98 protein-coding genes and 4 pseudogenes (1 of these 102 only partly in view) are annotated in these 115,047 nt (G+C 63.1%); 60 read left to right on the top strand and 42 right to left on the bottom strand.

Annotation, left to right across the window (positions count from 1 at the left end; genetic code table 11):
- Positions 1-1,069: the 5' portion of a glycosyltransferase family 4 protein gene (locus tag CAF92_RS19795; protein WP_046615835.1), read on the bottom strand. The gene continues 179 nt to the left of window position 1, outside the view; the window shows 1,069 of its 1,248 coding nt (coding positions 1-1,069); the start codon lies at positions 1,067-1,069; its stop codon lies off the left edge, out of view.
- Positions 1,070-1,324: 255 nt separating this feature from the next.
- Between CAF92_RS19795 and yegS the strand changes: the two genes are divergently transcribed.
- Complete coding sequence (gene yegS / locus CAF92_RS19790; RefSeq protein ID WP_046615836.1) at positions 1,325-2,212, top strand: lipid kinase YegS; 888 nt, start codon at positions 1,325-1,327, stop codon at positions 2,210-2,212.
- Here the strand turns inward: yegS and CAF92_RS19785 are convergent.
- The 3 genes from CAF92_RS19785 to CAF92_RS19775 form a co-directional block, all read right to left on the bottom strand.
- Positions 2,196-2,855 (bottom strand): response regulator transcription factor, encoded by a 660-nt coding sequence (locus CAF92_RS19785; protein ID WP_046615837.1) that lies wholly within the window; start codon positions 2,853-2,855, stop codon positions 2,196-2,198. The genes yegS and CAF92_RS19785 overlap by 17 nt on opposite strands.
- Complete coding sequence (locus tag CAF92_RS19780; protein ID WP_085601685.1) at positions 2,845-3,741, bottom strand: sensor histidine kinase; 897 nt, start codon at positions 3,739-3,741, stop codon at positions 2,845-2,847. The genes CAF92_RS19785 and CAF92_RS19780 overlap by 11 nt, the downstream gene beginning before the upstream one ends.
- 375 nt (positions 3,742-4,116) lie before the next feature.
- The gene (locus tag CAF92_RS19775) at positions 4,117-4,626 is read right to left on the bottom strand and encodes a histidine kinase (protein WP_085601692.1); all 510 of its coding nucleotides are present in this window, start codon (positions 4,624-4,626) and stop codon (positions 4,117-4,119) included.
- Positions 4,627-4,976: 350 nt separating this feature from the next.
- On the opposite strand from CAF92_RS19775, the gene CAF92_RS19770 reads away from it, so the two are divergent.
- Positions 4,977-5,912 carry a chemotaxis protein CheV gene (locus tag CAF92_RS19770; RefSeq protein WP_046615839.1) on the top strand — a complete coding sequence of 312 codons (936 nt, stop codon included), beginning with the start codon at positions 4,977-4,979 and terminating at the stop codon, positions 5,910-5,912.
- Between the two features lie 56 nt (positions 5,913-5,968).
- Positions 5,969-6,772, top strand: coding sequence for an MOSC domain-containing protein (locus CAF92_RS19765; RefSeq protein ID WP_085601684.1), 804 nt, complete (start codon positions 5,969-5,971; stop codon positions 6,770-6,772).
- Between the two features lie 111 nt (positions 6,773-6,883).
- Here the strand turns inward: CAF92_RS19765 and CAF92_RS19760 are convergent, their stop codons facing one another.
- Positions 6,884-8,809, bottom strand: a complete 1,926-nt coding sequence (locus tag CAF92_RS19760; RefSeq protein ID WP_085601683.1) for a transglycosylase SLT domain-containing protein — start codon at positions 8,807-8,809, stop codon at positions 6,884-6,886.
- A gap of 221 nt (positions 8,810-9,030) precedes the next feature.
- On the opposite strand from CAF92_RS19760, the gene CAF92_RS19755 reads away from it, so the two are divergent.
- On the top strand, positions 9,031-10,959 hold the full coding sequence (locus CAF92_RS19755) for an ATP-binding cassette domain-containing protein (RefSeq protein ID WP_046615842.1): 1,929 nt from the start codon (positions 9,031-9,033) through the stop codon (positions 10,957-10,959).
- A gap of 125 nt (positions 10,960-11,084) precedes the next feature.
- Here CAF92_RS19755 and CAF92_RS19750 read toward each other — a convergent pair whose 3' ends face one another.
- On the bottom strand, positions 11,085-11,525 hold the full coding sequence (locus CAF92_RS19750; RefSeq protein ID WP_013971709.1) for a universal stress protein: 441 nt from the start codon (positions 11,523-11,525) through the stop codon (positions 11,085-11,087).
- Positions 11,526-11,635: 110 nt separating this feature from the next.
- Here CAF92_RS19750 and CAF92_RS19745 point away from each other — a divergent pair, with 110 nt between their 5' ends.
- From CAF92_RS19745 to CAF92_RS19715, 7 genes are all read left to right on the top strand, one after another.
- Positions 11,636-12,073 carry a hypothetical protein gene (locus tag CAF92_RS19745; RefSeq protein ID WP_046615843.1) on the top strand — a complete coding sequence of 146 codons (438 nt, stop codon included), beginning with the start codon at positions 11,636-11,638 and terminating at the stop codon, positions 12,071-12,073.
- Positions 12,074-12,706: 633 nt separating this feature from the next.
- On the top strand, positions 12,707-14,854 hold the full coding sequence (gene fadB, locus CAF92_RS19740; RefSeq protein ID WP_046615844.1) for a fatty acid oxidation complex subunit alpha FadB: 2,148 nt from the start codon (positions 12,707-12,709) through the stop codon (positions 14,852-14,854).
- Between the two features lie 31 nt (positions 14,855-14,885).
- A complete protein-coding gene (fadA, locus tag CAF92_RS19735; protein ID WP_013971712.1) occupies positions 14,886-16,061 on the top strand; it encodes an acetyl-CoA C-acyltransferase FadA in 1,176 nt (391 codons plus the stop codon).
- A gap of 76 nt (positions 16,062-16,137) precedes the next feature.
- On the top strand, positions 16,138-16,389 hold the full coding sequence (locus CAF92_RS19730; protein ID WP_023661154.1) for a DUF1653 domain-containing protein: 252 nt from the start codon (positions 16,138-16,140) through the stop codon (positions 16,387-16,389).
- 100 nt (positions 16,390-16,489) lie between these two features.
- A complete protein-coding gene (topA, locus tag CAF92_RS19725) occupies positions 16,490-19,099 on the top strand; it encodes a type I DNA topoisomerase (protein WP_046615846.1) in 2,610 nt (869 codons plus the stop codon).
- A gap of 186 nt (positions 19,100-19,285) precedes the next feature.
- Positions 19,286-19,801, top strand: coding sequence for a DUF6586 family protein (locus CAF92_RS19720; protein ID WP_046615847.1), 516 nt, complete (start codon positions 19,286-19,288; stop codon positions 19,799-19,801).
- Between the two features lie 50 nt (positions 19,802-19,851).
- Positions 19,852-20,085 carry a hypothetical protein gene (locus tag CAF92_RS19715; RefSeq protein ID WP_004376430.1) on the top strand — a complete coding sequence of 78 codons (234 nt, stop codon included), beginning with the start codon at positions 19,852-19,854 and terminating at the stop codon, positions 20,083-20,085.
- 49 nt (positions 20,086-20,134) lie between these two features.
- Here CAF92_RS19715 and sulA read toward each other — a convergent pair whose 3' ends face one another.
- Together sulA and lexA are read right to left on the bottom strand one after the other, a co-directional pair.
- The gene (gene sulA, locus CAF92_RS19710; RefSeq protein ID WP_046615848.1) at positions 20,135-20,611 is read right to left on the bottom strand and encodes an SOS-induced cell division inhibitor SulA; all 477 of its coding nucleotides are present in this window, start codon (positions 20,609-20,611) and stop codon (positions 20,135-20,137) included.
- Between the two features lie 13 nt (positions 20,612-20,624).
- Positions 20,625-21,233: a transcriptional repressor LexA gene (gene lexA, locus CAF92_RS19705; RefSeq protein WP_004376420.1), complete on the bottom strand. Its 609-nt coding sequence runs from the start codon at positions 21,231-21,233 to the stop codon at positions 20,625-20,627.
- Positions 21,234-21,448: 215 nt separating this feature from the next.
- Here lexA and CAF92_RS19700 point away from each other — a divergent pair, with 215 nt between their 5' ends.
- The 3 genes from CAF92_RS19700 to nagZ are packed head-to-tail and all read left to right on the top strand — an operon-like array spanning position 21,449 to position 23,748.
- Positions 21,449-22,162, top strand: coding sequence for a TetR/AcrR family transcriptional regulator (locus CAF92_RS19700; protein ID WP_046615849.1), 714 nt, complete (start codon positions 21,449-21,451; stop codon positions 22,160-22,162).
- Positions 22,163-22,202: 40 nt separating this feature from the next.
- Positions 22,203-22,727 carry a L,D-transpeptidase gene (locus tag CAF92_RS19695; protein WP_085601682.1) on the top strand — a complete coding sequence of 175 codons (525 nt, stop codon included), beginning with the start codon at positions 22,203-22,205 and terminating at the stop codon, positions 22,725-22,727.
- Between the two features lie 22 nt (positions 22,728-22,749).
- Positions 22,750-23,748, top strand: a complete 999-nt coding sequence (gene nagZ / locus CAF92_RS19690; RefSeq protein WP_178081812.1) for a beta-N-acetylhexosaminidase — start codon at positions 22,750-22,752, stop codon at positions 23,746-23,748.
- 195 nt (positions 23,749-23,943) lie between these two features.
- On the opposite strand, the gene CAF92_RS19685 is transcribed toward nagZ, so the two are convergent.
- Genes CAF92_RS19685 through mfd form a run of 3 tightly spaced genes read right to left on the bottom strand, consistent with a single transcriptional unit; the run spans position 23,944 to position 31,288 of the window.
- Entirely contained in the window at positions 23,944-27,252 is a 3,309-nt protein-coding gene (locus CAF92_RS19685; protein ID WP_085601680.1) for a DEAD/DEAH box helicase, read from the bottom strand.
- A gap of 4 nt (positions 27,253-27,256) precedes the next feature.
- A complete protein-coding gene (locus CAF92_RS19680; RefSeq protein WP_004376408.1) occupies positions 27,257-27,829 on the bottom strand; it encodes a CsiV family protein in 573 nt (190 codons plus the stop codon).
- Positions 27,830-27,838: 9 nt separating this feature from the next.
- A complete protein-coding gene (gene mfd, locus CAF92_RS19675; RefSeq protein WP_046615853.1) occupies positions 27,839-31,288 on the bottom strand; it encodes a transcription-repair coupling factor in 3,450 nt (1,149 codons plus the stop codon).
- Positions 31,289-31,455: 167 nt separating this feature from the next.
- On the opposite strand from mfd, the gene CAF92_RS19670 reads away from it, so the two are divergent.
- The 3 genes from CAF92_RS19670 to sthA all read left to right on the top strand — a co-directional run bounded on the left by CAF92_RS19670 (position 31,456) and on the right by sthA (position 35,724).
- Positions 31,456-32,919 (top strand): glyceraldehyde-3-phosphate dehydrogenase, encoded by a 1,464-nt coding sequence (locus tag CAF92_RS19670; RefSeq protein ID WP_046615854.1) that lies wholly within the window; start codon positions 31,456-31,458, stop codon positions 32,917-32,919.
- 209 nt (positions 32,920-33,128) lie between these two features.
- Positions 33,129-34,127, top strand: coding sequence for an FAD:protein FMN transferase (locus CAF92_RS19665; protein ID WP_085601691.1), 999 nt, complete (start codon positions 33,129-33,131; stop codon positions 34,125-34,127).
- 202 nt (positions 34,128-34,329) lie between these two features.
- Positions 34,330-35,724: a Si-specific NAD(P)(+) transhydrogenase gene (sthA, locus tag CAF92_RS19660; protein WP_046615856.1), complete on the top strand. Its 1,395-nt coding sequence runs from the start codon at positions 34,330-34,332 to the stop codon at positions 35,722-35,724.
- 42 nt (positions 35,725-35,766) lie between these two features.
- Here sthA and CAF92_RS19655 read toward each other — a convergent pair whose 3' ends face one another.
- Positions 35,767-36,489 carry a glycerophosphodiester phosphodiesterase gene (locus tag CAF92_RS19655; RefSeq protein ID WP_046615857.1) on the bottom strand — a complete coding sequence of 241 codons (723 nt, stop codon included), beginning with the start codon at positions 36,487-36,489 and terminating at the stop codon, positions 35,767-35,769.
- Between the two features lie 31 nt (positions 36,490-36,520).
- Complete coding sequence (locus CAF92_RS19650) at positions 36,521-37,105, bottom strand: PilZ domain-containing protein (RefSeq protein WP_085601679.1); 585 nt, start codon at positions 37,103-37,105, stop codon at positions 36,521-36,523.
- 93 nt (positions 37,106-37,198) lie between these two features.
- Between CAF92_RS19650 and CAF92_RS19645 the strand changes: the two genes are divergently transcribed.
- The 3 genes from CAF92_RS19645 to CAF92_RS19635 all read left to right on the top strand — a co-directional run bounded on the left by CAF92_RS19645 (position 37,199) and on the right by CAF92_RS19635 (position 40,443).
- Positions 37,199-38,449 (top strand): lipoprotein-releasing ABC transporter permease subunit, encoded by a 1,251-nt coding sequence (locus CAF92_RS19645; RefSeq protein ID WP_046615859.1) that lies wholly within the window; start codon positions 37,199-37,201, stop codon positions 38,447-38,449.
- A gap of 7 nt (positions 38,450-38,456) precedes the next feature.
- Positions 38,457-39,140, top strand: coding sequence for a lipoprotein-releasing ABC transporter ATP-binding protein LolD (gene lolD / locus CAF92_RS19640; RefSeq protein ID WP_178081810.1), 684 nt, complete (start codon positions 38,457-38,459; stop codon positions 39,138-39,140).
- A gap of 61 nt (positions 39,141-39,201) precedes the next feature.
- Positions 39,202-40,443, top strand: coding sequence for a lipoprotein-releasing ABC transporter permease subunit (locus tag CAF92_RS19635; RefSeq protein ID WP_085601690.1), 1,242 nt, complete (start codon positions 39,202-39,204; stop codon positions 40,441-40,443).
- Positions 40,444-40,564: 121 nt separating this feature from the next.
- Here the strand turns inward: CAF92_RS19635 and CAF92_RS19630 are convergent, their stop codons facing one another.
- Both CAF92_RS19630 and cinR read right to left on the bottom strand, forming a co-directional pair.
- Positions 40,565-41,917, bottom strand: a complete 1,353-nt coding sequence (locus tag CAF92_RS19630; protein ID WP_085601678.1) for a heavy metal sensor histidine kinase — start codon at positions 41,915-41,917, stop codon at positions 40,565-40,567.
- The gene (cinR, locus tag CAF92_RS19625) at positions 41,914-42,594 is read right to left on the bottom strand and encodes a two-component system response regulator CinR (RefSeq protein WP_085601677.1); all 681 of its coding nucleotides are present in this window, start codon (positions 42,592-42,594) and stop codon (positions 41,914-41,916) included. The genes CAF92_RS19630 and cinR overlap by 4 nt, the downstream gene beginning before the upstream one ends.
- Before the next feature lie 264 nt (positions 42,595-42,858).
- Here cinR and queF point away from each other — a divergent pair, with 264 nt between their 5' ends.
- Positions 42,859-43,689: an NADPH-dependent 7-cyano-7-deazaguanine reductase QueF gene (gene queF, locus CAF92_RS19620; protein WP_085601676.1), complete on the top strand. Its 831-nt coding sequence runs from the start codon at positions 42,859-42,861 to the stop codon at positions 43,687-43,689.
- A gap of 148 nt (positions 43,690-43,837) precedes the next feature.
- On the opposite strand, the gene CAF92_RS19615 is transcribed toward queF, so the two are convergent.
- Entirely contained in the window at positions 43,838-44,101 is a 264-nt protein-coding gene (locus CAF92_RS19615; RefSeq protein WP_039614141.1) for a DUF4404 family protein, read from the bottom strand.
- A gap of 122 nt (positions 44,102-44,223) precedes the next feature.
- Complete coding sequence (locus CAF92_RS19610) at positions 44,224-44,787, bottom strand: phosphonoacetaldehyde phosphonohydrolase-related protein (protein ID WP_085601675.1); 564 nt, start codon at positions 44,785-44,787, stop codon at positions 44,224-44,226.
- A gap of 200 nt (positions 44,788-44,987) precedes the next feature.
- On the opposite strand from CAF92_RS19610, the gene CAF92_RS19605 reads away from it, so the two are divergent.
- A complete protein-coding gene (locus CAF92_RS19605) occupies positions 44,988-45,695 on the top strand; it encodes a VacJ family lipoprotein (protein WP_085601674.1) in 708 nt (235 codons plus the stop codon).
- Positions 45,696-45,729: 34 nt separating this feature from the next.
- Here the strand turns inward: CAF92_RS19605 and CAF92_RS19600 are convergent, their stop codons facing one another.
- Positions 45,730-46,029, bottom strand: a complete 300-nt coding sequence (locus CAF92_RS19600) for a PilZ domain-containing protein (protein WP_085601673.1) — start codon at positions 46,027-46,029, stop codon at positions 45,730-45,732.
- Positions 46,030-46,299: 270 nt separating this feature from the next.
- Between CAF92_RS19600 and rssB the strand changes: the two genes are divergently transcribed.
- Both rssB and rssC read left to right on the top strand, forming a co-directional pair.
- Positions 46,300-47,484: a two-component system response regulator RssB gene (gene rssB, locus CAF92_RS19595; protein WP_046615868.1), complete on the top strand. Its 1,185-nt coding sequence runs from the start codon at positions 46,300-46,302 to the stop codon at positions 47,482-47,484.
- Positions 47,481-47,963 (top strand): anti-sigma factor antagonist RssC, encoded by a 483-nt coding sequence (rssC, locus tag CAF92_RS19590; protein ID WP_013971741.1) that lies wholly within the window; start codon positions 47,481-47,483, stop codon positions 47,961-47,963. Before rssB ends, rssC begins: the two co-directional genes overlap by 4 nt.
- A gap of 140 nt (positions 47,964-48,103) precedes the next feature.
- Here the strand turns inward: rssC and CAF92_RS19585 are convergent, their stop codons facing one another.
- The 3 genes from CAF92_RS19585 to dusA all read right to left on the bottom strand — a co-directional run bounded on the left by CAF92_RS19585 (position 48,104) and on the right by dusA (position 52,459).
- Positions 48,104-49,954, bottom strand: coding sequence for an alkaline phosphatase D family protein (locus tag CAF92_RS19585; protein WP_085601672.1), 1,851 nt, complete (start codon positions 49,952-49,954; stop codon positions 48,104-48,106).
- Positions 49,955-50,174: 220 nt separating this feature from the next.
- The gene (gene tal / locus CAF92_RS19580; RefSeq protein WP_085601671.1) at positions 50,175-51,101 is read right to left on the bottom strand and encodes a transaldolase; all 927 of its coding nucleotides are present in this window, start codon (positions 51,099-51,101) and stop codon (positions 50,175-50,177) included.
- A gap of 347 nt (positions 51,102-51,448) precedes the next feature.
- Positions 51,449-52,459 (bottom strand): tRNA dihydrouridine(20/20a) synthase DusA, encoded by a 1,011-nt coding sequence (gene dusA, locus CAF92_RS19575; protein ID WP_085601670.1) that lies wholly within the window; start codon positions 52,457-52,459, stop codon positions 51,449-51,451.
- A gap of 94 nt (positions 52,460-52,553) precedes the next feature.
- On the opposite strand from dusA, the pseudogene CAF92_RS19570 reads away from it, so the two are divergent.
- The 6 genes and pseudogenes from CAF92_RS19570 to CAF92_RS19545 all read left to right on the top strand — a co-directional run.
- Positions 52,554-52,935: pseudogene (locus tag CAF92_RS19570) on the top strand (site-specific integrase); the annotation flags it as partial.
- Positions 52,936-52,940: 5 nt separating this feature from the next.
- Positions 52,941-53,509, top strand: a pseudogene (locus CAF92_RS19565) (DNA adenine methylase); the annotation flags it as partial.
- A 183-nt stretch (positions 53,510-53,692) separates the two neighbouring features.
- The gene (locus CAF92_RS27005; protein WP_143516166.1) at positions 53,693-54,451 is read left to right on the top strand and encodes a hypothetical protein; all 759 of its coding nucleotides are present in this window, start codon (positions 53,693-53,695) and stop codon (positions 54,449-54,451) included.
- Positions 54,444-55,049 carry a hypothetical protein gene (locus CAF92_RS27000; protein WP_143516164.1) on the top strand — a complete coding sequence of 202 codons (606 nt, stop codon included), beginning with the start codon at positions 54,444-54,446 and terminating at the stop codon, positions 55,047-55,049. The genes CAF92_RS27005 and CAF92_RS27000 overlap by 8 nt, the downstream gene beginning before the upstream one ends.
- Before the next feature lie 18 nt (positions 55,050-55,067).
- Positions 55,068-55,550, top strand: a complete 483-nt coding sequence (locus CAF92_RS19550; RefSeq protein ID WP_085601667.1) for a hypothetical protein — start codon at positions 55,068-55,070, stop codon at positions 55,548-55,550.
- A 233-nt stretch (positions 55,551-55,783) separates the two neighbouring features.
- A pseudogene (locus CAF92_RS19545) lies at positions 55,784-56,119 on the top strand (DUF4113 domain-containing protein); the annotation flags it as partial.
- A gap of 138 nt (positions 56,120-56,257) precedes the next feature.
- Here the strand turns inward: CAF92_RS19545 and CAF92_RS26995 are convergent.
- The 3 genes from CAF92_RS26995 to CAF92_RS19535 form a co-directional block, all read right to left on the bottom strand.
- Positions 56,258-56,914, bottom strand: coding sequence for a hypothetical protein (locus tag CAF92_RS26995; RefSeq protein WP_143516162.1), 657 nt, complete (start codon positions 56,912-56,914; stop codon positions 56,258-56,260).
- 832 nt (positions 56,915-57,746) lie between these two features.
- Entirely contained in the window at positions 57,747-58,616 is an 870-nt protein-coding gene (locus CAF92_RS19540; RefSeq protein ID WP_085601665.1) for a GyrI-like domain-containing protein, read from the bottom strand.
- Positions 58,617-58,695: 79 nt separating this feature from the next.
- Entirely contained in the window at positions 58,696-59,127 is a 432-nt protein-coding gene (locus CAF92_RS19535; RefSeq protein WP_085601664.1) for a GFA family protein, read from the bottom strand.
- A gap of 210 nt (positions 59,128-59,337) precedes the next feature.
- Between CAF92_RS19535 and CAF92_RS19530 the strand changes: the two genes are divergently transcribed.
- The gene (locus tag CAF92_RS19530) at positions 59,338-60,375 is read left to right on the top strand and encodes a sterol desaturase family protein (RefSeq protein WP_085601663.1); all 1,038 of its coding nucleotides are present in this window, start codon (positions 59,338-59,340) and stop codon (positions 60,373-60,375) included.
- 33 nt (positions 60,376-60,408) lie between these two features.
- Here CAF92_RS19530 and CAF92_RS19525 read toward each other — a convergent pair.
- The 4 genes and pseudogenes from CAF92_RS19525 to CAF92_RS19510 all read right to left on the bottom strand — a co-directional run.
- Positions 60,409-60,588: pseudogene (locus CAF92_RS19525) on the bottom strand (chitin deacetylase); the annotation flags it as partial.
- A 30-nt stretch (positions 60,589-60,618) separates the two neighbouring features.
- On the bottom strand, positions 60,619-61,536 hold the full coding sequence (locus tag CAF92_RS19520; RefSeq protein WP_085601662.1) for an amidohydrolase family protein: 918 nt from the start codon (positions 61,534-61,536) through the stop codon (positions 60,619-60,621).
- Positions 61,537-61,623: 87 nt separating this feature from the next.
- A complete protein-coding gene (locus CAF92_RS19515; RefSeq protein WP_085601661.1) occupies positions 61,624-62,952 on the bottom strand; it encodes an MFS transporter in 1,329 nt (442 codons plus the stop codon).
- A gap of 77 nt (positions 62,953-63,029) precedes the next feature.
- Positions 63,030-64,007: a hydroxyacid dehydrogenase gene (locus tag CAF92_RS19510; RefSeq protein ID WP_046615876.1), complete on the bottom strand. Its 978-nt coding sequence runs from the start codon at positions 64,005-64,007 to the stop codon at positions 63,030-63,032.
- Positions 64,008-64,243: 236 nt separating this feature from the next.
- Between CAF92_RS19510 and CAF92_RS19505 the strand changes: the two genes are divergently transcribed.
- Positions 64,244-64,921 carry an RraA family protein gene (locus CAF92_RS19505; RefSeq protein ID WP_013971794.1) on the top strand — a complete coding sequence of 226 codons (678 nt, stop codon included), beginning with the start codon at positions 64,244-64,246 and terminating at the stop codon, positions 64,919-64,921.
- A gap of 87 nt (positions 64,922-65,008) precedes the next feature.
- The gene (locus CAF92_RS19500) at positions 65,009-66,235 is read left to right on the top strand and encodes an MFS transporter (RefSeq protein ID WP_230385100.1); all 1,227 of its coding nucleotides are present in this window, start codon (positions 65,009-65,011) and stop codon (positions 66,233-66,235) included.
- Positions 66,236-66,239: 4 nt separating this feature from the next.
- Here the strand turns inward: CAF92_RS19500 and CAF92_RS19495 are convergent, their stop codons facing one another.
- Genes CAF92_RS19495 through CAF92_RS27485 form a run of 3 tightly spaced genes read right to left on the bottom strand, consistent with a single transcriptional unit; the run spans position 66,240 to position 68,891 of the window.
- Positions 66,240-67,574, bottom strand: coding sequence for an MFS transporter (locus tag CAF92_RS19495; protein WP_046615878.1), 1,335 nt, complete (start codon positions 67,572-67,574; stop codon positions 66,240-66,242).
- A gap of 47 nt (positions 67,575-67,621) precedes the next feature.
- Complete coding sequence (locus CAF92_RS19490) at positions 67,622-68,542, bottom strand: SMP-30/gluconolactonase/LRE family protein (RefSeq protein ID WP_013971797.1); 921 nt, start codon at positions 68,540-68,542, stop codon at positions 67,622-67,624.
- 55 nt (positions 68,543-68,597) lie between these two features.
- Complete coding sequence (locus CAF92_RS27485; RefSeq protein WP_178081809.1) at positions 68,598-68,891, bottom strand: hypothetical protein; 294 nt, start codon at positions 68,889-68,891, stop codon at positions 68,598-68,600.
- Between CAF92_RS27485 and CAF92_RS19485 the strand changes: the two genes are divergently transcribed.
- From CAF92_RS19485 to CAF92_RS19460, 6 genes are all read left to right on the top strand, one after another.
- Positions 68,776-70,092, top strand: a complete 1,317-nt coding sequence (locus CAF92_RS19485) for an OprD family porin (RefSeq protein WP_085601660.1) — start codon at positions 68,776-68,778, stop codon at positions 70,090-70,092. The two genes, CAF92_RS27485 and CAF92_RS19485, sit on opposite strands and share 116 nt — an antisense overlap.
- Positions 70,093-70,340: 248 nt before the next feature.
- Complete coding sequence (locus tag CAF92_RS19480; RefSeq protein WP_080958495.1) at positions 70,341-71,057, top strand: IclR family transcriptional regulator; 717 nt, start codon at positions 70,341-70,343, stop codon at positions 71,055-71,057.
- Between the two features lie 468 nt (positions 71,058-71,525).
- Positions 71,526-72,008: a formate dehydrogenase subunit gamma gene (locus tag CAF92_RS19475; RefSeq protein ID WP_085601689.1), complete on the top strand. Its 483-nt coding sequence runs from the start codon at positions 71,526-71,528 to the stop codon at positions 72,006-72,008.
- Positions 72,002-73,570, top strand: coding sequence for an NADH-quinone oxidoreductase subunit NuoF (locus CAF92_RS19470; RefSeq protein ID WP_085601659.1), 1,569 nt, complete (start codon positions 72,002-72,004; stop codon positions 73,568-73,570). Before CAF92_RS19475 ends, CAF92_RS19470 begins: the two co-directional genes overlap by 7 nt.
- A complete protein-coding gene (gene fdhF, locus CAF92_RS19465) occupies positions 73,567-76,449 on the top strand; it encodes a formate dehydrogenase subunit alpha (protein ID WP_085601658.1) in 2,883 nt (960 codons plus the stop codon). Before CAF92_RS19470 ends, fdhF begins: the two co-directional genes overlap by 4 nt.
- Positions 76,446-76,649 carry a formate dehydrogenase subunit delta gene (locus CAF92_RS19460; RefSeq protein ID WP_046615883.1) on the top strand — a complete coding sequence of 68 codons (204 nt, stop codon included), beginning with the start codon at positions 76,446-76,448 and terminating at the stop codon, positions 76,647-76,649. The genes fdhF and CAF92_RS19460 overlap by 4 nt, the downstream gene beginning before the upstream one ends.
- A gap of 165 nt (positions 76,650-76,814) precedes the next feature.
- On the opposite strand, the gene CAF92_RS19455 is transcribed toward CAF92_RS19460, so the two are convergent.
- On the bottom strand, positions 76,815-77,678 hold the full coding sequence (locus CAF92_RS19455; RefSeq protein WP_085601657.1) for a universal stress protein: 864 nt from the start codon (positions 77,676-77,678) through the stop codon (positions 76,815-76,817).
- A gap of 154 nt (positions 77,679-77,832) precedes the next feature.
- On the opposite strand from CAF92_RS19455, the gene CAF92_RS19450 reads away from it, so the two are divergent.
- Positions 77,833-78,450, top strand: coding sequence for a tRNA-(ms[2]io[6]A)-hydroxylase (locus CAF92_RS19450; RefSeq protein WP_046615885.1), 618 nt, complete (start codon positions 77,833-77,835; stop codon positions 78,448-78,450).
- Positions 78,451-78,472: 22 nt separating this feature from the next.
- Here CAF92_RS19450 and CAF92_RS19445 read toward each other — a convergent pair whose 3' ends face one another.
- Positions 78,473-78,793, bottom strand: a complete 321-nt coding sequence (locus CAF92_RS19445) for a YqjD family protein (RefSeq protein ID WP_046615886.1) — start codon at positions 78,791-78,793, stop codon at positions 78,473-78,475.
- A 129-nt stretch (positions 78,794-78,922) separates the two neighbouring features.
- Between CAF92_RS19445 and CAF92_RS19440 the strand changes: the two genes are divergently transcribed.
- Positions 78,923-79,186 (top strand): hypothetical protein, encoded by a 264-nt coding sequence (locus CAF92_RS19440; protein WP_046615887.1) that lies wholly within the window; start codon positions 78,923-78,925, stop codon positions 79,184-79,186.
- An 18-nt stretch (positions 79,187-79,204) separates the two neighbouring features.
- Here the strand turns inward: CAF92_RS19440 and CAF92_RS19435 are convergent, their stop codons facing one another.
- Complete coding sequence (locus CAF92_RS19435; protein ID WP_085601656.1) at positions 79,205-79,687, bottom strand: LEA type 2 family protein; 483 nt, start codon at positions 79,685-79,687, stop codon at positions 79,205-79,207.
- 135 nt (positions 79,688-79,822) lie between these two features.
- Here CAF92_RS19435 and CAF92_RS19430 point away from each other — a divergent pair, with 135 nt between their 5' ends.
- Both CAF92_RS19430 and CAF92_RS19425 read left to right on the top strand, forming a co-directional pair.
- Entirely contained in the window at positions 79,823-80,944 is a 1,122-nt protein-coding gene (locus tag CAF92_RS19430; protein ID WP_046615889.1) for a sigma-70 family RNA polymerase sigma factor, read from the top strand.
- 213 nt (positions 80,945-81,157) lie between these two features.
- Positions 81,158-83,584 (top strand): TonB-dependent receptor, encoded by a 2,427-nt coding sequence (locus CAF92_RS19425; RefSeq protein ID WP_085601655.1) that lies wholly within the window; start codon positions 81,158-81,160, stop codon positions 83,582-83,584.
- Between the two features lie 114 nt (positions 83,585-83,698).
- Here CAF92_RS19425 and CAF92_RS19420 read toward each other — a convergent pair whose 3' ends face one another.
- Positions 83,699-84,589: a LysR family transcriptional regulator gene (locus CAF92_RS19420; protein WP_085601654.1), complete on the bottom strand. Its 891-nt coding sequence runs from the start codon at positions 84,587-84,589 to the stop codon at positions 83,699-83,701.
- 102 nt (positions 84,590-84,691) lie between these two features.
- On the opposite strand from CAF92_RS19420, the gene CAF92_RS19415 reads away from it, so the two are divergent.
- The 6 genes from CAF92_RS19415 (at position 84,692) to CAF92_RS19390 (ending at position 90,298) form a co-directional block, all read left to right on the top strand.
- Complete coding sequence (locus CAF92_RS19415; RefSeq protein WP_085601653.1) at positions 84,692-85,771, top strand: polyamine ABC transporter substrate-binding protein; 1,080 nt, start codon at positions 84,692-84,694, stop codon at positions 85,769-85,771.
- Between the two features lie 25 nt (positions 85,772-85,796).
- Positions 85,797-86,762, top strand: coding sequence for an agmatinase (gene speB, locus CAF92_RS19410; RefSeq protein WP_085601652.1), 966 nt, complete (start codon positions 85,797-85,799; stop codon positions 86,760-86,762).
- 189 nt (positions 86,763-86,951) lie between these two features.
- Positions 86,952-87,269 (top strand): hypothetical protein, encoded by a 318-nt coding sequence (locus CAF92_RS19405; RefSeq protein WP_046615894.1) that lies wholly within the window; start codon positions 86,952-86,954, stop codon positions 87,267-87,269.
- A 23-nt stretch (positions 87,270-87,292) separates the two neighbouring features.
- Positions 87,293-88,444, top strand: a complete 1,152-nt coding sequence (locus CAF92_RS19400; RefSeq protein WP_046615895.1) for a PQQ-dependent sugar dehydrogenase — start codon at positions 87,293-87,295, stop codon at positions 88,442-88,444.
- Positions 88,445-88,595: 151 nt separating this feature from the next.
- On the top strand, positions 88,596-89,702 hold the full coding sequence (gene zapE / locus CAF92_RS19395; protein WP_085601651.1) for a cell division protein ZapE: 1,107 nt from the start codon (positions 88,596-88,598) through the stop codon (positions 89,700-89,702).
- Between the two features lie 14 nt (positions 89,703-89,716).
- Positions 89,717-90,298, top strand: coding sequence for a DinB family protein (locus tag CAF92_RS19390; protein WP_046615897.1), 582 nt, complete (start codon positions 89,717-89,719; stop codon positions 90,296-90,298).
- A gap of 128 nt (positions 90,299-90,426) precedes the next feature.
- Here CAF92_RS19390 and CAF92_RS19385 read toward each other — a convergent pair whose 3' ends face one another.
- The 4 genes from CAF92_RS19385 to CAF92_RS27360 all read right to left on the bottom strand — a co-directional run bounded on the left by CAF92_RS19385 (position 90,427) and on the right by CAF92_RS27360 (position 92,545).
- On the bottom strand, positions 90,427-91,425 hold the full coding sequence (locus tag CAF92_RS19385) for an alpha/beta fold hydrolase (RefSeq protein ID WP_085601650.1): 999 nt from the start codon (positions 91,423-91,425) through the stop codon (positions 90,427-90,429).
- A gap of 75 nt (positions 91,426-91,500) precedes the next feature.
- A complete protein-coding gene (locus CAF92_RS19380; protein ID WP_013971818.1) occupies positions 91,501-91,938 on the bottom strand; it encodes a YqaA family protein in 438 nt (145 codons plus the stop codon).
- Complete coding sequence (locus CAF92_RS19375; RefSeq protein ID WP_085601649.1) at positions 91,938-92,369, bottom strand: DUF411 domain-containing protein; 432 nt, start codon at positions 92,367-92,369, stop codon at positions 91,938-91,940. Before CAF92_RS19375 ends, CAF92_RS19380 begins: the two co-directional genes overlap by 1 nt.
- Before the next feature lie 11 nt (positions 92,370-92,380).
- Positions 92,381-92,545 carry a hypothetical protein gene (locus tag CAF92_RS27360; protein ID WP_158090606.1) on the bottom strand — a complete coding sequence of 55 codons (165 nt, stop codon included), beginning with the start codon at positions 92,543-92,545 and terminating at the stop codon, positions 92,381-92,383.
- A gap of 90 nt (positions 92,546-92,635) precedes the next feature.
- On the opposite strand from CAF92_RS27360, the gene CAF92_RS19370 reads away from it, so the two are divergent.
- A complete protein-coding gene (locus CAF92_RS19370; RefSeq protein ID WP_085601648.1) occupies positions 92,636-93,286 on the top strand; it encodes a hypothetical protein in 651 nt (216 codons plus the stop codon).
- A gap of 9 nt (positions 93,287-93,295) precedes the next feature.
- Here CAF92_RS19370 and yegQ read toward each other — a convergent pair whose 3' ends face one another.
- Positions 93,296-94,615, bottom strand: a complete 1,320-nt coding sequence (yegQ, locus tag CAF92_RS19365) for a tRNA 5-hydroxyuridine modification protein YegQ (protein WP_085601647.1) — start codon at positions 94,613-94,615, stop codon at positions 93,296-93,298.
- A 133-nt stretch (positions 94,616-94,748) separates the two neighbouring features.
- Between yegQ and CAF92_RS19360 the strand changes: the two genes are divergently transcribed.
- Positions 94,749-95,813, top strand: coding sequence for an AI-2E family transporter (locus CAF92_RS19360; RefSeq protein WP_085601646.1), 1,065 nt, complete (start codon positions 94,749-94,751; stop codon positions 95,811-95,813).
- 43 nt (positions 95,814-95,856) lie between these two features.
- Here the strand turns inward: CAF92_RS19360 and phnX are convergent, their stop codons facing one another.
- Together phnX and CAF92_RS19350 are read right to left on the bottom strand one after the other, a co-directional pair.
- Entirely contained in the window at positions 95,857-96,684 is an 828-nt protein-coding gene (gene phnX / locus CAF92_RS19355) for a phosphonoacetaldehyde hydrolase (protein ID WP_046615903.1), read from the bottom strand.
- A gap of 33 nt (positions 96,685-96,717) precedes the next feature.
- A complete protein-coding gene (locus CAF92_RS19350) occupies positions 96,718-97,824 on the bottom strand; it encodes a 2-aminoethylphosphonate--pyruvate transaminase (protein WP_046615904.1) in 1,107 nt (368 codons plus the stop codon).
- A 112-nt stretch (positions 97,825-97,936) separates the two neighbouring features.
- Here CAF92_RS19350 and CAF92_RS19345 point away from each other — a divergent pair, with 112 nt between their 5' ends.
- The 9 genes from CAF92_RS19345 to CAF92_RS19305 all read left to right on the top strand — a co-directional run bounded on the left by CAF92_RS19345 (position 97,937) and on the right by CAF92_RS19305 (position 114,686).
- On the top strand, positions 97,937-98,800 hold the full coding sequence (locus CAF92_RS19345; RefSeq protein ID WP_046615905.1) for a LysR substrate-binding domain-containing protein: 864 nt from the start codon (positions 97,937-97,939) through the stop codon (positions 98,798-98,800).
- Positions 98,801-98,857: 57 nt separating this feature from the next.
- Entirely contained in the window at positions 98,858-99,880 is a 1,023-nt protein-coding gene (locus CAF92_RS19340; RefSeq protein WP_085601645.1) for an AraC family transcriptional regulator, read from the top strand.
- Between the two features lie 78 nt (positions 99,881-99,958).
- The gene (locus CAF92_RS19335; protein ID WP_085601644.1) at positions 99,959-104,461 is read left to right on the top strand and encodes an NEL-type E3 ubiquitin ligase domain-containing protein; all 4,503 of its coding nucleotides are present in this window, start codon (positions 99,959-99,961) and stop codon (positions 104,459-104,461) included.
- A gap of 119 nt (positions 104,462-104,580) precedes the next feature.
- On the top strand, positions 104,581-109,008 hold the full coding sequence (locus CAF92_RS19330; RefSeq protein WP_085601643.1) for a dermonecrotic toxin domain-containing protein: 4,428 nt from the start codon (positions 104,581-104,583) through the stop codon (positions 109,006-109,008).
- A gap of 122 nt (positions 109,009-109,130) precedes the next feature.
- Positions 109,131-110,777, top strand: a complete 1,647-nt coding sequence (locus CAF92_RS19325; protein WP_085601642.1) for an acyl-CoA synthetase — start codon at positions 109,131-109,133, stop codon at positions 110,775-110,777.
- A gap of 13 nt (positions 110,778-110,790) precedes the next feature.
- Positions 110,791-111,558 carry an SDR family NAD(P)-dependent oxidoreductase gene (locus CAF92_RS19320; RefSeq protein WP_013971831.1) on the top strand — a complete coding sequence of 256 codons (768 nt, stop codon included), beginning with the start codon at positions 110,791-110,793 and terminating at the stop codon, positions 111,556-111,558.
- An 11-nt stretch (positions 111,559-111,569) separates the two neighbouring features.
- Positions 111,570-112,763: an acetyl-CoA C-acyltransferase gene (locus CAF92_RS19315; RefSeq protein WP_085601641.1), complete on the top strand. Its 1,194-nt coding sequence runs from the start codon at positions 111,570-111,572 to the stop codon at positions 112,761-112,763.
- Between the two features lie 8 nt (positions 112,764-112,771).
- The gene (locus CAF92_RS19310; protein WP_046615912.1) at positions 112,772-113,899 is read left to right on the top strand and encodes an acyl-CoA dehydrogenase; all 1,128 of its coding nucleotides are present in this window, start codon (positions 112,772-112,774) and stop codon (positions 113,897-113,899) included.
- A gap of 13 nt (positions 113,900-113,912) precedes the next feature.
- Positions 113,913-114,686 carry an enoyl-CoA hydratase gene (locus CAF92_RS19305; protein WP_046615913.1) on the top strand — a complete coding sequence of 258 codons (774 nt, stop codon included), beginning with the start codon at positions 113,913-113,915 and terminating at the stop codon, positions 114,684-114,686.
- Positions 114,687-115,047: the final 361 nt, after the last annotated feature.

Here is a 115,047-nt window from a genome sequence, read left to right as displayed (position 1 = left end):
GCAACTGGGTGATCAGCAGGGCAAGCTGGTCGCCATCCTCACTGCCCAGGTAGTGCTCACCGTTGTTCGCGGTCAGGCCTGAAACGCCTTTGCCGGTGGTGATCACCGGTAAGCCCGCGGCCATCGCTTCGAGGATCTTCACCTTGGAGCCACCGGCATAGCGCAGCGGTGCGAAGAACAGCGCCGAACGCCGCTGCAGCTCACGCAAGTCGGGGCGGTAGCCGAACCATTCGATGCGCGGGTCGTTCCAGTGCAGTTTCCAGCTGGCGGGCATGGCATGCCCGGCAATCGCCAGGCGCACCGCCGGGTTGCTCATCCAGACCTGCGGCATGATGTCTTCCAGCGCCCATTCGATGGCCTCCAGGTTCGCGCCATACTCGAAGTTGCCAACGAACAGCAAGCGCTGGCTGTGCAGCGCAGGTTGCACGTGCTGGTAGAAATCACAATCCACGCCATTGACCACCACGTTCACCGGGCGTCCACTGATCTGCGCGATCAGCTCGGCATCGTGGGTGCTGACAACCACCAGTTCGGTTGGTTGGCGCAATACTCGCTGTTCCCAGCGTCGATAGCGCCAGCGGTCGAAGGCGTTGAGCGGGCGCAGCCATAGCGGCAGGCGATCGTGGCTGGCGCCACCCATAACCGATTCCAGGGTGTGTTCGCTGAGCATGTACGGCAGTCCGCGTGCCTGCAAGGCCTTTTCGAAGGGTTGAAAACTGTAGCTGTGCTCGATCTGGATCACATCCCAGGGTTCGTCAAGCAATTGCTCGAAGCGGTGCCGCAGGCAAGGAGCCAGGCCATTGATGATTGCCCGCATGGGGTAGGCGATGATTGGCGAGGCCAGCAGGTTGAGCGGGCTGTGCAGGGGGCGACGGGGCAGCACGATCAGGCGCTCGAGCAGCGGTTCCAGGGCCTCGCGGGCGGCATCGCCCAGCGGGATCTTCGATTGCACCAGCAGGGTAATCCGGTGACCCCGCTGTGCCAGGGCGCGTATCAGGTGGTATTGCCGTGTCTTGCTGCCGCTGGTGGTCGGCCAGGGTAGGTACGGCAGTGTCCAGAGAATGCGCATGACCCGAAATCCTCGCTAAAGGCTGCGGATAGCAAGACGCGCCCTTGGGCAGCAGTGGTAGAACCACTGCCGGGGGCGCGTCCGTGGCAATAAAGTGTATCTGCTGAGCATAGCCGGGCATTGCCAGGCGTGGGGAAAAGACTGGCCGCTCCCACAAAATCGACCGCGTTGGCCTGCTATTTTTTGGGATGCATGCAACGATCCGCGGTTGCGAAGGGTCGAGATCTGGGTTGATCACTTCACGGAGGCGCACACATGCAAGGGCGCAAGGCAATGCTGATCCTGCATGGCAAGCAGGCCATGAACGAAGACGTGCGCAGCGCCGTGCATGGCTTGCGCGATAGTGGCTGGGTACTGGATGTGCGGGTCACCTGGGAGGCCGGTGACGCCCAGCGCCTGGTCACCGAGGCGCTGGCTGCCGGCTACGGCCATATCGTCGCCGGAGGTGGGGATGGCACGCTGCGTGATGTCGCCGAGGCCATGGGGCTTGCAGGTACTCAGGCCAGCCTGGCGTTGTTGCCGCTGGGTACGGCCAACGATTTTGCCAAGGCCGCCGGCATACCCCTGGAGCCTGCCACTGCACTGGCCTTGCTGAACATACCCGCGCGGCCAATAGACCTGGGCCAGGCCGGTGACCAGTTGTTCCTCAACATGGCCACGGGCGGTTTTGGCAGCCAGGTCACGGCGAATACCTCCGAAGACCTGAAGAAAGTGCTGGGCGCTGCCGCCTACCTGTTCACTGGCTTGTCGCGTTTCAGCGAACTGCAGGCAGCCTCTGTAGAGCTGCGAGGGCCGGGTTTCGACTGGCAGGGTGACCTGCTGGCGCTGGGGATCGGCAACGGTCGTCAGGCCGGGGGTGGGCAAGTGCTGTGCCCTGAGGCCCTGGTGGATGATGGCTTGCTCGATATCGCCATCCTGCCGGCACCTCAGGAGATGGTCGGGGCGCTGCGTGAACTGTTGGCTGGCAACGGGTTGTTGGTCAGGGCCAGGTTGCCCTGGGTCGAGATCAAGTGCTCGCAAGGGTTGGACATCAACCTGGATGGCGAGCCGGTGCAGGCCGACAAGTTGCGCTTCAAGGCCAGGCCCGCTGCGCTGCGCCTGCACTTGCCAGAGGGGTCGCCGTTGCTCAGTCGTCCAGGCTGATGATTTTCTCGCGCACTGCGAACAGCACCAGGCCGGCCACATCATGGATCTGCAGGCGTTTCATGATTTGCGAGCGGTGGGTTTCCACGGTCTTGATCGACAGGCCCAGCCCGGTTGCGATTTCTCGCGTGGACTTGCCACGCACGATCAGGCGCAGGATCTCCAGCTGTCGCGCCGTGAGGTTATGCCGCTCGCCTGCGGGTTGCTTGCCCTGCCTGGTGTGCAGAAGCGCCTGGTTGATGACCGTATGGGCGATGGCCGGGCTGAGGTAGCGCTCGCCATTGCGCACCGCGGTAAGGGCCTGTTCCAGTTCGGTGGCGCTGGTGTCCTTGAGCAAGTAGCCGTGTGCGCCGCTTTCCAGGGCCCGCATGATCAGGTCCGGGTCGGTGTGCATCGACAGGATCAGCACCTTGCAGGTGCTGCCGCTGGCGCGCAGTTGGGTGAGGGCGTCCAGCCCGCTGGTGGAGCGCATGGAGATGTCCAGCAGGACAATGTCCGGTGCCAGCGTACGCACCTGTTCGAGCAACTGGCTGCCATCGTCGGCTTCACCGATCACATCATAGCCAGGGATGTCGCAGACCAGTGCGCGCACCCCCGCGCGGATCAGCGAGTGGTCGTCTACCAGCAGCAGCCTACAGGTCATGGGTTGCAGTACTCCTGGCGCGTTCCTGGGTGCGCGGTGGCCATGGGAACATCGCCTCGATGTGCGTGCCCAGGCCAAGCTGGCTGGTGATGTCCAGGCTGCCCTGCAGCGCGGTTACCCGCTCCTGCATGCCGGCCAAGCCCCGCTGGCCTGCTTCGGCCGGTTGCCTGGCTGGCACGAAACCGCGTCCATCGTCGTGGATCGACAACGCCAACCCCTCAGGCGTGCGCTGCAGGCGGACGACAAGGTTGCGAGCCTGGGCGTGGCGCAGCATGTTGGTCACGGCTTCCTGGGTGATGCGGAAAACCGCCATGGCCACGGCCTCGTCGATGCCGCCCAGGCGCTGGTTGCACGCCAGGCTCCAGTGCACGCCGCTGTTGCCCAGGGTACGCACCAGGTGTGCGCGCAGGCTGGCTTCCAGGCCCAGGCTGGCCAACTGCCGAGGGTTGAGCAGGGCGGAGACATCGCGCACGTTGCCCAGGGTGTCGTCCAGCGTGCTGCGCAGCGCGTCGCAGTGGCCTTGCAGGTCATCGGGCATGCGCTTTTGCAGCCACTGCAACTGCAATTTGGCGGCGGTGAGCAACTGGCCGATGTCATCGTGCAATTCCCGGCTCAGATGCTGGCGCTCGTCTTCCTGGACCTTGAGCATGCGCTCGGCCAACTCCGCCGGGCGCAGGTTGATCGACTTGGCGCCCATGGCCAGGTGCACCACAGCGCCCAGCGTGGCGGCCAACTGCAGCAGCAGCAGGCTGGTCGGGATCGCCTGGTCGGCCAGGTACAGCGACAGGTTGGCGACCAGCGAGGCCATGCACAGCCCGACCGTCGTCCAGCGCAGCAGGGTTGTGCGGGAGCAGCACTGCAAAGAAGTCTTCAAGCGTGGGGACATAGGTAGGGAAGCCACTGAAGTATTGCTGATGGAGGCCTTGCACAATCCATGTCAGAGGCTTTGGAGCAGTACTTTCTATTTTCTTTCGAACACGTGATCCTGCGACCTTGCTGCAGGTTGCAAACGTTTGTGGGGGCGCATGTTACCACTTCGCAGTGCATTGGTCGCGGTCGGGTAAAGGTATGAAACGCCGGCGGGGCGGGCGCGGGAGAGTAGCAAAGTGCCACTTGGCTTTATTGTGCACCAGGCACTTGCCATGGAGCTTGCGCGCTGTTGATTCAACTTGGCCACCGGCAACCTGGAAACTTTCGAGAACTTTCCAAGTTCGACCTGGGTGGGCCTGAATAAACGTGCCCAGCTGCATTTCAAACCAGTTCAATAGGTGGCAGATGAGCGGCCGGAGTGCGTGCTGCCTGCCGTCTCGCTATGCGGGTGGATGCACACGCTGCCTTGCTCGTTACAAGGCGTGCAGGGTAGTGCAAACGGTTGCTGCACGGCCTTGGCCAGTTCACCCAGCAGCACCAGCTGTTCACCGATGTCCAGGTTGAGCCGCCCGGTGCAAGGGTCGACCAGTTCCAGCTGCCAGGCCAGCAGGGTCAGGCAGGCCCCTACCGCGGGCAAAGCTTCGCGCTGCAGGCAACCGCCCTGGCAGGCCGGGGCCAGCAACTGCTGCAGAGCGGTGGTGTAATGGGCGACTTCGCGCAGGCCAAGGTGTGCGGCCTGTCGAGCGAGGTTGTCGAGGGCGTTGTCCAGGCAGCGGCAGGCATCCGGGTCGTTGTCGATCAATTCCAGATGCTGCAGGCATTCCTGGGCCTGGGTCAGCAGTACCTGGGCATCCAGCAGGAACCCCTGCAGGGCGTTATCGAACGGCAAGGCGCTGTCCATCATGAAGCCCCCGCGCGTGGGGTAGGCGCAAGGGACGGGCACGCCAATACGATAGCTAGCAAAAGCCTGACTCCATTCATGCAATGAGAATGGCGTCACATTAATGGCTAAAGGATATCGCGAACATCAGGTTGCGCCCGATTGTGGCTAAGGGTTTCCCTGATAAGGGCCTCAGGTGGGGAACTTTTGCCGTCCCGCTGAATCATTCGCGCTTCCCGCAGTAAAGCATGATGGTAATGTGATATCAATTGCCTTCACGGCATTTTCCCGCAAGGGTCAAGGTGTGCGTGAAGCCGCCGATACAGGGTGGATGATTTCACTTTTTCCGACTCAAGCCTGGGGGCTTTCCAATGGCTGGCATTCTCGACACGGTAGACCAACGCACGCAACTGGTGGGTGAGAACCGCCTGGAAATCCTGATGTTTCGCCTGGCCGGCCGCCAGCTGTTCGCAATCAACGTGTTCAAGGTGCAGGAAGTGCTGCAACTGCCCAAGCTGACCCTGATGCCCCAGCGCCATGCTTTCGTCTGCGGTGTGGTCAACCTGCGCGGCCAGACCCTGCCGGTGATCGACCTGTCCCAGGCGATCGGCATGCGCCCGCTGCAGCCGGGGCCGGACAGCACCATCATCGTCACCGAATACAACCGCTCGGTGCAGGCCTTCCTGGTGGGCGGTGTCGACCGCATCGTCAACATGAACTGGGAAGCGATCATGCCGCCGCCATCCAGCGCCGGACGCCAGCATTATCTGACCGCCATCACCAAGGTCGATGACAAGCTGGTGGAAGTGATCGACGTGGAGAAGGTGCTGGCCGAGATTGTGCCGTACAACGCCCGGGTTTCCGGCGACAAGCTCGCCGACCCGGTGCTGGCCCGGGCTCGCGGCCGCGAAGTGCTGCTGGTGGACGACTCCAGCGTGGCCCTGGCGCAATTGCGCGACACCCTGTCCCAGTTGGGCGTGAAGTTGCACGTGGCCAGTGATGGCCTGAAGGCGCTGCGCATGCTCAAGGGCTGGGCTGACGCAGGTGAGAACGTGTGCGAGAAATTGCTGATGGTGTTCACCGACGCCGAGATGCCGGAAATGGACGGCTACCGTTTGACCACCGAGATCCGTGGCGATGCCCGTTTGCGCCAGCTGTACGTGGTGTTGCACACCTCGCTGTCGGGTAGTTTCAACGAGTCCATGGTGAAGAAGGTGGGCTGCGACAACTTCCTGTCCAAGTTCCAGCCCGATCGCCTTGTCGACGTGGTCAAGCAACGTCTGTTGCTGGACGCCGCTACCGCGTGATTCCAGCCCCTGCCGGGTATAAGCTTGGCGTTTTGGCATGACGCGAGGCGGCAGGGATGTTTCTCAGTGAGCTGTATCGGTACCCGGTGAAGTCGGGGCAGGCCCAACGCTTGCAGGCTTCGCCGGTGGGGGTGCTGGGGGTGCACGGCGACCGGCGCTGGATGGTGGTGGAGGAAGAAAACGGACGCTTCCTTACCCAGCGCGCCTGGCCTCAGCTTGGCCGGATCAAGGCAAGCGATGATGACCGTGGCCAGTTGCTGCTGGAAGCACCTGGGCAGGCACCGTTGTGGGTGCCTGTGCCACCTGCCGATGATGCCCTGCGCGGCGTGACCATCTGGCGCGATACCCTGCGTGTGCCGGATGCGGGCGATGCGGCGGCGGCCTGGCTGAGCCAGTTGCTGGGCAAGGCCGTGCGCCTGGTGCATTGCCCGGAGCAGCGCGCGCGTTACCTGCCCAATGGCTACGGCTTCAACAGTGACCGGGCGGCGTTCCCGGACGGTTTCCCGTTGTTGCTGATCGGCCAGGGTTCGCTGGACGAACTCGACCGGCGTATCGGCCGGCCCATGGAGATGCTGCGCTTTCGGCCCAACCTGGTGGTGCAGGGGGCTGAGCCGTTTGCCGAAGATGGCTGGAAGCGGATTCGTATCGGCGGCCTGGAGTTTCGCGTGCTCAAGCCCAGTGTGCGCTGCATCTTTACCACCATCGACCCGGCAACCGGCGAGCGCAGCGAGGACCGCGAGCCGATGGCCACGCTCAGGACCTTCCGCGAGAAAGAAGGGGATGTGCTGTTCGGGCAAAACCTGGCGGTGGATGGCAGCGGGTGGCTGGAGGTAGGGATGCAGGTCGAAATCCTGGAGTAGCTGTGTTGCCTGTGCCGGCCTCTTCGCGGGTATTGCACCGGGTTTGAATGCGGTGCAGTACCTGTGAGAGCGGGTTTACCCGCGAAGGGGCCGGAACAGGCTCACCAGCGATCACATGTCATCGAAATACCGCTCATGCCAATCCACCAGCGGCTGCGGCGAGTTCAGCTTCTGCCCGTAGATCACCGAATACGACAGCACGTTCTGCACATACTGGCGCGTTTCGTCGAACGGGATCGATTCCACCCACACATCGAAGCTCAGGTGCTTGGCGCCTTTGAGCCACTGCCGCACACGCCCGGGGCCGGCGTTGTAGGCTGCCGAAGCGAGCACCCGGTTGCCGTTGAACTGACTGTGTACCTGGCTCAGGTAGGCCGCACCCAGCTGGATGTTCTTGTCCGGGTTGAACACCTGCGCCGGTGATGCCAGCGGGATGCTGAACTTTCGCGCGGTTTCCTTGGCCGTGGCCGGCATCAACTGCATCAGGCCGCTGGCACCCACCGGGGAGCGTGCATCCTCCATGAACGCGCTTTCCTGGCGGGTAATGGCGAATACCCAGCTCGAATGCAGGCCGCGGACCTTGGCCTCGCGCACCAGTGTGTCGCGGTGGGCCATCGGGAAGCGGATGTCCAGGTCGTCCCAGTACTGTGCCTGGCTGATGGTGCGAATGGCCGGGAAGTACCAGCGCAGGTCGTACCCCAGGCGTGCCTGGGCGACCATTTCGTCGCGGCTGAAGTGGCGGCTGACGTGGTACCACTCGCGGCGGCCTTCGACGATCTGGCCGCGAGCGTGGAACTCCAGGGCACGGCGGATGCCCGGGGTATTGCGTACCTTGTTGACCAACTGTGGGCTGAGCACCAGCGGCTTGTTGTTCAGCTGGTAAGGGGTCTGTGCCCGGTCGGCGGCGAGGAAACCGTAGAAGTCACGCTCGCGCGCCACGGTCTTGTACAGCAGCGGGATCTGTGGGTTGTTCGGTTGCGCCAGCTCCAGGCTGCGCGCCTGCCAGTACTTCCAGCGGCTGCTGCTGGCCAGGTCCTGGGGCAGGCGGCGGGTCAGCTCGTAGGCGTCCTCCCAGCGGCCCAGGCGCAGCAGCAGGCGCAGGCGCCATTCGCTGACGGTGTTATCACGCAGTTCGGGGTCGTAGCGGGTCATCAGGCCGAGCGCGCGCGGGTCGTAGCGGCGCGCAAGGGTCAGGCCGATTTCGCGGGCGATGGCCACCTTCTCGTCTCGGGAAAAGTGCATGCGCTGGGCGTAGTCGTCGAGCAGTGTCATGGCCCGCTCCGGGTCCTGTCGGGCCAGGCGGCGCAGGCCGAGGCTGACCACGTCGGACATGGCTTCGTTGACCGGGGTGAAGCGCGACGGCTGGTTGAGCAGCTCGGGTTTTTGCGCCACATCGACCAGCAGGCGCCCCTGTGGGGCGAGAGTGGTCAGGGTCTTGACCAGGTTGTTGGCCAGGCCGTAGTTGCGCGCCTGGGCCGCCAGCTTGGTGCGTTGCCAGCGCTTGGCCTCGGTCAGCTGGCCCTCGGCCGCCCACATGCCGAACAGCGTGTCGCAGGTGGCCGGCTGCGACTTGCCGACGTTCCACAGTTTTTCGGCCGTGGCAAAGCCCTCGGCACGCAGGCCGTGGCTGAGCTGGTACTGGCCGTTGAGGCAATCCAGTTCGGTGAAATTGAGCTTGGGGTCGTAGTACTTGACGAAGGTGTTCCATTCGCCGCGTTCGGCCAGCCAGCGCAACCAGCGCAGTTTCATCCAGTTGGCCTGGGGCAGGTCGCCATGCTTGGCGAGGAAGCCTTCGATTTCCTGATTGCTGGCGGTTTTCAGGCGGGCGGTGAGTTCGTCGTAGGCCAGGTAGGGCGTCAGCGGGTAGTCGCTGAGGGCCTGGGCATAGCGCAGGTACGGGCCTTTGTCGCCTTTGGCCAGCGCGCGCTTGGCCTCGTCATAGTACTGGCGTTGCAGGGTAAGGTCGGCGGCCTGCGCCGCGCAGGTGGCGGCGGTGAGCAGCAGGCAGGATGCAATATGTAACAGGCGGCTGCGCATGATACGTCCGGGCAGTTGAACCATGGGGAAGTGACGGCGGAGCCAGCACTGTTGGAAGCTATTGCCTTAGCTTAGCTGTTTGCCGGCCGCGGGTGAAAGCACTGTGCTTGTATCGGGATATTAAGTTCGACCAGATGTCGCAAAGCCCTCGCCGGTTGGCCAGGCGGATGCCGTCGGGGGCCAAGTCAGGTAGAATGCGCGCCCGATTTATGGAGACCAACATGACCCTGCTCAAATTCAGCGATGTGTCCCTCGCATTCGGCGCCATGCCGCTGCTGGACAAAGTGTCCTGGCAGATCGCTCGTGGCGAGCGGGTGTGCATCATCGGCCGCAACGGCACTGGCAAGTCGAGCATGCTGCGCCTGGTCAAGGGCGAGCAGAAGGGCGACGACGGCGAAATCTGGCGTGCCCCAGGCCTGAAGATCGGCGAGCTGCCGCAGGAGCTTCCGGTGGCCGACGAACGCACGGTGTTCGACGTGGTGGCCGCAGGGCTGGATGGCGTTGGCGATCTGCTGGCGCAGTTCCACCACCTGAGCCTGAACATCCAGGGCGATGAAGACCTGGAAAAACTCATGCACGTCCAGCACGAGCTGGAAGCCCGTGACGGCTGGCGCTTGCAGCAGGTGGTGGAAAGCACCCTGAGCCGCCTGCAACTGCCGGCCGACAAGACCCTGGCCGAACTGTCCGGTGGCTGGCGCCGCCGCGTGCTGCTGGCCCAGGCGCTGGTGTCGGAACCCGACCTGCTGCTGCTCGACGAGCCGACCAACCACCTGGACATCGGTGCCATCGCCTGGCTCGAAGAGGCACTTCGCGGCTTCAACGGCGCGGTGCTGTTCATCACCCACGACCGTTCCTTCCTGCAGAACCTGGCCACCCGCATCCTCGAACTGGATCGCGGCGGCCTGATTGACTGGAACGGCGACTATGCCAGCTTCCTGGTGCACAAGGAGGCCGCGCTGGCCGCCGAAGAAACCGCCAACGCATTGTTCGACAAGCGCCTGGCCCAGGAAGAAGTGTGGATCCGCCAAGGCATCAAGGCTCGCCGTACCCGCAACGAAGGCCGAGTGCGCGCGCTGAAGGCCCTGCGTGTGGAGCGTAGCGAACGCCGAGAACGCCAGGGCAAGGCCAACATCCAGATCGAGGCGGCGGAAAAGTCCGGCAAGCAGGTGATGGTGCTGGAAAACGTCAGCTTCCATCACCCCGACGGGCCTGTGCTGGTCAAGGACTTCTCCATGGTTCTGCAGCGTGAGGACCGCATCGGCCTGCTGGGCGCCAACGGTACCGGCAAGACCACCCTGCTCAAGCTGATGCTCGGCGACCTGGAGCCGACCGCCGGCAAGGTCGAGCGCGGCACCAAGCTGGAAGTGGCCTATTTCGACCAGATGCGTCACCAACTCGACCTGGAAAAGACCGTTATCGACAACCTGGCCGAAGGCCGCGACTTCATCGAGATCGACGGCCAGAACCGCCATGTGCTGAGCTACCTGGGCGATTTCCTGTTCAGCCCTCAGCGTGCCCGTACGCCGGTCAAGGCGCTGTCGGGTGGCGAGCGTGCACGGCTGTTGCTGGCCAAGCTGTTCAGCAAGCCGGCCAACCTGCTGGTGCTTGACGAACCGACCAACGACCTGGACGTGGAAACCCTCGAGCTGCTCGAGGAGGTGCTGTCCAACTACAAGGGCACCGTGCTGATGGTCAGCCACGACCGGGCCTTCCTCGACAACGTCGTCACCAGCACCCTGGTGTTCGAAGGCGAGGGCAAGGTGCGTGAATACGTTGGTGGTTACGAGGACTGGATTCGCCAGGGTGGCTCGCCGAAGCTGCTGGGCGTGACCGAGAGCAAGGGCGGCAAGTCCGAGCTCAACAGCGCGGTGGTGGAGAAGGTCGAGGCCAAGCCGGCGCCTGCCCCTGTTGCAGTGGTGGCCGATGGTTCGAAAAAGAAGCTCAGCTACAAGCTGCAGCGTGAGCTGGAAATGCTGCCGGGGCAGATCGACGAACTGGAGCAGCGCATGGCCGAGGCCCAGGAAGAAGTGAATGCGGCGGGCTTCTATCAGCGGCCTATTGCGGAAACCTCGGCGGTGCTGGCCAAGATCGAGAAGCTGCAGGGTGAGCTGGATGTATTGGTAGAGCGCTGGGCCGAGCTGGAAGGCTGACCAGCGTCAGCCTGATTCGGCCTCTTCGCGGGTGAACCCGCTCCCACAAGGACTGCACCGCAGTTGGACGCGGTACAGTACCTGTGGGAGCGGGTTCACCCGCGAAATGGCCGGCACAGGTTGAATCATTCCTTCTTCTGCAACCGCACCGCCAGTACATCGCACGGCGCGCCATGCAGCACGTCATTGGCCGTAGAGCCCAGTAGCAATGCCAGGCCGTGACGGCCATGGCTGCCGACCACGATCAGGTCGCACTTCTGGTCCTTGGCCAGCTGGTGGATCTCCTGGCGCGGCTGGCCATAGGTCAGGTGCGAGTCGCCGCGGTGGATGTCCGGGTATTTGTTGAACAGGCGGTCCATGCGTTCCTTGGCCTGGTCGAACTGCTGCTGTTGCAGCTGCGACAGGTCCATCGGTACGTCACCGCCGAACGCCATGGCCATCGGCTCGACGATGTGTACCAGCGAAACCTTGGCATTCGACGGTGCGGCCAGCGCCATGGCACGTTTGATCACCGGGTCGCATTCTTCGGTCAGGTCGACGGCGACCAGAAGATGTTCGTAGGACATGAGCGGAACTCCTGACAATCGCGATAGAAGAAGTATGGTCGCTTTCGGGCGGGTCTTCCGTGAAAAATGGCTAACCAGCTCATTTGCAACGTTTTATGGGAACTACAGATATGACGGTATTGCTGGTGGTGTCAATCCTGGCGCTGATTCTCAGCCCGCTTTCGTGGCTGCGCACCTCGCGCAAGCAGAGCGAGCAGATGAAGCTGCGCCTGGAGGCTCGGCGCATGGGTTTGGCCATGCAGCTGGCGCCGCAGCAGTGGCCGCACTGGCTGGAAAAGGAGCCGCCGAGCCCGTGCCCGCAATACCACCGGGCACGTCGCCGCGGGCATGAGGACAGCTTCAGCTTCTGGCAGATAACCCCGGGGGTGTGGTGGAACCAGTGGCGTGAACCCTGTGAGGACCCACGCTTCATGGAGGCCTTGGCGCGCTTGCCGGCGAGTGTCTACAAGGTAGAGGCCGATGCGCGCATGATTGCGCTGTACTGGACCGAGCGGGGCGATACGGCTGTGTTGCAGGATGTTGCCTACGTCCTCGAAACCCTGGCCTGAGACCTGCCTTTGCGCAGCCTGTGTGGGAGCGGGTTTACCCGCGAAGAAGGCGACGCGGTGGATGGCACCGGCTTTGCCGGTGTTCGCGGGTAAACCCGCTCCCACAGGGCCCCGCTAAGCCCTACCATTGGTCTTCTCATCCGAAGGCAAGCACAAAACGACAAAGCGGCGGCTTGGCAGAACCCTGAAGGGGTGGGGTGCCAAGTCGCCGCTTTGCGTTCTGCTGCGCAGAAAAGGCCAGGCAGGCCGGGTATGCGTTCAAGCAAGTGCCAGTGTAGCCGTTCGAGGTCGCCGTGCAAGGCAGAGCTGCAACATTCGCCTGCGGTTCATGGTCAATCGCCGACATGAATGGTCAACAATCACTGTCATCATGTTTGTACCAGGACGCTACAAAATGACCGGAAAGTCGTGTTTTCACCATGCTCGCGAGCATTTGACAACGCCGATCTTTTCGGAGAATGTGTGCACACCCAAATCAAACGGGCGTATGAATTGAGCGTTTGTATGTCATGACGCCAAGCCATACTTCCGACTAGCGCGCTGACGGGTGTGCCTGGGGCAGGGCAGCTAGGCCTGCTTTTGCTGCAGCGATCGGCGTGTACTGTTCAGCTTCCATATCGTGGAGATCAGTTGATGATTTACGAAGGTAAAGCCATCACGGTTAAGGCTCTTGAAAGTGGCATCGTCGAGCTCAAGTTCGACCTCAAGGGTGAGTCCGTCAACAAGTTCAACCGCCTGACCCTGAACGAACTGCGCCAGGCCGTCGATGCCATCCAGGCCGACGCCTCGGTCAAGGGCGTGATCGTCAGCAGTGGCAAGGACGTGTTCATCGTCGGCGCCGACATCACCGAGTTCGTCGACAACTTCAAGCTGCCCGAGGCCGAACTGGTCGCCGGCAACCTGGAAGCCAACCGCATCTTCAACGCCTTCGAAGACCTCGAAGTGCCGACCGTCGCCGCCATCAACGGCATCGCCCTGGGCGGCGGCCTGGAAATGTGCCTGGCCGCCGACTACCGGGTCATGTCCACCAGCGCCAAGATCGGCCTGCCGGAAGTCAAGCTGGGTATCTACCCGGGCTTCGGCGGTACCGTGCGCCTGCCGCGCCTGATCGGTTCGGACAACGCCATCGAATGGATCGCCGCCGGCAAGGAAAACCGTGCCGAAGACGCCCTGAAAGTGGGTGCCGTCGACGCCGTGGTCGCGCCTGAGCTGTTGATGGCCGGTGCTCTTGACCTGGTCAAGCGCGCCATTAGTGGCGAGCTGGACTACAAGGCCAAGCGTCAGCCAAAACTGGAAAAGCTCAAGCTCAACGCCATCGAGCAGATGATGGCCTTCGAGACTGCCAAGGGCTTCGTCGCTGGCCAGGCCGGCCCGAACTACCCGGCCCCGGTCGAAGCCATCAAGACCATCCAGAAGGCCGCCAACTTCGGCCGTGACAAGGCCCTGGAAGTCGAAGCCGCAGGCTTCGCGAAGCTGGCCAAGACCTCGGTTGCCGAGAGCCTGATCGGCCTGTTCCTCAACGACCAGGAACTCAAGCGCAAGGCCAAGGCGCATGACGAAATCGCCCGCGACGTGAAGCAGGCCGCCGTGCTCGGCGCCGGCATCATGGGGGGCGGCATCGCCTACCAGTCGGCGGTCAAGGGCACCCCGATCCTGATGAAGGACATCCGCGAGGAAGCCATCCAGCTGGGCCTGAACGAGGCCTCCAAGCTGCTCGGTAACCGTGTCGAGAAGGGCCGCCTGACCCCGGCCAAGATGGCCGAGGCACTCAACGCCATTCGCCCGACCCTGTCCTACGGCGACTTCGCCAATGTCGACATCGTCGTCGAGGCCGTGGTCGAGAACCCGAAAGTCAAGCAGGCCGTGCTGGCTGAAGTGGAAGCCCAGGTGAAGGAAGATGCGATCCTCGCTTCCAACACCTCGACCATTTCCATCAACCTGCTGGCCAAGGCGCTCAAGCGCCCGGAAAACTTCGTCGGCATGCACTTCTTCAACCCGGTGCACATGATGCCGTTGGTGGAAGTCATCCGTGGCGAGAAGTCCAGTGAAGTGGCGGTCGCCACCACCGTGGCCTACGCCAAGAAGATGGGCAAGAACCCGATCGTGGTCAACGACTGCCCGGGCTTTCTGGTCAACCGCGTGCTGTTCCCGTACTTCGGCGGCTTCGCCAAGCTGGTAAGCGCCGGTGTCGACTTCGTGCGTATCGACAAGGTCATGGAAAAGTTCGGCTGGCCGATGGGCCCGGCGTACCTGATGGACGTGGTCGGCATCGACACCGGCCACCACGGCCGTGACGTGATGGCCGAAGGCTTCCCGGACCGCATGAAGGACGAGCGTCGCTCGGCCGTTGACGCACTGTACGAGGCCAACCGCCTGGGCCAGAAGAACGGCAAGGGCTTCTACGCCTACGAAACCGATAAGCGCGGCAAGCCGAAGAAGGTCGCCGATGCCACCGTGCTCGACGTGCTCAAGCCGATCGTCTTCGAGCAGCGTGAAGTCACCGACGAAGACATCATCAACTGGATGATGATCCCGCTGTGCCTGGAGACTGTGCGCTGCCTGGAAGACGGCATCGTCGAAACCGCCGCCGAAGCTGACATGGGTCTGGTCTACGGCATTGGCTTCCCTCCCTTCCGCGGTGGTGCGCTGCGCTACATCGACTCGATCGGTGTGGCCGAATTCGTTGCCCTGGCCGATCAGTACGCCGACCTGGGGCCGCTGTACCACCCGACCGCCAAGCTGCGTGAAATGGCCAAGAACGGCCAGCGCTTCTTCAACTGAGCGGTCAACGAGCTAGAGCGAGAAATTTGATATGAGCCTGAATCCAAGAGACGTGGTGATTGTCGACTTCGGTCGCACGCCGATGGGCCGCTCCAAGGGTGGCATGCACCGCAATACCCGCGCCGAAGACATGTCGGCGCACTTGATCAGCAAGCTGCTGGAACGCAACGACAAGGTCGACCCGAAAGAAGTCGAGGACGTGATCTGGGGCTGCGTCAACCAGACCCTCGAGCAGGGCTGGAACATCGCCCGCATGGCTTCGCTGATGACCCAGATCCCGCACACTTCCGCGGCGCAGACCGTCAGCCGTCTGTGCGGCTCGTCGATGAGTGCGCTGCACACCGCCGCCCAGGCGATCATGACCGGCAATGGTGATGTATTCGTGGTCGGTGGCGTGGAGCACATGGGCCACGTCAGCATGATGCATGGTGTCGACCCCAACCCGCACCTGTCCTTGCATGCCGCCAAGGCTTCCGGGATGATGGGCCTGACCGCGGAAATGCTCGGCAAGATGCACGGCATTACCCGTGAGCAGCAGGACCTGTTCGGCCTGCGTTCGCACCAGCTGGCCCACAAGGCCACGGTCGAAGGCAAGTTCAAGGACGAAATCATCCCGATGCAGGGCTATGACGAGAACGGCTTCCTGAAGGTGTTCGATTTCGACGAAACCATTCGCCCGGAAACCACCCTCGAAGGCCTGGCATCGTTGAAGCCGGCGTTCAACCCGAAAGGCGGTACCGTCACTGCCGGTACCTCGTCGCAGATCACCGACGGTGCGTCGTGCATGATCGTCATGTCCGGCCAGCGCGCCATGGACCTGGGTATCCAGCCATTGGCGGTCATCCGTTCCATGGCGGTGGCTGGTGTCGACCCGGCGATCATGGGCTACGGCCCGGTGCCGTCGACTCAGAAAGCCCTCAAGCGTGCTGGCCTGACCATGGCCGACATCGACTTCATCGAGCTCAATGAAGCCTTCGCTGCACAGGCCCTGCCAGTGCTGAAAGACTTGAAAGTACTCGACAAGATGGATGAGAAGGTTAACCTGCACGGCGGCGCCATTGCCTTGGGCCACCCGTTCGGTTGCTCCGGGGCGCGGATTTCCGGCACCCTGCTCAATGTCATGAAGCAGAATGGCGGTACCCTGGGGGTGGCGACCATGTGCGTCGGCCTCGGCCAAGGTATCACCACGGTCTTCGAACGCGTCTGATCGCGCAGCGGGACAGCGACCGGGGCCTTGTGCCCCGGTTTTGTTTTTACAGGTTTTGTTCAAGAGGGTGGGCAACATGCAGATACAACCAGGCGTATACCGGCATTACAAAGGGCCTGAGTACCGTGTCTTCAGTGTTGCGCGGCACTCCGAGAGCGAAGAGTGGATGGTGTTCTACCAATGCCTGTATGGTGATTACAGCTTCTGGGTACGGCCACTTTCGATGTTTCAGGAGTCCGTCGAGGTTGACGGCGAGCAGGTGCCACGCTTTGCTTTGGTCAAGGCCGAAGAGGGGCTGCCCGGGTTGCTGGGCAAGTCGCACGAGTGATAGTCCGAACTTGACCTCACACTTTTGCCACTATATATAGCGGTGCCGCGTCTGGCACCTGACGCGTTTTTCATCTTCAGATTCAGGAATACTCCGATCCATGGGCAAATCGCTGGTCATTGTGGAATCCCCGGCCAAGGCCAAGACCATCAACAAGTACCTGGGCAACCAGTACGTGGTGAAGTCGAGTATCGGCCATATCCGAGACCTCCCCACCAGCGGTTCGGCCAGCGCCAGCAAAGAGCCGGCCGCCAAGCGTGGCAAGGCCGCGGGTGAGGCTCCGGCCCTGTCGCCGAAGGAAAAGGCTCGTCGCCAGCTGGTGGCGCGCATGGGCGTCGACCCCGACCACGGCTGGAAGGCCAAGTACGAGATCCTGCCCGGCAAGGAAAAGGTGATCGAGGAGCTGCGCCGTCTGGCGAAGGACGCCGACACTATCTATCTCGCAACCGACTTGGACCGCGAAGGGGAAGCCATTGCCTGGCACCTGCGCGAGGCCATCGGCGGCGACGACACCCGCTATAAGCGCGTGGTGTTCAACGAAATTACCAAGAAGGCTATTCAGGAAGCCTTCTCGCAGCCTGGCGAGCTGGATATCGACCGGGTCAACGCGCAGCAGGCGCGGCGTTTCCTTGACCGCGTGGTCGGCTATATGGTTTCGCCGCTGCTGTGGGCCAAGATCGCCCGTGGCCTGTCCGCCGGTCGTGTACAGTCGGTGGCGGTCAAGCTGGTGGTGGAGCGCGAACGCGAGATCCGCGCGTTCATCCCGGAAGAGTACTGGGAAATTCACGCCGACCTCGGCACCGCCAAGAACGCCAAGGTGCGTTTCGAAGTGGCCCGCGAGAAGGGTGAGGCTTTCAAACCGCTGAATGAAGCCCAGGCCATGGCCGCGCTGGAAAAGCTCAAGGCTTCCAGCTACAGCGTGGTCAAGCGTGAAGACCGCCCGACCAGCAGCAAGCCGTCGGCACCGTTCATTACGTCCACCTTGCAGCAGGCTGCCAGCAACCGCCTGGGCTTCGGTGTGAAGAAAACCATGATGATGGCCCAGCGCTTGTACGAAGCCGGCTACATCACTTACATGCGTACCGACTCGACCAACTTGTCGGCCGATGCCCTGGACATGGCCCGCAGCTACATCGAGCGTGAGTTCGGCAAGCAGTACCTGCCCGAGGCACCGCTGGTGTACGGCAGCAAGGAAGGCGCCCAGGAGGCGCACGAAGCGATTCGTCCTTCCGACGTGAACACCCACCCGAGCAAGCTCAGTGGCATGGAGCGTGACGCCGAGCGCCTGTACGAGCTGATCTGGCGCCAGTTCCTGGCCTGCCAGATGCCGCCGGCGCAGTACCTGTCCACCAGCGTCACCGTGGCCGCAGGCGACTTCGAGCTGCGTGCCAAGGGCCGTATCCTCAAGTTCGATGGTTACACGCGTGTGCTGCCGCAGCAGAGCAAGCCTGGCGAAGACGACGTGTTGCCGGAAATGGTCCAGGGCGAAGCGCTGAAGCTGATCCAGATCGACCCGAGCCAGCACTTCACCAAGCCACCGGCGCGCTTCACCGAAGCCAGCCTGGTCAAGGAAATGGAAAAGCGCGGCATCGGCCGCCCGTCGACCTATGCGGCGATCATTTCGACCATTCAGGACCGTGGCTATGTAACCTTGCACAACCGCCGCTTCTATTCCGAGAAGATGGGCGACATCGTTACCGAGCGCCTGTCCGAGAGCTTCTCCAACTTGATGGACTACGGCTTTACCGCCGACATGGAAGAGAACCTCGACGACGTCGCCCAGGGCGAGCGTGACTGGAAGAACGTACTCGACGAGTTCTACGGCGACTTCAGCAAAAAGCTGCAGACCGCCGAGTCCAGCGAAGACGGCATGCGTGCCAACCAGCCGACCATGACCAACATTCCGTGCAAGGAATGTGGCCGGCCGATGATGATCCGCACTGCCTCCACTGGCGTGTTCCTCGGTTGCTCGGGCTACAGCCTGCCGCCGAAAGAACGCTGCAAGGCCACCGTCAACCTGGTGCCGGGCGACGAGATTGCTGCCGACGACGAGGGCGAATCGGAGTCCCGCGTGTTGTTGGGCAAGCACCGCTGCCCGATCTGCGCCACGGCGATGGATGCCTACCTGCTGGACGAGAAGCACAAGCTGCACATCTGTGGTAACAACCCGGATTGCGCCGGCTACGAGATCGAGGAAGGCAACTACCGCATCAAGGGTTACGAAGGGCCGAGCCTGGAGTGCGACAAGTGCGGCAGCGAGATGCAGTTGAAGACGGGCCGCTTCGGCAAATTCTTCGGTTGCACCAACCCGGCGTGCAAGAACACCCGCAAGCTGCTCAAGAGCGGTGAGGCAGCGCCACCGAAGATGGACAAGGTGGACATGCCAGAGCTCAAGTGCGAGAAGGTCGACGATACCTACGTGCTGCGTGATGGCGCTTCGGGGCTGTTCCTGGCCGCCAGCCAGTTCCCCAAGAACCGCGAAACCCGTGCGCCGCTGGTACTGGAGATCGTGCCGCACAAGCATGAGATCGATCCGAAGTACCACTTCCTGTGCGATGCGCCACAGAAAGACCCGGAAGGCCGCCCGGCGGTTATCCGCTACAGCCGCAAGACCAAGGAGCAGTATGTGCAGTCCGAGGTTGATGGCAAGCCGACCGGCTGGAAGGCGTTCTACGACGGCAATACGTGGAAGGTTGAAGACAAGCGCTGATTCTTCAGTGCTGTAATTGGGGCTGCTTTGCAGCCCATTGCCGGCAGCCAGCTTCCACAGGTACAGCATAGGTCTCGGGCCTGATGCAATCACTGTGGGAGCTGGCTTGCCGGCGATGGGCCGCAAAGCGGCCCCAATCATTTATGATTCAGTTATCCGCCTTGCAGCCTTAGGGAGGGCACAAAAATGGCCCAGGAACTCTACACCCGCACCAACCAGAAACTGTTCTTCGCCGGCCTTGCCCTCGAGTCCATGGCCAAGGCTGAGCAAAGCCAGGCCATGAATGCCCAGGGCCTGGTCCAGGCCGAACGTGAGGCGGCGCTGTTCCATCTCTACGGCGCGCTGCTGGGCCTGTGCCATGAGATCGGTGGCTTCTACCGCCTGCCTGTGGTTGCAACGGTCGAGCAAGCGCTGGCTGACGACGCCCTGAACGGCATCGCTATCCCGGAAGTGGCTGAATTGCTGGAACTGGCCCGCCAGCGCGAAACCTGGCTGGCGCAAATGCTCAGTGCTTATGCCGATTTGTTCCGACCACCGGTCGCGAAAAAAGCGCCGAAAACCGACGTCACACAACCATTGATCCAGGCGGTCAATCTCGATGAGCCCGAGCCTTCGGCGTTGTCGCGCACTGAGCTGGAAAGCTGGCGCAGCAACCTCAAGGGCCTGGTGAGGCGTTTCCGTGACGCGTTGAGTGAGTGCTGATAGCTGCTACGGCTGGTACAATACTGGCCTTTCGCGGAGAACTGCCATTTATGTCTACGTCGTTTCTGGAAATTGTCGAGTTGCCTGATGGCCGCATCGAACTGCGTCGCGCCGAGGATGAGGGCTCTCTGGTAACCCTGGATTTCTCGGAAGACGCCAAGGCGTTCCTGCAGGGTCAGCATGTGGAAGTGGCCAAGGCCATGCTCAGCGTGGGCGTGCAAATGGCCGGCCGCCTCATGGATGGCGAGCTAGAGCGTGATGAAGGGCCGCGTGTGCTGCACTGAGGTGCAGCAGGGCATCAGGTTTCATGCAGTAACAGGCAAAGCCTGAACATCAGCCGAGGCGGATGTTCAGGCTTTGTGCGTTTCCGGCACTGGCAGCGCGCAGCAATTGCTGGCGTGCAGTGGCGTTGACGTTGCCCAGCCAGCTGACCACGGTGTGGCTGCGGCCCAGGCGCAAGGCTTCGCAGGCCAGTTGCAGCGGGCTTTGATTGCCGCGAGGTTGCAGCAGCAGGATGCGTTCACGGTTGAGCCCGGCATCGCGCAGCCAGGCCTGGGTCAGGCTCGACGGCGGGGCGATCAGGGTCAGCCAGCGGGTCTCGTCCTCTTCGCTCAGTTCGCGCAGCACGGGTGCCAGCAGGCTTTGGCAGTGCCCGGGGGCTCCGCGCAACGACAGTTCGCTGAACAGCTCGGGCTGGCTGCTCTTGCGCGCCACTTCGCTGGCTTTGAGGCCAGGCAGTACGGGCTGGGCGAGGAATGCTTCGAACAATGGCAACTGGGCTTGCTCGGGTGCGTGAATGAACTGCTGCATGACGCCTCCTGGATCAGCGGCGAATGACGCCGACGCTCAAGCCCTCGATCACCAGCTCCTGCTCTTTCAGGTCGACTTCGATGGGGGCGAATTCGGGGTTTTCGGCAAGCAGCCAGACTTTGCTGCCTTCGCGCTTGAAGCGCTTGACAGTGACTTCGTCGCCGATGCGGGCCACAACGATCTGGCCGTTGCGGGCTTCGCGGCAGGTGTGTACCGCCAGCAGGTCGCCATCGAAGATGCCGACATCCTTCATGCTCATGCCGTGTACGCGCAGCAGATAGTCGGCCTGGGGGTGGAAGAAGTCGGGGTTGATGTTGCAGGATTGCTCGATGTGCTGTTCGGCAAGGATCGGCGCACCGGCAGCAACCCGGCCGATGATCGGCAGGCCGCTTTCTTCGGCCTTGGCTTCCAGGCCGGGGATGCGAATACCGCGGGAGGCGCCCGGGGTCATCTCGATCGCGCCCTTGCGGGCGAGGGCCTTGAGGTGCTCCTCGGCGGCGTTGGGCGACTTGAAGCCCAGCTCCTGAGCGATCTCGGCGCGCGTCGGCGGGAAGCCGTTATCTTCCAGGCAACGCTTGATGAACGCGAGAATTTCGGCTTGGCGTGGCGTCAGTTTCAACATTGTGAGCGCTCTGTCTTTTTGTACAGTGACTGGGATTATATACAGTACTGGATGCGCTGCAAGCCAAAACCTGCAATAAACAGCAGCAATGGCGCTTGCAGCCGACCTCCTGGCGCTTTTAAATGGCGACCGGCCGGTCACCGAGCCTTGACAGAAGCAGGGCTGAAACGTATGTTTCAAACACCTGTTTGTCTGGCGGAGTAGTCGGAGTAGTCATGGCCCAATCGGAAACCGTTGAACGCATTCTCGATGCTGCCGAGCAGCTGTTCGCGGAAAGGGGGTTCGCAGAAACCTCGTTGCGGCTGATTACCAGCAAGGCCGGGGTCAACCTGGCGGCGGTCAACTATCACTTCGGCTCCAAGAAGGCCCTGATCCAGGCAGTATTCTCGCGTTTCCTCGGGCCGTTCTGCGCCAGCCTCGAACGTGAGCTGGAGCGGCGCCAGGCAAAGCCGGAGCACAAGCCGAGCCTCGAAGAGCTGCTGGAAATGCTGGTCGAGCAGGCTTTGGCCGTGCAGCCGCGCAGCAACAACGATCTGTCCATCTTCATGCGCCTGCTGGGCCTGGCGTTCAGCCAGAGCCAGGGCCACCTGCGGCGGTATCTGGAAGACATGTACGGCAAGGTGTTCCGCCGCTACATGCTGCTGGTCAACGAGGCCGCACCGCGCATTCCGCCGCTGGAGCTGTTCTGGCGCGTGCACTTCATGCTTGGCGCTGCGGCCTTCAGCATGTCCGGCATCAAGGCCCTGCGGGCGATTGCCGAGACCGATTTTGGCATCAACACCTCGATCGAGCAGGTAATGCGCCTGATGGTGCCGTTCCTGGCAGCGGGCATGCGTGCCGATAGCGGTGTTACCGACGACGCCATGGCCACCGCGCAGTTGCGCCCGCGCACCAAGACCAGCGCAAGCGCCACCACCGCCAAGGTCTGAAGGCTGGGCGGGGCAGGGCGCTTCGGCTAAGCTAGCGCCCATGCCCGAGCTCGACTTCTTGCACATTTCCCTTGCTGACCAGTGCCTTTATGGCTTTGCCGATGGCCAGCTGCGCCTGCGCGTGCCGGTTTCCACGGCGCGCAATGGCGCCGGCGAGCGCAACGGCTCGGGTTGCACGCCGTGTGGCCTGCACCAGGTACGGGCGAAGATCGGTGCGGGCTTGCCGCTGAATGCGGTATTTGTCGGGCGGCGCTGGACCGGCGAGGTGTGGTCGCCGGCCTTGCATGCGCAATACCCCGGCCGGGACTGGATCCTTAGCCGCATTCTCTGGCTCAGTGGCTGCGAACCGGGGGTCAACCGCCTGGGTGCGGTCGACACCTTCCGCCGTTATATCTACTTGCACGGCACTCCGGATACGGAACCCTTGGGCGTAGCGCTGTCCCATGGTTGCATACGCCTGCGCAACACCGATTTGCTAAGACTGTTCGAGCAGGTGCCGGCCCATTGCCCGGTGCGCATCGAGCAGGCCGCTTGCCCCCAGTGGGCTTCTCTCAGTCTTCAATGAAGGATTACCCATGACTGTAAGCCTGCAAGGCTCCCTGATGGTGGATATCGCCGGTAAATGGCTGACCGCCGAGGACCGTCACTTGCTGCGCCAGCCTGAAGTGGCCGGCCTGATCATTTTCGCCCGCAATATCGACAGCCCGCGCCAGGTGCGTGAACTGTGCGCGTCGATCCGCGCCATCCGTCCCGATCTTATCCTGGCGGTGGACCAGGAGGGCGGCAGGGTGCAGCGCCTGCGCCAGGGCTTTGTACGCCTGCCGGCCATGCGGGCGATAGCCGACAATGACAACGCCGAGTACCTGGCCGAACAGTGCGGTTGGTTGATGGCGACCGAGGTGCTGGCGGTTGGCCTGGACCTCAGCTTTGCCCCGGTACTCGACCTGGACCACCAGCGCAGCGCCGTGGTGGGCAGCCGCGCCTTCGAGGGTGACCCGCTGCGCGCCACGCAACTGGCCGGGGCGTTCATCCGTGGCATGAATGCGGCAGGCATGGCGGCCTGTGGCAAGCACTTCCCGGGGCATGGCTGGGCTGAAGCGGACTCGCATGTGGCCATTCCCACCGATGAGCGCAACCTCGAGCAGCTGCGCCAGGCCGATCTGTTGCCGTTCACCCGCCTGAGCCGGCAATTGGCGGCAGTGATGCCGGCGCATGTCATCTACCCGCAGGTCGACAACCAGCCGGCTGGCTTCTCGCGGCGCTGGTTGCAGGACATTCTGCGTGGCGAGCTGGGCTTTGACGGGGTGATCTTCAGTGATGACCTTTCGATGGCGGGTGCGCATGTGGTCGGGGACGCGGCCAGTCGGATCGAGGCGGCGTTGAGCGCTGGCTGCGACATGGGCCTGGTGTGCAATGACCGGGCGGCGGCGGAGCTGGCGTTGAGTGCGGCGCAGCGGATGAAGGTCAAGCCCTCGCCACGGATTGCGCGGATGCGTGGGCAAGGGTTTGCGCGCACGGATTATCGCCAGCAGCCGCGGTGGCTGGAGGCGTTGGGGGCGTTGCGGGAGGCGCAGCTGGTCGATTGACCGCGTCGGCCCCTTCGCGGGCATGCCCGCTCCCACAGGTGCTGTGCTGGTTTCGAAATTAGTGTTGTACCTGTGCCGGCCTCTTCGCGGGTGAACCCGCTCCCACTGGTACGGCACCGCCCTTGAGGGCACTGATATCCCTGTGGGAGCGGGTTTACCCGCGAAGAGGCCGGTACAGGCAGTGGGGGCACTGGGCTACCGCCCGCGCTTCCCGGGCAGCGGCGCGAACAGCGCTTCGATCTCTTCATCCCCCAGCCGCCATTGCCCGGCCTGCCCACCATCCAGCAGGCTCGCCGCCAGCGCCGCCTTCTCCTGCTGCAACTGCTGGATCTTTTCTTCCACTGTCCCCCGAGTGATCAGCTTGAACACGAACACTGGCTTGTCCTGGCCAATGCGGTAGGCGCGGTCGGTAGCCTGGTTTTCGCTGGCCGGGTTCCACCAGGGGTCGAAGTGGATCACCGTGTCTGCGGCCGTCAGGTTCAAGCCCACGCCACCCGCCTTGAGGCTGATCAGGAACACTTCGCTTTCACCCTGCTGGAACTGCTGCACCGGCGTGCGCCGGTCGCGGGTGTCGCCAGTCAGCAGGCTGTAGCGGATCCTGCGCTTCTCCAGTTCCTGCTCGATCAACACCAGCATCGAGGTGAACTGCGAGAACAACAGCACCCGGCGCCCTTCACTCAGCAGCTCTTCGAGCATTTCCAGCAACGCGCCCAGTTTGCCCTTGTCGGCCTGGTTGCCTTTGCTTTCCACCCCTTTGACCAGGCGCAGATCGCAGCACACCTGGCGCAGCTTGAGCAGGGCGTCGAGGATGACGATCTGGCTGCGCGCGGCGCCATTGCGGGCGATTTCATCGCGGACTTTCTTGTCCATGGCCACCCGCACGGCCTCGTAGGTGTCGCGCTGGGCATCGCTAAGCTCGACCCAGTGCACCATTTCGGTCTTGGCCGGCAGCTCGGTGGCCACCTGCTCCTTGGTGCGGCGCAGCAGGAACGGGCGGATGCGGCTGGCCAGGTGGGCCATGCGCTCGCTGTCGCCGTGGCGCTCGATCGGTATGCGGTAGTCCTGGTTGAAGCGCTTCAGGTCACCCAGCCAGCCAGGCATGAGGAAGTGGAAAATCGACCACAGCTCGCCCAGGTTGTTTTCCATTGGCGTGCCGGTAAGGCAGACGCGCTGATTGGCCCGCAGCTCGCAAACCGCGAGGGCGGCCTTGCTGGTGCTGCTCTTTATGTTCTGTGCCTCGTCCAGCACCAGTACATGCCAGGCCTGGGCGCGCAGGTGCTCGAGGTCGCGCGGCACCAGGGCATAGGTGGTCAGGACCAGGTCGTATTCGTGCAGTTTGGCGAAATGCTTGCTGCGCCCCGGGCCCTGCAGGGCCAGCACGCGCAGCCCGGGGGCGAAGCGCTGGGCTTCGTCCAGCCAGTTGGGCACCAGGCTGGTCGGCATCACCGCCAGGGCCGGCGCGCTCAGGCGCCCGGTCTGCTTCTCCAGCAGCAGGTGTGCCAGGGCCTGCAGGGTCTTGCCCAGGCCCATGTCGTCGCCGAGAATGCCGCCGGTGCCCATCTCGCGCAGCGCCTGCAGCCAGTTCAGGCCCTGTTGCTGGTAAGGGCGCAGGCTTGCCTGCAACCCGGCCGGCGGTTCGACCTTCAAGTCACGGGCATCGCGCAGGCGTCGGCCCAGGTCGCGTACATGCTCGCCACCTTCCCAGTGCAAAGGAAGGCTGTCGATTTCATTCAGGCGTGCGGCATCGGCACGGTCCAGGCGCAGGGACGGACCTGCGACGTCTTCGTGCAGGTACAGTTCGCCCAAGGTGCCCATCACTGCCTTGATGCGGCCATAGGGCAAGGCAACGCGCAGGGCCGGGGCATCGAGACGGCCACGGTTGAGGTCGATCAGCAGGTGCTCGTCGTCACTGCGCCGGGCCAGTTCGCTGGGGCGCAGCAGTTCCGGGTTGTTGCGCAGCAGTTGCAGCACGATCGGCAGCAGGCTGTGGCGTTGGCCATCGACCACGATGCCCAGCTCCAGGTCGAACCATTCATGGCCGGGCGCTTCGTCGATGGTGGCGTACCAGTCGTCCACCTCCTGCAGGTTGAAGGCGAAGTCGCGGTGGATGTCGATGTTCCAACCGGCTTCGCGCAGGCGCGGCAGGCCTTCGCGGGCAAAGCGCAGCCAGGCTTCGTCATCGGGCAGCTGGAGCATCTCGCCGGCACTGTCAGGCAGGGCCTTGCTCTGCCGGGTGGCGGCCTTGAAACCGAGGTCGCGCAGCACCTTGCGCAGCGCCTGTTCGGCCTGGGGCTGGCGGCGGATGCGCTGGCAGGTGTCGCCGACCAGGCGGGTCAGCGGCTTGTCGTCGCTGCCGCTGGCGCGCAGGCCGTCGTAGTCGAATGCCAGCGCGGCACGGTGTTGCATCTGCCGTTGCATGCGGCCGGTCTTGGGCATGTAGGCGCTGAATTCGAGACTGCCCAAGGTCAGGTGCGGCCTGGGCTGCAGGTCGTCAATGAGTTGTTCGTCCAGCGTGGTTGGCGTAGGGAGTTGGTGGTTCAAGGCGTTGAGCTTGTGGCTGAGGGGCACGACAAGGTGTTCCGGAACGTCAGGGGCGATGGTCAGTTGCAGGGCAATATGCGGATCGAGGCTGTGCTCGAGCTTGCCCACCACGCTGCCGGTGAAATCGAAATAGTAAAGTGGCAGCAGCGCAATCACGCAGTTCAGCGGCGTTTCACCGTGGTACCAGATGCCCCTATAGTGACCATTGTCCAGCCGCACCCAGCGGAACTCGGCCGCCAGCGTAGGGCCTTCGCGCAGCAGGGGCTTGTTTTCGTTACAGAGCATGCGGCCGGTATCCAGTGCGCGCTGGAACAGCTCACCGCCTTCCCGACCTTTGAGCTGGTAGCCGCGGTCCTGGCTGCCGGCCTGATTGAGCGCCGAAAGCAGGCGCAAGATGCGGATATCGTCTTCCTTGACGAAGCGCGGAGGTTCGTAAAGGAAATCGTAGAGTGACTGCACACGGCTATAGCGCAGCCCCTGGTCTTCGCGTGTGCCTTTGCGTACCCGCAGCGCGCAGCCGGGCTCGTCGGTCAGCACGAGTTGGTAGCAAACCATGCGCCCGCGTTTGTCTTGGGTTTCGGCAGGCTCCTGCGCAGGCTGTTCGAGACCTTTCAGCCAGCGCTGCAGGTTGGCCGGCAGTGCGTCACCGTCACTTTTCGCCGTTGCCTGCTGTTCGCTCAGGACGAACAGCGCGGCGGCGCAATGCTTGCAGTTGTGCCCCACGGGGCAACTGCACTGGCCGCGTACATGGCAGCGGCCAGCCAGGGCAGTGAGGGTTATCTTCTGCCGATAAGGGCTGCCCTCACTGCCACGACAGCTGGCTTCGACGAGCGTGCCGGTGCAGCTTTCGATCTCTACCCGGTCTTCCCGGGCGTAACGCTCACCGCGCTGCAGAACCGGGTCGGTGAACGACTGCGTCCAGTTCGGGTACTCGCGCAGCAGCTGGAGAGCGTCACGACTCATTGCATCACTGCTCCATCATCTCCGGGTCCATCACCGGCATTTTTGGCGTACCCGGTGGTGTCACCTTCAGCAGCACCGCCAGGTGCCCACCGTCGAGGAAGGTCAGCTGGCCGCCCTTGACGTTGCTGTTGCTCTGCTTGAACTGCTCGCTTTGCAGCACGCTGCCGTTGCCGTCCAGCTGGTTGACCCAGAAGTTGGCCTCCACCGCGATGAAGCGGCCCTCGGCGATGCTCAGGTTGCCTTCGATGGGGAAGTGGCCGAACTGCTCGGTGCCTTCGCCCAGGGCGATGCGGCTGGGCTCGCTGCCCACTTGCTGCTGCCAGGCCTTGTGCAGCAGCACGGTGTAGTCGGCGGTGGCTTCCAGGCGGGTGGCTTCGTCTTCCAGCGCCAGGCGACGCTCTGCGTCCTTCTCCAGGCGTGGTGCGCCGGCGCTCCAGTCTTCGGGGGCGAACGGGCTGGTGAAGGCGGGCACGCTGTTCTGCCGCACCAGGATCATTTCTACCTGATACAGGCCTTCGGCGAAGGCGGCCGGGGCGAACAGCGCCAGCAGCAGGGTCAGGCAACGGATGGCACGCATGGATCTTCCTTAGGCAGGCTGTGGGGTCAGGCGCTCGAACAGCGCCTCCAGGGTATTGAAGCGTTCGTCGGGGCGTTCCATGGGTACCAGGAAGCGGAACTGGGTGGCGCCTTCGAACTTGTAGCGTTTGGGCTGGCCCTGGATCAGCTTGATCAGGGTCAGCGGGTCGACCGGGGTCTCGGCCTCGAACTCGATCTTGCCACCGTTGGGGCCGGCGTCGACTTTCTTGATGCCGAGCTTTTCCGCGTGCAGCTTGAGCGAGGTCAGGCGCATCAGGTTCTTGGTCGGCTCGGGCAACAGGCCGAAGCGGTCGATCATTTCCACCTGCAGGTCCTTGAGGCCTTCTTCGTCGGCAGCCGAGGCAATGCGCTTGTACAGGATCAGCCGCGCATGCACGTCGGGCAGGTAGTCCTCGGGGATCAGTGCAGGCAGGCGCAGGTTGATTTCCGGGCCGCCGCCCAGCGGCTGTTCAAGGTTGGGCTGGGTGCCCTTGCGAATCGCCTTGACCGCTCGCTCGAGCATTTCCATGTACAGGGTAAAGCCCACCGCCTGGATCTGCCCGCTCTGGCCTTCGCCCAGCAGCTCGCCGGCGCCACGAATCTCCAGGTCGTTGGTGGCCAACACGAAGCCGGCACCGAGGTCCTGGGTGTTGGCGATCGCCTCCAGGCGTTTTTCGGCGTCGGCGCTGACCTTCTGCCGGGTTGGCGTCAGCAGGTAGGCGTAGGCCTGGTGGTGGCTACGGCCAACCCGGCCGCGCAGCTGGTGCAGCTGGGCCAGGCCGAACTTGTCGGCGCGTTCGATGACGATGGTGTTGGCGCTGGGCACGTCGATGCCGGTTTCGATGATGGTCGAGGCGACCAGCACGTTGAAGCGCTTGTGGTAGAAGTCGCTCATCACCTGTTCCAGCTCGCGCTCGCGCATCTGCCCGTGGCCGATGCCGATGCGCGCCTCGGGCACCAGTTCGGCAAGGTCGGCGGCGCATTTTTCGATGGTTTTCACATCGTTGTGCAGGTAGTACACCTGGCCACCACGCAGCAGCTCACGCAGCAGTGCCTCCTTGACCGTGCTCTTGTTCTGCTCCATGACGAAGGTGCGTACCGACAGGCGGCGCGCTGGCGGCGTGGCGATGATCGACAGGTCGCGCATGCCCGCCACCGCCATGTTCAGCGTACGCGGGATCGGCGTGGCGGTGAGGGTGAGGATGTCCACCTCGCTGCGCAGGGCCTTGAGCTGTTCCTTCTGACGCACGCCAAAGCGGTGTTCTTCGTCGATGATGGCCAGGCCCAGGTCCTTGAAGCGCACATCGTCCTGCAGCAGCTTGTGGGTGCCGATGAGGATGTCGATCTTGCCTTCGGCCAGCTCGGCGGCGGCGTTGGCCACTTCCTTGGCCGACTTGAAGCGGCTCATCACCTCCACGGTCACCGGCCAGTCTGCAAAGCGGTCGCGGAAGCTGTTGTAGTGCTGCTGGGCGAGCAGGGTGGTGGGCACCAGTACGGCCACCTGGCGGCCGCTGTGCACGGCGATGAACGCCGCGCGCATGGCCACTTCGGTCTTGCCGAAGCCGACATCGCCGCACACCAGGCGGTCCATCGGCTTGGGCGCCAGCATGTCGGCGCGCACGGCTTCGATGGCAGCCTGCTGGTCCGGGGTTTCCTCGAACGGGAAGCCGGCGCTGAAGGTGGCGTAGTCGGCGGACGGGTCGGCAAATGCATAGCCCTTGCGCGCGGCGCGGCGGGCATAGATGTCGAGCAGTTCGGCGGCCACGTCGCGCACCTGTTCGGCGGCCTTGCGCTTGGCCTTCTGCCAGGCCTCCGAGCCAAGCCGGTGCAGCGGTGCCAGTGCATCGTCGCTGCCGGTGTAGCGGGCGATCAGGTGCAGGTTGGCCACCGGCACGTACAGTTTGGCGCCCTCGGCGTATTCCAGGGTGAGGAATTCGGCGGCCTGGCCGTCGATTTCCAGGGTGGCCAGGCCCAGGTAGCGGCCCACGCCATGGTCGATGTGCACCACCGGCGCGCCTTCGCGCAGCTCGGTCAGGTTCTTGATCACCGCGTCGTTGGCGGTTTCGCCGCGCTTGTCGCGGCGCCGGCGCTGCATGACCCGCTGGCCGAACAGAGGGCTTTCGGCCACCAGTGCAATGGCTGGGTCGTCCAGCAGCAGCCCTTCGTCCAGCGGGGCGATGGTGATTGCCAGCCGTTCGCTGCCGGTGATGAAGTCGGCCCAGCCGTCGACGGTGTGCGGGCGCAGTTTCAGCCGTTCGAGCAGCTCCAGCAGCACTTCGCGGCGGCCTGCCGATTCGGCGGTGAACAAAACCCGGCCGGGGAACTGGTCGAGGAAATTGGCCAGTTCGGCCAAGGGCTGGTTGGCCTTGGCCTCGATTGCCAGGTTGGGAAGGGGGCGCGCCGGGAAGCGCTCGCGGCCCACGCCGGGGGCGAGGTCTTCGGTGCTGACCACTACCCGTGGCCATTGCTTGAGCCGGGCAAAGCAGTCTTCAACCGGCAGGAACAGCTCGGCCGGCGGCAGCAGCGGCCGGCTCAGGTCGCCACGGCGGTCTTCATAACGCCCGCGCACGTCGTTCCAGAAGTGTTCGGCGGCCTGTTCCACGCCGGGCAGCGAGAACACCTGGGTGTCGGCCGGCAGGTAGTCGAACAGGGTCGAGGTTTCTTCGAAGAACAGTGGCAGGTAGTACTCGATGCCGGCGGGGATGATGCCGCTGGCCAGGTCCTGGAAGATCGCGCTGCGGCGGAAATCGACATCGAAGCGTTCGCGGAAGCGCGCCTTGAAGCGGGTCACTTCCTCTTTCTGCATCGGGAACTCGCGCGCCGGCAGCAGGCGCACCGAATCCACCTTGTCGATCGAACGCTGGGTCTCGGGGTCGAAGGTGCGCAGCGTCTCGATCTCGTCATCGAACAGGTCGATGCGGTAGGGCAGCTTGCTGCCCATCGGGAACAGGTCGATCAACGCGCCGCGGACGGCGAATTCGCCATGCTCGTAGACGGTGTCGACGCAGCGATAGCCACTGGCTTCCAGGCGCAGGCGCATCTGCTCCACGTCGATGGTCTGGCCCACGTCCAGCACCAGGCTGCTGCCCAGCAGGAAGCGGGTCGGCGCCAGGCGGTGCAGGGCGGTGGTGATCGGCACCACGAGGATGCCGTGGCTCAGCTCCGGCAGGCGGTAGAGGCTGGCGATGCGCTGGGAAATGATGTCCTGGTGCGGCGAGAACAGGTCGTAGGGCAGGGTTTCCCAATCGGGGAACGGCAGCACCGGCAAGTCCGGGGCAAAGAAGCGAAGTTCCTGTTCCAGACGATCGGCAGCCTGGCTGTCGGCAGTCAGCAGCAAAGTGAAGCGGCCCGCGCTGCTGGCGGCTTCGGCGATGGCCAGGCTGAGGGTGGCACCGGGTAGATTGCCCCAGGTTTGTTTGCCGGCTGTGGCCGACATTTGCGGTAGGCGCAGAACTGACACGGGAGATTGCACTCCAAGCGTTGCGGCAAAGAGGTCGATTGTACCGGTGACGGTGCCGGCTGTCAGGCTCGGAAGGGCGTGAACGCTGGCTTGCGTCGCCGCGACAGGCGCTCATTGCCCGTAACGCGTTGGGGCGTCATAATGTAGCCCCTTTTTTCTGTCCCTACATGTGGAAGGTTCCCGTGACTCAGAAGCCCGACCAGTGTCTTGGTGAGTGGATTGATCGTGAAGCCCTGGCTGAAGCGATGATCCCGCTTATCGGTCAGCTCTACCGCAACAACAACGTGGTGAGCTCGATTTATGGCCGTAGCCTGATCAACCGTTCGGTTATCTCGATCCTCAAGGCGCACCGCTTTGCGCGTCATCGTCAAACCGACGAAACCGAACTGTCCGTCCACGAGACATTCCCCCTGCTCAAGGCCATGAGCGAGCTGAAACTGGGCGCCGCTTCGGTCGACCTGGGCAAGCTGGCCAACAAGTTCAAGCAGGAAGGCAACGGCCGCACTGCCGAGCAGTTCGTCCGTGAAGAACTGGCCGAGGTGGTTGGCCAGCAGAACGCTTCGGCGCGCAAGGGCACTGACGTTGTCCTGTACGGCTTCGGCCGCATCGGCCGCCTGCTGGCGCGCATCCTGATCGAGAAGACCGGTGGCGGCGACGGCCTGCGCCTGCGCGCCATCGTCGTGCGCAAGGGCGCCGAGAACGACCTGGTCAAGCGTGCCAGCCTGCTGCGCCGCGACTCGGTGCACGGCCCGTTCGATGGCACCATCACCATCGACGAAGCCAACAACACCATCACTGCCAACGGCAACCTGATCCAGGTCATCTACGCCAAGAGCCCGAGCGAAGTCGACTACACCCAGTACGGCATCGAAAACGCGCTGATCGTCGACAACACCGGCGTATGGCGTGATGCCGACGGCCTGGGCCAGCACCTGGCCTGCCCGGGCGCTGCCCGCGTGATCCTCACCGCACCTGGCAAGGGCGCGCTGAAGAACATCGTGCACGGCATCAACCACGGTGACATCGCTGCCGATGACAAGATCATCTCGGCCGCTTCCTGCACCACCAACGCCATCGTGCCGGTGCTCAAGGCCATCAACGACCAGTACGGCATCGTCAACGGCCACGTCGAAACCGTTCACTCGTTCACCAACGACCAGAACCTGATCGACAACTTCCACAAGGGCAGCCGCCGTGGCCGTGCCGCGCCGCTGAACATGGTCATCACCGAAACCGGCGCCGCCACTGCTGCCGCCAAGGCACTGCCAGTGCTGAAAGGCAAGCTGACCGGCAACGCCATTCGCGTACCGACGCCGAACGTTTCGATGGCCATCCTCAACCTGAACCTCGAGAAGGCCACCAGCCGCGACGAGATCAACGAGTACCTGCGCCAGACCGCCATGCACTCGGAACTGCACAAGCAGATCGATTACGTCAGCTCGCAGGAAGTGGTTTCGACCGACTTCGTAGGTTCGCGCCACGCTGGTGTGGTTGACGCCGAAGCGACCATCTGCAACGACAACCGCGTTGTTCTGTACGTCTGGTACGACAACGAATTCGGTTACAGCTGCCAGGTGGTTCGTGTGATGGAAGAGATGGCCGGTGTGAACCCGCCAGCGTTTCCGCACTGATACGCTTGTAAGGCAATGAAAAAACGGGAACCTTCGGGTTCCCGTTTTTTTTGCCTGATTAACTGATCGGGCATTTACTGTGCCTGTACTGGCCCTTTCGCGGGCACGCCCGCTCCCACAGGGATATCACAGGGCTGGAGGGCAGTGGGGTACCTGTGGGAGCGGGCGTGCCCGCGAAAGGGCCAGTACAGACATTCGAGATCTCGGTATTGCGCGCATTTCTTTGTTTCTTGCTGATGCTGCTCACCGCCTGCGACCAGGGTCCCACCCTGGAGCGCCTGGGCGGCCCGACCATGGGCAGCAGCTACAGCATCCAGTACGTGCGCGAACCCGGCGGCCCGGCGCCGGTCCAGGTGCGGGCGGCAGTCGAAACCATTCTGCACGACATCGACCAGCACTACTCGACCTACCGCGGCGACTCCACCGTCAGCCGTTTCAACCAGTTGCCCGCCAACCAGTGCCAGGTCCTGCCGCCCGACATGCTCGAACTGGTCAGCCTTGGTCAGCACCTGGCCGAGCAGAGCGACGGCGCCTTCGACCTTACCGTCGAACCCTTGCTCGACCTGTGGGGGTTCGGCCCCCAGGCCCGCCACGAGCAGGTGCCCGACCCGCTGGCCCTGGCCCAGGTGCGTCAGCGCGTGGGCTACCGGCACTTGCACATCGACGGCCAGGCCTTGTGCAAGGACGCCCCGGTGCAACTCGACTTCAACAGCATCGCCGCCGGCCATGCGGTCGACCTGATCGCCGCGCGCCTGCAGGCCATGGGCGTAGCCAGCTTTGTCGCCGAAGCCACCGGCGAGCTCAAGGCCGCCGGCCACAAGCCCGATGGCAGCCCATGGCGCATCGCCCTGGAGCTGCCCCGCGAAGATCGCCAGATAGCCCGCCAGATCATCGCGGTCAATGGCCTTTCAGTATCAACCTCGGGTGACTATCGGCACTATTTCGAGGAGAATGGCCGGCGCTATTCGCACACCTTCGATGCTCGCCTCGGGCGCCCGGTGCAGCACGACCTGGCCGCGGTCACCGTGCTCGATGCCTCGGCGCTGCAGGCCGACGGCTATTCGACGCTGCTGTTGATCCTGGGCCCGGAGCGTGGCTGGGATTTCGCCGTGGCGCATGGCCTGGCCGCAGTATTGGTGACTCGGGCCGAGGGTGGCTTCGTCTCCCGAGCTACGCCTGCATTCGAACGGGCAGTGAAAGGCGAGTGAAAGCACAAGCAGGGATGATCGCCGCCAGGGAATGGTTCACACATGTAGTGCGGGCAAAATTGGCCTACGACGCGACCAAGGGTTAATGTGCGCGGCGTTCACGCTTGATTAGACTGCACCCGAATTTTCTCATGACGCCCCGGCGGCATGATCGCGCCCCGCGAGCGACCGTGGCTTGCGGGCCAGTTCTGAAGGAGTACGCATGGCTGTCTACAACTACGACGTAGTGGTGCTGGGTTCCGGCCCGGCCGGAGAAGGTGCGGCAATGAACGCCGCCAAAGCAGGGCGCAAGGTGGCGATGGTCGATAGCCGTCGCCAGGTCGGGGGCAACTGCACCCACCTGGGCACCATCCCGTCCAAGGCACTGCGTCACTCGGTGCGGCAGATCATGCAGTTCAACACCAACCCGATGTTCCGTGCCATCGGCGAGCCGCGCTGGTTCTCGTTCCCGGACGTGCTGAAAAGCGCCGAGAAGGTCATCGCCAAGCAGGTAGCGTCGCGCACCGGCTACTACGCGCGTAACCGCGTGGACGTGTTCGTCGGCACCGGCAGCTTCGCCGACGAGCAGACCGTCGAAGTGGTCTGCCCGAACGGTGTGGTGGAAAAGCTCAACGCCAAGCACATCATCATCGCCACTGGCTCGCGCCCGTACCGCCCGGCCGACATCGACTTCCACCACCCGCGCGTCTATGACAGCGACACCATCCTCAGCCTCAGCCACACTCCGCGCAAGCTGATCGTGTACGGTGCCGGCGTGATTGGTTGCGAATACGCCTCGATCTTCAGCGGCCTGGGTGTATTGGTAGAGCTGGTGGACAACCGTGGCCAGTTGCTGAGCTTCCTCGACTCGGAAATTTCCCAGGCGCTGAGCTACCACTTCAGCAACAACAACATCACCGTACGCCACAACGAAGAGTATGAGCGCGTCGAAGGCCTGGACAACGGGGTGATCCTGCACCTGAAGTCGGGCAAGAAGATCAAGGCCGACGCCTTGCTGTGGTGCAACGGCCGTACCGGCAACACCGACAAGCTGGGCCTGGAAAACATCGGCATCAAGGTCAACAGCCGCGGCCAGATCGAGGTCGACGAGGCCTACCGCACCAGCGTGCCGAACATCTACGGTGCCGGCGACGTGATTGGCTGGCCGAGCCTGGCCAGTGCCGCCCATGACCAGGGCCGCTCTGCCGCTGGCAGCATCGTCGATAACGGCAGCTGGCGCTTCGTCAACGACGTGCCGACCGGCATCTACACCATTCCGGAGATCAGCTCGATCGGCAAGAACGAGCAGGAGCTGACCCAGGCCAAGGTACCGTATGAAGTGGGCAAGGCCTTCTTCAAGAGCATGGCCCGTGCACAGATCGCAGGCGAGCCGCAAGGCATGCTGAAGATCCTGTTCCACCGCGAAACACTGGAAGTGCTGGGGGTACACTGCTTCGGCTACCAGGCTTCGGAAATCGTCCATATCGGCCAGGCAGTGATGAACCAGCCGGGCGAGCAGAACAACCTGAAATACTTCGTCAACACCACGTTCAACTACCCGACCATGGCCGAAGCCTATCGGGTAGCTGCCTACGACGGCCTGAACCGGCTTTTTTGAGCGGCTCCGACCGGTGGCCTGAGCCGGTCGGAGAGACCGATTTCAACCCTGCCCGAGGGTGGTCTTGGCCAAACCGGGAAAGTCTGTAATCAGGCTGTCCACGCCAAAATCAGCGAGCCGGCGCATCAGTGCCGGTTCGTTGACCGTCCACACCGACACGTGCAAACCCTGGCCCTGGGCTTTCAGCAGGCGCTCGGGGGTGCACAGTGTCCAGTTCAATGCCAGCAGATCGCAGCCGTAGTTCTGCGCCACCTTCAGCGGGTCGAGCCAGGCGTATTCGGCGACCAGCCCGCGCTTGACGTCCGGCACCAGCTCCAGGGCGGCACCCAGTACTTCGCGTGAGCTGGAGGTGATGGTCACCTTGTCCAGCAGGCCGTACTGCTGGGCCAGCTCGCGGATCGCCAGCACGGTGGTGGCGGCACGGGTACGCGAGGCGCTTTTCACCTCCAGTTGCCAGTGCTCGAACGGGCATTTCTGGAACAGTTCCTCCAGTCTCGGGATCGGGCAGGGCTGGACATGGCCCGGGCCGCCCTTGCGGGCATCGATCTTGACCAGGTCTGCGGCCGGGTGCTCGACCACCTTGCCGCGTTTGCCGGTGGTGCGCTTGAGGGTAGGGTCATGGATCACCATCAGCTCGTTGTCGGCCGACAGGTGCAGGTCCAGCTCGCAGCGGGTCACGCCATGGGCGAGGCATTGCTGGAAGCTCTTCAGGGTATTCTCGGGCGCTTCGCCCTTGGCGCCGCGGTGGCCGTAGATCAGGGTCACGTTCGTTCCTTCAAATCAGAGAAAAATAGGCTCAGGAGGCGGGGTCGTTCTGTTCCAGCTGCTGGCGCCGTTGCTGTTGCTGACGCTGCAGGATGTAGCGGGCCAGCAGTTGCCGTTGGGCGTCGGTCATGTCGGTGAATTCGGTGCCGACCTCGAAGCCGCCCTCCGGGCGCGGGTCGCAATGGGTAACCTTGCCGCGAAGCAGCAGGCCATGGGCGCGCGGCATCAGCACCATCTTCACCTTCACTCGGGAGCCGGGGGCCACCGCTGTGGCTTGCGCGAATTCGATGCCGCCCTCGGAAATGACCACCGGCTGGGGCTGGCCAACTTCGCCGATCAGGGTCTGGGCAACCACCGCGCTGAGCAGGTCGAGGCGCTTGTTCTGCGCACGCAGGAAGGCGGCAAGGGTGCGGTCCTTATCGCTAAGCTGGCGCAGCAGGTGCTGCGACTCGAAGTCGGACAGGTGCAGTTCGCTGAGCAGGTTGAACAATGGCGAATCATCTTGCAACACATCTGGGTCAAGGGCTTCGGCCGCGCTGAGGGGGCTGATTTGAAGTGCGATCCGATCTTCGATGCGGTAGTATTCGCGGCGATCTTCTTCGTCTAATGTCGTCATGGCGAACCCAAGGTAGCGGCGGTGGTCCGAGTGTAAAGCCGCCGTAGGCGCCTCGCCACAAGGACGTTCCCTTTCATCCGAACAAGCCCCGACATGTTCAGACCTCTTTTCGCATTCATCGGCACGCGTTATACCCGTGCCAAACGTCGCAATCACTTCGTCTCGTTCATTTCCCTGACCTCGATGATCGGCCTCGCCCTGGGCGTGGTGGTGATGATCGTGGTGCTCTCGGTGATGAACGGTTTCGACCACGAGATGCGTACCCGCGTGTTGGGCATGATCCCCCATGCCACGCTGGAGAGCGGCCAGCCCATTGCCGACTGGCCGGCCCTTGCCCAACAAGTAAAGCAGAATCCGCAGGTGGTGGCGGTCGCGCCCTTCACCCAGATGCAGGGCCTGCTGACCCATGAAGGCAAGGTGCAGAAGGTGCTGCTCAACGGCATCGACCCGGCCCGCGAGCGCGAAGTGTCGATCATCGACAAGTTCGTCCTGCAAGGGCGCCTCGACCAGCTGGCGCCGGGCGAGTGGGGCATAATGATCGGCGACAAGGCCGCGGCCAAGCTGGGCGTGGGCATCGGCGACAAGCTCACCTTCGTCGCCCCCGAGGTCAGTGTGACCCCGGCCGGCATGTTCCCGCGCATGAAACGCTTCACCGTGGTCGGTACCTTCCATGTGGGCGCGGGCGAGATCGACGGCTACCTGGGCCTGACCAACATCAGCGACCTGTCCCGGCTGCATCGTTGGAAGCCCGACCAGGTCCAGGGCCTGCGCCTGAAGTTCGACGACCTGTTCCAGGCGCCACGGGTGGCCTGGGACATCGCCCAGCGCCTGGGTGAGCAAGAATTCTACAGCCGTGACTGGACCCGTACCCACGGCAACCTGTACCAGGCGATCCGCATGGAAAAGGCCATGATCGGCCTGCTGTTGCTGCTGATCGTGGCGGTGGCGGCGTTCAACATCATTTCCACCCTGGTGATGGTGGTCAACGACAAGCGTGGCGACATCGCCATCCTGCGTACCCTGGGCGCCACGCCCGGGCAGATCATGCTCATCTTCATGGTCCAGGGCACGGTTATCGGGGTGATCGGTACCCTGATCGGCGCCGTGGTCGGGATCGTCGCCGCGCTGAACGTGAGCGCGGTGATCGCCGGCATCGAGAAACTGATCGGGCACAAGTTCCTCAACGCCGATGTGTATTTCATCGATTACCTGCCGTCGCAGATCCAGGCCCAGGACGTGTACATGGTCTGTGGTGCGGCACTGGTCCTGAGTTTCTTCGCCACCCTGTACCCGGCCTGGCGTGCGGCCCGCACCCAGCCTGCAGAGGCGCTACGTTATGAGTGAGTCGCGCATGAGTGATAAAGCCGTTCTGAGTTGCCGCAACCTGGGCAAGTCCTACGACGAGGGCCCGGAATCGGTGCAGGTGCTGTCCGGGCTCAACCTCGAGCTGCACGCCGGTGAGCGGGTAGCCATCGTGGGCAGCTCCGGCTCGGGCAAGAGTACCTTGCTGAACCTGCTGGGCGGCCTCGACCGGCCGACCCAGGGCAGCGTCTGGCTGGCCGGGGAGGAGCTGTCGGCGCTGGGCGAGCGTGCCCGTGGCCTGTTGCGCAACCGCGAGCTGGGCTTTGTCTACCAGTTTCACCACCTGCTGCCGGAATTCACTGCCATCGAGAACGTGTGCATGCCGTTGCTGATCGGCCGCACGCCCATCCCAGAGGCCCGTGAGCGTGCCGAGGCGCTGCTCAAGCGCGTGGGCCTGTCCCACCGCTTCAACCACAAGCCGGCCGAGCTGTCCGGTGGTGAGCGCCAGCGGGTGGCAATTGCCCGGGCACTGGTCAACCGCCCCGGCCTGGTAATGCTCGACGAGCCGACCGGCAACCTCGACCACCACACCGCCCAGGGCATTCAGGAGTTGATGCAGGAATTGTCCAGCGCGTCGCGCACGGCATTCCTGGTGGTCACCCACGATCTCAACCTGGCGCGCCAGATGGACCGTGTATTGAAGCTCGACGACGGCCACCTGGTGGCGATCTGATCGACTGCACGGGGTGGCCGGTGCCGCCCCGTTTTCCTGTTTTCATTGGGTGATTTCGTACATGTTCAGACCCTTGCCCATCTTCATCGGTGCGCGCTACACCCGAGCCAAGCGCCGCAACCACTTCATCTCGTTCATCTCGATGACCTCGATGATCGGCCTGTCGCTGGGTGTGCTGGCGATGATCGTGGTGCTGTCGGTGATGAACGGCTTCCAGCGCGAAATGAGTTCGCGCATCCTCGGCCTGGTACCGCATGCCGCCATCCTCGGCGTGCAACCGCTGGACGATTGGCACAAGGTGGCCGACGCGGCCATGCGCGACCCGGCGGTGATGGCGGCGGCGCCGATTACCGAAATGGAAGGCATGCTGTCGTACAAGGGCGCGATGCAGCCGATCCAGGTGGGCGGTATCGACCCGGCCGAAGAGGGTAAGGTCTCGATCGTCGGCCAGCATATCGTCCAGGGCCGCCTGCAGGACCTGCAGCCGGGTGAGTTCGGCGTGGTCATCGGTGAGCTGACTGCGCGGCGCTTCCGCCTGAACACCGGCGACAAGCTGACGCTGATCGTGCCGGAAATCAGCAAGGAGCCGGGCGGTATCACACCGCGCATGCAGCGCCTGACCGTGGTCGGCATCTTCAAGGTCGGCGCCGAACTGGATGGCTCGCAGGCTTACATTCATGTGGCCGATGCTGGCGCCATGCAGCGCTGGGCGCCGGGCCAGGTGCAGGGCGTGCGCCTGAAGCTGCACGACCTGTATGCCGCGCCGCAGGTGTCCAAGGCCATCGCTGCCGGGCTGGGCGATGCCTACCGTGCCGATGACTGGTCGCACACCCAGGGCAGCCTGTTCAGCGCCATGAAGATGGAAAAGACCATGATCGGCCTGCTGCTGATGATGATCATCGCGGTGGCGGCGTTCAACATCATCGCCACCCTGGTGATGGTGGTGAACGACAAGGGGCCGGACATCGCCATCCTGCGCACCCTGGGCGCCACGCCGGCGCAGATCATGGGCACGTTCATGGTCCAGGGCAGCCTGATCGGCATTGTCGGGACGCTGATCGGTGGCGTACTGGGGGTAATTGCGGCGTTCAACGTCAGCCAGATCGTCGGTTGGCTGGAGCGGGTGAGCGGGCAGCACATCTTCACTTCGGATGTTTACTTCGTCAGCAGCTTGCCGTCGCAGCTGCAGTGGGGCGATGTGGCGATCATCTGCACTGCCGGGTTGGTGATGAGCTTCCTGGCGACCATTTACCCGGCTTATCGGGCATCGCAGGTGCAGCCGGCGATTGGCCTGGCAGTTTGAGTAACTGTTGAGGGCCTCATCGCCGGCAAGCCAGCTCCCACAGGATTGCATCAAGCCCAAGGCATGCGCTGTACCTGTGGGAGCTGGCTTGCCGGCGATGGGCTGCAAAGCAGCCCCGATGTCACCGGCCTTCAGTGAAATCGATCACGAATCGTGTCCAACCGTCCGCACACTCCGCCCTGATGTGCCCGCCATGGGCCTGCACGATCGACCGGGTAATCGCCAACCCCAACCCGGCATGCTCGCTACTGCCTTCCCGCCGCGCCGGGTCCACCCGGTAGAAGCGGTCGAACAGCCGCGGTAACGCCGCCGGCTCGATAGCCGCCCCGGTATTGGCCACACCAATCCTCGGCCCTGGCCCCAATGTCACCCGTATCTGCCCTCCCGCCGGGGTGAAGCGCAAGGCATTGTCCAGCAAGTTGGACAGCGCCCGGCGCAGCATATGCCGGTCGCCCTGCAGCAGCGCCTCACCCTCGCGCAGCATCTGCACGCCGCTGTCCTCTGCCAGCGGTGCGTAGTATTCAAGCAGCGCATCCACCTCCTCATGCAGCACCAGCGGTGCTTGCCCCGGCACCAGCAGGCCGTGGTCGGCCTTGGCCAGGAACAGCATGTCGTTGATCATCTGCGCCATCCATTGCAGCTCCTCGAGGTTGCCGTGCAGGGCTTCGCGGTACTCTTCGAGGCTGCGCGGGCGGGTGAGGGTGACCTGGGTGTGGGTCAGCAGGTTGGACAGCGGCGTGCGCAGCTCGTGGGCAATGTCGGCAGAGAACGCCGACAGGCGCTGAAAGGCATCGTCCAGGCGCTGCAGCATGGCGTTCATGGCCGTCGCCAGCTCGGCCAGCTCTTCGGGCATCTGTGCCACCGGCAGGCGGGTGGTGAGCGAGCGCGCCGATACGCTGGCAGCCACCTGGCCCATCTGCCGCAAAGGGCGCAACCCGCGGCGTGCTGCCCAGGCACCGAGCAGGGCCGTGGCCAGCGCCGACAGGCCCACTGTCAGCCAGATCAGCCGTTGCATGCCCTGCAGGAAGTGCTGGTGATGGGTGATGTCGAGGTACAGGGTCAGTTGTGGCGACTGCGGGGCGCCTTGCGCCAGGTGCACGGCCAGGCTGCGGTAGTCGGTGCCTTGCGCATGCAGGGTTGCCAGCCCGTCGGGCAGCGGTGTCCCGGGCAGGCCTGTGCGGCTTTCGAACCAGGTGGCGCCGTCACTGCCATTGATGCGCAGGGCCAGGTCGGCCTGGTGGCCCAGTTCATCGCGCAAGGCGGGCAGGCGCGCCTGCAGCTCGGCCGGGGTGGAGATGCCGGCCAACTGGGTGCGGAACAGCGACAGGCGCGAGTCCAGCAGTTGCTGGTCCAGTTCGACGAAGTGCTGCTCGCTGGCCCGGCTGAATATCAGGCCGGCACCGAGCGAGACAGCGGCGGTGCATGCGGCGAACAGCAGGGCCAGGCGGCTGCCGAGGGAGACCCGACGCATCACTCCGCGCGCTCTTCGAGTACATAGCCCATGCCGCGTACGGTATGGATCAGTTTGTTGGGGTGCGGGTCGTCGATCTTCAGGCGCAGGCGGCGGATCGCCACTTCGATCACATTGGTGTCGCTGTCGAAATTCATGTCCCACACCTGCGAGGCGATCAGCGATTTGGGCAGCACCTCGCCCTGGCGGCGCAGCAGCAGTTCAAGCAGGGCGAACTCCTTGGCGGTCAGGTCGATGCGCTGGCCGGCGCGCTCGGCGCGGCGGCGGATCAGGTCCAGGCGCAGGTCGGCCAGGCCCAGGGTCGTGTCCTGGTTGGGGCTGGTGCCCCGGCGCAGCAGGCTGCGCACCCGGGCCAGCAGTTCGGAGAAGGCGAACGGCTTGACCAGGTAATCATCGGCGCCCAGCTCCAGGCCGTGTACTCGGTCCTCCACGGCATCGCGAGCGGTGAGAAACAGCACCGGGGTGTCCAGGCCGGCCTGGCGCACGGCCTGGAGGATCTGCCAGCCGTCCCGGCCGGGCAGCATCACGTCGAGAATCAGCAGGTCGTGGTCGCCGGTCAGGGCGAGGAACTGGCCGGTCTCGCCATCGGTGGCCAGTTCGGTGGCGAAGCCAGCCTCGTTCAGGCCCTGGCTCAGGTACTGGCCGGTACGGGCCTGGTCTTCGACGATCAGCAGTTTCATTGGGTGAATTGACTCCAGCAAGCGGCGCAAAGCCCTGTGGGAGCGGGTTTGCCCGCGAAGAATTCAACACGGTGCATGGCACCGGCTTTGCCTGTGTTCGCGGGTGAACCCGCTCCTACTGGGGCTGGGTGATGCTGAGATGATACGTGACGATGCACCCGCTCGCCCCAAACTGACGAAGATGTAATCCCGCTGACTTGCGCTCCAAGGCGAGGTGCAAAACCGGTAGACTAGGGGCAATTTCGAACCTTCAGGTCAGTTTCCATGCATCCCGCTGCCGAACATTCCCCGCTGGGCAAGTCCAGCGAATACATTGCCACCTATTCCCCGGAGCTGCTGTTCCCGATCCCGCGTACCGCCAAGTGGGCCGAGCTGGGCGTTACTGCCCAGACCTTGCCGTGGCAGGGTGTGGATTACTGGAACTGCTTCGAGCTGAGCTGGCTGCTGCCTTCGGGCAAGCCGGTGGTGGCGATCGGCGAGTTTGCCATTCCCGCCGATTCGCCGAACATCATCGAGTCCAAGTCGTTCAAGCTGTACCTGAACTCGCTGAACCAGACGGTTTTCGCCTCGCCTGGCGAGCTGCAGGCGTGCCTGGAGAAAGACCTGTCCGCAGCCGCCGGCAAGCCGGTGGGCGTGAAAGTGCGCACCTTGGCCGAGGTCGAGGCCCAAGGCGTGGTGGCATTGCCGGGGCAGTGCATCGATGCGCTGGACGTTGCCATCAGCAACTACGAACAACCACAACCAGGGCTGCTGCGCTGCAACCCGGAGCAGCAGGTGGAAGAAACCCTGCACAGCCACCTGTTGAAGTCCAACTGCCCGGTCACCGGCCAGCCAGACTGGGGTAGCCTGGTGGTCGAGTACAAGGGCAGGGGGCTGGACCATGCCAGCCTGCTGACCTACCTGATCAGCTTCCGCCAGCATGCCGACTTCCACGAGCAGTGTGTGGAGCGGATCTATCTGGACTTGAAGAACCTGCTGCAGCCGGAGCATTTGACGGTGTATGCGCGCTACGTGCGCCGGGGTGGGCTGGATATCAACCCTTACCGCAGCACGGGGGCGATCAGCCCGGACAACAAGCGCCTGGTTCGGCAGTAAGGTTCGCAAGTACGCCGGGGGGGGCGCTTCGCGCCCCTATCGCGACACAAGGCTGCTCCTACAGGTACAGCGCAAGCCTCAAATCTTGCGCTGTACCTGTAGGAGCGGCCTTGTGTCGCGATAGGGCCGCAAAGCGGCCCCAGTATTTCTAGATCCCCATGCTGTGCAGCGAGTTGGCAATGCTGCGCAGGGTAGCGGTGAGGTCGGGGTGTTCGGCCTCGAAGCGTTCGATCGCCAGGTTCACGCCGTCCACCAGGTTGTTGTCTGGCGTGGCTTCCTCAAGCTTCAGTTGCGCCTCGATCTGGCGCGCTTCTTCGTGCAGCGCGGCCAGTTCCTCGTCCGACAGTGGCACGTTGCGGTCCAGTTGCTCGCGCAAGCTGTTCAGGCGCTCTTGCAATTCGCGGGCAGGCATTGGCAGTTCTCCATCAATGGCTTGGCAAGCCATGGACCTCAGCGAAGCGGCAAAGGTTCTGGCTTGTCTTCAGCGTAATCCACCTGCCGTTGCTTTGCATGATCCGCGTCAAGGGTGCTGTATCAGGGTTTTTCGCCCTTGCGCCGGCGTTGGGCAATGTCCTGCAGGCAGTTATCCAGCGCCTCCAGGTGGTCGATGACCGAGTGCACGCCCAGGCTGAACAGTTCCAGCGTCGCCTTGCCACGGGCCAAGTCCTGTTCCTGCGCCGTCATGGCTTGCCATTGCCGCGAGCTGCGGTCGCAGAACGGGCTGCAGGCGGCCAGCCCCACCGTCCACAGCCCCGCGTTCAGGCCAGACTGCAACAGGCGTGGGTCGCCGCTGACCAGCACGCAGCCGTCCAGGCGTTCGCTGTCCAGCGTCATCAGGGCTTGCCAGCAGGCATTTGGCGCCGGCCAGAGCACGCCGTTCACCGAATGCCCCGGCAGCCAGGCAGGCAGTACATGCGCAAGGCGCTTGCTCTGGGTGGCGTCGAGGTCGTCCAGCCAGATGCACGGCACCTGGCGCTGGCGCAGGCTGGCGAGGGTGGCCAGGGCGCCGGGTGCGGGCGAAGGGGCGCCATTGGCAGCTTGCACCAGGCAGCCGCGCAAGCCGAACAGCACAGCGGTGAAGGCGGGTGCAGCGTCCATGGCAACTTCCCTCAAATAGTCCGCAGACTATTCGGCGATTGTTACCGCCCTGTGACAGCAGGCGCCACGCAACAGTTGTTCACAAAATATTGAGCAGTGATGTGTAAAGCTGTTTATCAGCCCGCAAGCCTCTATACTGCCGCCGTACAGCAGCGCACCCGTTTGCGCTTGCGGCCGAGAAATTCGATGGAGAAACACCTATGCGTAGGATCGGTGCCAGTGTGATCGAACGAGTCACCCAGGCCTGTGTCTGCGCCAGCATGCTGCTGGCGCCCGTGGCAGCCGCCCAGGCCGCCACCGAGGAAGATCCCTGGGAAGCGGTCAACCGCCCGATCTTCCGTTTCAACGATACCCTCGACACCTATGCCCTCAAGCCATTGGCCAAGGGCTACCAGGCGGTCACCCCGCAGTTCCTCGAAGATGGCATCCACAACATCTTCCGCAACCTGGGTGACGTGACCAACCTGGCCAACGACTTGCTGCAGTTCAAGCCCCATGCGGCGGGGGTGGACACGGCGCGGCTGATCGTCAACACCACCTTCGGCCTGGGCGGCTTCTTCGACGTGGGTACCAAGATGGGCCTGCAGCGCAACGACGAGGACTTCGGCCAGACCCTCGGCTATTGGGGCGTGCCGAGCGGCCCGTACGTGGTCATCCCGCTGCTGGGCCCGAGCACCGTGCGTGACGGCGTGGCCAAGTACCCGGATACCTATACCGAACCCTACCGCTACATCGACCATGTACCGACGCGCAACTCGATCTTCGCCCTGGACATCATCGACACCCGCGCCGACCTGCTCTCGGCAGAGAAGCTGATCCAAGGCGACAAGTACATCTTCATTCGCAACGCCTACCTGCAGAACCGCGAGTTCAAGGTGAAGGATGGCGAAGTCGAAGACGACTTCTGACCCACGGATCTGGGGCTGCTTTGCAGCCCCTGATTCAGTGCATCGCCAGGATCCGCAACCCGAACTTCTGCTGCCCGCCAGGCTGGTCGGCAATCCACACCACTTCGGTGCTGGCGTGCAGCCCCTTCAGCGCCGGGTGGTCGGACTCGATCCGTACCTCGATATGGTCCCCCACATGGAAGCGCTGCGGTGCCTGCACCTGCATGCCGCCGCTGGACAGGTCCAGGCACACTGCCGCGATCACCTGGCCTGCGTGCAGCAGGCTGACCTCGGTGTCGATGCGCATGCGGATGAAATCGCGTTTCTCGTCATGACTGGAGGGCGTGTGGGGCATGCTGCATCCTTCCCATCGGGTTGCGCTGGTCGACTTTCTTATAACTCCCGGTGATTTGGCCTGTAAAGTGCGTCGAGGTGAACCTTTGCATGCTTGAAACGCCTGCCGGATGGGAGTACCGTCTGCGCCTTACAAGGTCCCTCTGACAGTTGCCGGGCAAGTGTTCTTGTCCTACAACTCAAGTAGAGTGTGACCACAAAGAATTCCCGTAGCTGGCCGTCTGCCTTGCCGACACCGCTGCACCAACCCAAATCGGCGCCGTTCGCCCACATGCAGAAAACCAGTGCAACGCTGCTGATCATCGATGACGACGACGTGGTCCGTGCAAGCCTCGCCGCCTATCTTGAAGACAGTGGCTTCAGCGTCCTCCAGGCCAGCAATGGCCAGCAGGGGCTTCAGGTCTTCGAAGAACACCAGCCCGACCTCGTGATCTGCGATCTGCGTATGCCGCAGATGGGTGGCCTCGAGCTGATCCGTCAGGTCAGCGAGCGTGCCCCGCAGTTGCCGGTGATCGTGGTGTCCGGTGCCGGCGTCATGAGTGATGCGGTGGAAGCGTTGCGCCTGGGCGCTGCCGACTACCTGATCAAGCCGCTGGAAGACTTGGCCGTGCTCGAGCATTCGGTGCGCCGCGCCCTCGACCGTTCGCGCCTGGTGCTGGAAAACCAGCGCTACCGCGACAAGCTTGAAGCTGCCAACCGCGAACTGGAAGCCAGCCTGCACCTGCTGCAGGAGGACCAGACCGCCGGTCGCCAGGTGCAGATGAACATGCTGCCGGAAAGCCCTTGGGTGGCCGGCGATTTCGCCTTCGAGCACCAGATCATCCCGTCGCTTTACCTGTCGGGTGATTTTGCCGATTACTTCCGGGTGGACGAACGGCGCATCGCTTTCTACCTCGCCGATGTCTCCGGGCATGGTGCGTCGTCAGCGTTCGTCACCGTGCTGCTGAAATTCATGACCACACGGCTGTTGTTCGAATTCAAGCGCGGCAGCAAGATGCGCGAGTTCAAACCCTCGCAGGTGCTCAGCCACATCAACCGCGGGCTGATCAACTGCAAGCTGGGCAAGCACGTGACCATGGTTGGCGGGGTGATCGACGAAGACACCGGTCTGTTGACCTACGCCGTTGGCGGCCATCTGCCGCTGCCGGTGCTGCACACCCCCGAGCACACCCGCTACCTGGAAGGCCGCGGCCTGCCGGTGGGGTTGTTCGACGAGGCCACCTACCAGGACCTGGTAGTGGAGCTGCCGCCGCAGTTCAGCCTCAGCTTGATGTCCGATGGCATTCTGGACCTTTTGCCGGGTGACACGCTCAAAGATAAAGAAACCGCCCTGCCGGAAATCGTCAGGGCAGCAGGTGGCAGCCTGGATGGGCTGCGCCAACGATTTGGATTGGCTACGCTTGGGGAGATGCCGGATGATATCGCCCTATTGGTGTTGAGCAGGAACCTTCAATGAGTACCGGTAGAATCCAGTTCGCCGAGCAGAGTGGTACCTTCGTCCTGAAATTCGTCGGTGAAGTGCGCCTGACCCTGTGTTCGGCGCTGGATGCGACGATCGAGAAGATTTTCACTGCGTTGAACTTCTCGGCGATTGTCATCGACCTGACCGAAACCGAGAGCATCGACAGTACCACCCTGGGCCTGCTGGCCAAGCTGTCGATCCTGTCGCGCCAGAAGGTGGGCCTGTTGCCGACCGTGGTCACCACCAACCCGGACATTTCCCGGTTGTTGCAGTCGATGGGCTTCGATCAGGTGTTCAACATCGTCGATCGACCGATCCCTTGCCCGGAATGCCTGACCGACCTGCCGTCCCAGGACCAGAATGAGGACGTGGTGCGCTCCAAGGTGCTGGAGGCGCACAAGATCCTCATGGGCTTGAACGACTCCAACCGCGAAGCCTTCCATGACCTGGTCAATGCGCTGGAGCGGACCTGATCTTCAGCCTGTACCGGCCTCTTCGCGGGTAAACCCGCTCCCACAGGTACTGCGTTGCATTCAGAACCTGTGTTGCCCTGGTGGGAGCGGGTTTACCCGCGAAGAGGCCGGCAAAGCCAACACAAGCATTACCTGCCTGATCACCCTCGCCGCGCAAACTCGGTAGCCTCACCCCCACCCGCATCCAGCTGATACACCCGCGCCGGCCGACCCTGTTCATCGAAGAACACCTGCCCCAACCCCGCGCCATTCCACAACCGTTCGCCAGCCTTGCTATGGCTGGGCGTACGCGGCACTACCTCCATTTCCCGCCGCTTGGTAAACCAGTTGAGCGGCGAGCGCGGTGCATACAGCCAGCGGTTGAGCCGGTCGAGCACATCCAGCAGGCGCCGCGGGAATTCGTTCTTGATCCCGCTGCTGGTCACCTGCCACAAGTGCGGGCTGCGCTGGCGGTGGCGAATCAGCACTTCATAGACGAACGAGTAATGCACGTCGCCGGACAGCACCACGTAGTGCCCCGGCGTGCGCGAGTGGCGGAAGATGTTGAGGATGACCTGTGCTGCACCGCGATGAGCCATCCAGTTTTCGGCATCCACCAGCAAAGGGTAACCCAGCCAGCTGAACAGCTTCTGCACTGTCTCGATCAACTTCACGCCAAAAATCGGCGCAGGCGACACGATGATCGCCGACGGGTGGTCCAGCAATGCTTGCTGCAGCTCGCTCAGCGCCTCCCAGTCCAGCAGGCCGGACGGCTTTGCCAGGCTGCTTTCGCTGCGCCAGCGGCGGGTGCGGGTGTCCAGCACCAGCAAGGGTGGGTTGGTGGGCAGGCTGAACTGCCAGCCCTGGAAGCGCAGCAGCGCGCCGATCAGCTCATCCTGGGTCTGGTTGTTCAACGCCTGGCATTGCTCGACCAGGGGCTTGCAGCCCTGCGGGTCGTTACCCCAGGCCTGGCACAGCAGGTAGCCGAGCAGGGCATTGCCGATGATCCGTCGCGAGAAGGGGTGGCCGTAGGCGGTTTCTTCCCACAGCGCCGAGAGGTTCCAGTCGTCGGTGATGTCGTGGTCGTCGAAGATCATCAGGCACGGCAGGTGGGCCATCACTCGCGCTACCTGGCCAAGGTTGTCGGCAAACGCCTGGATCAGCGGCAGTTCCTGGTGGTAACGGGCCTGGCGCGGGGCGGTAAGCCCGTCGGGCATGTCCAGGTTCACCAGCTGCCAGGGCACTGGTGACCACACCAGCAGGTACATGGCCATGACCTCGGCGAAGGTCACCAGGTGGTTGTCGGCGTTGCTGGACGAGAAGATCGGCTTGCGCTTGCCGCCGAAAAAGCGCTCGCGCAGGGTTTCATTGCGTTCCTGCGCCGGCAGCAGGTCGGCGCGGTGGTAATAGCAGGCCGGGTGCTGGTACAGCGCCTGGCTGTCGGGCACCACCGCGCCCTCCAGTTCCTCGTCGAACAGGCCCAGGCATGCAATCAGGCTGTGAATGGCGCGCAGCATCGGGCCGGCGACATCGTCGGCATAGACCTGGTCGCCGGTCATCAACAGCACGGCGGGCCGGTCCGCGGGGCTTTCGCAGGCCTGCAGCAGGCGGTCGGCGCAGAGCAGGCCATCGGCGGCCGGAAAATGCGGCTTGCGGCAGGAACCGTGCAGCAGGTGGTCGAGCCGATCGCGCAGCACCAGGTTTGGGCGCTGGGCACCGGAGTAGAGAAGGTGCGGCGCCCAGCCGGCGATGCCCTGGCCGTTGATGAGCAGGTCATAGTCGAGCAGCTGGTTGCAGGGCAGGGGGGGGGTGAAGTAGATGTCCAGCAGGTGGATGAAGGCGTGCTGGCCCACCGTGACTACCTGGCAATCGACCCGGGCCTCGCTTGCCGGAAAGATGAATTCGGGTTGCAGTGGTTGCGTGGCGACCAGCCAGATGGCCAGGCGCTGAGGTTCCAGGCGGCGCAGTACCGGGCCGGCGAGTACGAGGGGCAATGGGGTAGAGGAGGTCATCGACAGCTCTGAGGGCTAACCGGCCCTATCGCCGGCAAGCCAGCTCCCACAGGTACAGCGCGGATCTCGAAGGCTGTGCAGTAACTGTGGGAGCTGGCTTGCCGGCGATAGGGCCATTGAATTCAACAAACTGCTAAAGCCCGGCACTTGATGGGGGCCAGACGAAAAACGGGCGGAAAATGCTGAACACTTCCCGCCCGTCAGGCAATCTCGAAATGTGTCAGGCCTTTTCAGCCATCAACTTCTCCAGCTTCTCCTGGTCCCGCGCGAACTGGCGAATGCCTTCGGCCAGCTTCTCGGTACCCATGGCATCTTCGTTCATGGCCCAGCGGAACTGGCTTTCGTTCAGTTGTTGCTTGGGCTCGCCGGCATTGCCCGGCTTCAGCACTTGCGGCAGGTCGCCCTGATCATCGCTGAGCTGCTGCAGCAGCTCTGGGCTGATGGTCAGGCGGTCGCAGCCGGCCAGCTGCTCGATCTGGCCGATATTGCGGAAGCTGGCACCCATCACCACAGTGTTGTAGCCGTTGGCCTTGTAGTAGTTGTAGATGCGAGTGACCGACTGCACGCCCGGGTCTTCAGCGCCCACGTATTCCTTGCCGGTGCTCTTCTTGTACCAGTCGTAGATACGGCCAACGAACGGCGAAATCAGGAACACCCCCGCATCGGCGCAAGCCTGGGCCTGGGCGAAGGAGAACAGCAGGGTGAGGTTGGTCTGGATGCCTTCCTTCTCCAGCTTCTCGGCGGCGCGGATGCCTTCCCAGGTGGAGGCCAGCTTGATCAGCACGCGTTCGCGGCCAACACCGGCGGCTTCGTACAGCTCGATCAGCTTGCGCGCCTTGGCCAGCAGGGCGGGTTCGTCGAACGACAGGCGGGCATCCACCTCGGTGGAGATACGCCCCGGGATGACCCTGAGAATGCCCGAACCCACGGCCACCGCGAACTTGTCGCAGGCCAGGTCGACATTACCCTTGGCATCGGCCTTTACCTGCTTGAGCAGCTCGGCGTAACCCGGGATGGCCGCAGCCTTGAGCAGCAGCGACGGGTTGGTGGTGGCATCGACCGGTTTCAGGCGGGTGATGGCGTCCAGGTCCCCGGTGTCGGCGACCACGGTGGTGAACTGCTTGAGTTGTTCCAGCTTGGAGGTCATGGGCGTGCTCTGTCCTGTGCAATGACTCGACATTACCCGAGCCCCGACGGCCACTCAAGGGCCCGCGAAGCGCGGTGCGAAAGGTGAAGCTTCGAGTCGCAAGCGGCCCCGAGGTTCCGCATCTGATTGCAAGGGCCACTGTGGATGCAACCGGCTTACACAAAATCCGGAAGTTTGCCCGATCCCGGTGGGAGCGGGTTTACCCGCGAACACCGGCGAAGCCGGTGCCATGCACCGCGCTGCCTTCTTCGCGGGTAAACCCGCTCCCACAGAATCTGCATATGTCTGAACCCCGGCAGCATGCTGCGGGAGGGCTGGCTTGCCGGCGAGTACGCCCGCCGGCTGAATCACCGCCCCTGCAACAATTCCACCGCCTGGTCGAACACCGCCAACGGCTCTGCCGCCTTGTGAATATCCGCCGACAGCAGCTGGCGGAAGCGCCGCGCGCCTTTGAACCCTTGCGCCAGCCCCAGAATATGCCGGGTAACGTGATGCATCGCGCCACCACTTTCCATGTGCGCGACAATATAAGGCCGCAACTGCGCCAGCGCCTCGCTGCGGCTGACCACCGCCGCCTCGCTGCCGAACAGCTGCTGGTCCACCTCGGCCAGCAGGTAAGGGTTGTGGTACGCCTCACGCCCCAGCATCACGCCATCGAAGGTTTCAAGGTGTGCCTGGCACTCGGCCAGGGTCTTGATCCCGCCGTTGAGTACGATCTCCAGGTCCGGGAAGTCCGCCTTCAACTGCGCTGCCACGTCATAGCGCAGCGGCGGAATCTCACGGTTCTCTTTCGGCGACAGCCCTTCCAGGATCGCGATGCGCGCGTGCACGGTAAAGCTCCGGCAGCCTGCCTCGCGCACTTGGCCGACGAAGTCGCACAGCTCGGCGTAGCTGTCGCGGCCATTGATGCCGATGCGGTGCTTGACCGTCACCGGGGTCGACACCGCATCGCGCATGGCTTTCACGCAATCGGCCACCAGCGTCGGGTGGGCCATCAGGCAGGCACCGATCATGTTGTTCTGCACCCGGTCACTCGGGCAGCCGACGTTGAGGTTGACCTCGTCGTAGCCAGCCTCCTCGGCCAGGCGGGCGCAGGCGGCCAGGTCGGCCGGCACACTGCCGCCCAGTTGCAGGGCCAGCGGGTGCTCGGAGGCGTCGTAACGTAGGAAACGGTCGGCGTCGTTGTGCAGCAGGGCACCGGTGGTGACCATTTCGGTGTAGAGCAAGGTGTTTTTGGAAAGCAGGCGCAGGAAGAACCGGCAGTGGCGGTCTGTCCAGTCCATCATGGGCGCAACGCTGAACCGGCGTGACGGCTCAGGGCGCGTGGTTTGTGGCTTTGAGGCTGATTCTAGGGGCATTCTGGTCTACGCATTTTTGTGCCGTTTTTGGGCGTTTTTGGTGTGACAGTGGTGCGATGTACCACCGCCAATCACGCTTGTACCACCGAAAATCATGGCAACGATCAGAGCAAGGAAAAAGGCCGATGGGACGGTCAGCTACACCGTCCAGATCCGCCTCAAGAAAAAGGGTGTCATAGTTTACCAAGAAGCCCAGACATTCGCGCGCAAGCAGGCTGCTCAAGCCTGGGCGAAGCGACGGGAGACCGAATTGGCGGTACTTGGTGCGATCGAGCGGGCCAGCCCGCAAGGGGCACACGGTCAAGGAGATGATCGAGCGCTACCTGATCGAGGCGGAGAAAGCCCGGCCTCTCGGTGAAACCAAGCGGCTTACACTCAATGCCATCAAGGAGAGCTACTTGGGGGAGAAGATCGACTCGGACATCAGCCAGCAGGTCATGGTGGATTATGCACTTTGGCGCATGGGACCCGAGGGTGCCACTTCAAGTGGGCACTCAGCTCTCGGCAGATCTTCGAGTGGCAGAAGATGACGCGCCCTGAAACCCTGACCGATATCCAGCGAGCGGCGCGGTTCTTCTACCTCCAGCAGCACGCCTTCGGCGGTAAGGTCACTGGGCAGACGTTCGGTACCGCGCGACCACTGGACCGGCAATCAACTTGTTACGTATCGAGGAGAACCTATCCGCGGCATGGCAGCGCCTTGCCGGCACCTACGTCGAGAACCTGTGTTGGCTCGACTGTGCTGAACGCTACGATCGAGCACACACATTTTTCTACATGGCCCCCCCGTACTTGCAGACCACTGGCTACGGCGTGGACTTCCCCTTCGAGGAGTACGAGCGCATGGCCGACTTCATGCGCCGGTGCAAGGGCAAGGTGATGGTCAGCATCAACGATCACCCGGACATCAGGCGCGTCTTTGACGGCTTCCACTTCGAGTATCTGGATATCCGCTATAGCAACACGAACCAGCGTCAGGGCAGGGCGGAGGTAACAGGTGAACTGGCGATCACCAACTGGGAGCCGGCATTGCTGGGTGGGTTGTTCTAAAAAAACAACTCGTTTTGGCGCAGTACTGACGGTTTGCCCGCTCGCTGCAGGATCAGGCACAGGTATCACCAGTCTTGAAGATGGCTAACCGTTTCCCCTGTCACCTGACCGTCGAGCGGCGCACTACACTTCCACTATGCTGGTGACTGGGGTTTATGGTATATAAGGCGAATTTGATGGCAAATGGACATGCTGAACGGAGGATGTATTGTGGGTCAGGAAACTAAACTAAAGTATCAGATTTGCATTTTTGGAGATTTTTCAAAGTACGGCGCTACTGAGGATAATTTGCGGAAATGCTTTGAGGGCTTTTTTAAGTTTCAAATGCTTCCAAATCAGATTCAAGAGTTTAATCCAGGTGTAGGTGAGACTCAAAATAGAATATCCCTGCAGTCAATTGGAACTGGTATTGCAGTTAATATTCTTAGTGATCGTGTGGATATTGTTGCTGTGCCATTGCCTGGGAGTCCGGCGTCTAAGATTACAATGGATCAATTCACTCAGGCTGCTCTGCCAGTTGCTGAAGAGTTGATAAAAATCTTCCCGGCCGCAGTTAATAGAGTAGGTGTGGTACAGGAGAGCTTTTTGTCGCCGTTGCCAGTTGACCAGTTGGGTGCTGTGCGTGATAAGTTCTTGGGGGAGAAGCTTCCGTTCGCACGGGGGCTACCAACCAATGAGTGGAATATTCGTGATGTTGTTCTGGCGGAGGTGGTTGGGATTCCTTCCAATCTCATCTATGCCTTGGCGCGTGTTAAAGCTCAGATAGGCGATAATCGAGGCCTTCAAGAGCAAGAGTCACACCACTTGATGCTAGATATTAATACGTCGCCAGTGCATGGCGTAATGCTTCGGGATTTTTCAATAATTCGAACTTTCGTGGAGCAAGCACTCGTGGCTATGAATAACATGAGATCTGACGTTTTGGGGCGGATCTATGGCTAACACATCTGTATCTATTTCTGGTTCTGATGTGCTTCCTCAGTCGATGCCGTTGGTTGTTATTGAAAGTAGCGCCTCGCTGGCTGGGATTGAAAAAAGCAAAAGCAGTACCACTACTCTTCCGGAGTCAGCGCAGCCCATTGTAAAGTTTTCCTCTGGAAAATCTGACACCAATCAGAGGAAGCAAGTAGTTGCGTCTCCTGATAAAGAAAAGTTCAAGAAAGGCTTTCGTGACTGTCTCATGTCTGATCACTCTGAATACGGGGTGAAATCTATGGCTGAGATATATGTCGAGAGCTGGATGAATAGAGGGGGCGTTCAAGTGCAGTTGTGGTTGAGTGAGATTTATCTCGAGAACCAGACGAATCCTGACGCTCTTATGGCACTTTTGAAGGTGGTAATGCATGTTGATCCGATTGAATTTACCCCAACCAATCGGATGATAGCTACCTCCTCATTGTCTCATGAGTCGCTCGAAATAAGAGAGTGCGCAGTGAGGTGCTATGAATATTGGGAGCGACCTGAGTTCTATGTCGATTTGGCCACTAGGCCTCTCGAGCCGGAGTGGTTGCAAGAGTACAAGAACTCGTTCATATCTTAATCGCTTGGAAGCGCTGCCATGACGTTAATGGTTCGTATGGTTAACAAGGCAAAGTGGAATATGAGTTTTGATCCTGCTAATGCGGATGCGATTACTCTCTGTCTAAAAACAAAAAATAATACGCTGTCGTTTTGGATGGTTGAATCTGAGAAGACCGTTGACGAAGGTGTGCTAGCAATTGCTTCGGCAAACCAGAATCTCGACTCTCTCGACATTGTAGTTATTGACTCTGGTGAGTTCGAGGCTCATGAGATAAAGATAATCGAGACAGAGGGTAAGACAGCTTGTGCGGATCTAGTAAGTAGTCATAGGGATCTAGCAGAGCTTGACGTTCGGGATTTGGAAGCCGTCTCGAATGTGATTGCTAAAAAAATGCGAGAAAATAAAGTTGTTCGTTACAATATGAGTCGTATCAGGGATTTGATCGAGGACGCAATTCGCGCAAAGCGAATTGATCCTGAGAAGCTTCATGAGGGTATACGGAAGAAACTTACCATTTAGCGTCCGTTTTTCGACAGTAAGGCCTTTCTCGTGATGCTGATTGGCCTTTTCTTTGCTCATATTCTTCAGGTTTTTCATCTGGCTGGATCTTGGGGTGTTCCCTTAAACGGAGTTGGCAATGCCTATAAGGCAAGCGTATGCATATGGATAGGCGGGATGGGTTTAGGGCAAATTTAGGGCGGAAATGGGGCCGAGTTAGGACGCAATAAGACACCACAGTCACGGCTGCTACTTTGGTGGGGCTACCGTACCCCACCAACGATACGTTGCTGCTCACCAGGGAGGCTACCGAGTCGGTCGAGCAGGCCTTCCGGCCAGGGGGCCGGTACAGCAAGGCAGAGGTATTGCTCATGGATCTCCGGCATCCAGGCGAGTTCACCGATGACCTGTTCGCGGTAACGCAGCCGATGGCTTGTGACTGGCTGATGTCGGTTCTAAACGAGATCAATGGTAAGTACGGCCGGGGGCGAAGCGTTCGGCCAGCGTCCCCCCCTGATTGGGGGATGCGCCGCGAGATGATGAGCCGCTCCTATACAACCCGGATCGATCAACTGTGGCGGGTGCGTTGAAAATTTAGCATAGAACGTGTTGACCGGCAGCCCGGCCTTTTATACCTAACGCCCTTAATGTTCTCACGTTCTTGCGCGGCTATTCTTCATTGTAGATGAGGGTGGTTTTTGCTGAGTTTGGGTATTGTACAGTCCGCATTAGCGGCTCGACTTTAGAGATTGCGCGGGAGTCTTTTTTTGTTTTTCTTGGATTATGGTAAGTACCTTTTCTGCTAAAGATAAAAAGTTTGGGAGGAATGCCGGGCTTAGGCGTACCGATTGAAATGAGACGTGGTGCGCAAGTGCTGGGAGTGACGTCTGTGAAGGGTCGAACACCAATAGAGTTTTGGCGGTCTCGAATGGGTTTTCGTCTAAGTGGGCAATCCACTTGTCGCGCATATGCTTTACTGATACATGAGTCTTGATTTCCTGCTCGTTTAGATGCTCTTTTATGTGCAGTAGATATAGGTTGTCTTTACCGCGTAGCAATGACGAGGTGGTGATCTTGGAGTGCGTGACTACAGATGAGTTAATCAGGCTGCCGACAACTAGGCTTGTTGGGTTGTCATAGGTTAATTCACACGACTGCTGGGTGTTATCATCTCCAAGCAGAGCTATCGCAAGTTGCAATGTTGGGATTAACTGTTTTTCGAAGTCCTTTATCACTAACTGATTTAGGTTGCAAGTGATGGCGCGCTCATCTGTTAGTTCAAGAAGAGGGCATTTAGTATTCTTGTAAATGAAGCTGACTTCACTGGATCCGTTGGCTAACGTGTTTTTATGTGTATTTATGTCTAGTGGGTGTAAGCTGTTCATATATTTCATCCATGTGGTGTTTTTGCAGATGCCTGTCACTATCCATCTGTACGAGATCCCAACCCATGATTTAGGCTGGGCAAGTGTCACGATCTTTGATTTGCTTGGCATAGCCTCGATTGCGCAAGGCTTTCGGAACTGCGTATCCGACGCCAGCGACGGGTGCCTTTCACAAAGCCGTTCCTGACGTAGCTGACGAAGGATTGGTCCTTGCTGCGCTCAGGATTGAGGCGAACATACGTGAGCCGAATCGTCTCGGGGGCCGCTACAGAGATCTCGGTAGCCCCGCACAGGGCCTGGCGACAGATCTCTGTCATCTAGCGCTTTTTGGAAAGAAACCATTCCGTTGTGGGGATCTGATATGTCCATGTTCTGGCCTTGGGCTGGGTGGAAGGCAGCTATCTAGCACAGACTTAGCCCCCTTACCCAGTATTCGCGAGGTAGCGTACAGCGAATGACTTGAGATCAGATGGTACAAAAATGGTACGGGAAGTGCGTGAGTCGCCTGGAGGTATCGTGTTTAAAGGCTTTAAAAAAGACTATGCCCAGTCCATCATAGGCGCAACGCTGAAGCGACGGGAAGGCTCAGAGCGCGTGGTTGCTGGGTTAGAGCCTGTGTTTGTGGTCATATCGTTCAACGTGTCTTGTACCAAATTCAGCAGTTTCGAGGGTGTTTGCAGCAAACCGAGAAGCTCGACGTAGCAAAAGTCGGCGGCAGGAGATCGGTGATTGCCAGGGCAGGCGGCTAGTTTACCAAGAGAGCTGGCTATCCGTCTGGACTCGATCCATGCGCAGCCCAGCAGCCTCCTACCCAGATTAGCCACCAGCCGACCTACTTGAGTGGCACGTAGATATCCGTTTGCCAGTGCTCCAGCGGCGTTTCCGGATACACGCTCAAATAGTGAAAGAACAGCGGATGATCCCGCAGTTCCTCATTGCTCGAAGGCAACCAGTCCCGATAAAGCGGATAAATGGTTTCGCCAATGTAGTCAGGCGACCCGGTATGGCGGATCACGGCGCAGCGGCCCGCTGGGATGACGCGTTCGTGCACGCCGAAATCATTGGGCTGCACAGCTTCGTCTATCTCGCCACACACGGCGAAGCGAAAGGCGTGCGCCGGGGTGGTGTCGGGGTTGTCGTAGGGGATGCCGAAGGTTCGGCTGCTGGCCGCCGGTGACTGGCTGCTCTGAATGCGCCATTGGCGAAAACGCGCAACGCTTTCACTGACCAGGCCGGGCGCCCCTTGGTGTTCGAGCGCGGCCACATGGGTTTCGGCGAAATCCACGATGCGGATCTGCATGGTGATACTCCTTGAAAGATGAGGAACAACGAAAACCGCACTCCAGGCCTGCCAGTTCGGGGCCTTGGCGAATACGCTCGGCGCCATGCCAAACGCACGCTTGAAAGCCCTGGAAAAGGCTTCGGGGCTTTCAAAGCCGGCGCCGAAAGCTGCTTCCAGTACGGAGATGGCCGGCGAGGCGACCAGTTGATGCGCCGCGCGTCGCAGCCTCATCAGTTGCACATACCGTGATACCGGAATGCCGATGTATGCCGTGAATTGCCGATGAAAGTGAAAGGCCGAGAAATTGGCGATGCGGCTCAGGGCATTTACCGACAGGTCCCCTTCGAGGTGGCTGTCGATATAGGCAAGCACGGCTTCGAACCGTTTTGCGTAGGTTGGGTTGTGCTGTGAGTCAGTCAACGAACGGAATCTCCGGAAGGTGCGGTGAGCGCTAGCATCCGTTGTTCAGACATGGAGGTGCCTAGCCGTGATTGCTCTATCAAGGATTGTCTTGACCGTGCTGTGGATGGCTTGGCGTTGCCAATGTGTGCAGGTGAGGGCAGTACCAGGGGGCAGCAAAATCGACATGAACGTGTTTCTGCTTCTTGGGCAGGAACGGGGTATCAAGTGTGCCCAGTGCTATCGAAACCCAGTCGGCAAAGTCGCCTTGGGAACGTGACCAGAACAAAGTCGAGCCGCACTCGGCGCAAAACTCGCGCACTACCGTCGGCGAAGAGGCAAAGGCTTTGATGCTGCAGGTGCCGCGGAGGATTCGCAGCCTGCTGCGTGGAACGCTGCCATAGGAGGCGAAGGCTGCCCCGTGGCTTTTGCGGCACTGGCTGCAATGGCAATGACTGACTGCCTTGGGAGGGGTCAGTAGCAGGTAACTGACCGCTGCGCACAAGCAGCTTCCTTCGTATGTTTCGATCACTGGCGCTTCCGTGCAGGTGGAAAGCGCCAGCGTAACTGCCCTCGCATGATCAGTCGACTGGGGGCAGCGGGTAGTTCACCCCTCGGACCTTGTCTGCAAGGTGGTACTGCCTGTGTCGGTCGAGGGTACCGGGCGCTTGCATAAAACCGCTTGAGTAAATAAAACTGATTTACAATTGCACCCCCCGTTTTTTGCCGAGGCTGACGTTTCGTGGATGCCCTGCCGCTTTTCTCTGAGCACCTGACCGATTGGGTGATCACGCCCGTTACCGAGCAGTTTCTCGGCATTTTCAATATGAACGGCCGTTTCGGGGTCTTGTTTCTTTGCATCTCCTATGGCGCAGCCTACGGCCTGTTCCGTTTCAGGAAGCGGCGCGGCCTGAGCGACGCCCAGTCGTTCTGGCAATTCATCGGCGGCGCCCGGGTACATCTGCATCCCTCGGCGCTGCTGGACTACCGCTACTACTTCGTGCGGGCCATCCTCAAGATTGCGCTGGTGCTGCCCGTCGTCCAACTGGTCGACCCCTACATCCTGCGCTCCGGCGATTACCTGGCCTTTTTCAACAACCTCTGGGGCGCGCGCCCGCGCCTGGGCGAAAACCTCGCACTGTCCTTGCTCTACGGGTTGGGGGTGTTCCTGCTCAAGGACTTCATCCATTACTGGGCGCACCGGGCCTTTCACTCCCGCTGGCTCTGGGCCTTTCACAAGGTCCACCATTCGGCGCCCGTGCTGGTACCGGCGACGGCGAGCCGGGTGCATTTCGTGGAAAAGATCGTCGAGAAACTTAGCACCGGCATTTGCATCGGCCTCTACGCCGGATGCTTCTGGTACCTCTGCGGCGGTGAAGTCAGCCGCTACACCCTGTTCGGCGTGACCTACCTGGTATTCATCTTCAACAGCCTGGCGGCCAACCTGCGGCACAGCCATGTCTGGCTGTCTTTCGGCCCGCAACTGGAACATGTGTTCAACAGCCCGGCCCAGCACCAGATCCATCACAGCGACGCCCCGCGCCATTTCAACCGTAACTTCGGCACCAACCTGTCCCTCTGGGACTGGATGTTCGGCACGCTCTATGTCACTACATCAACGCCCGAAAACATCCGCTTCGGCACCAACGAGCAGGACCACCAGCGTTACCTGACGGTCTATAGCCTGATCGTCACGCCCTTTGTCGAAACCGGCCGCAAGGTCCTGGTGAAGTGCCAGCGCAAGGCTGTGCTCGGCGCGTCCGGCAGGGCGGGTCGTTAGCTGATCCCGTGTTTGTTGCGAACGACTGACCGCTCAGGCGGGGAACTGGGCTATCCAGTGCCTGGCAATCTCTTCGCGCCGGCAGACCCACACCCCGTCGTGGCCCTGCACGTAATCGAGAAAGCGCGCCAGCGCCATCGCACGACCAGGATGGCCACTGATCCGCCCATGCAGGCCCACGCTCATCATCTTCGGGTGGTGCGCGCCCTTCCGATGCGGCCGACTTTTCGGTTTGGCAGGTGATCAGAAGTCGTAGAGCTGGGTGGGGTTGTCGCGCAAGATCAGGGCCTGGGTTTGCTCCTTTGGTGCCCAGCGCATCAGCAGGTCAAGGACCTGCGCATCGTCGGGTTTCTGCTCGGCGGCAAGCGTCGGGTGCGGCCAGTCGCTACCCCATAGCATGCGATCAGGGCGATGGCTGACCAGTGCAGTGGCGACTCGGCCGACGTCCTCGAACAGCGGTGCTCCGATTTTCGAGCGAAGATAAGGTGCCGACAGCTTGATCCATGCCCGGTCGGTGTCCAGCAGCCGCACCAGTGCGGCGAAAGCTGGCGACTTCAGCGCTTCTGGCTGTGGTACATGGCCCATGTGGTCGATAACGATCTTGCCTGGCAAGGCCAGCAGGCGCGGGGCAACCTCGGGCAGCAGCGGCCCGGTAGCGACCTGTACGTTCCAGCCCAGTTCGCCGACCCGCGCGGCCAGGCTTTCCAGCCCATCGAGCGCCTGGCTGCCGACGCTCAGGTTGAAGCGGATACCACGCACTCCTGCCTGGTGCAGTTCGGCAAGTTCTGTGTCGGTAATCCCATTGGACACAACCGCCACACCCCGGGCATCGCCTCGGCTGCGCAACAAGCCATCGAGCATCACCCGGTTATCGGTGCCGTAGGTCGATGGCGTGACGATGACCATGCGGCGGATGCCCAGGCGCTGCTGCAGTTTGCGGTAATCCTCCAGCGAGGCATCCGCCGGCAGCAGGGTAGCGCCGGGTGCGGCCGGGATACGGCTGTCGTAGAGGTGCATGTGGCAGTCGATGCTGCCTGCGGGCGGCGTCAGGCGCGGGTGCGCATCGCCCTTGCTGAAGGGCACGTCGGCCATGGCGCCCATGGAGGCGACAGCACCCAGTGCACCGGTGGCCTGCAAGAATTGACGACGAGACAACGTCATGGATATTCCTCGTTTCTTGTTGTTGTGAAATGACGATGCCCACGTTCCTGAGGCAGGAAGTGGGCATCGAAGTACGGCTTTTGCGGCTTATTTCGCGCTGAGGGCGCTGGCTGCCTCAGCTTGCTCGCGCTGGCGCTTGCGGCCGATCACCAGTACCGCGACCCCGGCCACGGTGCACAGCGCGGCCAACGGCATCAGCGCCAGGGAGTAGCTGCCGGTGGCATCGTGAATGGCGCCGTAGGCATTGACCATGATGCCTCCGCCAATCAGGTTGGCCATGGCGCCCACGGCTGCCAGCCCCGCAGCAGCAGTCGAGGAAGACAGCCAACCCGACACCAGCGCCCAGAACGGCCCTTTCATCGAGTAGGCGCCCACCAGGACCATGGTCAGCATCATCACCGTTGCCGGCAGGGACGAGGTGAACAAGGTCATCAACAGGCCCGCCGCGATCAGCAGCATGGTCATCGCCGTGTGCCAGCGACGCTCGCCGCTGCGGTCGGAGCTGCGACCCCAGATGATCATCAGCACAGAGGCAACACCGTAAGGGATGGCATTCACCAGGCCGATTTCCATCGAGCTCAGGCCGAATGTCTTCAGCAGTTGCGGGGCCCACACGCTCATGGTGCTGCCTGCAGCTGAAGCGCCCGAGTAGATCAGGGCCAGCACCCAGATGTCTTTGTGGCGCAGCAGCTTCCACAGCGAAATATGGCCGATGGCGGTCTTTTTCGAGGCTTCATCAGCCAGGCGCTTGGTGAGCCAGCCGCGCTGCTCGTCATTCAGCCACTTGGCCTGCTCGGGGCGGTCGGTAAGCACGAACAGGCAGGCGATGCCCAGCAGTACGGCAGGAATGCCTTCGAGAATGAACAGCCAGTGCCAGCCACGCATGCCCATCCAGCCATCCAGGTTCAGCAGCAGGCCCGACAGTGGCGAACCAATGAAGTTGGCGGCAGGGATCGCCACCATGAACAGCGCCACCATGCGCGCGCGGTAGGCAGACGGCAGCCAGTAGGTGAGGTACAGCAGCACGCCCGGGAAGAAACCGGCCTCGGCAGCACCCAGCAAAAAGCGCATCACGTACAGTGAATTGGCACCCTGAACGAACGCCGTGCCTGCCGAGATCAGGCCCCAGGTGATCATGATGCGGGCTATCCAGATGCGTGCCCCGTAGCGTTGCATGGCCAGGTTGCTGGGCACTTCGACCAGGAAGTAGGCAAAGAAGAACAGGCTGCTGGCGAAGCCGAACACCTTGGCCGTGAGCTGCAGGTCCTCGTTCATCTGCAGGGAAGCCATGCCGATGTTGCCGCGATCGATGATCGCGATCAGGTAGCAGACGATCAGAAAGGGCAGCAGTCGCCAGGCGATGCGGCGCATGGTGCTGCGTTCGAGTTCATCCGGCAGCGATGTTGCTGAAGTCATGGTGCTCTCCAATTGTTTTTTTTCTGGAGTGACGCGTGTGAACGTGCCCCGCTCACGAGAGGCACGCGAGGGTGCGATCAGCTGGCGAAGAGGTGGCGGTTGACCACGCAACGCGGATCCAGAGCATTGCCCGCCCATACATCGAGAACCTGCTTCAGCGCTACCAGGCCTACCCGTTCGCGGGCCTCGGTGGTGTTGGCACCGACATGCGGCGTGGCGACCAGTGTCGGCAGGCCCCACAGCGGGCTGTCGGCAGGCGGCGGCTCGGGGCTGAAGGTATCCAGGCCGGCACCGGCGATGCGGCGTTCGCTGAGCGCTTTTACCAGGGCGTTGGTGTCGATCAGCTCACCACGGGCAGTGTTGATCAGGATGGCGCCAGGGCGCATGCGCTCGAACTGGGCAGCGCCAATCAGGTTGTGGTTGGTCTCGGTCAGCGGGCAGTGCAGGCTGATGATATCGCTTTCAGCCAGCAGGCGATCGAAATCCTCTTCACGCTCGACGTGCGGGCGCTCCGGCAGTTGCTTGAGGTAGGGGTCGAACACCTTGACCTTCATGCGCAGTGGCGCCACCAGGTCCATGAGGATGCTGCCGATCGAGCCCAGACCGATAAGCCCCAGGGTTTTGCCCGACAGCTCCATGCCGTTGGCCGAGGATTTGTCCCAATGCCCGTCACGCATTCGCGCATCCAGCAGCGCGGTTTGACGTGCCACGCTGAACATCAACGCGAAGGCCAGCTCGGCCACCGACTGGGCATTGGCGCCCAGGGCGATCGATACCGGGATGCTGCGGTCGGCGGCGGCCTGCAGATCGATGGTGTTGTAGCCCACGCCGTGCTTGGCGATCACTTTCAGGTTGGCTGAAGCGTCGATCATGGCGCGGGTCAGTTTGCCCTGGCGGACCACGATGGCATCGGGCTGTTCAGCGCGAATGATCGCTTCCAGTTCTTCGGCGGGCAGGTAGGGCGTAGTGGGGACGATTCTGACGCCCTGTTCGGCGGCAAGGTTCATGGCCTCGGCAGCAAGCTCAGGGCCGGTCAGCAGAATGGTACGGGACATCGGGGATACCTTGTTCTTGTCTGGGAGCGGTTCGGGCGCAGTCTGCCGCTCATGTGCGGCAATGAGGTAAACCCTATCATAATGAAACGCTGTTGCAAGAAAATTCATATGGTCGCCGATGCCTGGCAAAAAAAGCCGACAAAAACACATTGCCACGACTTTAATGAAATGACATTCTAAAAAACAGATTCGGCAGCGGCCGATGACATCGAATAACACCAAGAGAGGTATGTCACATGAGCATTGGCTTCCAAGTGCTTGAGCGCGCACGTAAAGTCGGTGATGAGTGGGTTGCACGTTATCGTGAGGTTCCGGTTGCCAACGTCAGCGATTCGATGAACCGGATGACTGCAGGTGGTGCCCGCCTGCGCCCCATGCATCGCGAAGGTGTGCTGTGTGGCCCGGCCTTGACAGTCAAGGCGCGCCCAGGTGACAACCTCATGCTGCATTACGCGATCGATATCGCTCAGCCGGGCGATGTGATCGTGGTCGATGCCGGTGGCGATCTGACCAACGCCCTGATCGGTGAAATGATGGTGGCTTACGCGGTCAAGCGTGGCTTGGCCGGTATCGTCATCAACGGCGCCATTCGCGATGCAGCCAACATCGGTGCGGGTGACTTCCCGTTGTTCGCTGCTGGCGTTTCGCACCGTGGCCCATACAAGGACGGCCCGGGCGAGATCAACGTGCCGATTGCCATTGATGGTATGGTGATCGAGCCAGGCGACCTGGTGATCGGTGATGACGATGGCCTGCTGTGCGTGCCTTACGACCACGTCGCCGAGGTCTATGCTCGCGCCACCGCCAAGCACACTGCCGAAACCGCACAGATGGAACACATTGCCCAAGGCACCAACGACCGTTCCTGGGTCCTGGAGTCCTTGAAGAAGAAAGGCTGCCTGCTGCCAGGCTGATCCAGCATGCGCTGCGCACCTTGCGATGGGGTGTGCAGCGGCTGTTGGGTCGGTGTCGGTCGCGGGTTCTATTGAGGATTCGCAGACTTGTCCGATTCATCGTCACCGCATCGCAAACGTTGGCCCGCCGCCGTGCGGGCGCTCGCTCATCGCAACTTTCAGATCTATTTCGCCGGCCAGGGTGTTTCCACTCTGGGCAAGTGGGTTCAGCAGGTTGCATTGGCCTGGCTGGCCTATCATCTGACCGGTTCTGCCGTACTGCTGGGGCTGATCACCTTCCTTTCGCTCGCGCCGCAATTGCTCATCGGCCCGTTGGCAGGAGCGTGGATCGATCGGCATGACAAGCGCCGGTTGCTGATCATCGTGCAGCTTATCCTGATCGCGCAGTCGCTCGTGCTGGCGCTTGCAACCTGGCGCAACTGGATCGATGGTCCGTTCATTGCTGCCATGGCATTGCTGCTTGGCTTGCTCAATGCCTTGGAAACCCCTCTGCGCCAAGCGCTGATCGGCAGTTTTGTCGACGACCCGGCCGACCTGCCGAACGCGCTGGTGCTCAATGCCATGTTGATCAATGCCGCACGGTTCGTCGGCCCGCCATTGGCCGGTGGGCTCATTGCCCTGGCCGGCGAGGCGGCCTGCTTCGCCCTTACTGCCGTGGCTTTCATGGCCTTGCTGGGTGGCTTGCTGAAAGTGCGCGGTACTGCCGGCCCAAAGGCCAGTGGCTCAACTGCGCAAGTGTTTCGCGAAGGGTTGTTGTATCTGTGGCAAACGCGCAACGTTCGCCAGTTGCTGGTCAACGTGATCATGGTCAACTTGTTGGCATCCTGCTACGCGGCACTGCTGCCGATCCTGGCCAGGGCTGTGTTCGCTGGCGATGCGCGAGTGCTTGGATGGTTGTGGGGGGCGGCAGGCGCGGGCGCGTTCGTGGCCACGCTGGTGCTGGCGGTTGGCGGTGCATTGCCTCGCCTGCGCCAGTTCACCGATGCTGGAGCGCTGCTATGCGCGGTTGCGCTGATCGGTTTGTGGATGGCGGGTGCGCTGCCACTGGCGCTGCTGGCGCTGGGCGTTCTGGGTTTCGGCATCACCCTGAGCAATGTCAGTACCAACATGCAGCTGCAAAGTGGCGCACCCAGCCATTTGCGTGGCCGGGTGATCGCTTTCTATATTGCCATGCGCTTCGGCTTCGAAGCTTTGGGCGGCATGGCGGCGGGGCTGATCGCGGCCCGCTGGGGAGCGCCGGCGACCTTGGGGGTCGCCGGAGGGTGCCTGGTGATCGGGCTGTTGGGTCAATACGGCATGCGTCGTCGCAGCTGAGCGGTCAGATTGTCTGGCCTTGGCCGTGAGGCGTCTGCTGCTTGGCGGGGTCGCCCAGCCAAAGCATCAGGCAGGTGCCGACCAGCAGGATCGATGCAACGGCAAAGAACGGCATGCTGAAGCTATGAGTGGCGTCCTTGATCAGGCCGATCAGGAACGGGCCTGTGAAGCCGCCCAGGTTGCCGATCGAGACGATCATCGCCAGGCCGCCAGCGGCGGCACGACCAGTCAGGAAGGTCGAAGGTATCGCCCAGAACGTGGCCTGGAATGACAGGATGCTCGCCACCGCCACGCACAGGCTGGCGATCTTCAACACCGGCTGGTCAAGCAGGGCGGCGGCCACCAGGGCCACGGCGGCCAAGGCCAATGCGCTGACCACATAGGGCAGGCGGTGACGGCTTCGGTTGGCCAGCCGTGCCCACATCGTCATCGCCAGTGCCCCGAGCAGGTAGGGCAGGGCGACCACCAGGCCGACCACGCCGCTATCGATGCCCAGGCCTTTGATGATCTGTGGCAGCCACATGCCTATGCCAATCGAGCCGACGATGCAGCAAAAGTTGATGGCCGCCAGGGTGAACACCTTGGGGTTGGTCAAGGCTGCGCGCAGCGTATTGCCATGAGACGCACCGATGGCTTGTTGTTCTTGGGACAGGCGCTGGTCAAGCCAGGCTTTCTCTCGCGGGTTGAGCCATTTTGCCTTGGCCGGGGTATCGACCAGCACGAAGAGGCAAGCGATGCCAAGCAGCACGGCCGGCATCGACTCGGTGACCAGCAGCAGTTGCCAGTTCTTCAGGCCCAAGACGCCGTGCTGTTCCATCAGCCAGCCGGACAGGGGCGAGCCGATGATGTTGGCCGCAGGAATGCCGAGCAGGAAGGCGGCAGTGGCTTTCGCCCGCCATTTGCCGGGGAACCAGTAGGTGAAGTACAGGTATACGCCGGGCGTGAAGCCCGCTTCGGCAAGCCCCAGCAAAAAGCGCGCAATGCTGAAACTGATTGGCCCGGTGGCGAAGGCGGTGGCCATGGAGATCAGCCCCCAGGTGATCATGATTCGCGCAATCCACACCCGTGCGCCGAAGCGCTGCATCAGCAGGTTGCTGGGGATCTCGAACATGAAGTAGCCGAAGAAGAACAGGCCGGCTGCCCAGCCGAACATCGTCGCGGTAAGGCCCAGGTCCTGGTTCATGCTGATGGCGGCGAAGCCGACATTGGTGCGGTCGAGGTAGCTGATCACGTAGCAGATGAAGATGAACGGTACCAGGCGCCACAGCACGCGGCGCATCAGGCGTTCGCCCTCGGCGTCGCTGAGCGGCGCCTGGGCAGCGGGGGTTTCGTGGGTCATGTCGTCACTCTTTTGTAGTTGTTGTGTGCCCTGACAGGGGGCCTGGTTCAGCTGTGGGAATACATTGGCAGCCCAGGCGCAGTGGTGCGCACCTGCAGAATGCTGCCGGTTTCGGATTCGGTGATGTACAGGGTCTGCCCGTCATTGCCGCCGAAGGCCAGGTTGGTGTTGCTGATGCCTGCGCAGGAGACGATGCGCTGCAATGGCTCAGCGACTTTCGACAGCTTCCATACCGAGCCGAAACCGGTATGGGCGATGTACAGGTTGCTCTGCGCATCGAGGGCCAGGCCGTCGGGCCCGCCCAGGCCGCCGTGCAACTGGGCGAAAACGCCCACCTTGCCGATGATCGAGCCGTTGCCCAGCGGGATGCGCCAGATCTGTTGCGCGCGTGTCACTGCTACCAGCAGATGATTGAGGTGCGGGTCGTAGACGATGCCATTGGGGCTGGGGATGGTGCCAAGCAGGCAGGTCAGGTTGCCGCTGGCGTCGAGCTTGTACACGCGACCGCTGGCATCCTGCAGCCCGGTCTGGCCTTGGTCTGTGAAATACAGGTCACCGTTGGGTGCGAACACCAGGTCGTTTACGCCTTTGAAGCCTTCCGAACCAGCTGAGTCCAGCAGTGCTTCGATAGCACCGGTATCTGGGTCGAGCAGCATGATCCCGCGCTTGTAGTCGGTAATGAAGATGCGTCCGTCCTGGTGAATCTTCAGGCCGTTCGGCCAGCCATCGTACTGACACACCAGTTCCCATTCGCCCTGCGGCGAGATGCGGAAAATTCGCCCGTTGGGAATGTCGGTCACGTAAAGCCGGCCTTGACGATCGAATGATGGGCCTTCGAGGAACGAGTCGATGGCACGGCCCTGGCGGTTGGCATTGGCCCAGGCAGTCGGGCGCGGGTCGCGGAAGCGGTCGGGCAGGCGGGTGAATACCGTGGTCTCCACGGTCGGCGGGGCAGCAAAGAAGCTCATGGGCGCTCCTGTAGGGCCGGGGACGCCTGGGCGTCCGATTGTTGTTTTGATGTATTTAATGCAATGGCGTTGCAAAATAAAACAAAATCGGACGAAGGGTGAAGCTGTTTTTGCTGAAATTCCTGATTTTCAGGGTCGTGTTGCCCTGGCTGTTGACGAGGCTGCGATAATCTGCCTCCATATAAAGAAACGCCGTTTCAAAATAATAAAAACGATCCTTTGGAGTCTCTTGCTTGAAATCCCTACCTTCCATCTGCCGCATTGCCTTGGCAGCAGGCGGCAGCGTCATAGGCTTGTCTGCCCAGGCCGACCTGATCGGTGACAGCCACGCGAACTTGTCGATGCGCAATTTCTACTTCAACAGCGATAACCGCGACGGTACGGCGCAGCCCTCCAGAACCGAGGAGTGGGCGCAAGGCTTTCTGCTCGACCTGCGCTCCGGTTATACCGACGGTGTGGTTGGTTTCGGCGTGGACGCCACGGCCATGCTGGGCCTTACGCTGGACAGCGGCAGAGGGCGGCATCAGGGCGGTAGCATGATTCCTTCCGATGGCGATGGCGCAGCTGACCGCTGGAGCAGCGCCGGTGCCACCGCCAAGATGAAGCTGAGCCAGACCGAGCTGCGCGTGGGGCAGCTGATGCCCAGGTTGCCGATACTGGTGGCCTCTGATGGCCGGTTGCTGCCGCAAACCTTCCAGGGCGTGCAATTGCAGTCCAGTGACATCGATAACCTCATGCTCATCGGCGGGGCGTTGAACCGCGCCAGGGGCCGGGCTTCGACCGACCTTACCGGCATGGCCGTAAACGGCGGTACTCAGGAGAGTGACCGTTTCAACTTTGTCGGTGCCGACTACCGCGCCACCAAAACGCTGCTGCTGCAGTATTACGCCGGGCAACTCGAAGACTACTATCTGCAGCAGTTCACCGGCCTCAATCACACCCTGGCGTTGACCGATGACAGCTCGTTGACCACTGACCTGCGCTATTTCCGCACCCGTGCGGACGGTGCCAACGGCAGTAGCTCAGGGCGTAGCCAGGGCTATACCGTTGGTGGATACACCAAAGGTAGCGACGGGGAAATCGACAACGACCTGTGGAGTGCGGCGTTCACCTATCGTTTGCGGGGCCACTCGCTGACCCTGGGTTATCAGCGTGTTTCCGACGATAGCAACTTCGTGCAGATCAACCAGGGGTCGATCGACAAGGGGGCCGGTGGCAGCAGCCTGTATCTGTGGACGGACAAGATGCTGCTCAGCTTCACGCGCGCTGGTGAGCGTACCGGGTTTGCCCAGTACGGCTATGACTTTACTGCCAACGGCATACCTGGGCTGAAGGCTTCGGTGATCTATTTGAAAGGCGACCACATCCAGGCAGCCGCTGGCGCCGAACAGTCGGAGTGGGAGCGAGACTTCTCGCTGGACTATGTGATCCAGGGCGGCACGTTCAAAGGGCTTGGCGTGGCCTGGCGCAACGGCAAATCGCACAGCGAGGCAGCACGCAATGGTGACCAGAACCGCCTGATCATCAACTACACCCTGCCGCTGTTCTGAGCGTCGGCCAGCGCAGCGAAAGGGGCCGCATCGGCTGTAAGGTTCGCTGATTGCCAGGTCTGCCGATATTTGCCCCATACGACAGCGATCAACCTCTAGCCAGCAGGCGCAGATATATTGCCCTGCTGGCTTTTTTTACTTTGCACGCGCAGCGCATGCTACGTTGGCGGTGGCCGACCGTTGTCGGATAATGAGGTTTTTCCGCCCTTGCGTACAATCGAGGGCTTCGATCCTGTGAGGTTTTGCAAATGGTGAAAGCGCGGCCGCGTCCAGCGGTAAATGGTGTGGCATCGGCAGACCGTGTTTTGACCGTGCTGACCGCGTTTCAGATAGGCGACTCTGCGCTGAGCCTGGTTCAGCTGGTTGAACGTACCGGCCTCATCAAAAGCACGATCATGCGCTTGATGGTGTCTCTGGAAAACCATGGCTTCATCACGCGCATGGCTGACGGGCGTTATCAGCTAGCCAGTGAAGTCATGCGCTTGAACACGGTCTATCAAGAGGCACTGGACCTCGAAAGGCATGTAATGCCACGTTTGCACGATTTGGCTGAAAAGTCGGGTGAGACCGCCTCCTTCTATGTGCGCCACGGTGCATATCGGATGTGCCAGTACCGTGTTAACTCTTCCCATCGACTTCGCCTCAATCTTCAACCCGGCGACATGCGGCCGATGGATGAAGCGGCGGGGGCTCAGGCGTTGCGCGCGCCGTATCACATCGGTATTGCATTGCAGAAACCCTACTACTCGAAGGGAGCCACCGACCCGCATGCCGCTTCAATGGCGCTGCCCATCTACGGAGCGCAGCAGGAACTGATGGGAGCTCTTGTCATTTCAGGACCAGCAAGCCGTTTGACGGAGGAATATGCCGAAAGTCTCAAGCTCATGTTCTTCGAGGCGGCACGTGATCTGATGCGAAGCCTGGGCTTCAAGCCTGCGTCATTGGAGGCAGAGTCGGTCCAGTAAGCGCGCCTCATGGGCCCGGCTTGCGGCGTCTTTGTCGAGCAGCCTGGCTGATCGAGGCGGCCAGGCACTGATTGACAAAGCCGTGCAGCTTTGAAGCCGCGCGCAGGCATTTGTAGGACCGGCCTTTTGCTGCGAAGAGGCCGGTGCTGGCAATTCATATCCGTTGCCCGTATCGGCCCTCTTCGCAGCACAAGGCTGCTCCCGCAAAAGATGCGCCAGGCGAGCGATAGCATGGAAACAACCCGCGTCGGTTTCAGGATGCGCCTGGTCGTTCGCACGCAACCCCCCGGCGCCACAAGTGCCATGCTTGCAGGATGCCTCGGACCAGCGCGCGCAGACGTGCGGCCGCAGGCAAGGAGGCCGCTGGCACCACGCAACCGTGACGTGGTCGGCGCGCCGCAGCAGAACACGCCGGATACCTGCCCTCACAACAATTCAGGCGGGGTCCGTGATGCCGAGGTCCGCTGTATGCCTGATGAATTGCTCCACCTGCCTGTGATCCACCGCATTCTGGCCCGTGACAAGGATACCCCCGGCGCGCTGTTGCCGATCCTGCATGCCATCCAGCACGACATCGGCTACATCCCCGATGCCGCTGTCGCCGAAATTGCCCATGCCCTGAACCTCAGCCTGGCCGAGGTGCATGGGGTGATCAGCTTCTACCACGATTTCCGCACCACGCCACCGGCGCGCCACACCCTGCGCCTGTGCCGCGCCGAGTCGTGCCAGAGCCGGGGCGCCGAGGCGCTGGCCGCGCAACTGCGCGAACAGCTGGCGCTGGACGACCACGGCACCAGCGCCGATGGTGCCATCAACCTGCGCCCGGTGTACTGCCTGGGCGCCTGCGCCTGCTCGCCAGCGCTGGAACTGGACGGTCAGGTGCATGCGCGCCTTACCCCTGAGCGCCTGCGCGCGCTGGTCAACGCTTGCCGGGAGGACGCAGCATGCTGAAGCTGTACATCCCCTGCGATTCGGTAGCCCGTGCCGTGGGCGCCGACCAGGTCGCCGATGCCTTGCAGCGGGAGGCCGAGCGCCGCCAGCTGCCGCTGGACATCCAGCGCACCAGTTCCCGCGGGCTGTACTGGCTGGAGCCGTTGCTGGAATGCGACAGCGCGCAAGGGCGCCATGGTTTCGGCCCGGTCACCCCGGACGACGTGCCGTCCTTGCTCGACGCCTTTACCGGTCAGCCCGGTGAACCCGGCGGCCATTCGCTGGCCCTGGGGCCGGTCGAGGACATCCCTTACCTCAAGACCCAGCAACGCCTGCTGTTCGCCCGCGCCGGCATCACCCGCCCATTGTCGCTGGACGACTACCGTGCCCATGGTGGTTTCGCCGGCCTTGAGGCGGCCGTGGCCCTGGACGGTGCCGAGGTGGTCGCCGCCGTGCTCGATTCCGGCCTGCGTGGCCGCGGCGGTGCGGCGTTCCCGGCCGGCATCAAGTGGCGCACCGTGCGTGACGCCGTAGCAGGCCAGAAGTACGTGGTGTGCAACGCCGACGAAGGTGATTCCGGTACCTTCGCCGACCGCATGCTGATGGAAGGCGACCCGTTCCTGCTGATCGAAGGCATGATCATTGCCGGCCTCGCCGTGGGTGCCGACAAGGGCTACATCTATGTGCGCTCGGAATACCCCGATGCCATCCGCGTGCTCGACCAGGCTTTCGCCATCGCCCGTGACGCCGGCTACCTCGGCAGCGACGTGGCCGGCAGCGGCCAGGCCTTCGACCTGGAAGTAAGGGTCGGCGCCGGCGCCTATATCTGCGGCGAAGAAACCGCACTGCTCGAATCCATCGAAGGCAAGCGCGGCATTGTCCGTGCCAAGCCTCCGCTGCCCGCGCTGCAGGGCCTGTTCGGCCTGCCGACGCTGGTGCACAACGTGCTTACCCTGGCCTCGGTACCCATCATCATGGCCAAGGGTGCGGCGTTCTACCGCGACTTCGGCATGGGCCGTTCGCTGGGCACCATGCCGTTCCAGTTGGCCGGCAACATCCGCCAGGGCGGCCTGGTGGAACGCGCCTTCGGCCTGACCCTGCGCGAACTGGTGGAAGGCTATGGCGGCGGCACGGCAAGTGGCCGGCCGCTGAAGGCCGCGCAGGTGGGTGGCCCGCTCGGTGCCTGGGTACCGCCCAGCCACTTCGACACGCCGCTGGACTATGAAGCCTTCGCCGCCATGGGCGCGATGCTCGGCCATGGTGGTGTGGTGGTGGCCGACGACACCCTGAACATGGCCAGCATGGCGCGCTTCGCCTTGCAGTTCTGTGCCGAGGAGTCCTGTGGCAAGTGCACCCCGTGCCGCATCGGCTCGACCCGCGGCATGGAAGTGGTCGACCGGCTGATCGCCACCAGCGACATGACCGAGCGGCACGACCAGGCCCTTTTGCTGCGCGACCTGTGCGACACCATGCAATACGGCTCGCTGTGCGCCATGGGCGGCATGACCGCCTATCCGGTGGCCAGCGCGCTGAAGTACTTCCCCGCCGATTTCGGGCTGACCCACACGGAGGCCGCGCAGTGATCAATTTCTTCGACCCCGCTTCTGATAACAGCAGCGACTTCGGCACCCCGGCCCGCGACAGCGAGGTACAGGTCAGCCTGAGCATCGATGGCCGTGCCATCACTGTGCCCGCCGGAACCTCTGTGATGCGTGCCGCGGCCATGCTCGGCACCAGCATCCCCAAACTGTGCGCCACCGACAGCCTCGAAGCCTTCGGCTCGTGCCGCATGTGCATGGTGGAAATCGAAGGCATGCGCGGCTACCCGGCCTCCTGCACCACCCCGGTCAGCGAAGGCATGGTGGTGCACACCGAAACCCCGCGCCTGGCCGGCCTGCGCCGCAACGTGATGGAGCTGTACATCTCCGACCACCCGCTGGACTGCCTGACCTGTTCTGCCAACGGCAACTGCGAGCTGCAGACCGTGGCCGGCCAGGTTGGCCTGCGCGAAGTGCGCTATGGCTACGATGGCGCCAATCACCTGGCTGAGAAAAAGGACGTATCCAACCCGTATTTCGACTACGAGCCGAGCAAGTGCATCGTCTGCAGCCGCTGCGTGCGTGCCTGCGAGGACATCCAGGGCACCTTCGCCCTGACCATCACCGGGCGCGGCTTCGAATCGCGAGTGGCGGCCGCGGGTGGTGAAAACTTCCTCGCCTCCGAGTGCGTGTCGTGCGGTGCCTGCGTGCAGGCCTGCCCGACCGCGACCCTGACCGAAAAGAGCCTGGTGCAACTGGGCCAGCCAGAGCGTGCGGTCATCACCACCTGCGCCTATTGCGGCGTGGGCTGCTCGTTCCGCGCCGAAATGAAGGGCGACCAGCTGGTGCGCATGGTCCCGGACAAGAACGGCGGCGCCAACCACGGCCACGCCTGCGTCAAGGGCCGCTTCGCCTGGGGCTACGCCACCCACCCGGACCGCATTACCAGGCCGATGATCCGCAAGCGCCTGGAAGACCCATGGCAGGAAGTCAGCTGGGACGAGGCGGTGACCTATGCCGCCAGCGAGTTCCGCCGCATCCAGCTCAAGTACGGTCGCGATTCCATCGGCGGCATCACTTCCAGCCGCTGTACCAACGAAGAAGCCTACCTGGTGCAGAAACTGGTGCGCACGGCGTTCGGCAACAACAACGTCGACACCTGCGCGCGGGTGTGCCATTCGCCCACCGGTTATGGCCTGAAGCAGACCTTGGGTGAATCGGCCGGTACGCAAAGCTTCGACTCGGTGATGCAGGCCGACGTGGTGCTGGTGATCGGCGCCAACCCCACCGACGCCCATCCGGTATTCGGTTCGCAGCTCAAGCGCCGCCTGCGCCAGGGTGCGCGGCTGATCGTGATCGACCCCCGGCGTATCGACCTGGTCGACTCGCCGCACGCCCGCGCCGAGTTGCACCTGCAACTGCGCCCGGGCACCAACGTGGCCATGCTCAACGCGCTGGCCCACGTGATTGTCACTGAAGGCCTGCTGGCCCAGCGTTTCATCGATGCACGTTGCGAAACCGCGGATTTCGCCCGCTGGCGCGACTTCGTCAGCCAGGCGGATAACGCCCCTGAGGTACTTGGCCCTGTCTGTGGCGTACCTGCCGAGCAGATCCGCGCCGCCGCCCGCCTGTATGCCACCGGCGGCAACGCGGCGATCTACTATGGCCTGGGCGTGACCGAGCATAGCCAGGGCAGTACCGCGGTGATGGGCATCGCCAACCTGGCCATGGCCACCGGCAACATCGGCCGTGAAGGGGTAGGGGTGAACCCGCTGCGCGGGCAGAACAACGTGCAGGGCTCGTGCGACATGGGCTCGTTCCCCCACGAACTGCCCGGCTACCGGCACATTTCCAACGAAGGCGTGCGCGCCGAGTTCGAGCGTGCCTGGGGCGTTACCCTGCAGCCCGACCCGGGCCTGCGTATCCCCAACATGTTCGAAGCGGCGCTGGACGGCAGCTTCAAGGCCTTGTACTGCCAGGGCGAGGACATTGCCCAGAGCGACCCCAACACCCAGCACGTCACGGCGGCCCTGCTGGCCATGGAGTGCGTGGTGGTGCAGGACATCTTCCTCAACGAAACAGCCAAGTTCGCCCATGTGTTCCTGCCGGGCAGCTCGTTCCTCGAGAAGGACGGCACCTTCACCAACGCCGAGCGGCGCATTTCGCGGGTTCGCAAGGTCATGGAGCCGCTGGCCGGCAAGGCCGACTGGGAGGCGACCGTGGCCCTGGCCAATGCCCTGGGCTACCCGATGAATTACCGTCACCCGTCCGAGATCATGGACGAGATCGCCCGCCTGACGCCCACCTTCCACCGCGTCAGCTACGCCGAGATCGACCGCCATGGCAGCCTGCAGTGGCCGTGCAACGATGCAGCGCCCGATGGTACGCCGACCATGCACATCGACCAGTTCGTACGTGGGAAGGGGCGCTTCATGCTTACCGGCTACGTGCCCACCGAGGAGAAGGTCAACAACCGCTACCCGCTGCTGCTGACCACCGGGCGTATCCTCAGCCAGTACAACGTCGGCGCCCAGACCCGGCGCACAGGCAACGTCGCCTGGCATGACGCCGATCGCCTGGAAATCCACCCGGCCGATGCCGAAAGCCGTGGCATCCAGGACGGTGACTGGGTCGGCATCGGCAGCCGCGCCGGGCAGACGGTGCTGCGTGCCAAGGTCAGTACCCGGGTGGCGCCGGGGGTGGTATACACCACGTTCCACTTCCCCGAGTCGGGGGCCAACGTGATTACCACCGACAACTCCGACTGGGCCACCAACTGCCCTGAGTACAAGGTGACGGCGGTGGAGGTGGTGAAAGTGTTCCAGCCTTCGCAGTGGCAGAAGCGCTACCAGGACTTCAGTGACGAGCAGCGGCGCTTGCTGAAGGAGCGCCGTATTGCGGAAAAAGCCGAGGTGCGCCGATGAGCAGTGAAAACCTGGTCAAGATGGCCAATCAGATTGCCCATTACTTCGACAGCGAGCCAGACCGGGCGCTGGCGGTGCAAGGGGTACGGCAGCATCTGCAGAGCTTCTGGACACCGGCGATGCGCCGGCAGCTGGCGCAATGGATCGAGGCCAATGCAGGGGAGGGGCTGGACCCGAAGGTGCGGGAAGCGTTGGCCTAGCTTTTGGTGTTGAAAGGGGCTGCTGCGCAGCCCATCGCCGGCAAGCCAGCTCCCACAGGTACTGCAAGGGCTGGGCAATTTCCCACAGGTACTGCACATGGCTTGAGGTCAATGCGGTTGATGTGGGAGCTGGCTTGCCGGCGATAGGGCCCTGACAGATCGAACTCAACCGCGGGCCAGTTCCGCCTGATGGGCAATTGCTTCCTCGCTCTTGAGAACCAACACATCCCCCTCCAGCGCATCCAGCACCACCTCCGAGGTATTGCCAATCAACGCCCCGGAAATCCCCGTGCGGCACACGGTGCCGATCACCGTCACCACCGCATCGAGCTTCTTCTCGGTATGCGGAATCAGCACATCCGCCGGCCCTTCGGCCACATGCAAGCGGTCTTCGCCGATGTCGTACTCTGCCTGGAATGCCTTGCACGCCTCGCGATAACGCTTCTCGATAGTTTCCGTCAACTGGTACACCGGGTCCGACGCCGACAGCATCGGCGACGGATGGGCGGTGATGACGTGCAACTCACCCTTGGCCAGTTTGGCAATCTCGAAACCATGGTCGATGATGCTGGCGTGCAGGCGGCGGTGGTCCTCGTCCTGGTTGCCCACATCCACCGCAGCCAGGACCTTGCCGCCGGTCCAAGGCCGCTCGCTCTTGACCATCAGCACCGCACACGGGCATTGGCGCAGCAGCTTCCAGTCGCTGGGTGTGAGCAGGGCCTTCTTCAGTGGGTTGTCCGGGCGGTGTTCCTTGATCACCAGATCGCAGCCCTCGGCCTGCTGCACGTCGATGATGGTGTCGTGCAGGTTGTCGCGCCAGGCCTCTTCATGGGTGACGTTGTCGTACCCGTCATCATGCAACTGGCTGCTCAGCAGGCTCAACAGCGCGCTGTGGTCGTGCCTTTTGTCGCACATCAGCAGGTGCAGGCGCGCGCCGGTGACGCCGGCGATCAGCTTGGCCCGGGTCAAGGCCCGGCTGTGGGCGTGCTCGGGGTCGAGGACGACGAGGATGCTGCGGACGGCTTGCATGGGCTTCAACTCCGTTCAAAGGTGGCGGCCAATGCCTGACTATAGTCGGCGCTTCCCCCGCTGGCGCTTGATGTACATCAAGCATAGTCACTGGCACCGCCCGCCGCCGCCGGTATAATCGCCGGCCCTGCCCGTTCTTTGTGGTTGCACGCTCATGTCCCTGATCCCCGAAATCGACGCCTTTCTTGGTTGCCCGACACCAGACGCCTGGATCGAAGCGGCGCTCGCCGACCAGGAAACCCTGCTGATCGACCACAAGAACTGCGAATTCAAGGCTGCCAGTACCGCCCTGAGCCTGATCGCCAAGTACAGCACCCACCTCGACCTGATCAACATGATGTCCCGCCTGGCCCGCGAGGAACTGGTGCACCACGAGCAGGTGCTGCGCCTGATGAAGCGTCGCGGCGTGCCGCTGCGCCCGGTGTCGGCGGGGCGTTATGCGTCGGGGCTGCGGCGCCTGGTGCGCGCCCACGAGCCGGTCAAGCTGGTGGATACGCTGGTGGTGGGGGCGTTCATCGAGGCGCGCAGCTGCGAGCGCTTTGCCGCGCTGGTACCGCACCTGGACGAGGAGCTGGGCCGCTTCTACCACGGCCTGCTGAAGAGCGAAGCGCGCCACTACCAGGGTTACCTGAAACTGGCGCACAACTACGGCGACGAGGCAGACATCGCCCGCCGGGTGGAACTGGTGCGGGCTGCGGAGGTGGAGCTGATCCAGTCACCTGACCAGGAGCTGCGCTTCCACAGCGGTATCCCGATGGCGCAGGCCGCCTGATTCGCGCCAGGCGGCCCGGGCGTCAGTGACGGCGACCCAGCAGCAGGCCGACCACCAGCCCGAGGCCTGCGGAAATGGCCACGGTCTGCCACGGGTGGCCGCCGATATAGTCCTGGGTAGCTTCCACCACCGGTTGCGCCTTGCTGCGCACCTTGTCGGCGGCCTGGCGCGCCTGGCGCAGTTTGAGACTTACCTGCGCGCGCAGGGTTTCCGCCTCGTCACCCACCAGCGCTGCGCTGTCGTTCAGCAGTTTTTCCGATTCTTCGATCAGCGCCTGCAGTTCGCTGAATACCTGGTCCTTGATCTGATCGCTGTCGGCCAGCGCGGCGTTTTTCCGGGCCATGAACTCGTCCTCGTCGATGGTATGGTTTGAACAATGGATGCCGGCGCGCCAGGAAAGTTGCGGCGGCTTTGGGCTGTTGCAGTTCCTGAGTGTAAGATAGCGGCCATTTTCAAACCTGCAGGTACCTTCATGAGTTTCAATCTGGCCAACATGAGCTTCGAGGAACGGGCGCAGATCGAGGCAGAGAAGGCCCGGCTGTTCGAGCTGTGGCAGAACAACCTGGGCAAGGCCAAGGGCGAAGCCGCGCGGCTGATCGCCGAAAAGCCACGGCGCAAAGGCAAATGGGCCGAGTGGGTGCGCGCCGAGCTGGATGGCATGTCGCCGCCCGAATACGCCAGCATGGTGCGCAGCGAAGTCAACAAGCTGATGGCCGCAGCCAGCGCCAACCGCTGATCACACCCCGCCGGGCGCCTACCAGTAGGCGCCCTTGGGCAGGTCCAGCTTGCCCTCGTCGGTAAAGCGCACGGTGCCCAGCAGCCCGCCGGCAAGTTTGCCGCGCAGCACATAGGGCAGGCCCTGCAACGAGTCCACCCGGCCCAGCCCATAGGCCTGGCGCAGGAAGGAAAACGCCGTGATGCTCACCGGCACCACGACCACCGCTTCGCCATAACGGCCGATGTGCCCCTGCTGGTCGCTGACCCCGGCAGCCAGCGGCTGGCCGTTCACCTCCAGGTTCAGGGCGATGCCGTTGTAGTCGATCGGCGCCTCGTTGGGGTTTTGTACCCGCATCTTCACCGCCATGCGCAGTTCCAGCTCCTGCCCGGGCAGCGGTTCGATACCGATCACGCTGATATTGACCGGGTCGCGTGCCTGGAACAGCGCACAGGCCCCCGGGCCGCAGGCCAGCAGCAGGACCAGGAACAGGCGGGCGTAGCGGTGCAGACGGGCAGCCATGGGGTACGACCTTGCCAGAGTGGGCGAATGGGCAGTGTGGCAAATGTGCGTCGACGTTGAAAGTCTCCGCCCATATGAAAGATACTGTTTCTCATTAACGCCCGATAACTTCTCCTACTGGCCGTTCCCGAACCCATGCTGACCTCTCCCGCGCCGGGCCTGCTGGCAAGTTTCCAGGAGCACTACGACGACCTGCTGCAGTTCCTGACCCGGCGCATGAGCGACCGCCAGCGCGCTGCCGACGTCGCGCAGGAAACCTACCTGAAGCTGGTGAACATCGACCAGCAGGCAGTGCCGGTGCTGCACGCGCGCAGTTTCATCTTCCGCGTGGCCGGCAACCTGGCGATCGATGCCTTGCGCCGCGAGCAGCGCATTGCCGCCAGCCACGACGACAGCGAGCGGGCAGGTGAGGTGGCCTGCCTGGCGCCGGCACCCGAAGCGGCCTTGCTGGCCCGGGAGCGCCTGCAGATCCTCGACCAGGCGCTGCAGCAGCTGCCCGCCAATGCCCGCCAGGCGCTGTTGCTCAACCGCGTCGACGGCCTGACCCAGGCGCAGATCGCGCAGCGCCTGGGGGTTTCCGAAAGCATGGTGGCGAAGTACATCGGCCAGGCCCTGCGCCATTGCCGCAACTGGCTCAAACAGGCGGGCGTGGCTGCGGCCCTGGTGCTGGCTGTTGCTGTGGCGGGTTGGCAGCAGGCGCCGGTGCTGCTGGCGGATTACCACACCGGGGTGGGCGAGCGGCAGGTGGTGACCCTGGCCGATGGCACGCGGGTTACGTTGAACAGCGCCTCCGCCCTGAGCGTGGTGTTCAGCGACCGTGAGCGGCGGGTGGTGCTGGAGGCCGGTGAGGCCTTGTTCGAGACCACCGATGATTCGCGGCCCTTTGTGGTCGACACGGCCGGTGAGCGGGTGCAGGGGAGTGCGGCCACCTTCAGCGTGCGGCGCGATGGCCGCGTGGTATTGGCGCGGGGCGAAGCCAAGGTTGGCGAGCATGAACTGGCAGTAGCGGCCGATGCCGGCACGCAGATGGCCTGGCAGCGCGGCAAGCTGATCTTCAACGGCAAGCCGCTGGGCCAGGTGCTGGCGGAGCTCGAGCATTACCGGCATGGGCGGATCGTGTTGTCCGACAGCAAGCTGGCGGCGATGGAGGTCAGCGGGGTGTTCGACCTCGATGAGCCAGAGGCCCTGTTGCGCACCCTTGAGCAGCGCTATGGGCTGAAGGTGACCTACCTGCCGTGGTTAGCCGTGGTTCATTGATTCGCCTGTGCCGGCCTCTTCGCAGCACAAGGTTGCTCCTACAGCGAACTGCCATCCCTGTAGGAGCAGCCTTGTGCTGCGAAGAGGCCAGCACAGAAATAAAAATATTTTCCATTTGGCACTGCAAGTTCCTGCACGCCAGATCGTCGTAGTGGGACTGATCAGCAACCCATTCTCATTTACGACTTGTCAGGAAGCTCATTCGTGCCTCTGATGCTCAAGCCTTCGCACCGCCGTCGCGGTCCACTTCACCATGCCCTGATGTCCTGCAGTGCCCTGGCCATGCTGGTCGGCCCGCTGCAGGCGTTTGCCTCGACCGCCACCGAACAGGCCCAGACCCAGACCCGTCAGGTCCAGCTCGACCTGCCGGCCCAGTCGCTGGACCAGGCCCTGACCACCTTCGCCGACCAGGCCGGCCTGCACCTGCTGTACACCACTGGCGACGTCGCCGGCCAGGCCAGCCCGGCCTTGCAGGGCAGCTACAGCATCGAGCAGGCCCTGCAGCAGTTGCTGGCCGGCAGCGGCATGAGCTGGCACTTCAGCGACGCCCGCACGGTGACCCTGCGCAAGGCCGACGCCGCGCCGCAGGCGGTCAACCTCAAGCCGATCGAGGTCAGCGTGGCCTCGCGCACCAGCACCGCGATCAGCGAAATCCCCGGCACCGTGTGGGTGGTCGACCAGCAGCAGCTGCGCGAGCAGATCGATAGCGGTGTCAGCCTGAAGGAAGCCATCGGCAAGCTGGTGCCAGGCCTCGACCTGGCACCGGAAGGGCGCACCAACTACGGCCAGAACATGCGCGGGCGCAACGTGCTGGTGATGATCGACGGGGTCAGCCAGAACAGCTCGCGCGGCCTGTCGCGCCAGTTCGACAGCATTTCGCCGTTCAATGTCGAGCGCGTCGAAGTGCTGTCTGGCGCCAGTGCCATCTACGGCGGCGGCGCCACCGGCGGCATCATCAACATCGTGACCAAGAAGGGCGAACCCGGCCCGGCGCGCTTCGAGACCCAGCTCGGTGCCAGCAGCGGCTTCAACAACAGCGATGACCTGGCCACCCGCTTCGCCCAGTCGATCAGTGGCGGCAACGAGCGGTTCAACGCCCGGCTGGGGGTTTCCGGCGAGCAGAACGAAGCCTTCTACGACGGTGCCGGCGACCAGATCTTCATCGACAACACCCAGACCGACCTGCAGTACAACCGCACCATCGACGTGCTCGGCACTTTGGGGATGCAGCTGAACGACCAGCAGAGCCTCGACCTGTTGGCTCAGTACTATGACTCGGGCAACCACGGCAGCACCGGCATCTACTTCCCCAACCTGAACTACAACGCCCCCTCCGACCTGGAAGACGCCGAGCTGCGCAGCGGCTACTCGTCGGACCTGGAGCCGCGCACCCGGCGCCTGCTGCTCAACGCCAACTACCACCACACCGACGTGCTGGGCCAGGACTTCTACCTGCAGGCCTCGTACCGCAAGGAAGACGACAACTTCTACCCGTTCCCGTACTACAACCGCGCCACGCCCACCGGCTCGCGCGGGGTGTACTTTGCCGCCTCGCAGCAGAACTTCGAAGTCACCAGCCTCAAGGGCCTGTTCGCCAAGCAGTGGGACGCGCTGAAGCTGACCTACGGCGTCGACCTGGACCGCGAGCGCTTCAACGCCGAGCAGACCACCTTCAACGCCCAGACGTCGTCCGAGTCGGGTGGCCTGGAGCTGGAAAAGGAAAGCAAGGCCGCACGCTACCCCAGCTACCGGGTCGATGGCGTGTCGGTGTACGCCCAACTGGACTGGCATGCCACCGATAACCTGACCCTGTCCGGCGGCGCCAGGCGCCAGCAGATGGACGTGGACGTCAGCGACTTCAAGGGTGTGCCCGGTGGCAGCAACGATTACCAGGTCAACCTGTTCAACGTGGGTGCCATCTACGACTTCAAGAATGGCCACCAGGTATGGACCAACTACGGCGAAGGCTTCGACTTGCCCGACCCGGCCAAGTACTACGGCAAGCCCGGCCTGAGCGTGGCCGACAACCCACTGGCTGGCATCAAGAGCCGCCAGGTGGAGCTGGGCTGGCGCTATGCCGACCTGGACTGGGATGCCCAGGCGGCGCTGTACTACATCTGGTCGGACAAGATCATCAACGTCGATTCGCAGACGCTGACCATCAATGTGGAAGACCAGAAAAGCCGCGACTTCGGTTTTGAAGGCGCTTTGACCCGGCACTTCCAGACCGGCTGGGAAGCCGGCGGCACCCTGCACCTGACCCGCTCCGAGGAAGAGGACGCGGATGGCGGCTGGATCAAGCGCGATGCCCGCTATGCCTCGCTGTCCAAGGCTACCGCTTTCGTTGGCTGGAAGGGCGATGGCCGCAGTGCGCGGCTGCAGGCCAACCATGCCTTCAGCCTGAAGGACGATGCCGACCACGAGATCGACGGCTATACCACCTTCGACCTGCTGGGCAGCCAGGACACCGGCTTCGGCACCTTCAGCGCCGGCATCCAGAACCTGCTGGACAAGCAGTACAGCACGGTCTGGGGGCAGCGTGCGACGCTGTTCTACTCACCGACCTACGGGCCGGCGTACCTGTATGACTACCAGGGGCGCGGACGTACCTACACCCTGACCTGGAGCATGGCTTACTGATGGGTGTTGTCTGTCCCGGCCTCTTCGCGGGTAAACCCGCTCCCACAGGCACGGCGCAGCCCTCAGGCTGTGTGAGAACCCTGTGGGAGCGGGTTTGCCCGCGAAGAGGCCGGTTCAGGCAAACGCCGCCAGCAAATCCTGCGCAAACGCCTGCTGTGCCTCGCCAACCGCCTGCGCCCGGTGCCTGGCCAGGGTAAACGGCACCACAAAGTCCAGCCCAGGGTCCAGCGCCCACAACATCCCCTCAGTCTCCCACCCCTGCGCGCAATGGCATGGCAGATAGCCAATATGCCGCCCCGACAGAATGAACGTCAGCACGCTCTCGATCTGCTCCGCCACCGCCATGCTGCGCTGGCTCTGGAACGGCTCGCCGCCCTTGAGCAACCGGTACGGATGGCGCACCTGGTCCATCGCCAGCAACCGCTCCCGCCCAACGCCAGCCTCACCGAACAGCACATGCCCCTTGCCGCAATACAGCCGTTGCCGCTCCTCGAACAGCGGCTGGTAATCGAAGGCTGCCTGGTTGCCGGAAAAGTAGCTGATGGCGTAATCCAGCCGCTGTTCCAGCAACAACCGCTCCAGCTCTGCCGGTGGCGCACTGATCAGCTCCAGCTGCACCGCCTCCTCGCGCCTGCGAAACGCCGCAATGGCCGCTGCCAGCTTCAGGCTTACCGCCTTGTCCTGGTTCTCCGCCATGCCTATGCGCACGGTCCCCAGCAGCCGCCCGGCAACGCCATTGGCCTGCTGGCGAAACTGTTCGATGTTCAGCAGCAACCCACGGGCGGCGTCCAGCAACAACGCGCCTTTTTCCGTCAGGTGAAAGCCACCCTTGCCGCGGCTGCACAGGCGGTAGCCCAGCCGCGCTTCCAGCTGCGCCATGCGCTGGCTGATGGTGGGCTGGCTCAGGCCCAGCACGCCTTGTGCGGCGCTGAAGCCCCCGGCCTCGACTACAGTGACGAACAGCCGCAGCAGCTGCAGGTCGGGGTCGTGAACTTGTTCGAGCATTACATTGCTCCTGATGAATGTCAGCTTTGCAAACTTGCCATTCCTGCAATGTAACCCGGCTGGCATGCTCGCGGCATCCACCCATTTGCCGAGGTGTCCGCCATGCGTCGATCGTTGTGCCTGCTGTCCCTGGTCCTGGCCTTGCCGCTGCAGGCTGAAGAAAAGGTCGTCAACCTCTACAGCTGGGCCGACTATGTCGCCCCGCAAACCCTCCAGCGCTTCGAGCAGGAAACCGGCTACAAGGTGCGCTACGACACCTTCGACACCACCGAAGTGCTGGAAACCAAGCTGCTGACCGGTGGCAGCGGCTATGACGTGGTGGTGCCGTCGTCGGCGGTACTGGCCCGGGCGCTCAAGGCCAACGCCCTGCAGCCGCTCGACCCCCAGGCCATGCCCGGCTATGCCAACCTCGACAAGGATCTGCTGGCCAAGCTCGCCGAGGCCGACCCCGGTAACCGCCATGCCGTGCCCTACACCTGGGGCACCCTGGGCCTGGGGGTGAATGTGGAGGCGGTGCGCCAGCGCCTGGGGGATGTGCCGCTGGACAGCCTCGACCTGCTGTTCAAGCCCGAGTACGCCAGCCGGCTGAAGGACTGCGGCATCGCCATGCCCGACTCGCCGCAGGAGGTGATCGGCGTGGCCCTGAATTACCTGGGCAAGGACCCTTACAGCCAGGACAAGGGCGACCTGGCCGCCGCGCAGAACCTGCTGAGCCAGCTGCAGCCGTCGATCAGCTACGTCGCCAATGGCCGGCAGATCAGCGACCTGGCCAACGGTAGCGTGTGCCTGGCGCTGACCTACAACGGTGATGCGGCGATGGCCGCCGACCAGGCGCGCCGCGCCGGCAAGCCGTTCGAGCTGATCTACCGCATCCCCCGCGAAGGCACGCTGGTGTGGCAGGACAACCTGGTCATTCCCAAGGATGCCCCGCACCCCGAGGCCGCGCGGGCGTTCATCACCTTCATGCTCAAGCCCGAGTCGGTGGCCGCGCTGACCAACACGCTGTTCTTCGCCAACGCCAACCAGGCGGCCACGCCGCTGGTGGACGAAGCGGTGCGCAACGACCCGGACATCTACCCGCCGGCCGCGGTGCGCCAGCGCCTGTATGCCGACCGCAGCATGGCCCTGGCCGACCTGCGCCAGCGCAACCGCCTGTGGACCGCGTTCCGCAGCCGCCAGTAACCAATAACGACAAAGGAGCCCGACCGTGGAGCAAGCCGCGAACAACGACCAGGCCATGACCCGCGACAGCCTGTATGGTACCGCTGCGGAAAGTACCTACGCCGGCATTACCAGTTTCTCTCGCCGCCGCTACAGCCGCGACCTGCGTGGCGTCGACGTGGTGGTCAGTGGTGTGCCGTTCGATACTGCCACCAGCAACCGCCCCGGTGCGCGCTTCGGCCCGCGGGCAATCCGCGCCGCCTCGGTGCAGCAGGCCTGGGCCCGGCACTGGCCCTGGGCGTTCGACCCGTTCGACCACCTGGCGGTGATCGACTATGGCGATTGCGCCTTCGACAGCGGCACCCCGCAGTCGGTCCCAGACAGCATCGAGGCCCATGCCACGCATATTCTGCAAGCAGGCTGCGCCATGCTCACCCTGGGTGGCGACCACTTCATCAGCTACCCGCTGCTCAAGGCCCATGCCCACCGCCATGGCCCGCTGGCGCTGATCCATTTCGATGCGCACAGCGATACCTGGCCGGACGAGGAAGGCCAGCGCATCGACCACGGCACCATGTTCTGGCACGCCACCCGCGAAGGCCTGGTGGACCCGGCCAGCTCGGTGCAGATCGGCCTGCGCACCACCAATGACGACAGCCAGGGCTTTGCCATCCTCGACGCCCGCCAGGTGCACCGGCAGGGCACCGAGGCGGTGATCGCGGCGATTCGCCAGCGGGTGGGCGAGCGGCCGGTGTACCTGACCTTCGATATCGACTGCCTCGACCCGGCCTATGCGCCCGGTACCGGCACACCGGTGTGCGGCGGGCTGAGCACGGTGCAGGCGCTGGAAATCCTCGGCGGGCTGCGCGGCATCAACCTGGTGGGTATGGACCTGGTGGAGGTGGCGCCGGCCTATGACCATGCCGACATCACCGCGCTGGCCGGGGCCACGCTGGCGATGGAAATGCTGTGCCTGTATGCGGCGCGGCACAAGGTGGACAAGGGGCAGTAACCTGGGGCCGCTTTGCGGCCCATTCGCAGCACAAGGCTGCTCCTGCAGGAAGCGTCCTTGTGCTGCGAATGGGCCCATACTGAAACATCAGGAATCATCTCCACCCGCATTCACACTTTTGCCGCGAACCCTTCGCGCCTTAGGCTATCAAACCCACCAGGCGCGGCATTTTCGTACAGGAGGTGAAGCATGACCCCAACCTTGCCCATCCTGGCCCTCGGCCTGGTGCTGTGCCTGCCCGCGCAAGCGGCACCCGCGCCGCCATTGCAACTCGCCGCCGGCAACAACAACCCCTACAACAGCCCGATCCAGCGTGCCAACCCCAACAGCCGCCAGGGCAGCATGCCGGCTGCACCACCCGTGCGCGGCCCGTCCACCGACCCGTACCAGCGCACGCCCACCCTGGACAACCGCGGCATCGGCAATGGCGACAACCTGCGCCGCCAGCAGCAAACCCCGAACCTGGAGCCAACCCGACCACCCCGGGGCAACCCGCGCGCGCCATGAGCGCCCTACGAAAGGAATCCTGCATGCTTCGAGCACCCTGGCTGGTAACCTTGACCGCCGCCGCACTCCTGCCCCTGCTGGCGCAGGCGGCGGCCGAACAGCAGTTTCGCAGTGAAGAAGGCAGCCTGACCGTCAGCACAGTGGCCGACGGCCTGCGCAACCCCTGGGCCCTGGCGTTCCTGCCTGGCGGCAAGGACATGCTGGTCACCGAGCGCGCCGGCAACTTGCGGGTGGTCAATGCCGAAGGCAAGGTCGGGCCGCCGATCAGCGGTGTGCCCAAGGTCTGGGCCGAGGGCCAGGGCGGCCTGCTGGATGTGGTGCTGTCGCCGGAGTTCGCCAAGGACCGCACCGTCTACCTGTCGTATGCCGAAGAGGGCAGTGACGGCAAGGCTGGTACGGCGGTCGGCCGTGGCCAGTTGTCCCAGGACCGCGCCCGGCTGGAGAACTTCAACGTCATCTTCCGCCAGCAGCCCAAGCTGTCGGAGGGCAACCACTTCGGCTCGCGCCTGGTGTTCGACCGCGACGGCTACCTGTTCATTGCCCTCGGCGAGAACAACCAGCGCCCGACCGCCCAGGACTTGGACAAGCTGCAAGGCAAGATCGTGCGTATCTTGCCGGACGGCGAAGTGCCCAGGGACAACCCCTTTGTCGGCAAGGACAACGTGCGGCCGGAGATCTGGTCGTTCGGCCACCGCAACCAGCAAGGCGCCGCACTCAACCCCTGGACCGGCAAGCTGTGGACCCACGAGCACGGCCCGCGCGGTGGCGACGAGATCAACATTCCCGAGCCCGGCAAGAACTATGGCTGGCCGATTGCGACCCACGGCATCAACTACTCGCTGCTGCCGATCCCCGAGGCCGAGGGCAAGCATGTGCAGGGTATGGTCGACCCGCACCATGTATGGGAGAAGTCGCCGGGCATCAGCGGCATGGCATTCTACGACAGCCCCACGTTCAAGGCCTGGGACCATAACCTGTTCATTGGCGCGCTGGCCACTCAGGAGCTGATCCGCCTGCAGCTGGATGGCGACAGAGTGGTGCATGAAGAGCGTTTGCTGGGGGAGCTGAAGGCGCGTATCCGCGATGTACGGGTGGGGCCGGACGGTTACCTGTATGTGCTGACAGATGACAAGGACGGCGCGTTGCTCAAGGTAGGCCTGGGCGACGGCACCTGACACAGTACAGTACTTGTGGGAGCGGCCTTGTGTCGCGAAAGGGCCGCAGAGCGGCCCCAGGATTTTCGCGTCACGGCGAATATTGCTGGGGCCGCTGCGCGGCCCTTTCGCGACACAAGGCCGCTCCCACAAGGTATGTGTAGAATGCCGCATGGCTATCGATCCCCATTCCCTCTACCAGCAGGCCCTGACCACCCAGGGCTATGTCGCCGACCCCGCCCAGGCCCGCGCCGTCGAGGCCTTGCAAGCCTGTTTCCAGGCTGTCGAACAAGGCTGGTCCACCCAGGGCATCTACCTCTGGGGCCCGGTCGGGCGCGGCAAGACCTGGCTGATGGACCAGTTCCGCCGCTGCCTGCGGGTACCCAGCCGGCGTCAGCATTTCCATCACTTCATGGCCTGGGTCCACCAGCGGCTGTTCCAGCTCAACGGCACCGCCGACCCGCTGCTGGCGCTGGCTGGGGAACTGGCCGGGCAGATTCGCGTGCTGTGCTTCGACGAGCTGTTCGTCAACGACATCGGTGACGCGATCATCCTCGGCCGCCTTTTCCAGGTGCTGTTCGACCAAGGCGTGGTGATCGTCGCCACCTCCAACCAGCCACCCGAGCAGCTCTACCGCGACGGCTTCAACCGCGAGCGTTTCCTGCCGGCCATCGCCGCCATCCAGCGGCACATGCAGGTACTGCCGGTAGCCGGCGAGCAGGACCATCGCCTGCACCCCGGCGTCGAGCGCCAGCGTTACTGGGTGGAGAAAGCGGGCCAGGCCAGCCAGCTAGCCGAGGTGTTCCGCCAGCTCAGCCCCGGCGATGCAGGTCACGATCAGTCCTTGGCGATCGGCTCCCGGCAGGTGCAGGTGGTGCGGCGCAGCGCGCAGGCCATCTGGTGCCGCTTCACCGACCTGTGCGAACAGCCACTGGCGGCCATGGAGTTCATGGCCCTGTGCGACCGGTTCCCGGCCATCCTGGTGTCGGACATTCCGGCGCTGGGGGGTGAACAGCGGGCCGGCCGCATTGCCCGGGGCACCGAGGATGCGGCGGCGCGGGTGGTGGCGGGTAATCGCGAGCTGCCGGCGCTGTCGCCCAAGGACGACGCAGTGCGCCGCTTCATTGCCCTGGTCGACGAATGCTACGACCGCCGGGTGGCGTTGTACCTGGAGGCACAGGTGCCGCTGGATGCGCTCTACACTCAAGGGTATCTGGCGTTCCCGTACCAACGGACCCTGAGCCGGCTACGGGAGATGCAACTGCAACGCTTCGCCTGAAAAGGAGCCGAACCATGGAGCCGCTGTCGCATCATCTGCTGACCCAGGCCTACAACAATGGCTGGGCCAACCACCGTCTGTACAAGGCCTGCCTGCAACTGACCCAGGACGAATTCGTCGCCCCACGCTGCAGCTTCTTCCCGTCGATCAAGGCCACACTGAACCATCTGCTGACAGTGGACTGGTTCTACCTGCACATGCTCGAGTGCGAGCAGCGTGGCGAACAGCCCGACGCCGACGGCGAGCGTTTCTTCGACCCGGAGCAGCCATTTGCCACGTGCACCGACCTGCATGCCGAACAGGCCCAGGCCGATCACCGGCTGATCGCCTATTGCCGGGGCCTGCGCGATAGTGAGCTGGGGCGCTATGTGAGCATCGTGCGCCCTGAGCGAGTACAGCGCGAGCAACGGCTGCGGTTGTTGGCGCACCTTTTCGAGCACCAGGTGCATCACCGTGGGCAGGTGCATGCGATGCTCAGTGACACGGCAGTGAGGCCGCCGCAGCTGGATGAGTTTTTCTGCGAGGAAGAGGCGGGGTTGCGGGCGGCGGACTTTGCCGAGCTGGGCTGGACCGAGGAGCAGGTCTGGAAAGTGTAGGGGGCTGCTTTGCAGCCCTTCGCGGGCTCGCCCGCTCCCACAGGTACTGCACAGGTTTTGGCAGCTGTGCACTACCCGTGGGAGCGGGTGAGCCCGCGAAGGGCCGCAAAGCGGCCCCCAAATTAGATCTAGCGCCCTAACCACTCCACCAGCGTACGGTTGAACCGCACCGGCTCCTCGATCTGCGGCGCATGCCCCATGCCTTCAAAGGTAATCAGCTCACCCTTGGGAATCAGCTTGGCCACCTGCGGCCCCAGCACTGCATACTTGCCCAGCTTCGCTTTCACCTCCGGCGGCGCGATATCACTGCCAATGGCTGTGGTGTCCCGGTCACCGATCAGCAGCAGGGTGGGCATCTGCAGCTCCTTGAACTCGTGGTACACCGGCTGGGTGAAGATCATGTCGTAGATCAGCGCCGAGTTCCACGCCACCGCTTCATGCCCCGGCCCCTTGTTCAGGCCCACCAGCATCTGCACCCAGCGCTCGTACTCCGGCTTCCAGCGCCCGGCGTAGTAAGTCTTGCGTTCGTACTCGCGCACGCCTTCGGCATCCAGCTTGAGCTCGCGCGCATACCACTGGTCCACCGTACGGTAGGGCACGCCCAGGGCTTTCCAGTCTTCCAGCCCGATGGGGTTGACCATCGCCAGGCGCTCCACCTGCTGCGGGTACATCAAGGCATAGCGGGTGGCAAGCATGCCGCCGGTGGAATGGCCGAGCACGATGCTTTGCTTCACGCCCAGCTGCTCGAGCAGGGCATGGGTGTTGCTCGCCAGCTGCTGGAAGCTGTACTGGTAATACGCCGGCTTGCTGGAGCTGCAGAAGCCGACCTGGTCCGGGGCGATGACCCGGTAACCAGCCTTGCTCAGGGCGTTGATGGTAGTTTCCCAGGTGGCAGCGCAGAAGTTCTTGCCGTGCATCAGCACCACGCTGTGGCCGTTGGCCTGGCCTTGTGCGGGCACGTCCATGTAGCCCATCTGCAGGGCCTGGCCCTGGGACTTGAAGTCGAAATGCTTGAGCGGATGCGGGTAGCTGAAGCCCTCCAGCTGGGGGCCGTAGGTGGGCGATTCGGCGGCGATGGCCGAACTGCCGGCGAGGCAGGCCAGGGCCAGGGCGGTTGCGCGCAGCATGGGGGCACTCCGTGTAGGGCCATGTAGAAAGGGGCGACTGTAACAGCCAGTGGACCACGCGGAACGTGAAAGGTGTTACCAGGCGTGAAACCAGCCCAGGGTAATCATCGCCAGCACCCCATAGCGGCCAGCTTTGGCCAGCGTCACCAGCAGCAGGAAGCGCCAGAACGGCTCGCGCATGATGCCGGCGATCAGCGTCAGCGGGTCGCCGATCACCGGCATCCAGCTGAGCAGCAGCGACCATTGACCCCAGCGCTGGTAGCGCTGTTGCGCGCGCTCCAGCTGGGCAGGGCTGAACGGGAACCAGCGCTTGTCGCGCAGGTGCTCGATGGCCCGGCCCAGCACCCAGTTGACCACTGAGCCCAGCACATTGCCCAGGGTTGCCACCAGCAGCAGGGTGGCCCAGGCCTCGGGCTGGCGCAGCAAAAGGCCGACAAGCACGGCCTCCGATTGCAGCGGTAGCAGGGTGGCGGCGCCGAAGGCGCTGAGGAACAGCGCCCACAGGCTTAGCATCAGTAGTTGGCGACCACGGTGTCCTTGCCGTCCTGGGTCACGCCGATGACCTGGTAGGCATCCTTGTGGTCACCCATTTCCATGCCCGGCGAGCCCATCGGCATGCCCGGCACCGCCAGGCCCTTGAGGTCGTTGCGCTTGGCCAGCAGGCGCACCTGCTCGGCCGGCACGTGGCCTTCGACGAACTTGCCGTCGATCACCCCGGTATGGCACGACGCCAGGCGTGGTGCCACGCCCAGGCGTTGCTTGACCTCGCTCATGTTTGGCTCGACATGGTCGTTGACGGTGAAGCCGTTGTCGCGCAGGTGGCTGATCCAGGCCTTGCAGCAACCACAGTTGGGGTCGCGGTAGACGTCGATGGTCTCGCCAGCCTGGGCCAGGCCAGTGACAGCCAGCAGGCTCAGGGGCAGCAGGTGTTTACGCAGCTTCATGAAGCACCTCTTCAAAAACGTGGGCGGATACCGGCGACCAGGCCTGTGCCTTGCACGCGCCCGGTGCCGTTACGGCCCCAGGGGCGGTCCGGTATCCATCGGTTGGCCAGCAGCATAGCGCAAGCGGCTTTCTGGCGCAGCGCGGCCTGTTGCTGTTCGCCAGCGTTGTCAGGCACCCAGTCTACCTGCCTGGTAGTGGTTCCGGATGCCGGCCTGTCATCACGCTGGCTAACGTGCGGCACACCTATCTGAGAGCCTGCTGGATCATGACGCTACCCCTGGACTGCCTGTTGTACTCCAAGACCAATCTGATCGGCATCGGACCAAACCTGTCCGACGAGGAACGCCAGGACGTGCAAACGTTGCTGGACCATGCCGATGAGTTCGCAAGCCGCTTCCTCGACCGGGACGAGCTATGGAAAAGCTGGTTCGACCGCTTCCGCAATCGCCTGGAGAAACATGGCTGCGTAAAGACGGCCGCCCTGGAGTTGCCGCCCCAGGTCATCAGGGATCATGACGATTTCGATACCAGGCTCGAGCCCATCGGCACAGGCAGCACACCGACGCTGTTGGCCCAACTGGCGCGTGCCTCCATGCAGGAACTGCGAATCAGTGCACACGCCAGCAAGTTCCTGCAGTCTGGCTGGCAGAACGACGTCGCCTCATCGTTTCTGATAACACCCTGCCAGAAGGACGAGGAAGGCCAGATCCATCTGGCGGTCTACTCGTTTCGCTTCAATGGCACGGTGGAGATGCGCGACTTCGGATTCTGGAGCGAGGCCCAGCGTGACATCGTCGTGTGGAACACCGGCACTGTTTACCGTTTTGACCTGGAACGTTTCGCCGCTTTTCGTCAGCAGATTCGTAAAGAGTTGGGCGACCGGCGCCTTGGCGCCATTACCAGGATTGAGCTCTAGCCACCTCGCTCAAGCTGGCAGGTCACGCATCAGCAGGCCGTATGCCAATGGCACCTGCTCGGGAACAGGAAGGTAGATGGTGTGGCCATCGCCCGGGGCGACCTGCAGCGGTTGCTGCTGGCCATTGCTCATATGCTCGAGATCGAAGTGGTAGTTGCCGCGTGGGGTCATCAGTTCCAGGTGGTCACCCACGGCGAAGCGGTTCTTTACCTTGATCTCGGCCAGGCCGTCCACGCGCAGGCCGGTCAGTTCGCCGACGAACTGCTGGCGTTCGGACACCGAGTTGCCGCGTTGGTAGTTCTGGTATTCGTCATGCACGTGACGACGCAGGAAACCTTCGGTGTAGCCGCGCTGCGCCAGAGACTCGAGGTTGTCCATCAGCGAGCGGTCGAATGGCCGCCCGGCCACTGCGTCGTCGATCGCCTGGCGGTACGACTGCACGGCGCGGGCGCAGTAGAAATGCGACTTGGTGCGGCCTTCGATCTTCAGCGAGTGCACGCCGATGGTGGCCAGGCGCCCGACGTGCTGGATGGCGCGCAGGTCCTTGGCGTTCATGATGTAGGTGCCGTGCTCGTCTTCGAACGCCGGCATTTCGGTGCCGGGGCGGTTGCTTTCCTGCAGCAGGAATACCTGGTCGGTCGGCGCACCCAGGCCCAGCGTGGGCTGCACTTCTCGCACAATGTCGCCGGTGGCGTTCTCGGTGGCTGGGGTGGCGTCGTACTTCCAGCGGCAGGCGTTGGTGCAGGTGCCTTGGTTGGCATCGCGCTTGTTGAGGTAGCCAGACAGCAGGCAACGACCGGAGTAGGCCATGCACAGGGCTCCATGGACGAACACCTCCAGCTCCATGTCCGGCGCCTGCTGGCGGATTTCCTCGATCTCTTCCAGCGACAGCTCGCGCGACAGGATCACCCGGCTCAGGCCAAGTTGCTGCCAGAACTGCACGCTGGCCCAGTTCACCGTGTTGGCCTGCACTGACAGGTGCACTGGCATCTGCGGGAAGTGCTGGCGTACCAGCATGATCAGGCCTGGGTCGGACATGATCAGCGCATCCGGGGCCATCTCGATCACCGGCGCCAGGTCCTTGAGGAAGGTCTTGAGCTTGGCATTGTGCGGGGCAATGTTGACCACCACGTAGAAGCGCTTGCCCAGGGCATGCGCGTCCTGGATGCCCAGGGCCAGGTTGGCATGGTCGAACTCATTGTTGCGCACCCGCAAGCTGTAGCGTGGCTGGCCGGCGTAGACCGCGTCGGCGCCGTAGGCGAAGGCGTAGCGCATGGTCTTGAGGGTGCCGGCGGGGGCCAGCAGTTCGGGCTTGGCGATAGGGTTCATGTGCGCACCGGAGCAAAAGGCGCGGATGCTAGGGCTGGCAGACACGGCGCGTATTGACTTGCATCAAGGGAATGACGGCACTTTTACCAAGGCGCGGTGCACTAATAACGCATAAGCCATGCGAGGAACCGCGATGAACCAGACCGCCCTGCAGAACAAAGCCCTGGCAGTACTGCTGGCGCTGGTGACCATCGCCTTCATCTGGATCCTGTTGCCGTATTACGGTGCCATCTTCTGGGCGGTGATACTCGGCATCCTGTTCGCTCCGCTGCAGCGCCACCTGCTGATGCGTTTTGGCCGTCGGCGCAACCTGGCCGCGGCAACCACCTTGCTGGTATGCCTGCTGGTGGCGATCCTTCCGGTGATCATCACCAGCGCGCTGCTGGTGCAGGAGGGCGCCACCCTGTACCAGCGCATCGAGCATGGGGAGCTGGATATTGCCGGCTATGTCGAGCGCGGCAAGGACATGCTTCCGGCTTTTGCCCAGCGGGGGCTGGACAGCATGGGCATGGGCAACCTCGACGGGCTGCGCGACAAGATCACCAAATGGGCAACCCAAGGCAGCCAGGTGCTGGCCAGCCAGGCGTTCAACTTTGGGCAGGGCACCTTCGAGTTCGTGATCAGCTTCGGCATCATGATGTACCTGTTGTTCTTCTTCCTGCGCGAAGGCGCGGAGGTCGCCCGCCAGGTACGTCTGGCAGTGCCGCTGCCTGAACACCAGAAGCGCCGTTTGCAGCTGAAGTTCAACCGTGTGGTGCGGGCGACGGTGAAAGGTAACGTGCTGGTGGCCATTACCCAGGGGGCGCTGGGCGGTTTCATCTTCTGGGTGCTGGGTATCCCGAGTGCGCTGGTGTGGGCGGTGCTGATGGCGTTTCTGTCGTTGTTGCCGGCGGTAGGTGCGGGGATCGTGTGGGCGCCGGTAGCGGCGTATTTCCTGCTGACCGGTGCAATTTTGTCGGGGGTGATCCTGACCGCATTCGGCGTGCTGGTGATCGGCCTGGTGGACAACTTGTTGCGGCCGATCCTGGTGGGCAAGGACACGCGAATGCCGGACTACCTGATTCTGGTGTCGACGCTGGGCGGGCTGGCGGTGTTCGGGCTCAACGGCTTCGTGATCGGGCCACTGATCGCGGCACTGTTCGTGTCGAGTTGGGCGATCTTCGCGGCAACCAAACCCCGGGTGCAGTTGCCGGAGTAGGGGCGGGCCTTGCTGGGGCTGCAAAGCAGCCCCCATGGCCGGGTCAGGATGTTTGTGGCATCTCACCCTTGGCCAGGCGCCGGTTGATGTCGGCGATCACTTCGGGCAGTTCGTTGATGGTGTCGATCAGGTAGTGCGGCCGGGAGCCGGCGAACAGGGCGTGGATGCGCTGGCGCTCGCTTTCCAGCTTTTCGGCGCTCAGCGCGCGATAGCCTTCCCAGGTCAGCCCCAGGGCATTGCCCGAGCACACCAGAGCCACGGTCCACATGCCGGCGCGGCGGCCTTCGAGAATACCTGGTACGGTGTCGTCGACCTTCACGCACGCCGCCACATCGTCGATACCCAGCGCGATCACGTTGGCCAGGGCCTGGGCCGGCCATGGGCGGCCGTTCGGGGTTTCGTCGGTGGCCACCACATGGTCGGCCACATAGCCGTTTTGCGCGGCCAGCTCCACCACCTTGTCCATCACCACCTTCGGGTAGCCCGAGCAAGAGCCGATCTTCAGGCCTTCCTGGCGCAGGCCGGTGAGTGTGTCCAGGGCGCCAGGGATCAGCGCCGAGTGCACGGCGATCTTTTCGATCTGCAGCGGCATGAAGCGGTTGTAGATGGCGGTGACATCATCGTCGGTCGGGGTACGGCCGAACACCTTGCGGTAGCGCTCGGCAATTTCTGGCACATCGCACAGAGTGCGGATGTGGTCCCACTTGCCCATGCCCATTGGGCCGCGGGCTTCTTCGATGGACACCTGCACATCGAATTCGGCAAAGGCTTCGACAAAGATCTGGGTCGGGGCGAAGGAGCCGAAGTCGACCACGGTGCCGGCCCAGTCGAGGATGGCGGCTTGCAGCTGGGTGGGGTTGCTGTAGTTCATGTGCGCTTGTTCCTGAATTGGGTGGGCAAAGGGTCAGATGTCCAGCACTTCCATTTCCCGCAGCACCTCGGCCACGGCATTCACGGCGGCCTGCATGCCATCCGCTCCGACCACGCCGATGCAGCCGACACGGAAGGTTTCCACCTGGGTCAGCTTGCCCGGGTAGAGTATGAAACCCTTGGCCTTGACCCGTTCGTAGAAGTCCTTGAACTGGTAGCGGGGATCGTTCGGTGCGTGGAAGGTGACGATGATCGGCGCCTGGATCTCGGCAGGCAGGAAGCTGCGCAGGCCGATGGCGGCCATGCCATCGAGCAAGGTCTTGCAGTTGTCGGCGTAGCGCTGGTGGCGCGCTGGCAGGCCCCCTTCCTCGTTGTATTGCTGCAGCGCTTCGTGCAGGGCTGCGACCACGTGAGTCGGCGGGGTGAAGCGCCACTGGCCGGTCTTGGCCATGTAGGTGTGCTGGTCGTGCAGGTCCATGGCCAGCGAATGGGCATTGCCTTCGGCTGCGGCCAGGGCGGTTTTCTCGGCGAACACGAAGCCCATGCCAGGTACCCCTTCCAGGCATTTGCCGGAGGCGGCAATCAGCGCCTCGAAGGGGATGGCGCGGGCATCGATCGGCAGTGCGCCGAACGAGCTCATGGCGTCGATGATCAGGCGCTTGCCGTGGCCTTTGACCACTTGGGCGATCTCGGGCAGCGGGTTGAGAATACCGGTGCTGGTTTCGCAGTGGATCAGCGCGACATGGGTGATGGCGGGGTCGGCGGCCAGCAGGCGGTCGACGTCGGCGGCGGTGGTCGGCTGGTCTTCGGCAGTTTCGAAGGTGCTGTAGGCACGGCCCAGCACTTTGCATATCTTCGCCAGGCGCTGGCCATAGGCGCCATTGATCAGCACCAGGACCTTGCCATCACGCGGCACCAAGGTGCCGATGGCCGCTTCCACGGCGAAGGTGCCGCTGCCTTGCAGGGGGACGCAGTGGTGGCTGGCGCTGCCGTCGATGATGGCCAGCAGTTGCTCGCAGACACTGGCAGTCAGTTGGTTGAAGTCGCGGTCCCAGGAGCCCCAGTCCACCAGCATTGCTTGGCGGGTGCGGATTGATGTGGTCAGGGGACCTGGGGTCAGCAGAATCGGGGCGTTGCTCATTCCGTTATTCCTCACAAGCGGTGGGCTGAAACTACGGGGCCTAGGTTGCAATTGGCGCTGTCATCAATCAAATTGTTTGTTGTTATTCGAGCTATAAGTCAGGCCGATAAATATGAACCTGTTCCAGTTGCGTGCCTTCGATGCCGTGGCCCGTGAGGGCAGCTTCACCCGTGCCGCCGCACGCCTGTTCATCAGCCAGCCGGCAGTGACCGGGCACGTGAAGGCGCTGGAGGAGCACTACCAGATCACCTTGCTGCGGCGTACCGCGCGGCGGGTGGAGTTGACCGAAGAGGGCACCCGCCTGGCGGCCATCACCCGCGCCATGTTCGGCCTGGCCGAAGAGGCGCAGGCCATGCTCGAGGCCAACCGCCAATTGCTGACCGGGCGCCTGGAGGTGGCGGCCGATGGCCCGCACCGGGTCATGCCGATGCTGGCGCTGCTGCGCGAGCGCTACCCGGGCATTACCGTCAACCTGCGCCTGGGTAATGCCCAGGAAACCTTGGCGGCATTGCTCAGCGAGCATGCCGATGTGGCCGTGCTGACCGAGATCGAGCCGCGCAAAGGCCTGCATTTGCAGAACCTGTGCGAGTCGCGGTTGTGCGCCTTGCTGCCGGCGGGGCATGCCTGGGCCAACGGCGATGGCGACTTGCCGCTGGCTGAGCTGCACCAGCAGATCATGGTGTTGCGCGAACCCAGCTCCACTACGCGGCGCACCTTCGACAAGGCCTGCAGCAAGGCCGCCGTGCAACCTCGGGTGCTGCTGGAACTGGATAGCCGCGAGGCGGTGACCGAAGCGGTGGCCTCGGAGCTGGGCATTGGCGTGGTCTCGTCCACCGAAGTGGCCAATGACCCGCGGGTAGTGGCGCGGCCACTGGCCGGTGACGGCCTGGTCAACCAGCACCTGATCGGCTGCCTGGAGCGTCGCCGCGAGCTGCGCCTGATCCAGGCGTTTCTCGGCCTGGCGGCGGGGCTGTGATGGCTGTTTTCAGCGGGGCGGCCTAAGATGGCCGGCATTGAGCCGACAGGACTGTCGATGAGCGAGAAAGACACCATTTCCATGCAGCTGGTGCGCGAGGCGCTGTTGCAGACGTGCCCCGCCGGCGAGCCCGATACCGGCTTGCTGGCCCGGGCGGGTATCGCCGTCGAACAGCTGCACCTGCCAGCGGCTCGAGTCAGCGCCGAGTCCTATGCCCGGCTCTGGCGTCTGCTGGCGCGGCGCTGCAACGATGAGTTCTTCGCCATGGACCCGCGCGGTCTGCGCAGCGGCAGCCTGGCGTTCATGTGCCGCGCCAGCATGGGCCAACCGAACCTGGGCGCCGGCCTGGAAACCGCGCTGGCGTTCCTGTCACTGATGCTTGAAGACCTGCAGCCAAGCCTGGTGCGCCAGCAAGGCCTGGCCGAAATCGTCATCAACGAACCGCGTGACACACCGCGCCGCGCTTTCACCTATTTCACCTTCTGGATGATTGTGCACGGTGTGACTTGCTGGCTGGCCGGGCGGCGTATCCCTATCCTGGCCATCGATCTGCGCTGTGCCGAGCCGCCGTTCTGCGATGACTACCGGGTGATGTTTTCGGAGAACCTGCAGTTCGAGCGCCCGCGTACGCGCATGATCATCGCTGCCGACTGCCTCGAGCTGCCGCTGCGGCGCAGCGAAGAAGAACTGCAGCGCTTTCTGGCCGAGGCGCCGGGCAACATCCTGGTCAAGTACCGTGACCCGGCCAGCCTCGGGCGGCGCATTCGCACCGATCTGCTGCGCCTGGACCCTGGGCAGTGGCCCGACGGCGACAGCCTGGCGCGCCAGTTGTGCCTGTCACCCTCGACCCTGCGCCGACGGCTGGCCGAGGAGGGGCAGAATTACCAAGGCCTGAAGGACAGCGTGCGACGTGAGCTGGCGATTGCCTGGCTGAGCCAGGAAGATGCGGCCATGGGCGAAATCGCCGAGCGCCTGGGCTTTGCCGACAGCAGTTCGTTCTACAAGGCGTTTCGCAAGTGGTTCGGCTGCAACCCCGGGCATTACCGGGCGCTGGTCCTCAAACGCGGCAGTGGCGGCTAGGGAACCACGCCTTCCCGCTGTCGGCCGCCGCCGCTGGCGAGCATCGTGACAAGTCGATCACTGATCAGGAAATCGACCATGTCTCAACCTGCCGTGCACCCCAAGTTGCTTCACCCCGCCGAAGACTTCATCGCGCAAGGCTTGCCAGCCTGGCTGAAGGCGGCCAAGCCAAAGCAGCTTGCCATGCTGCAGCTGCGTTTCAACGCCTATCTGGCGAGTCAGCGGCAAATGGCAGGCTTCGCCGACCGCCTGCAGCCTCTGGACCGTTTTGCCAAGCAGCTGCTCGAGCCTGCCTTGCGCCAGGACAGCCAGCTGAAACTGCAGGTTGACCTGGACAAGCTGGTGTGGCGTGAAACACGCGCACGGCTGGATGTGAGAGCAGGATTGATCCCTGATTATCAACCGTACTTTGTGCGCATGCCGGCCTTGCAAAAGCTGTTGCAGAATTTCAAGGCCAACGAATCTTTCTTTCTCGGCACTGCCTTGACTCTCCCGCAGGCCCATCAGGCCGAGCAGGTGGTAAGCGAAGACTTCGATCGGATTGTCAGCCTGTGCCGTGAGGTGGATGTCGGCAGCGCCTATCAGCGGCACCTGGCGCAGGTGTTGACACCTGACTTTGAGAAGGCCCTGACCACCGACCGGCGTCTGGAACTGGCCGTGGCGGTCGAGATCGCGGCCATCAAGCAGCAGCTGGATCCGGAAGACCTGCTGGTGCTGCGTATCGCGTGCAAGGATGAACCCGCCGTGATCGATGGGCCGGTGCAGCTGGAGATCGGCGCGCTGCAGGTTCTTGGCTGCCGGGTGGACGGCGCGGTTGCCGTTGAATTGATCGAGCATTCCCAGTCCACGTTTTCCTTTGGTGTACCTGGGCGCTTGAAAAGAGTGATCCTGTACACCCCTGACGATCAGGCGCAACCCCTGCGCGCGTTCACCAGCTGGGATGAGGCGAACCGGGTCCTGGCCACGGCGATGGGCAACCAAGACTATCGACAGGCATTCGTGCGGCGCATCGCCTTGGGTGATCGCGCCACTTGCGAGCAGGCCCTGGCCACCCGCTTGCAGGATGCACAGCCTGACCTGGAACCTCGCAGGGTGGTGGAAGCGGGGGATGGTTTCGCGTCGATGGCCGCCTGGCATATGCGGCGAATCAAGGCCGATGCCCGCTTCCTTGCGGTGCCCACTGCCCAGGCCGATGACGCGGCTTCGGAGCAGCGCCTGGACGAGCTCAAGAGCGCCGGCCTGGTATTGCTCAACCTGGCGGGCCTTTTTGTGCCGGTCATCGGGGCTTTGTTGGTGGCGGACCTGGCCAGGCAACTGTTGACCGAGACTTTCGAGGGCGTGCGTGACTGGCAGCTGGGCCATCAGCATGAGGCTTTGGCGCATATGCTCCGGGTGGCCTTCAGTGTGGCAACCACGGGGGCGGTGGTCGTCGGTGTCCATCTGGCCCGCAGCGCATTCGTCGAAACCCTGGAGCCGGTCATCACCGAAGATGGCCGGCAACGGTTGTGGCGCAATGAGCTGGCGCCTTATCAGGAAACTACGCCGCCAGTACAGCTGACGGAGCTCGACAACGGCTTGCTCGCAGAGGGTACACGCCATTGGTGGCGGTTGGATGGTGCCTTGTATCGGGTAAGGCAAACCGCCAATGGCGCTTGGCGCTTGCTGCATGCCGAAGGCGACGCGGCGTTCGGGCCGGTGCTGGAGCGCTGCTCTGCGCGTGGCTGGCGGCTGGCTTATGAGCGGCCATTGGAATGGCAGGGTGCTGCACTGTTGCTTGGGCGGCTTTGGCCGACAGCGACCGCGATGGACGCTGAGCGGATGGAGCAGGTGCTGACGGTCGCGGATGTTGACGAGGCCTACCTGCGTGGCCTGCTGGTGGAGCGGCGAAGGATGCCGGTGCAGCTGCGCGATACCTTGCAGCGCTTTGCCGTGGACGCGCGCGCGCAGGCCTTTTTCAGCCGGTTGGAAGCGGGGGAGGCCAATACCGATACCGAGCTGTGGCAATGGTGCATCGAACGGTTGCAACTGCAGGGTGAAACCCTCGAAGAACAGGCGCTGTCGATCGGTGACGCGGCAATCGAGTTGCGTGAAGCAATGCTCGAGCACTTCTCCAGGCTTTACCTGGCCGACGACCCGCTGCTGGGATTGATTCAGCGAGACTTCCCGACGCTGCCAGACGCCTATGCCCTCGATGTGCTCGAGCAGGCCACCGAGGCTATGCGCTTGCGCATGCAAGCAGAGTCTCGCTTGCCGCTGGCGTTGGCTGAACATGCGCGGGCGGCCCTGCAGCTGGCGCGCCTGACGCGCATGCGCGAAGCGTTGTACCTGCAAGGCAGTTACCGGCCGGAAGTGGTTGCGCTGGCTTTTGCCCTGCTGCGTTGGCATGGCCCCGGCACTGGAGATTTCAACCTGATATTGCGCCGTAACCCGTATGCCGGGGCGGCGATGGAACGGCTGTTCGCTGAGACCGACCTTGAGCATGCAGTGGTGCTGGTCAGACGGCAGGGGCGCTTCCAGCTCTACAACAGCAGAGGCTTGCCGGATGAGCGCGAGGTCGCCGAGCCCCAGGGGCTGTTCGAAGTGCTGGCTGCTTGCCTGCCCGTGGAATACCGGGTGCGACAGGGATGGGATGGCGCCGATGCGCCGGCCAGAATTCGCAAGCAGATGCAGGCCTGGCTACCCCGTGACCGGCAGGCTGTGCTGCGCCTGCTCGGCTGGCGGGAGACAAGGCCCATGGCATCGCCCATGCAGCGTTTGGCCGATGGCCGACTGGGCTATCCACTGGGGGGCTGCCAGTCGTGCATTGGCTCGCCTGAGCGCGTGGTGCGGCAGCGGGTGCGCGCCTTGTACCCCGGTATTGGAGATGTCGGTGTCGATCGCTATATCCAGACTCTGTTGGACATGCGTGGGGGCTTGTTCGAGAATTTGCTGCGTGTCGAGCAGGAATACCGTCGCTTGGATGACAGCTTGCTGGCCTGGGTTGCAGAGGGGGCGGGCAGCGCCAGCCGCGCACGTCGACGAGTCGCAGATTCGTTGCGGCGTGCCTGGCAGATGCGCAGTGATCGCTTCGTCGGGGCTATCGGCAATGATGCGATGCTCAGCCTGAGCATCGTCGCCGTACCGGTCGGCGGCCTGCCCGTGTTGCCGGTCGGGACGGACTTCTCGCACGTGTCGGAATTGACCCTGTCAGCGCTCGGTCTGGACGCCATCCCGTCGGGGTTCCTCGCCTGCTTCCCGGATCTGCTGTGCCTGGACATGAGCGACAACGCCTTGCGTGCGCTACCTGAGGGGCTGGAGCGGTTGACCGCCTTGCGCCAGTTGCTGATGCCGCGTAACCGTATTCGTATCTCGGCGCCACAGGCCAATGTGCTGACCGGCCTGGCGCTCTTGCGTTCGCTGGACCTGAGTGACAACCCGCTCGGCAACATCAGGCTACAGTTCGATCGGCTGCCCAGCCTGCGGATTCTGCGTTTGAACCGCGTACAGATGACAGCGCTGCCCTCGGGCCTGGAGTGGTGTGGCCTGTTGGTGTTCGCCGATCTTCGCAACAACCAGATAGCCGAGTTGCCGGCAGCCTTGTTCCAGGCCCCGCTGCAGTTGCGCCGTGCCATGCACCTGGAGGGCAATGCGCTGGCAGTGCAGGATCTCGAGCGCCTGTATGGCGCCGAACGCCTGCTGGCCTCGCCCCGCCCGCAACGGCACGCCTCTGCCCGGGAAGAATGGCTGCAGACCCTGGACCCAGCGGTGCGGCAGGCGCAGGAAGGGAAATGGAATGCGCTGAATGCCGAGCCCGGCAGCTTGGCGTTCTTCGAGCTGCTGAGGCAACTGACGACCACGGCCGAATTCAGCAAAGCATCGGCCGAACTCGGGTTCAGGGTATGGGCAATGCTGGATGCGGCCCATGCCGATACCGCCACGCGCATGGCGCTGTTTGACCTGGCAGCCGAGCCCACCACCTGTGTGGACAGCGTTTCCACCTTGTTCAGCCGCCTTGAGGTGCGCATGCATGTCGAGCAGGCCACCCGCGGTGGTGACCCGATATCGACCCGCGCGGCACGCTTGCAGTTGGCCAAGCGGTTGTTTCGCGTGCACTGGGTAGAGAAAATCGCCCGACGCGAAATCGACGCCCGCTACCAGGATGGACGCTGGAGCCGAGGCGGCCACGATGAAGAGGAAGTGGAGGTCAACCTTGCCTACCTCAGCGGCCTGGCCCAGCGCCTGGACCTGTTGGGCCAGCCGCGCCATATGCAATTTGGCAGGCTGGCCAACGTGTCGCCGCTGCAACTGGAGGAGGCTTGCAAGGAAGTGCTGCAGGTGGAGGCGGGCGAGCAACGTATCGTGTTCATCAGTGAACGTGATTTCTGGTTGCCAGTACTTCGAGCAGAGCATCCTGACGACTTCGAAGCCCTGGAAACGCAATTCACCGTTCGGCTGGAGGCATTGGACGAGCAAAGAGAAGCCTTGACCAGTGACGAGTACTGGAACCTGAGCAATGCCCTGCGCGATGAGCGCGAGCAGGCCCTGGCCAGTCTTGCCCAGCGCCTGACGCGCGAAGCGATCATGGCGCCAAAGGTGCAGTGACAACGCTTCACGGGCGGCACACGGTGTGCCGCCCCGTTTCTATCGCAGGGGTTCCCTCTGCGCAAGCACCGGCAGGTTGTACACCATGCTTGGCTCTCGCAGCCATCCAGGGACCTGCAATGCCCCGCGAATCACAAGCCCCACAGCTCGCCTCTGTGTCTTCCAACCACTTGCACGACGGTTTCATCGGTGACCGATTGCCTGCCTGGCTCAAACAGGCCACGCAGAGCCAGGTCCGCGCCTTGCGCGAAAGCCTGGACGCCCATCATGCCACCCAGGCCAGGTTGCGCGGGATCACCCTGGCGTTGCCGTCACCACGGCAGTTTGCCGAACGGCAATTCGCCAGTTTGTTGCGCGAGCCGCTGCCGGGCGACGTAGCGTTCTGGCAGTTGGAGTGGCTGGAGGTTTCCCATCGTTTCTCGTCCACGCTGGGTGCTGAGCCGCAATTTCCCACTTACGGGCAACGTCGTGAGAACGGCTTGTTGCGCCTGATGCGCAACTTTGCCGCCAGCAACGATTTCTACCTGGGAACCGGGTTGGTCGCCCCGGGGCAGGAACGGGTACTGTCGCGGGGGACCGATGAGCTGGTCGAAGCTTGCCGCAAACTGGACGCCGGGCGCCTGTATCAGCAGGAGCTGGACCGCACATTCGATGCTGCGGCACTGCGCGTCCTCAGTGAAGACAAACGCTCCGGGCTGCGCCTGGCCGTGCAGGTAGCTGCGCTGAAAGGCGAGATCACCGAGCCGGTAAAAGAGGCATTGCACGCTTTGGTGGATAAACCCGCGGGCCATCAATCCGCTGGCCTTACTGGCCATCCGGGCCTGCTCGAAGCCCTCGGTTGCCCAGTGGCAGATGGTGTATGGATTCAACTTCGTGACATACATGGGCAAACGCAGGGCGGCGTGCTCTACCTGGCCAGCGACCCGGTCCAGGCGTTGCGATACTTTGACAGCCAGGACTCGATCAACCGCGCGCTGGTGGCAGAGCTGCGCCACGAACCCTACCGCCAGGCGTTCAGCCAGCTGATAGGCCTGGGTCAACGTGCCGGGTTCATGCACAAGTTGCGGGCACGCCTGGAGGATGACCAGCCGGACCTGGAACTCGATGGCAGCGTGCCGCAGCATGACATCTTTCAGGCGCTGGCTGCACACCAGACAAACCGGGTGAAGCAGGATGGCCGCCTGTTGCTGGTGCCGACCGCCGATGCCGATGAAGCCGCGTCGCGTGAGCGGCATGAGGCGTGGAAGGCCGCCGGTTTCGATGTGCTCAACCTGGCTGGTCTGTTCATTCCGGTGGTGGGCGGTTTGCTACTCGGGCAACTGGTGGCCCAGGCCCTCTCGGAGGTTTTCGAAGGTGCTCAGGATTGGTCGCGAGGCCATCAGCACGAAGCGTTGGAGCACATGCTCGGGGTTGCCGAGATACTGGCGGGCACCGCCGCAACGGTAGCGGGTGTCACTATCGTGCGCAGCGCGTTCGTCGCGGCGCTGGAGCCGGTAAGGCTCGCCAATGGGGCGGGGCGTTTGTGGTCCCGAGATCTGGCAGCCTTTGCCTCGATCCCTGAAACGACCACCTTGGGTGCGGACGGGGCTTATGTGGATGGCGAGCGCCGCTGGATGAAGGCAGACCGAGTTTTCTACGAGCTTCATCGGCCTGACCCTGATGGCCCTTGGCGCCTGCGCCACCCCAGCCGCGCAGAGGCGTACGGCCCGGTCGTGCTGCACAATGGAGAACGTAGCTGGCGCTTGATGCACGATGAGCCACAGGGTTGGCGCGACCCTGCGAAAATGCTCGATACCCTTTGGCCGCGCGATCAACCGTTCGATAGCCAGCAGGCGCAGCAGATCTTGCGCATGGCCGGCATCGATCAGGACGAACTTCGCGGGCTGCTGGTGGAAAACCGGCGAACGCCCGCCACCTTGCGGGAAACCCTAAGGGCATTCGATGCCGATGCCCGAATCGACACGTTCTTTCGCCACCTGGAACACGACACTGTCTCTGATCAGGACCTGCAGTTGCTGGCCTGGTGCGAGGCCCGAACGGGCAGCAAAAAAGGGCGTGCCGCGGTGCTTGCGGACCGGCCAGCGTCGAGCGACCTGCTGTTCGCACGGCTGACAGGCCTGCCCGAATCGGCGGAGCCTTTGCTCAAGCCGCTGATGGCGGTGGGGCTGCCGGAACCCTATGCGCGCGATCTGGCCGATGGAGCAAGTCACGAGGCTCGCCAGGAGTTCGTCAGTGGTGGGAAGTTGCCGCAAAGCTTGGCCACCCAGGCCAGGTCGTTGTGCTCGGTGGCGAAGGTGAGCAGGGCCCTGGCAGGGCTTTATCTACCGAGCGCGTACAGCAACGAAACGGGCATGCTGGTGTTGGCATTGCTGAATGTCGAGGCCATTGAAGCGTTCAGCCTGGCGTTGAGCAATGCTGCTGCGGATGCCGTGGCGTTGAAGCGCATCGGTTCGCTTGGCGACGCGGCCGAGCAGCGGGTGCTGGTGCGTGAGCAAGGGGTCTTTGCCTTGTATGACGGGCAAGGCCGAAAACTCGCGATGCAGCCACCTTCCTCGGATATATTCCAGGCCGTGCTGGCCGCGCTCGAATCGCGCAACCTGCTGGGCCGGTTGGGCCTTGCGGAGAATGCCGATGCCCAGCGCTTGCGCGAGAAGCTCATGGTGCACCTGGGTACCCATGGGGAAATCGCCCACATGCTGGGCTGGGCGCCGACGGAGCGTTGGTTCAACCCCGGCCAGCGCCTTGCCGATGGCCGCGTCGGTTACCTGCTCAGCGGGCGCGCGTCACCGCTGACCACCCCCAGGGACCAGCTGCGGGCCGGCCTGAGGCGATTCTTCCCGGGGCTGGGCGATTCGCTGGAAACGCAAGTTGACCGCTGGCTGCTGCAGAATGTGCCGGTCGCCGATGCGCTCATGGCGCTGCAGGACGATTTTGAGCAGTTGAACCGCGCGCTCAATCGCTGGGTGTCGGCTGCACTGAGTGACACATTGCGGGCCCGGCGGCAATTGTTCGCCGAACGACTGCTGCGTGCCTGGCAGGCGCTTGGCGACCATGTGGTGGTCGACAGTGACGGCAAGCGCCAGGGGCTGCGCCTGGTCCTGAATGATCTGCCAACGGATTCGTTGCCTGTCTTGCCCGCGGCTGTCGATTTCTATCACGTCACCACCCTGGTATTGAGCGAGACGTCTATCGGGGTGGTGAACGAGGAGTTTCTGCGCGCATTCACCTACCTGCAGGAGCTGGACATGAGGCACAACCAGCTGCTGCGTTGCCCGCGCGGGCTAGGCTACCTGACCAACCTGCGCCGGTTGCGCCTGGGGCATAACCGCATTCGCCTGGATGCCCATGCCATCGAAGCCTTGAACGGGTTACCGCTGCTCAGTCACCTCGACCTGAGCCATAACAGCCCGCTTGGGGTTTACGAAATGCGCTTCCATCACCTCCCTCATCTGGTCGAGCTGAATTTGCGCCGCTGCGGGCTAAGCGAATGGCCAAGAGGGCTCGAGCTGTGCGGCTTCCTGCAACGAGCCGACCTGCGTGACAATTTCCTGAGGGGTGTACCTGACGGCGTGCTGGCCATGCCGCTGGAGTTTCGCCAGCGTATCCTGGTCGATGGCAACCGCCTGACCATGGCCGATTACGGCAAGCTCTATGCCTTGGCGCCGCTGCTGGAGGAACCGGAGGCGGCGATTGGCCGCGCCTGGTGGGTCGGGTCCGATTCCGCCAGCCCTGAGCGGGGCGAGCTTTGGGACCGGCTGAGCACCCAGGACGAAAATGCCCGCTTGTTCGATTTGCTGGAGCTTTTGCAAGGCCTGTCGGACTTCAGCTGGCCCAAGTCTTATCTGTTGCGCATGGGCTGGCAATGCCTGTCGATCATGGAGACAGACGCCGAATTCGCTCGCCAGGTGCAACTGGCGGCAGCCGGTGCGGTAAAGGATGACAACGGTGCCATCGAGCTGTTCAGCCGGCTGCTGCGTCTGCATGCCGAGCGCGACGCGGCTGGCGATGGCGCCCAATCTCGTGGCCCGAGGTTGCTGGCGTTGGGGCGCGCCTTGCAGCGCCTGGACCGCCTTGACGAGTATGTCGAGGCCGAGCGGCAGAACCTCGAAGGCTTCGCCGAACCGGCAGTACTGGCGACGCTGGCAATGCGCTACAGGGTGCGCTTGCGCACCAGGCTCAGGTTGCCTTTCCAGCCAGCCAGAATGCGCCTCAGGGCGGCCGACGTAGGGCTGAGCGAGCATCGGCTGCAGTCGGCAGAGGCGGCCGTGGGAAGGGCGGACGCTCTCAATGATGTAGTGGCCGACCTGTGCACGCGCGCGTTCTGGCAGCGCTTTGTGCAGCAGTACTTTGCGCGGCCGTTCAGTGACCTGGAGCAACTTGGCGGTGAGCAGCGGGCGGCACTGGCGGCACGGCGTGGCGAGTTGGGTGAAGCACAGTACCTGAATGAGATACAGGCGCTGGATGCACAGCTGCGGGTCGATCGGCTGGCGTTGCGACTGCAACTGACCCGGCACTACGTGATCAGTCTGGAGCGCGCACCGGGCTGATGGCCACAGGCCAAACCGGTCATCCAGTTTGACAACTTAGGCCATTGCCGCGACGCCAACGCGGCGCGAACATCGTCGGACCGATGGTTCAACTCCAAAAACAAGAAACCAGGAGTCCGACGATGCGCGATTACACCGAGGCCGCTCGTGCGTTCGACCATGGCCAGGCTGTTGCTGCGGCGCTGCATGGCAACCTCGAAGCTCTGAATGCCTGTGTCGAATGTTGCGACCGCCATGCCGGTAAGGGCAAGACCGCACTGGTCTGGGAAGACCGCAACGGCAACAGCGCGCGGTTGAGCTTCGATCAGTTGCAGGCCCTGGCCGCCCGTTTCGCCAATGTGCTCCAGGCACAAGGCGTGGGAGCCGGTGACCGGGTTGCCGGCCTGATGCCTCGTACCCCCGAACTGCTGGTCACCATCCTCGCCACCTGGCGTCTCGGTGCTGTGTATCAGCCACTGTTCACCGCGTTCGGCCCCAAGGCCATCGAACATCGCCTGGAGCAGTCCCACGCCCGCGTGGTCGTCACCGACAGCCACAACCGCGCCAAGCTGGACGATGTGCACGCCTGCCCGACCATCATCACCGTCAATGCCCGCAGTGGCGAGCTGGACTTCCAGCAGTGCCTGTACGATGCCGCAGACAAATGCGAGCCGGTCATGCGCTCGGGCAACGACCCGTTCCTGCTGATGTTCACCTCCGGCACCACCGGCCCGGCCAAACCGCTGGAAGTGCCACTGCGTGCCATCGTCGCGTTCCAGGGCTACATGCGCGATGCCATCGACCTGCGCCCAGCGGACAACTTCTGGAACCTGGCCGACCCGGGTTGGGCCTATGGCCTCTATTACGCAGTCACTGGCCCGCTGTCGCTGGGCCATGCCACCACCTTCTACGATGGCCCGTTCAGTGTTGAAAGCTGCGCGCGGGTGATCGACAAGCTGGGCATCACCAATCTGGCCGGCTCGCCCACCGCGTATCGCCTGCTGATTGCCGCCGGGGATGACTTCTCGGCACCGATCAAGGGCCGCCTGCGGGTGGTCAGCAGTGCCGGTGAACCGCTCAACCCGGAAGTGATCCGCTGGTTCGCCGACGAACTGGGCGTGACCATCCACGACCACTACGGACAGACCGAACTGGGCATGGTGCTGTGCAACCACCATGGCCTGCAGCACCCGGTACACCTCGGCTCGGCCGGCTTCGCCATCCCCGGGCATCGCATCGTGGTGCTGGACGAGCAGGGTAACGAACTGCCCGCCGGCCAGCCGGGTATCCTCGCGGTCGACCGTGAGCAGTCGCCACTGTGCTGGTTCGCGGGCTACCACGGCCTGCCGACCAAAGCCTTCGTCGGCAAGTACTACCTCAGCGGCGACACCGTCGAGCTGAACCAGGACGGCAGCATCAGCTTCGTCGGCCGCAGCGACGATGTGATCACTACCTCCGGCTACCGGGTCGGCCCGTTCGACGTGGAAAGCGCGCTGATCGAGCACCCAGCGGTGATCGAAGCGGCAGTGATCGGCAAACCGGACCCGGAGCGCACCGAGCTGATCAAGGCCTTCGTGGTATTGGCCAGCGGTTACCTGGGCAGTGCCGAGCTTGAGGAGGCTTTGCGCCAGCACGTGCGTCAGCGCCTGTACGCCCACGCTTACCCAAGGGAAATCGAATTCGTCAGCGAGCTGCCCAAGACCCCGAGCGGCAAGCTGCAACGCTTCATCCTGCGCAACCAGGAAGTCGCCAAACAACAAGCGCAACAGGCCACCCCTGCCAGCGCCTGAAAGGAAACCGATCATGCAAATAGCCAACAAACACTTCATCGTCAGCGGTGCCGCCTCCGGGCTCGGTGCTGCTACCGCCCAGATGCTGGTCGAGGCCGGCGCCAAGGTCATGCTGGTCGACCTCAATGCCCAGGCCGTCGAAGCCAAGGCCCGCGAGCTGGGCGAAAACGCCCGTTTTGCGGTCGCCGACATCAGCGACGAGCAGGCCGCCCAGGCGGCGGTGGATGCGGCTGTCAGCGCCTTTGGGAGCCTGCACGGGCTGGTCAACTGCGCCGGTATCGTCGGTGCCGAGAAAGTGCTGGGCAAGCAGGGCCCGCATGGCCTTGCCAGCTTTGCCAAGGTCATCAATGTCAACCTGATCGGTAGCTTCAACCTGCTGCGCCTGGCCGCTGCGGCCATGGCCGAAGGGGCTGCCGATGAGGGGGGCGAGCGCGGGGTGATCATCAACACCGCTTCCATCGCCGCCTATGACGGCCAGATTGGCCAGGCCGCCTACGCTGCTTCCAAAGGCGCCATCGCCAGCCTGACCCTGCCGACCGCTCGCGAACTGGCGCGCTTCGGCATCCGAGTGATGACCATCGCCCCGGGCATCTTCGAAACGCCGATGATGGCCGGTATGACCGAGGAAGTACGCGCCTCGCTGGCCGCCGGCGTGCCTTTCCCACCGCGCCTGGGTCGCCCGCAGGAATATGCCGCGCTGGCCCGCCACATCATCGAGAACAGCATGCTCAACGGCGAGGTGATCCGCCTCGACGGTGCACTGCGCATGGCTGCCAAGTAAGGAGAGCGAACATGACCCTCGCCAATGACCCGATCGTTATCGTCAGCGCCGTGCGCACGCCCATGGGCGGCCTGCAGGGCGACCTCAAGAGCCTGACCGCGCCGCAGCTGGGCAGCGCCGCCATCCGTGGTGCCGTGGAGCGCGCTGGCATCGATGCCACCAGTGTCGAGCAGGTGCTGTTCGGCTGCGTGCTGCCGGCAGGCCAGGGCCAGGCACCGGCGCGCCAGGCCGCGCTGGGCGCCGGGCTGGACAAGCACACCACCTGCACCACCCTGAACAAGATGTGTGGTTCGGGCATGCAGGCGGCGATCATGGCCCATGACCTGCTGCTGGCCGGTACCGCCGATGTGGTGGTGGCCGGTGGCATGGAAAGCATGACCAACGCACCGTACCTGCTGGACAAGGCCCGTGGCGGCTATCGCATGGGCCATGGCAGGATCATCGACCACATGTTCATGGACGGCCTGGAAGATGCCTACGACAAGGGCCGCCTGATGGGCACCTTTGCCGAAGACTGCGCCCAGGCCAATGCCTTCAGCCGCGAAGCCCAGGACCAGTTCGCCATCGCCTCGCTGACCCGCGCCCAGGACGCCATCAAGAGCGGTCGCTTTGCTGCCGAGATCGTGCCGGTCGAGGTCATCGAGGGCAAAGAGAAGCGCGTCATCAAGGACGACGAACAACCGCCCAAGGCGCGCCTGGACAAGATCCCGCAGCTCAAGCCGGCCTTCCGCGAAGGGGGCACGGTGACTGCCGCCAACTCCAGCTCGATTTCCGACGGTGCCGCGGCACTGGTGCTGATGCGCCGCTCCGAGGCCGACAAGCGCGGCCTCAAACCGCTGGCGGTGATCCACGGGCACGCCGCCTTTGCCGACACCCCGGCACTGTTCCCGACCGCGCCGATCGGCGCCATCGACAAACTGATGAAACGCACCGGCTGGAACCTGGCCGAGGTCGACCTGTTCGAGATCAACGAGGCCTTTGCCGTGGTCACCCTGGCGGCCATGAAACACCTCGACCTTCCGCACGACAAGGTCAATATCCATGGCGGCGCCTGCGCCCTTGGCCACCCGATCGGCGCTTCCGGCGCACGCATCCTGGTGACCCTGCTGTCGGCCCTGCGCCAGAACAACCTGCGCCGTGGCGTGGCGGCCATCTGCATTGGCGGTGGCGAGGCCACGGCCATGGCAGTCGAATGCCTGTATTGAGGTGAACCATGCTGGTAACTGACGAGCAACAACAGATCGCCGACGCGGTACGCGCCTTTGCCCAGGAGCGCCTGAAGCCGTTTGCCGAGCAATGGGACAAGGAACACCGCTTCCCCAAAGAGGCCATCGACGAGATGGCCGAGCTGGGCCTGTTCGGCATGCTGGTGCCGGAGCAGTGGGGCGGCAGCGACACCGGCTACGTGGCCTATGCCATGGCCTTGGAGGAAATCGCCGCCGGTGACGGCGCCTGCTCGACCATCATGAGCGTGCACAACTCGGTGGGTTGTGTGCCGATCCTGCGTTTTGGCAGCGAGCGGCAGAAAGAGCAGTTCCTCACCCCGCTGGCCAGCGGTGCGATGCTCGGCGCCTTCGCCCTGACCGAACCGCAGGCTGGCTCCGACGCCAGTAGCCTAAAGACCCGTGCACGTCTGGATGGCGACCACTACGTGCTCAATGGCAGCAAGCAGTTCATCACCTCCGGGCAGAACGCCGGGGTGGTGATCGTGTTCGCCGTGACTGACCCGGACGCGGGCAAGCGCGGCATCAGTGCCTTCATCGTGCCCACCGATTCGCCGGGCTACCAGGTGGCGAGGGTCGAGGACAAGCTCGGCCAGCACGCCTCCGATACCTGCCAGATCGTTTTCGATAATGTGCGCGTACCGGTGGCCAACCGTCTGGGCGCCGAAGGCGAGGGGTACAAGATTGCCTTGGCCAACCTCGAAGGCGGCCGCATCGGCATCGCCTCGCAGGCGGTGGGTATGGCCCGCGCGGCGTTCGAAGTGGCGCGCGACTACGCCAACGAGCGGCAGAGCTTCGGCAAGGCGCTGATCGAACACCAGGCGGTGGCCTTCCGCTTGGCCGACATGGCGACCAAGATTGCCGTGGCCCGGCAGATGGTGCTGCACGCCGCCGCGCTTCGCGATGCCGGGCGCCCGGCGCTGGTGGAAGCGTCGATGGCCAAGCTGTTTGCCTCGGAAATGGCCGAAAAGGTCTGTTCGGATGCCTTGCAGACCCTGGGCGGTTATGGCTATCTGAGTGACTTCCCGCTGGAGCGGATCTACCGCGACGTTCGGGTTTGCCAGATCTACGAAGGCACCAGCGACATTCAGCGCATGGTCATTGCGCGCAATCTTTGAAGGAGCAGACTGCATGGCATTCGAAACCATCCTGTTGGATATCCACGGCAAGGTCGGCCTTATCACCCTCAACCGCCCGCAGGCGCTGAACGCGCTGAATGCGCAGATCGTCGGCGAGATCAACCAGGCCCTGGACCAGCTCGAACGCGATCCGAACATCGGCTGCGTGGTGCTGACCGGTTCCGCCAAGGCCTTTGCCGCTGGTGCCGACATCAAGGAAATGGCCGAACTGCAATACCCGCAAATCTACGTTGACGACCTGTTCAGCGATGCCGACCGCATTGCCAACAGGCGCAAGCCGATCATTGCTGCAGTGTCCGGTTTTGCCCTGGGCGGTGGCTGCGAGCTGGCGATGATGTGCGATTTCATCCTGGCGGCGGACAATGCCAGGTTCGGCCAGCCGGAAATCAACCTTGGCGTGTTGCCGGGCATGGGCGGCACCCAGCGCCTGACCCGTGCGGTGGGCAAGGCCAAGGCCATGGAACTGTGCCTGACCGGTCGCCTGATGGGGGCTGAGGAAGCTGAGCGTGCTGGCCTGGTGGCGCGTATCGTGCCGCAGGCGGAGCTGGTGGAAGAGGCGCTGAAGGTGGCCGCGACCATTGCCAGCAAGTCGATTCCGGTGAGCATGATGGTCAAGGAGAGCGTCAACCGTGCGTTCGAAGTCACCCTAAGCGAGGGTGTGCGCTTCGAGCGGCGGGTGTTCCATGCGGCGTTTGCTACCGAAGACCAGAAAGAGGGAATGGCTGCGTTCATTGCCAAGCGCGAGGCGCAGTTCAAGGACCGCTGATTGGAATCGGCATTGCAGTTGCCGTTGCCGTTGCCGTTGCTTTCGCTTTTGCTTTTGCTTTTGCTTTTAAGCGCGCAATAGTTCAGGCGCCGCCGATTGCGACTTCAGGAGGCCGAGCGGAGGGACTGCGGAGGGAGGTGACGGGCATGGATGCCCGTCAAGCGCTGAGGCCCCATGGATGGGGCCTGCAGCGCGTACTCCCGGGAGCAGGCCCGTAGCGAGGGAACCCCGGAGCGAAGCGGAGGGGCCGGATGATGGGAGCCAGCGTTTTTTGGTTACTTTTTGTCGCGTTTGACAAAAAGTGACCCGCCGTAAGGGCGGAAAGGTGAATAAGCGCCACCTTCGAAAATGAATGTTGACC

It is taken from the genome of Pseudomonas sp. B10(2017) (assembly GCF_002113295.1).
GTDB lineage: Bacteria > Pseudomonadota > Gammaproteobacteria > Pseudomonadales > Pseudomonadaceae > Aquipseudomonas > Aquipseudomonas pudica.
The sequence above is the reverse complement of the archived record's forward strand: the minus strand, read 5'-3'. Positions and strand labels throughout refer to the sequence as shown.

Coding starts and splice junctions, on each gene's coding strand:
- CAF92_RS19680 (WP_004376408.1), bottom strand. CDS start 27,829: ATGCGTGCCATCCGTTGCCTGACCCTGCTGCTGGCGCTGTTCGCCCCG.
- CAF92_RS19455 (WP_085601657.1), bottom strand. CDS start 77,678: ATGCAAGCCGTCCGCAGCATCCTCGTCGTCCTCGACCCCGAGCACGCC.
- fadB (WP_046615844.1), top strand. CDS start 12,707: ATGATTTACGAAGGTAAAGCCATCACGGTTAAGGCTCTTGAAAGTGGC.
- CAF92_RS27000 (WP_143516164.1), top strand. CDS start 54,444: ATGGCTAACACATCTGTATCTATTTCTGGTTCTGATGTGCTTCCTCAG.
- CAF92_RS19445 (WP_046615886.1), bottom strand. CDS start 78,793: ATGGCCCGGAAAAACGCCGCGCTGGCCGACAGCGATCAGATCAAGGAC.
- CAF92_RS19385 (WP_085601650.1), bottom strand. CDS start 91,425: ATGCTGCGCGCAACCGCCCTGGCCCTGGCCTGCCTCGCCGGCAGTTCG.
- topA (WP_046615846.1), top strand. CDS start 16,490: ATGGGCAAATCGCTGGTCATTGTGGAATCCCCGGCCAAGGCCAAGACC.
- cinR (WP_085601677.1), bottom strand. CDS start 42,594: ATGAAACTGCTGATCGTCGAAGACCAGGCCCGTACCGGCCAGTACCTG.
- CAF92_RS19310 (WP_046615912.1), top strand. CDS start 112,772: ATGCTGGTAACTGACGAGCAACAACAGATCGCCGACGCGGTACGCGCC.
- CAF92_RS19315 (WP_085601641.1), top strand. CDS start 111,570: ATGACCCTCGCCAATGACCCGATCGTTATCGTCAGCGCCGTGCGCACG.
- CAF92_RS19775 (WP_085601692.1), bottom strand. CDS start 4,626: ATGGACAGCGCCTTGCCGTTCGATAACGCCCTGCAGGGGTTCCTGCTG.
- CAF92_RS19400 (WP_046615895.1), top strand. CDS start 87,293: ATGCTTCGAGCACCCTGGCTGGTAACCTTGACCGCCGCCGCACTCCTG.
- CAF92_RS19505 (WP_013971794.1), top strand. CDS start 64,244: ATGAGCATTGGCTTCCAAGTGCTTGAGCGCGCACGTAAAGTCGGTGAT.
- CAF92_RS27005 (WP_143516166.1), top strand. CDS start 53,693: ATGGACATGCTGAACGGAGGATGTATTGTGGGTCAGGAAACTAAACTA.
- CAF92_RS19715 (WP_004376430.1), top strand. CDS start 19,852: ATGTCTACGTCGTTTCTGGAAATTGTCGAGTTGCCTGATGGCCGCATC.
- CAF92_RS19510 (WP_046615876.1), bottom strand. CDS start 64,007: ATGTCCCGTACCATTCTGCTGACCGGCCCTGAGCTTGCTGCCGAGGCC.
- sulA (WP_046615848.1), bottom strand. CDS start 20,611: ATGCAGCAGTTCATTCACGCACCCGAGCAAGCCCAGTTGCCATTGTTC.
- CAF92_RS19435 (WP_085601656.1), bottom strand. CDS start 79,687: ATGGCTGCCCGTCTGCACCGCTACGCCCGCCTGTTCCTGGTCCTGCTG.
- CAF92_RS19585 (WP_085601672.1), bottom strand. CDS start 49,954: ATGACCTCCTCTACCCCATTGCCCCTCGTACTCGCCGGCCCGGTACTG.
- CAF92_RS19460 (WP_046615883.1), top strand. CDS start 76,446: ATGAGCAGTGAAAACCTGGTCAAGATGGCCAATCAGATTGCCCATTAC.
- CAF92_RS19440 (WP_046615887.1), top strand. CDS start 78,923: ATGAGTTTCAATCTGGCCAACATGAGCTTCGAGGAACGGGCGCAGATC.
- CAF92_RS19780 (WP_085601685.1), bottom strand. CDS start 3,741: ATGTCCCCACGCTTGAAGACTTCTTTGCAGTGCTGCTCCCGCACAACC.
- CAF92_RS19470 (WP_085601659.1), top strand. CDS start 72,002: ATGCTGAAGCTGTACATCCCCTGCGATTCGGTAGCCCGTGCCGTGGGC.
- CAF92_RS19305 (WP_046615913.1), top strand. CDS start 113,913: ATGGCATTCGAAACCATCCTGTTGGATATCCACGGCAAGGTCGGCCTT.
- sthA (WP_046615856.1), top strand. CDS start 34,330: ATGGCTGTCTACAACTACGACGTAGTGGTGCTGGGTTCCGGCCCGGCC.
- CAF92_RS19520 (WP_085601662.1), bottom strand. CDS start 61,536: ATGACGTTGTCTCGTCGTCAATTCTTGCAGGCCACCGGTGCACTGGGT.
- CAF92_RS19415 (WP_085601653.1), top strand. CDS start 84,692: ATGCGTCGATCGTTGTGCCTGCTGTCCCTGGTCCTGGCCTTGCCGCTG.
- rssB (WP_046615868.1), top strand. CDS start 46,300: ATGCAGAAAACCAGTGCAACGCTGCTGATCATCGATGACGACGACGTG.
- CAF92_RS19750 (WP_013971709.1), bottom strand. CDS start 11,525: ATGTCCTACGAACATCTTCTGGTCGCCGTCGACCTGACCGAAGAATGC.
- CAF92_RS19490 (WP_013971797.1), bottom strand. CDS start 68,542: ATGAGCTTCTTTGCTGCCCCGCCGACCGTGGAGACCACGGTATTCACC.
- yegQ (WP_085601647.1), bottom strand. CDS start 94,615: ATGAACCCTATCGCCAAGCCCGAACTGCTGGCCCCCGCCGGCACCCTC.
- CAF92_RS19550 (WP_085601667.1), top strand. CDS start 55,068: ATGACGTTAATGGTTCGTATGGTTAACAAGGCAAAGTGGAATATGAGT.
- CAF92_RS19335 (WP_085601644.1), top strand. CDS start 99,959: ATGTCTCAACCTGCCGTGCACCCCAAGTTGCTTCACCCCGCCGAAGAC.
- CAF92_RS19420 (WP_085601654.1), bottom strand. CDS start 84,589: ATGCTCGAACAAGTTCACGACCCCGACCTGCAGCTGCTGCGGCTGTTC.
- queF (WP_085601676.1), top strand. CDS start 42,859: ATGCATCCCGCTGCCGAACATTCCCCGCTGGGCAAGTCCAGCGAATAC.
- rssC (WP_013971741.1), top strand. CDS start 47,481: ATGAGTACCGGTAGAATCCAGTTCGCCGAGCAGAGTGGTACCTTCGTC.
- CAF92_RS19330 (WP_085601643.1), top strand. CDS start 104,581: ATGCCCCGCGAATCACAAGCCCCACAGCTCGCCTCTGTGTCTTCCAAC.
- CAF92_RS19475 (WP_085601689.1), top strand. CDS start 71,526: ATGCCTGATGAATTGCTCCACCTGCCTGTGATCCACCGCATTCTGGCC.
- CAF92_RS19600 (WP_085601673.1), bottom strand. CDS start 46,029: ATGCCCCACACGCCCTCCAGTCATGACGAGAAACGCGATTTCATCCGC.
- CAF92_RS19685 (WP_085601680.1), bottom strand. CDS start 27,252: ATGAGTCGTGACGCTCTCCAGCTGCTGCGCGAGTACCCGAACTGGACG.
- phnX (WP_046615903.1), bottom strand. CDS start 96,684: ATGAACTACAGCAACCCCACCCAGCTGCAAGCCGCCATCCTCGACTGG.
- zapE (WP_085601651.1), top strand. CDS start 88,596: ATGGCTATCGATCCCCATTCCCTCTACCAGCAGGCCCTGACCACCCAG.
- CAF92_RS19605 (WP_085601674.1), top strand. CDS start 44,988: ATGCGTAGGATCGGTGCCAGTGTGATCGAACGAGTCACCCAGGCCTGT.
- CAF92_RS19785 (WP_046615837.1), bottom strand. CDS start 2,855: ATGACCTGTAGGCTGCTGCTGGTAGACGACCACTCGCTGATCCGCGCG.
- CAF92_RS26995 (WP_143516162.1), bottom strand. CDS start 56,914: ATGAACAGCTTACACCCACTAGACATAAATACACATAAAAACACGTTA.
- CAF92_RS19450 (WP_046615885.1), top strand. CDS start 77,833: ATGTCCCTGATCCCCGAAATCGACGCCTTTCTTGGTTGCCCGACACCA.
- CAF92_RS19425 (WP_085601655.1), top strand. CDS start 81,158: ATGCTCAAGCCTTCGCACCGCCGTCGCGGTCCACTTCACCATGCCCTG.
- CAF92_RS19375 (WP_085601649.1), bottom strand. CDS start 92,369: ATGAAGCTGCGTAAACACCTGCTGCCCCTGAGCCTGCTGGCTGTCACT.
- CAF92_RS19320 (WP_013971831.1), top strand. CDS start 110,791: ATGCAAATAGCCAACAAACACTTCATCGTCAGCGGTGCCGCCTCCGGG.
- CAF92_RS19350 (WP_046615904.1), bottom strand. CDS start 97,824: ATGAGCAACGCCCCGATTCTGCTGACCCCAGGTCCCCTGACCACATCA.
- CAF92_RS19615 (WP_039614141.1), bottom strand. CDS start 44,101: ATGCCTGCCCGCGAATTGCAAGAGCGCCTGAACAGCTTGCGCGAGCAA.
- CAF92_RS19380 (WP_013971818.1), bottom strand. CDS start 91,938: ATGCTAAGCCTGTGGGCGCTGTTCCTCAGCGCCTTCGGCGCCGCCACC.
- CAF92_RS19390 (WP_046615897.1), top strand. CDS start 89,717: ATGGAGCCGCTGTCGCATCATCTGCTGACCCAGGCCTACAACAATGGC.
- fadA (WP_013971712.1), top strand. CDS start 14,886: ATGAGCCTGAATCCAAGAGACGTGGTGATTGTCGACTTCGGTCGCACG.
- CAF92_RS19430 (WP_046615889.1), top strand. CDS start 79,823: ATGCTGACCTCTCCCGCGCCGGGCCTGCTGGCAAGTTTCCAGGAGCAC.
- CAF92_RS19340 (WP_085601645.1), top strand. CDS start 98,858: ATGAGCGAGAAAGACACCATTTCCATGCAGCTGGTGCGCGAGGCGCTG.
- dusA (WP_085601670.1), bottom strand. CDS start 52,459: ATGCCCCTAGAATCAGCCTCAAAGCCACAAACCACGCGCCCTGAGCCG.
- CAF92_RS19360 (WP_085601646.1), top strand. CDS start 94,749: ATGAACCAGACCGCCCTGCAGAACAAAGCCCTGGCAGTACTGCTGGCG.
- lexA (WP_004376420.1), bottom strand. CDS start 21,233: ATGTTGAAACTGACGCCACGCCAAGCCGAAATTCTCGCGTTCATCAAG.
- CAF92_RS19720 (WP_046615847.1), top strand. CDS start 19,286: ATGGCCCAGGAACTCTACACCCGCACCAACCAGAAACTGTTCTTCGCC.
- CAF92_RS19610 (WP_085601675.1), bottom strand. CDS start 44,787: ATGGACGCTGCACCCGCCTTCACCGCTGTGCTGTTCGGCTTGCGCGGC.
- CAF92_RS19480 (WP_080958495.1), top strand. CDS start 70,341: ATGGTGAAAGCGCGGCCGCGTCCAGCGGTAAATGGTGTGGCATCGGCA.
- CAF92_RS19695 (WP_085601682.1), top strand. CDS start 22,203: ATGCCCGAGCTCGACTTCTTGCACATTTCCCTTGCTGACCAGTGCCTT.
- lolD (WP_178081810.1), top strand. CDS start 38,457: ATGAGTGATAAAGCCGTTCTGAGTTGCCGCAACCTGGGCAAGTCCTAC.
- CAF92_RS19745 (WP_046615843.1), top strand. CDS start 11,636: ATGACGGTATTGCTGGTGGTGTCAATCCTGGCGCTGATTCTCAGCCCG.
- tal (WP_085601671.1), bottom strand. CDS start 51,101: ATGACCTCCAAGCTGGAACAACTCAAGCAGTTCACCACCGTGGTCGCC.
- CAF92_RS19730 (WP_023661154.1), top strand. CDS start 16,138: ATGCAGATACAACCAGGCGTATACCGGCATTACAAAGGGCCTGAGTAC.
- CAF92_RS19755 (WP_046615842.1), top strand. CDS start 9,031: ATGACCCTGCTCAAATTCAGCGATGTGTCCCTCGCATTCGGCGCCATG.
- yegS (WP_046615836.1), top strand. CDS start 1,325: ATGCAAGGGCGCAAGGCAATGCTGATCCTGCATGGCAAGCAGGCCATG.
- CAF92_RS19650 (WP_085601679.1), bottom strand. CDS start 37,105: ATGACGACATTAGACGAAGAAGATCGCCGCGAATACTACCGCATCGAA.
- CAF92_RS19700 (WP_046615849.1), top strand. CDS start 21,449: ATGGCCCAATCGGAAACCGTTGAACGCATTCTCGATGCTGCCGAGCAG.
- CAF92_RS19515 (WP_085601661.1), bottom strand. CDS start 62,952: ATGACTTCAGCAACATCGCTGCCGGATGAACTCGAACGCAGCACCATG.
- CAF92_RS19405 (WP_046615894.1), top strand. CDS start 86,952: ATGACCCCAACCTTGCCCATCCTGGCCCTCGGCCTGGTGCTGTGCCTG.
- CAF92_RS19345 (WP_046615905.1), top strand. CDS start 97,937: ATGAACCTGTTCCAGTTGCGTGCCTTCGATGCCGTGGCCCGTGAGGGC.
- CAF92_RS19770 (WP_046615839.1), top strand. CDS start 4,977: ATGGCTGGCATTCTCGACACGGTAGACCAACGCACGCAACTGGTGGGT.
- CAF92_RS19325 (WP_085601642.1), top strand. CDS start 109,131: ATGCGCGATTACACCGAGGCCGCTCGTGCGTTCGACCATGGCCAGGCT.
- CAF92_RS19765 (WP_085601684.1), top strand. CDS start 5,969: ATGTTTCTCAGTGAGCTGTATCGGTACCCGGTGAAGTCGGGGCAGGCC.
- CAF92_RS19495 (WP_046615878.1), bottom strand. CDS start 67,574: ATGACCCACGAAACCCCCGCTGCCCAGGCGCCGCTCAGCGACGCCGAG.
- CAF92_RS19760 (WP_085601683.1), bottom strand. CDS start 8,809: ATGCGCAGCCGCCTGTTACATATTGCATCCTGCCTGCTGCTCACCGCC.
- CAF92_RS19670 (WP_046615854.1), top strand. CDS start 31,456: ATGTGGAAGGTTCCCGTGACTCAGAAGCCCGACCAGTGTCTTGGTGAG.
- CAF92_RS19370 (WP_085601648.1), top strand. CDS start 92,636: ATGACGCTACCCCTGGACTGCCTGTTGTACTCCAAGACCAATCTGATC.
- CAF92_RS19635 (WP_085601690.1), top strand. CDS start 39,202: ATGTTCAGACCCTTGCCCATCTTCATCGGTGCGCGCTACACCCGAGCC.
- CAF92_RS19645 (WP_046615859.1), top strand. CDS start 37,199: ATGTTCAGACCTCTTTTCGCATTCATCGGCACGCGTTATACCCGTGCC.